85 protein-coding genes, 12 tRNA genes, 1 riboswitch and 1 other annotated feature are annotated in these 107138 nt (G+C 29.5%); of the genes, 85 read left to right on the top strand and 12 right to left on the bottom strand.

The annotated features are described in order from the left end of the window. On the top strand, positions 1-440 hold a 440-nt coding region (locus CLPUN_RS03060), incomplete at its 5' end, for an IS630 family transposase (RefSeq protein WP_143328959.1). 118 nt (positions 441-558) lie between these two features. Here the strand turns inward: CLPUN_RS03060 and CLPUN_RS03055 are convergent. Beyond that, a complete protein-coding gene (locus tag CLPUN_RS03055) occupies positions 559-1293 on the bottom strand; it encodes a GntR family transcriptional regulator (protein WP_077845923.1) in 735 nt (244 codons plus the stop codon). Positions 1294-1741: 448 nt separating this feature from the next. On the opposite strand from CLPUN_RS03055, the gene udp reads away from it, so the two are divergent. From udp to CLPUN_RS02995, 12 genes are all read left to right on the top strand, one after another. After that, positions 1742-2524, top strand: coding sequence for a uridine phosphorylase (gene udp, locus CLPUN_RS03050; protein ID WP_077845922.1), 783 nt, complete (start codon positions 1742-1744; stop codon positions 2522-2524). A gap of 49 nt (positions 2525-2573) precedes the next feature. Beyond that, positions 2574-3257, top strand: coding sequence for a YczE/YyaS/YitT family protein (locus CLPUN_RS03045; RefSeq protein WP_077845921.1), 684 nt, complete (start codon positions 2574-2576; stop codon positions 3255-3257). Positions 3258-3460: 203 nt separating this feature from the next. After that, entirely contained in the window at positions 3461-4246 is a 786-nt protein-coding gene (locus CLPUN_RS03040; RefSeq protein ID WP_077845920.1) for a TatD family hydrolase, read from the top strand. A 295-nt stretch (positions 4247-4541) separates the two neighbouring features. Further along, positions 4542-5597: a 3D domain-containing protein gene (locus CLPUN_RS03035; RefSeq protein ID WP_077845919.1), complete on the top strand. Its 1056-nt coding sequence runs from the start codon at positions 4542-4544 to the stop codon at positions 5595-5597. A gap of 335 nt (positions 5598-5932) precedes the next feature. Beyond that, positions 5933-6490 carry a ribonuclease M5 gene (rnmV, locus tag CLPUN_RS03030; RefSeq protein ID WP_077845918.1) on the top strand — a complete coding sequence of 186 codons (558 nt, stop codon included), beginning with the start codon at positions 5933-5935 and terminating at the stop codon, positions 6488-6490. Continuing rightward, complete coding sequence (gene rsmA / locus CLPUN_RS03025; RefSeq protein ID WP_077845917.1) at positions 6491-7345, top strand: 16S rRNA (adenine(1518)-N(6)/adenine(1519)-N(6))-dimethyltransferase RsmA; 855 nt, start codon at positions 6491-6493, stop codon at positions 7343-7345. Positions 7346-7648: 303 nt separating this feature from the next. After that, positions 7649-9619 (top strand): DUF7922 domain-containing protein, encoded by a 1971-nt coding sequence (locus CLPUN_RS28455; RefSeq protein WP_077845916.1) that lies wholly within the window; start codon positions 7649-7651, stop codon positions 9617-9619. A gap of 15 nt (positions 9620-9634) precedes the next feature. Continuing rightward, positions 9635-10204, top strand: coding sequence for a hypothetical protein (locus CLPUN_RS03015; protein WP_077845915.1), 570 nt, complete (start codon positions 9635-9637; stop codon positions 10202-10204). A gap of 146 nt (positions 10205-10350) precedes the next feature. Further along, a complete protein-coding gene (locus CLPUN_RS03010) occupies positions 10351-11121 on the top strand; it encodes a prolipoprotein diacylglyceryl transferase (RefSeq protein ID WP_077845914.1) in 771 nt (256 codons plus the stop codon). Then, positions 11111-11947, top strand: a complete 837-nt coding sequence (locus CLPUN_RS03005) for a YhfM domain-containing protein (RefSeq protein ID WP_077845913.1) — start codon at positions 11111-11113, stop codon at positions 11945-11947. The genes CLPUN_RS03010 and CLPUN_RS03005 overlap by 11 nt, the downstream gene beginning before the upstream one ends. 20 nt (positions 11948-11967) lie before the next feature. Further along, positions 11968-12807 carry an Mrp/NBP35 family ATP-binding protein gene (locus tag CLPUN_RS03000; RefSeq protein ID WP_077845912.1) on the top strand — a complete coding sequence of 280 codons (840 nt, stop codon included), beginning with the start codon at positions 11968-11970 and terminating at the stop codon, positions 12805-12807. A gap of 288 nt (positions 12808-13095) precedes the next feature. After that, positions 13096-13287 carry a ferredoxin gene (locus tag CLPUN_RS02995; RefSeq protein WP_077845911.1) on the top strand — a complete coding sequence of 64 codons (192 nt, stop codon included), beginning with the start codon at positions 13096-13098 and terminating at the stop codon, positions 13285-13287. A gap of 76 nt (positions 13288-13363) precedes the next feature. Here CLPUN_RS02995 and thiT read toward each other — a convergent pair whose 3' ends face one another. The 3 genes from thiT to CLPUN_RS02980 form a co-directional block, all read right to left on the bottom strand. After that, entirely contained in the window at positions 13364-14047 is a 684-nt protein-coding gene (thiT, locus tag CLPUN_RS02990; RefSeq protein ID WP_077845910.1) for an energy-coupled thiamine transporter ThiT, read from the bottom strand. Between the two features lie 56 nt (positions 14048-14103). Continuing rightward, positions 14104-14204: riboswitch (TPP riboswitch) on the bottom strand. Positions 14205-14225: 21 nt separating this feature from the next. Beyond that, a complete protein-coding gene (locus CLPUN_RS02985; RefSeq protein WP_077845909.1) occupies positions 14226-14429 on the bottom strand; it encodes a hypothetical protein in 204 nt (67 codons plus the stop codon). Between the two features lie 194 nt (positions 14430-14623). After that, complete coding sequence (locus CLPUN_RS02980; RefSeq protein ID WP_077845908.1) at positions 14624-15472, bottom strand: DegV family protein; 849 nt, start codon at positions 15470-15472, stop codon at positions 14624-14626. A 513-nt stretch (positions 15473-15985) separates the two neighbouring features. Between CLPUN_RS02980 and CLPUN_RS02975 the strand changes: the two genes are divergently transcribed. The 6 genes from CLPUN_RS02975 to CLPUN_RS02950 all read left to right on the top strand — a co-directional run bounded on the left by CLPUN_RS02975 (position 15986) and on the right by CLPUN_RS02950 (position 24686). Beyond that, positions 15986-18094, top strand: a complete 2109-nt coding sequence (locus tag CLPUN_RS02975) for an anaerobic ribonucleoside triphosphate reductase (protein WP_077845907.1) — start codon at positions 15986-15988, stop codon at positions 18092-18094. Positions 18095-18586: 492 nt separating this feature from the next. Next, complete coding sequence (nifV, locus tag CLPUN_RS02970) at positions 18587-19756, top strand: homocitrate synthase (protein ID WP_077845906.1); 1170 nt, start codon at positions 18587-18589, stop codon at positions 19754-19756. A 14-nt stretch (positions 19757-19770) separates the two neighbouring features. Further along, positions 19771-21693, top strand: a complete 1923-nt coding sequence (locus CLPUN_RS02965; protein ID WP_077845905.1) for an aconitate hydratase — start codon at positions 19771-19773, stop codon at positions 21691-21693. Positions 21694-22060: 367 nt separating this feature from the next. Beyond that, positions 22061-22570 carry an anaerobic ribonucleoside-triphosphate reductase activating protein gene (gene nrdG / locus CLPUN_RS02960; protein ID WP_077845904.1) on the top strand — a complete coding sequence of 170 codons (510 nt, stop codon included), beginning with the start codon at positions 22061-22063 and terminating at the stop codon, positions 22568-22570. A 168-nt stretch (positions 22571-22738) separates the two neighbouring features. Then, positions 22739-23614 (top strand): aldose 1-epimerase family protein, encoded by an 876-nt coding sequence (locus tag CLPUN_RS02955; RefSeq protein ID WP_077845903.1) that lies wholly within the window; start codon positions 22739-22741, stop codon positions 23612-23614. Positions 23615-24074: 460 nt separating this feature from the next. After that, positions 24075-24686 carry a DNA-3-methyladenine glycosylase gene (locus CLPUN_RS02950; RefSeq protein ID WP_077845902.1) on the top strand — a complete coding sequence of 204 codons (612 nt, stop codon included), beginning with the start codon at positions 24075-24077 and terminating at the stop codon, positions 24684-24686. A gap of 316 nt (positions 24687-25002) precedes the next feature. Here the strand turns inward: CLPUN_RS02950 and CLPUN_RS02945 are convergent, their stop codons facing one another. Next, positions 25003-26088, bottom strand: a complete 1086-nt coding sequence (locus CLPUN_RS02945; protein WP_077845901.1) for an HD-GYP domain-containing protein — start codon at positions 26086-26088, stop codon at positions 25003-25005. Between the two features lie 390 nt (positions 26089-26478). On the opposite strand from CLPUN_RS02945, the gene serC reads away from it, so the two are divergent. From serC to CLPUN_RS02885, 12 genes are all read left to right on the top strand, one after another. Continuing rightward, on the top strand, positions 26479-27561 hold the full coding sequence (serC, locus tag CLPUN_RS02940) for a 3-phosphoserine/phosphohydroxythreonine transaminase (protein WP_077845898.1): 1083 nt from the start codon (positions 26479-26481) through the stop codon (positions 27559-27561). A gap of 373 nt (positions 27562-27934) precedes the next feature. After that, a complete protein-coding gene (locus CLPUN_RS02935; RefSeq protein ID WP_077845897.1) occupies positions 27935-29587 on the top strand; it encodes a peptide-binding protein in 1653 nt (550 codons plus the stop codon). 248 nt (positions 29588-29835) lie between these two features. After that, the gene (locus tag CLPUN_RS02930) at positions 29836-30798 is read left to right on the top strand and encodes an ABC transporter permease (RefSeq protein ID WP_077845895.1); all 963 of its coding nucleotides are present in this window, start codon (positions 29836-29838) and stop codon (positions 30796-30798) included. Between the two features lie 20 nt (positions 30799-30818). Beyond that, positions 30819-31688 carry an oligopeptide ABC transporter permease gene (gene opp4C / locus CLPUN_RS02925; RefSeq protein WP_198944280.1) on the top strand — a complete coding sequence of 290 codons (870 nt, stop codon included), beginning with the start codon at positions 30819-30821 and terminating at the stop codon, positions 31686-31688. Positions 31689-31701: 13 nt separating this feature from the next. Beyond that, complete coding sequence (locus tag CLPUN_RS02920) at positions 31702-32682, top strand: ABC transporter ATP-binding protein (RefSeq protein ID WP_077845886.1); 981 nt, start codon at positions 31702-31704, stop codon at positions 32680-32682. A 2-nt stretch (positions 32683-32684) separates the two neighbouring features. Next, positions 32685-33680, top strand: a complete 996-nt coding sequence (locus CLPUN_RS02915) for an ABC transporter ATP-binding protein (RefSeq protein WP_077845884.1) — start codon at positions 32685-32687, stop codon at positions 33678-33680. A gap of 15 nt (positions 33681-33695) precedes the next feature. Continuing rightward, positions 33696-34409 (top strand): gamma-glutamyl-gamma-aminobutyrate hydrolase family protein, encoded by a 714-nt coding sequence (locus CLPUN_RS02910; RefSeq protein WP_077845882.1) that lies wholly within the window; start codon positions 33696-33698, stop codon positions 34407-34409. A gap of 58 nt (positions 34410-34467) precedes the next feature. Next, entirely contained in the window at positions 34468-35190 is a 723-nt protein-coding gene (locus CLPUN_RS02905) for a gamma-glutamyl-gamma-aminobutyrate hydrolase family protein (protein ID WP_077845881.1), read from the top strand. Between the two features lie 849 nt (positions 35191-36039). Beyond that, on the top strand, positions 36040-39681 hold the full coding sequence (locus CLPUN_RS02900; protein WP_077845879.1) for a response regulator: 3642 nt from the start codon (positions 36040-36042) through the stop codon (positions 39679-39681). Further along, positions 39678-40526, top strand: a complete 849-nt coding sequence (locus CLPUN_RS02895; RefSeq protein ID WP_077845877.1) for a CheR family methyltransferase — start codon at positions 39678-39680, stop codon at positions 40524-40526. Before CLPUN_RS02900 ends, CLPUN_RS02895 begins: the two co-directional genes overlap by 4 nt. Positions 40527-40582: 56 nt before the next feature. Further along, positions 40583-41158 (top strand): chemotaxis protein CheB, encoded by a 576-nt coding sequence (locus tag CLPUN_RS02890; RefSeq protein WP_077845875.1) that lies wholly within the window; start codon positions 40583-40585, stop codon positions 41156-41158. Between the two features lie 18 nt (positions 41159-41176). Continuing rightward, the gene (locus CLPUN_RS02885) at positions 41177-42196 is read left to right on the top strand and encodes a GGDEF domain-containing response regulator (RefSeq protein ID WP_077845873.1); all 1020 of its coding nucleotides are present in this window, start codon (positions 41177-41179) and stop codon (positions 42194-42196) included. A gap of 208 nt (positions 42197-42404) precedes the next feature. On the opposite strand, the gene CLPUN_RS02880 is transcribed toward CLPUN_RS02885, so the two are convergent. Then, positions 42405-42818 carry a bacteriohemerythrin gene (locus CLPUN_RS02880; RefSeq protein ID WP_077845872.1) on the bottom strand — a complete coding sequence of 138 codons (414 nt, stop codon included), beginning with the start codon at positions 42816-42818 and terminating at the stop codon, positions 42405-42407. Between the two features lie 505 nt (positions 42819-43323). On the opposite strand from CLPUN_RS02880, the gene CLPUN_RS02875 reads away from it, so the two are divergent. The 6 genes from CLPUN_RS02875 to CLPUN_RS27955 all read left to right on the top strand — a co-directional run bounded on the left by CLPUN_RS02875 (position 43324) and on the right by CLPUN_RS27955 (position 51739). Continuing rightward, positions 43324-44124, top strand: a complete 801-nt coding sequence (locus CLPUN_RS02875; protein ID WP_077845871.1) for a MurR/RpiR family transcriptional regulator — start codon at positions 43324-43326, stop codon at positions 44122-44124. A 341-nt stretch (positions 44125-44465) separates the two neighbouring features. Next, complete coding sequence (locus CLPUN_RS02870) at positions 44466-46355, top strand: beta-glucoside-specific PTS transporter subunit IIABC (protein WP_077845870.1); 1890 nt, start codon at positions 44466-44468, stop codon at positions 46353-46355. A gap of 2 nt (positions 46356-46357) precedes the next feature. Further along, positions 46358-47764, top strand: a complete 1407-nt coding sequence (locus tag CLPUN_RS02865) for a glycoside hydrolase family 1 protein (protein WP_077845868.1) — start codon at positions 46358-46360, stop codon at positions 47762-47764. Between the two features lie 19 nt (positions 47765-47783). Beyond that, a complete protein-coding gene (locus CLPUN_RS02860) occupies positions 47784-49256 on the top strand; it encodes a glycoside hydrolase family 1 protein (RefSeq protein WP_077845867.1) in 1473 nt (490 codons plus the stop codon). Between the two features lie 206 nt (positions 49257-49462). Further along, positions 49463-50305: a DMT family transporter gene (locus CLPUN_RS02855; RefSeq protein WP_077845866.1), complete on the top strand. Its 843-nt coding sequence runs from the start codon at positions 49463-49465 to the stop codon at positions 50303-50305. 354 nt (positions 50306-50659) lie between these two features. Beyond that, positions 50660-51739 (top strand): methyl-accepting chemotaxis protein, encoded by a 1080-nt coding sequence (locus tag CLPUN_RS27955; protein WP_077845865.1) that lies wholly within the window; start codon positions 50660-50662, stop codon positions 51737-51739. Positions 51740-52344: 605 nt separating this feature from the next. Here CLPUN_RS27955 and CLPUN_RS02845 read toward each other — a convergent pair. Next, positions 52345-53724: an MFS transporter gene (locus CLPUN_RS02845; RefSeq protein ID WP_077845863.1), complete on the bottom strand. Its 1380-nt coding sequence runs from the start codon at positions 53722-53724 to the stop codon at positions 52345-52347. Positions 53725-54444: 720 nt separating this feature from the next. Here CLPUN_RS02845 and CLPUN_RS02840 point away from each other — a divergent pair. The 7 genes from CLPUN_RS02840 (at position 54445) to CLPUN_RS02810 (ending at position 62277) form a co-directional block, all read left to right on the top strand. Next, positions 54445-55518, top strand: coding sequence for a zinc-binding dehydrogenase (locus tag CLPUN_RS02840; protein ID WP_077845861.1), 1074 nt, complete (start codon positions 54445-54447; stop codon positions 55516-55518). A gap of 362 nt (positions 55519-55880) precedes the next feature. After that, on the top strand, positions 55881-57260 hold the full coding sequence (locus tag CLPUN_RS02835; protein ID WP_077845860.1) for an MFS transporter: 1380 nt from the start codon (positions 55881-55883) through the stop codon (positions 57258-57260). Between the two features lie 78 nt (positions 57261-57338). Then, positions 57339-58382: an NAD(P)-dependent alcohol dehydrogenase gene (locus CLPUN_RS02830; protein ID WP_077845859.1), complete on the top strand. Its 1044-nt coding sequence runs from the start codon at positions 57339-57341 to the stop codon at positions 58380-58382. Positions 58383-58413: 31 nt separating this feature from the next. Continuing rightward, positions 58414-59250, top strand: coding sequence for a class II fructose-bisphosphate aldolase (locus CLPUN_RS02825; protein ID WP_077845857.1), 837 nt, complete (start codon positions 58414-58416; stop codon positions 59248-59250). A 2-nt stretch (positions 59251-59252) separates the two neighbouring features. Beyond that, entirely contained in the window at positions 59253-60209 is a 957-nt protein-coding gene (locus CLPUN_RS02820; protein WP_077845856.1) for a carbohydrate kinase family protein, read from the top strand. Between the two features lie 43 nt (positions 60210-60252). Next, complete coding sequence (gene ydjG / locus CLPUN_RS02815; protein ID WP_077845855.1) at positions 60253-61233, top strand: NADH-dependent methylglyoxal reductase; 981 nt, start codon at positions 60253-60255, stop codon at positions 61231-61233. 285 nt (positions 61234-61518) lie between these two features. Then, positions 61519-62277, top strand: coding sequence for a DeoR/GlpR family DNA-binding transcription regulator (locus CLPUN_RS02810; RefSeq protein WP_077845854.1), 759 nt, complete (start codon positions 61519-61521; stop codon positions 62275-62277). Between the two features lie 510 nt (positions 62278-62787). Here CLPUN_RS02810 and asnS read toward each other — a convergent pair. The 3 genes from asnS to murC all read right to left on the bottom strand — a co-directional run bounded on the left by asnS (position 62788) and on the right by murC (position 66794). Next, entirely contained in the window at positions 62788-64182 is a 1395-nt protein-coding gene (gene asnS, locus CLPUN_RS02805; protein WP_077845853.1) for an asparagine--tRNA ligase, read from the bottom strand. A gap of 274 nt (positions 64183-64456) precedes the next feature. Next, positions 64457-65155 (bottom strand): metallophosphoesterase family protein, encoded by a 699-nt coding sequence (locus CLPUN_RS02800; RefSeq protein WP_077845852.1) that lies wholly within the window; start codon positions 65153-65155, stop codon positions 64457-64459. 259 nt (positions 65156-65414) lie between these two features. Then, positions 65415-66794, bottom strand: coding sequence for a UDP-N-acetylmuramate--L-alanine ligase (gene murC / locus CLPUN_RS02795; RefSeq protein WP_077845851.1), 1380 nt, complete (start codon positions 66792-66794; stop codon positions 65415-65417). A gap of 268 nt (positions 66795-67062) precedes the next feature. On the opposite strand from murC, the gene purR reads away from it, so the two are divergent. From purR to CLPUN_RS02605, 38 genes are all read left to right on the top strand, one after another. Beyond that, positions 67063-67878, top strand: a complete 816-nt coding sequence (purR, locus tag CLPUN_RS02790; protein ID WP_077845850.1) for a pur operon repressor — start codon at positions 67063-67065, stop codon at positions 67876-67878. Between the two features lie 229 nt (positions 67879-68107). Further along, positions 68108-68383: a septation regulator SpoVG gene (spoVG, locus tag CLPUN_RS02785; protein WP_077845849.1), complete on the top strand. Its 276-nt coding sequence runs from the start codon at positions 68108-68110 to the stop codon at positions 68381-68383. Between the two features lie 214 nt (positions 68384-68597). Next, on the top strand, positions 68598-69965 hold the full coding sequence (gene glmU / locus CLPUN_RS02780; RefSeq protein ID WP_077845848.1) for a bifunctional UDP-N-acetylglucosamine diphosphorylase/glucosamine-1-phosphate N-acetyltransferase GlmU: 1368 nt from the start codon (positions 68598-68600) through the stop codon (positions 69963-69965). A gap of 48 nt (positions 69966-70013) precedes the next feature. After that, on the top strand, positions 70014-70979 hold the full coding sequence (locus CLPUN_RS02775; protein ID WP_077845846.1) for a ribose-phosphate diphosphokinase: 966 nt from the start codon (positions 70014-70016) through the stop codon (positions 70977-70979). 169 nt (positions 70980-71148) lie between these two features. Then, entirely contained in the window at positions 71149-71835 is a 687-nt protein-coding gene (locus CLPUN_RS02770) for a response regulator transcription factor (RefSeq protein ID WP_077845843.1), read from the top strand. After that, positions 71836-73263, top strand: a complete 1428-nt coding sequence (locus tag CLPUN_RS02765) for a HAMP domain-containing sensor histidine kinase (protein WP_077845841.1) — start codon at positions 71836-71838, stop codon at positions 73261-73263. It abuts the gene before it with no gap. Positions 73264-73275: 12 nt separating this feature from the next. Continuing rightward, complete coding sequence (pth, locus tag CLPUN_RS02760; RefSeq protein WP_077845840.1) at positions 73276-73851, top strand: aminoacyl-tRNA hydrolase; 576 nt, start codon at positions 73276-73278, stop codon at positions 73849-73851. A 15-nt stretch (positions 73852-73866) separates the two neighbouring features. Continuing rightward, on the top strand, positions 73867-77367 hold the full coding sequence (mfd, locus tag CLPUN_RS02755; RefSeq protein ID WP_077845839.1) for a transcription-repair coupling factor: 3501 nt from the start codon (positions 73867-73869) through the stop codon (positions 77365-77367). Between the two features lie 199 nt (positions 77368-77566). Next, positions 77567-78556, top strand: coding sequence for a peptidylprolyl isomerase (locus tag CLPUN_RS02750; protein WP_077845838.1), 990 nt, complete (start codon positions 77567-77569; stop codon positions 78554-78556). A gap of 630 nt (positions 78557-79186) precedes the next feature. Beyond that, positions 79187-79735 carry a stage V sporulation protein T gene (gene spoVT, locus CLPUN_RS02745; protein WP_077845837.1) on the top strand — a complete coding sequence of 183 codons (549 nt, stop codon included), beginning with the start codon at positions 79187-79189 and terminating at the stop codon, positions 79733-79735. Positions 79736-79832: 97 nt separating this feature from the next. Then, complete coding sequence (locus CLPUN_RS02740) at positions 79833-81368, top strand: putative polysaccharide biosynthesis protein (protein ID WP_077845836.1); 1536 nt, start codon at positions 79833-79835, stop codon at positions 81366-81368. Between the two features lie 17 nt (positions 81369-81385). Next, complete coding sequence (gene yabN, locus CLPUN_RS02735; protein WP_077845835.1) at positions 81386-82837, top strand: bifunctional methyltransferase/pyrophosphohydrolase YabN; 1452 nt, start codon at positions 81386-81388, stop codon at positions 82835-82837. A 219-nt stretch (positions 82838-83056) separates the two neighbouring features. Beyond that, positions 83057-83332 carry an HU family DNA-binding protein gene (locus CLPUN_RS02730; RefSeq protein WP_077845834.1) on the top strand — a complete coding sequence of 92 codons (276 nt, stop codon included), beginning with the start codon at positions 83057-83059 and terminating at the stop codon, positions 83330-83332. A gap of 67 nt (positions 83333-83399) precedes the next feature. After that, positions 83400-83660 (top strand): RNA-binding S4 domain-containing protein, encoded by a 261-nt coding sequence (locus CLPUN_RS02725; RefSeq protein ID WP_077845833.1) that lies wholly within the window; start codon positions 83400-83402, stop codon positions 83658-83660. A 346-nt stretch (positions 83661-84006) separates the two neighbouring features. Continuing rightward, a complete protein-coding gene (gene yabP / locus CLPUN_RS02720; RefSeq protein WP_077845832.1) occupies positions 84007-84300 on the top strand; it encodes a sporulation protein YabP in 294 nt (97 codons plus the stop codon). 6 nt (positions 84301-84306) lie between these two features. After that, positions 84307-84699, top strand: a complete 393-nt coding sequence (gene yabQ / locus CLPUN_RS02715; RefSeq protein WP_077845831.1) for a spore cortex biosynthesis protein YabQ — start codon at positions 84307-84309, stop codon at positions 84697-84699. Between the two features lie 76 nt (positions 84700-84775). Continuing rightward, positions 84776-85069: an FtsB family cell division protein gene (locus CLPUN_RS02710; RefSeq protein WP_077845830.1), complete on the top strand. Its 294-nt coding sequence runs from the start codon at positions 84776-84778 to the stop codon at positions 85067-85069. A 146-nt stretch (positions 85070-85215) separates the two neighbouring features. After that, positions 85216-85626 (top strand): S1 domain-containing RNA-binding protein, encoded by a 411-nt coding sequence (locus CLPUN_RS02705; RefSeq protein ID WP_077845829.1) that lies wholly within the window; start codon positions 85216-85218, stop codon positions 85624-85626. Between the two features lie 274 nt (positions 85627-85900). Beyond that, positions 85901-85989 (top strand) — tRNA-Leu (locus tag CLPUN_RS02700). A 21-nt stretch (positions 85990-86010) separates the two neighbouring features. Then, positions 86011-86086, top strand: a tRNA-Met gene (locus tag CLPUN_RS02695). Between the two features lie 7 nt (positions 86087-86093). Beyond that, positions 86094-86170 (top strand) — tRNA-Met (locus CLPUN_RS02690). Positions 86171-86176: 6 nt separating this feature from the next. Beyond that, positions 86177-86265 (top strand) — tRNA-Leu (locus CLPUN_RS02685). Positions 86266-86285: 20 nt separating this feature from the next. Continuing rightward, a tRNA-Met gene (locus tag CLPUN_RS02680) sits at positions 86286-86361 on the top strand. Between the two features lie 7 nt (positions 86362-86368). Continuing rightward, positions 86369-86445, top strand: a tRNA-Met gene (locus tag CLPUN_RS02675). A gap of 6 nt (positions 86446-86451) precedes the next feature. Further along, a tRNA-Leu gene (locus CLPUN_RS02670) sits at positions 86452-86540 on the top strand. Positions 86541-86560: 20 nt separating this feature from the next. Beyond that, positions 86561-86636 (top strand) — tRNA-Met (locus CLPUN_RS02665). A gap of 80 nt (positions 86637-86716) precedes the next feature. Then, positions 86717-86805, top strand: a tRNA-Leu gene (locus CLPUN_RS02660). A 694-nt stretch (positions 86806-87499) separates the two neighbouring features. Beyond that, positions 87500-89911, top strand: a complete 2412-nt coding sequence (gene spoIIE / locus CLPUN_RS02655) for a stage II sporulation protein E (protein WP_077845924.1) — start codon at positions 87500-87502, stop codon at positions 89909-89911. Positions 89912-90301: 390 nt separating this feature from the next. Continuing rightward, positions 90302-91708: a tRNA lysidine(34) synthetase TilS gene (tilS, locus tag CLPUN_RS02650; RefSeq protein ID WP_077845828.1), complete on the top strand. Its 1407-nt coding sequence runs from the start codon at positions 90302-90304 to the stop codon at positions 91706-91708. 3 nt (positions 91709-91711) lie between these two features. Next, positions 91712-92251 carry a hypoxanthine phosphoribosyltransferase gene (hpt, locus tag CLPUN_RS02645; RefSeq protein WP_077845827.1) on the top strand — a complete coding sequence of 180 codons (540 nt, stop codon included), beginning with the start codon at positions 91712-91714 and terminating at the stop codon, positions 92249-92251. Positions 92252-92324: 73 nt separating this feature from the next. Further along, positions 92325-94130, top strand: coding sequence for an ATP-dependent zinc metalloprotease FtsH (gene ftsH / locus CLPUN_RS02640; protein WP_077845826.1), 1806 nt, complete (start codon positions 92325-92327; stop codon positions 94128-94130). A 312-nt stretch (positions 94131-94442) separates the two neighbouring features. Further along, positions 94443-96113, top strand: coding sequence for a formate--tetrahydrofolate ligase (locus tag CLPUN_RS02635; protein ID WP_077845825.1), 1671 nt, complete (start codon positions 94443-94445; stop codon positions 96111-96113). A gap of 193 nt (positions 96114-96306) precedes the next feature. Next, complete coding sequence (locus tag CLPUN_RS02630; protein WP_077845824.1) at positions 96307-97107, top strand: type III pantothenate kinase; 801 nt, start codon at positions 96307-96309, stop codon at positions 97105-97107. Positions 97108-97154: 47 nt separating this feature from the next. Beyond that, positions 97155-98120 (top strand): tRNA dihydrouridine synthase DusB, encoded by a 966-nt coding sequence (gene dusB / locus CLPUN_RS02625; RefSeq protein ID WP_077845823.1) that lies wholly within the window; start codon positions 97155-97157, stop codon positions 98118-98120. 317 nt (positions 98121-98437) lie between these two features. Continuing rightward, positions 98438-98920 carry a transcription elongation factor GreA gene (gene greA / locus CLPUN_RS02620; RefSeq protein ID WP_077845822.1) on the top strand — a complete coding sequence of 161 codons (483 nt, stop codon included), beginning with the start codon at positions 98438-98440 and terminating at the stop codon, positions 98918-98920. 13 nt (positions 98921-98933) lie between these two features. Next, positions 98934-100439 carry a lysine--tRNA ligase gene (gene lysS / locus CLPUN_RS02615; protein ID WP_077845821.1) on the top strand — a complete coding sequence of 502 codons (1506 nt, stop codon included), beginning with the start codon at positions 98934-98936 and terminating at the stop codon, positions 100437-100439. Between the two features lie 266 nt (positions 100440-100705). Further along, positions 100706-100780, top strand: a tRNA-Asn gene (locus CLPUN_RS02610). Positions 100781-101031: 251 nt separating this feature from the next. Beyond that, positions 101032-101106, top strand: a tRNA-Asn gene (locus CLPUN_RS02605). Between the two features lie 395 nt (positions 101107-101501). On the opposite strand, the gene CLPUN_RS02600 is transcribed toward CLPUN_RS02605, so the two are convergent. Next, positions 101502-101831: a single-stranded DNA-binding protein gene (locus CLPUN_RS02600; protein WP_077845820.1), complete on the bottom strand. Its 330-nt coding sequence runs from the start codon at positions 101829-101831 to the stop codon at positions 101502-101504. Between the two features lie 171 nt (positions 101832-102002). Between CLPUN_RS02600 and CLPUN_RS02595 the strand changes: the two genes are divergently transcribed. The 3 genes from CLPUN_RS02595 (at position 102003) to murD (ending at position 105315) form a co-directional block, all read left to right on the top strand. Next, positions 102003-102077, top strand: a tRNA-Asn gene (locus CLPUN_RS02595). A 76-nt stretch (positions 102078-102153) separates the two neighbouring features. Further along, positions 102154-102327 (top strand) — a binding site (T-box leader). Positions 102328-102377: 50 nt separating this feature from the next. Continuing rightward, positions 102378-103769, top strand: coding sequence for a glycine--tRNA ligase (locus tag CLPUN_RS02590; RefSeq protein ID WP_077845819.1), 1392 nt, complete (start codon positions 102378-102380; stop codon positions 103767-103769). Positions 103770-103938: 169 nt separating this feature from the next. Then, complete coding sequence (gene murD / locus CLPUN_RS02585; protein WP_077845818.1) at positions 103939-105315, top strand: UDP-N-acetylmuramoyl-L-alanine--D-glutamate ligase; 1377 nt, start codon at positions 103939-103941, stop codon at positions 105313-105315. A gap of 163 nt (positions 105316-105478) precedes the next feature. Here the strand turns inward: murD and CLPUN_RS02580 are convergent, their stop codons facing one another. Next, positions 105479-106486 (bottom strand): DUF5050 domain-containing protein, encoded by a 1008-nt coding sequence (locus CLPUN_RS02580; RefSeq protein ID WP_077845817.1) that lies wholly within the window; start codon positions 106484-106486, stop codon positions 105479-105481. Positions 106487-107138: the final 652 nt, after the last annotated feature.

Below are 107138 nucleotides of genomic sequence, written 5' to 3'. Positions count from 1 at the left end.
AGCAGCGAAAAATACCCACTTACGGAAAGAATGCAGGTGTAAAATTAATAGGAATACTAGATTACGAAAGCGGTCATGTATATTGTGAAGAACACGAAAAATATGATGCTGTGGTATTCCTTGAGTTTTTAAAAAAGGTGCTTACGCAATACCCGAAGGGTAAAATAGTTATTATTCTTGATAATGCAAAAATTCATCATGCTAAGCTGATACAACCATTTTTAAAAAAGATGAAAAATAGACTTGAATTAATGTTTTTACCTCCATATAGTCCTGATCTTAATCTAATTGAGGGGTTATGGGGATGGTTAAAATCATCAGTAGTAAATAATGCATTCTTTAAAAGTTTGGTTGGTATTAGAGTTGCTGTACAAAATTTCATTGAAACAATAAATAAAGTTCCTACACGAACAATAGACAGGCTATGTATTAAGATGTAGAAACTTTATTAGAACTTATATATTAAAAGAATTTAATTTAAATTATGAATTATCTGATAATATTAAAAATAAATCAGAGTTAAGTTGATTAAAATACTAAGAACTTAGTTCTATTAGTCTACTTTTGAGGATGAAATTTAATAGAACTAGACTCTATAGGTAAATAATGTTTGTTAGAGGCAATAGGAATTTCATTTTCATTATATATAGTTTCTTGTATTAAGTGAAATTGGTTTTTATCTGAAAGAGGATCAGTTTTAGCAGCGAAGTTTCCAGCAGTTGAATATTTTATTTCAACTAATATATTATTAGAGATTTTGTAAATATTATTTTCTAAAAATTTTAAAAATTCATCTTGATTATTTAAATCTATATTAAGACTTGAAATAGTCTCAATTGGTAATAAGGTGAGAGTATAAGCTATAGCTTTATCCTTAGATTTATACCACCTGTCTGCTAATACAACAGCAGCAGTTTTTTTAATTAAAATTTGATTGAAATAATCTGTTGATGGCTCTATGCGTAATTTCATTTCAACATTATCAATTGTATTGTTCATGCACTTGTATACAGGATGTCCTATAGTTTCAAGTCCAATATTGTTAATAGATTTAGATTTAACTATAAAATTTCCCTTGCCTCTAATGTTATTTACTAACCCATCATCTTGCAACAATGAAAGTGCTTGTCTTAAAGTTGTTCGACTAACACCAATTAATTTTGACAGTTCAGGTTCCGAAGGCAATCTACTTCCTTCGCGGAAAGTACCTTCATTTATCATTTTAAAAAGTTGATTATATACATTTACGTATCTTAATTCTTTTTGTTTTCCCAGTAAATTAATTTCATTCATAAAAATATCACCTTTCTATGGAATATAAACTTTTCTAGACAAGTACATAAATCAAATTATGATTTTTAATTAAATTTATTACGTATATCAATATAATTTTCATCTAATAATATAGACAAATAAATAATGCTTTAATGTTTAAAAATTATCCAATATAGTTGATTTTCTACTTATATTTTATCATAGATTTATAAACAATAATAAGCAGAAATTAAAAACTTGACAGCAAATAATAGACATGATATTCTCAAGAAGTAGACAAGAATACAAGTAAATAGACAAGAGCGGATTGCATTAAAATTTTGAGAATACAGCTGTAATTGTATTCTCAAATTTAATTTGTACATTTTCAAATGAACAAAAGATATTTATATACTGTATATGTTTTTTAGAGAACAGGAGAACGAATTAATTATAATTTAATATAAAAATAAATGGAGGGATGAATATGAATTACTCACAAGGCTCAGGTAAACAATATCATATTAATGTTGGAGAAGGTGAGGTTGGGAAGTACGTTATACTTCCAGGAGATCCAAAGAGATGTGAAAAGATAGCTGCACATTTTGATAATGCACAATTAATTGCTGATAGTAGAGAATATGTTACGTATACTGGATTCTTAGATGGTGTTAAAGTAAGCGTTACATCAACGGGAATAGGTGGACCATCAGCATCTATAGCATTAGAAGAATTAGTTAATTGTGGTGCTGACACTTTTGTTAGAGTTGGTACATGTGGTGGAATGGATATAAATGTTAAAGGTGGAGATATGGTTATAGCCACTGGAGCAATTAGAATGGAAGGTACTAGCAAAGAATATGCACCAATTGAATTTCCAGCGGTTGCGAATCTTGATGTTGTGAATTCATTAGTGCAAGCTTCTAAGGAATTAAACAAGACATATCATGCTGGAGTGGTTCAATGTAAAGATTCATTTTATGGGCAACATTCTCCAGAAACAAAACCAGTTAGCTATGAATTAATGGATAAATGGAGTGCTTGGATAAGATGTGGATGTCTTGCATCTGAAATGGAATCAGCTGCATTATTTGTTGTTGCAAGCTATTTAAAAGTAAGAGTAGGTTCAGTATTCTTAACAGTTGCTAATCAAGAACGTGAACGTGTAGGAATGGGAAATATACAAGTACATGATACAGAAGGTGCAATAGAAGTTGCAGTGCAAGCAATTAGGAACTTAATAAAAACTGATAAGGAAAAGATGAATTAGCAAAAGTGACACTATAAAAATTAATTTAAAGGTGGAAGAGTATTAGTTAATGAATAATACAATTAATAAATTAAATCAGAAATTATGGGAAAACTTTTTTATAAAGGTATTGGTAGCATTAATTGCAGTTGCTTTGGTTGGGTTTGGACTTGCTTTTAATTCATCAGCAATGCTCGGAAATGATCCAATTGCAGTTTTTTATGACGGAGTTCGTAATTTATTTGGATTTCCAAGGGAAAGCCTTGGAATGATAAACAATTCAATAAATTATACCATTGTCGGTATAATGTTCATATTTGGTCGTCAGTATCTAAACATAGGAACATTTATTTATACCTTGCCAATGGGGAGCTTTATTAACATAGGTTTTAAAATATATGAATTAATTGGAATTCCAACTACCTTAAATGGTAGAATAGTTACTGCTTTTTGTGGTTGTCTAATGTTGTATTTAGGAATCGGAATTTTCATAGCAATAAACATTGGAATGGATCCTTGCACAGGTATTGTTATGATGATGAAAGATAGGATAAAACATGAGTATAAAGTGTCAAAGGTAATTTGTGATGTTTGTATGTTATCATTGGGATTTGCATTTGGAGGTAAAATAGGTGTTGTTACAGTTATTTCAGCTTTAATCGGCGGACCAACTATACAAAAAGTATCGGAAATATTTGAAAAGAAAGTTATTAAACCAATTAAATTAAGTGAAATAGTAGTTAACAATAATTAAAGTTGTATAAATTAATGTAAGCCGTATAAGAATGGAGCAATTTCCATTTTTATAGGGCTATAATATATATTGAAATAATTAATCAGATAAATGATAATTATAAGTATTAGATTTAATGTAATTTATTAATTGTGTTGAATAATAATCAGAATATTACTAATAAAGAATTTAAGTCACTTATTAATGAAAGGATGATATGAAGTATGCAAGGGAAATTTAAAATAATAGATAGTCATGCACATTATGACGATGAGGCTTTTGATGAAGATAGGGAAAGTGTATTAAATGAAATTAGAGAAAATGGTGTTATTCAAGTACTAAATTGTGCAGCATCATACGATAGTTTAAAAACTACAGATAAATTAACCAAAGATTATGACTTTATAGTTGGAGCTTTAGGAATACATCCAGAAAATGCTGATGAAATGAAAGAAGATACAATAGATGAAATACAAGAATATATTAAGAGTAATAATAAAATAGTAGCAATAGGAGAGATTGGGTTAGACTATTACTGGAAAGAAAATCCCCCAAAGGAAATTCAACAAGAAGTATTTAGAAGACAAATGAGTTTGGCCAAAGAATTAAAATTACCAGTTATTATCCATGATAGAGACGCGCATAAGGATACATTAGAAATATTAAAAGAATTTCCTAGTGTTACAGGTGTAGTACATTGTTTTTCGGGTAGTGTAGAATTTGCAAAGGAATGTATAAAATTAGGATATTATATAGGTTTCACAGGTGTGGTTACTTTTAAAAATGCTAAGAAGTTGGTTGAAGTAGCTAAGGAAATACCACTAGAAAAAATCCTTGTAGAAACAGATTGTCCATATATGACGCCAGAACCAAATAGAGGAAAAAGAAACAAATCAGACTATATTGAATATATAATAACTCAAATTGCGCAGATTAAAGAAATTGACTCATATGAGGCAAATTTGGCTTTTAATCAGAATTTTAATCAGTTGATTAAAAAGGAAAATTAAGGTAAAATATAAAATGTACTTATTAAATAATAAGTCTTGTATTTGGTTCTTAGAAAATTAAAAATAGCAAAACTTATTATGAATTTAAATACAAAGTTTTATAATTAAATATCATTATTATTTCGAACTTGTAATGAAGTGGAGTTAAAAATTAGCTATCATTTTTATATTATTATATTTTATGCACAGAGTGCATTGTTACTAAGCTTCATTATCATGCAGGAGTTTGTCAATTTGACAAGTCTTATATATTAATATATAATCAAAAGACACTCTTGCCAAAGGAGGGAAATTAATGATAGAAAAATTGAAACAATTAGTAAAGGAAAGTTTTTCTAACGGTCCGACGAAGGCAAAAATCATCAAGGGTATAATTACAATAGCAGTTGTAATTGTTACTGCAGTGACAATAATGAGTATGAAGAAAACACTTATAATAAGTATAGACGGTAAAGAAGAGACTTTTGTCACTTACAAGGGGACTGTTAAAGATGTGTTGCAAGAAAAGGGGATAACATTAGCATCGAAAGACAAAGTGCAACCATCCTTGGAATCCAAAGTATCTGAGAAAGAAACTATTAAATTAAAGACAGCTATTCCAGTAGATATTAAAGCAAATGGAATACAAGTACAAGTACTAACAGCAGAAGATACTATTAAAGATATGCTAGATGCAGAAGAAGAAATATTACAAGAACAAGGAATTGATTTTGACAAGGAAATAGATGAAATATCACCTTCATTAGATGCTACCATAAGCAGTGATACAAATATACAACTTGTTAAAGTACAAACAACAGATCTTGTAGAGAAACAACCAATTAACTTTGATACAATAGTTGAAAAAAATGAGGAGCTAGACAGTAGTGTCCAAAAGGTAAAGAGTGAAGGAGTTAATGGTGAGAAAGAAATCACTTATCAAGTAGTATATAAAGATGGAGTAGAAGTTTCTCGAAATGTAAAAAGCACTAAAACCATTGTAGAACCACAGAATCAAGTTGTGGTGAAAGGAACTGGTCACATTTACGCAAGTAGAGGTGGAGGTAATATAACATATAAGAAAAAGATTAGTAGTATAGCAACAGCTTATAGTAATCATTCAAGTACAGCTACAGGCAGAAGACCTGTTAGAAATGAAGGTGGTCTGAGTACTATTGCAGTTGATCCATCTGTAATTCCACTAGGAAGTAAAGTTTATGTAGATGGATATGGATATGCAATTGCATCAGATACTGGTGGTGCTATAAAAGGTAATAAGATTGATGTGTACCTTAATTCATCAAATGAATGTGATCGTTGGGGAAGAAAATCCGTTAACGTATTAGTAGTTGCTTATCCAGGAGAATGGTAAACTATCTTAAGAGATAACATTGGTTATCTCTATTTTTTTTCTTTAAATTGTAGAGATTTTGGCATATTATTAGAAAAGAGAATTAAATTAGTTGACAGTTAAGAGCTGACAATTAACAATTAATGATAAATATCAAAGAGAAAGTTCGAGAATCCAAATATAAAAGCTCTAAAGAGAAAGTTTTGCTGACCAAATATAAAATTTGGAGTATCATTTTTGGGACTCTTACTTTTCATTTCAGAATTTCTAAAATTTAATTAGGAATTTAAGGTATAATGTATTTAGATTTAATTTATTTTATTAAGAATAGTTGATAAATGAAAGGAAGTAGAATATTGATAAAAGAAGTAATCGTTGTTGAAGGTAGAGACGATGTTGATGCGGTGAAGAAGGCAATAGATGCAGAAATAATAGCTGTTGGAGGCTTTGGAATAAATGCAAAGGTGATTGCAAGAATAGAAGAAGCTCAAAAGAGGAAAGGCGTAATTGTTTTAACCGATCCAGATTTTGCAGGTGAGAAGATAAGAAGGATAATCTCGAAGAGAGTTAAAGGAATAAAGCATGCATATATTGCAAAAGAAGATGGACTTAAAAATGGAGATATCGGAGTTGAAAATGCTTGCCCAGAAGTTATTTTAAAGGCACTTGAAATGGCTAAAATAACTCAAGTTGAAAAACAAGAATTTTATAATATGCAGGACATGTTTCATTTTAAGCTTACAGGGGACAATACATCAAAGATTAGAAGAGGTATGCTAGGGAAAATACTTGGTATAGGATATGGAAATGCAGCACAAATGATTTTAAGATTAAATAATTATGGAATAACAAAGGAAGAATTCACTAATGCTATAGAGGAAATAGAAAAACAATTGAAAGCAGGTAAGAATTAAATGGACTTAAAGGATATAAAAACTCAAGAACTTGTCAAGAAGTATAATTTTAAATTTTCAAAAAGTCTAGGTCAAAACTTTTTAGTAGATGATTTAGTACTTAGCGATATAGTAAATGGAGCAGAAGTAACCGATGAAGATTTTATTATAGAAATTGGACCTGGAGTAGGGACATTAACTGCACAGCTTTTAATGAAAGCAAAAAGGGTAACAGCAATAGAATTAGATAATGATTTAATTCCTATTTTACAAGAAGAATTAGGTGCAAATGAAAATTTTGATTTAATACATAAGGATGCACTTAAGGTAGATTTTAATGAACTTATAGGAGAAGAAAAAAGTGTTAAGCTTGTAGCAAATCTACCTTACTATGTTACAACGCCTATAATTTTAAAACTTTTAAAAGATGGATATAATTTTAAATCTTTAACGATTATGATACAAAAAGAGGTTGCAGAAAGAATGAATGCTGAGGCAGATTGTAAAGAGTATGGTGCATTATCTGTTTTGGTACAGTATTATTGTAATACGAGTATAATAAGAAAAGTACCACCAACTTGCTTTATTCCAAGACCAAAGGTGGAGTCTATAGTGATAAAATTAGATAGATTAGAAGAACCTAGAGTAAAGCCTAAGGATACAAATCTTATGTTTGAATTAGTAAGAGCTGGATTTAACATGAGAAGAAAAACTTTATGGAATGCGTCAAAGACACTTAAGGTTGATAAAGTAAAATTAGAAGAAGCTTTTGCAAAATCGGGAATAGATCCTAAGAGAAGAGCTGAGACTTTAACATTGCAGGAATTTGCAACATTATCAGATTGTATATATGATGTAAAACCTGTAATGAATTAGGTGATAGTAAAAACGTTTAATTTATTCTAATAAATAATAGATATATCAAAAGAGCAGACTAAAACCCTGCTCTTTTGTATTCATAATTTACATTATGCATATATAATTATGATAATAAATCTAAAATAATATCATTAATATTATGAACATTTGGAGCTACATCACAACTAGAGAATCTAAATCATTAAAATAAATTGGATTTTCTAAGACCTTAATTGAATCTAATAAAAAGATTATCCAATCATAATTTAGAATTATTTGAATATATTATATGGAATAAATATATGTGGAGGGAATATAGGGTTGGCACATAATAAATTGTATAGAAATTTTATAATATTGCAAGAAGATGAAAGAGGACATTCTAATTCTAATGATAAAGCCTTGTCTGGATATGCAAAAGTTGAGGCAAAAGGTGATAAATGTAAGATTTCTTTTTATGCTCAAAATCTTAAACAAGAAGATAATTATTCCATGGTACTTATTTGCTGCAAAAGAGATTTGAAGCAGTTAATTGATTTAGGTCCTTTGGCTATAAATAGTGTTGGAAAAGGAGATACTAGTAAAGAATATTATGTAAATAACATAGCTGGACTTGGAATATCCTATGACAAAATATCTGGCGCTGCCATTTGTAAATTAAATGATAATCAACACGAATTTATAATGCATGGATTTATGAATGGAGAAGATTCTACTGATAACTGGAGAAAATACAAAATTGTTAATGTAGATTCTAAAAAGTACATTAATAAAGTTGATATGGAATCTAAAAGGAAAGAGATTCCTAACCCTGATATGACAAATAAAACTATAATAATGGCAAAAGAGAATAATTTAAAAGCTGAAACTATGTCAAAAGAGAATGATTTAAAAGTTAAAGCAGTAGAAACATCTGAAACTGAAGTTATATCAAATGACAGTAAGAAAGATGAAAGTAATCTTAAGTCTAAAGAGAACATATCTATGGAAAGTTTTAATGATGATAATTCAAATTTAGAGGACAAACAGCAAAATAGAATTCCAGAAGACCATAAAAGTATAGTTGAATCGATAGATACTTTAGAAGATAGAAATAAGTGCAAGGAAGCTAAAAAGTGTGAGAAGCATCATAAATGTGATGATTTTGAAAAACATGATAAGTGCGAAAAAACAGAATGCATAGAAGATGCTATTAATAAATTAGGCAAGAAATTAGATACTTATCATGGAGTAATAGACTTTAAAATAAATAACATACATGAAGATATGATAATCTATGGGTTTATAAAGGATAAGACGGACTGCGACTGTAAGTGGAAAAAATTTAAGGTAGAAACCAAATGTAGAAATGAAAGTCAAGATTTTAGCTACATTCAAGCTAATGTTAGGCGAATAGAAGAAAACTTTAAATTAGATAAATTAAATACAGAAAATAGGCTAGACAGATTAGATATACTAGATTTTGATGAATATGAAAATCAAATACAACAAGCAGGGCAAATGGGGCCAACAGGACCAACAGGACAAATGGGACCAACAGGACAAATGGGACCAACAGGACAAATGGGACCAACAGGACAAATGGGACCAACAGGACAAATGGGACCAACAGGGCAAATGGGACCAACAGGGCAAATGGGACCAACAGGACAAATGGGACCAACAGGGCAAATGGGACCAACAGGGCAAATGGGACCAACAGGACAAATGGGACCAACAGGACAAATGGGACCAATAGGGCCAACAGGACCAACAGGGCAAATGGGGCCAACAGGGCAAATAGGACCAATGGGACCAACAGGACCAATGGGACCAGAATGTAAAATTCAAACAACTTATCCAATAATGCAGCAGCCAGCTTTAAAACAGAATTTTAAAATAACTGGAGAGGTAGGATTATATTTTGAAAAGATTGCAAAAGATTTTCAACCATACACTGGAAGTTTAGCAGATATAAATTACTGCAAGTTATATAAAATTAATGTAAACAGTATGGATGAATTGTTAGATGAATCAAATTATAATAAATATACCTTGGCATATTATCCAATGCTTAATTATTATCCTTACATTAGTAAAGAAGGTCATTTTCTATTAGGATATAAATGTAATAAATATGGGGAAATGAATCATATTATATATGCAATACCAGGCGGAAAAGAAAAGAGTTGTCAACCATATGGTGGAAGGACTGGCTTTGTAACATGGACTAGTGACAATAATAGTGGTAAAGGATATTGGCTAATGTTCTACGATTTTAAAAATTCTTCAATTGTAATACCAACAAGATAGGTTAATAATATTATTATGAATAAAAAGCAATTAATAGTTATGTCAATATTGTTATCATTAATGTTAATATTAGCCATAGCTCAAAGATTTTTTAAACAGGAATTTGAACAAGTAGTACTCATGGACCAAGGCATAAGTGATTTTAAAGATTATGAATTTGAATCTGGCAAGTACACTATATCTTTGCCAAATGAATGGATTATAGAAGAAAAGAAAAGTGAGGGGAAATATGTAAGTTACAAATTAAATTTTAAAGATAAGGATAATAAACTTAATGGACTAATGGAAGTAATAAATACTAAAGGAGATTTAGGTGTATTTGCAGAAGCAGATTTAAATAATCAGTACTTAGAATATTACAATTCTCAAATAATGCCTTTTAAAAATTCAAGTAATTCAGGAGTATTAGTACAATATGACACCTCTATAAAGAATGGATACAATTTTAAAAATCAATGTTATTATTTGAATTTAGAAGAAGGTAAAGCAATAAAGATATTGTTTAATCTAAAGGAAAGTTCCTATAATGAAAATATGAGAACCTTGTTTAATACTATTATTTCTAGTATTAAGACTTCCTCTTAGATTATATTAAAAAGAAGAAGTTAACATGTCTTAAGCAGAAAGTAAATAAGATTTGCTAATAATAATGATAAGTATTATAATTTAAGTATCAAGGAGAAGCAGAGATAGCTTCTCCTTGATACTTATTTGACGTTTGGAGGCAATTCATGAGAATAATATTGTTTGAGATATTTGGCATACAGGTAAAGAGTTATGGACTAATGATTGCAATTGGTATAATAGTTGCAGCAACTTTATTTATAAATAAAGGGAAAAAGAGAGGTTTTGATGAGGATTCATTATTAAATCTAATTATTTTTGCTGTAATAGGTGGAGCGTTTGGTGGAAAAGGATTATTCATAGTAACTGAATTGAAAAATATTATAAAGGCCCCAAGTATATTAACAAACTTTGGATATGGATTTGTTGTTTATGGAGCTATAGGTGGTGGCGCCTTAGCTATGTATTTATATTGTAGAAGAAAAAAGTGGAATATTATTGAAATGCTAGATATGACAGTTCCAGGGCTTGCTATAGCTCAGGGATTTGGTAGAATTGGCTGCTTTTTAGCAGGTTGCTGTTATGGAGAAGAAACTACATCACGTTTAGGTATTGAATTTCCTGAAAATTCTCTTGCACCAGCAGGATTACATTTGCACCCAACACAAATTTATTCTTCTATTTTTGATTTTTTACTAGGATTTCTTCTTTTATATTATAGTAAAAAAGAAAGAAAGAATGGAAAGGTAATGGGATTATACTTAACTATATATAGTATAGGAAGATTTTTAGTAGAATTTTTAAGAAATGATCCAAGAGGAAATATTGGAATTCTTTCTACATCACAATTTATTGCAATATTTACTTTAATGTTTGGGATTATTATATTTAATCACAACAAGATTTTTAAAGGAGCGAAGAAAAGCATTGAAGAATAATAAATTTTCAATTATAGTTTTATCGGTATTAATAACTGCAAGTATTATGCTCTCAGGATGCACTTTCATTGATAATCTACAAGTTAAGATGAAACTTAAAAATGAGCAATTTGAATATATAAAACAAAACAGGATAGATAAAATTGTAATACAAAATGGTAGAGATAGTGGATTCAGATTTGTAGTTACTGATAATAAAGCTATAACTGATATTTACAAGATTTTGGCTGATGGTAAAGAAGTTTCTAAAAGGAGTTCTCTTGATCCAGATTATGTATTTGAGGTATATATAGGAGAAGAAATAAAGAAATATCAATATGTAGTTGGAGATAATGATAGTAATACAGGTAATTTCTATGATGATGATAAAGCTTTTTCAGTGCCAAAGAATTTAGAAAATACTATAATGCAAAATCTTTCATTTATTAGGAAACCGAGAAATTTTGAATATATATATTATCAATCTATATTGAAGGTAATTCAAGATAAAAAAGATGTTTTATCTAAGGCAAAGAAGGTCGGTATAGATATAAATGGAGACACTGATTGTTTAAAATATATATTTTCAGTGGATCTAGAAGAATTTAAGAAAAATTTAAATAATGCGCTGCCTAATGTGGCTTTAGTAAACAATGATTCTGGAGATTTTGATACAGTAATTAAAGTTAAAAACAGAGGTTATAATAGTACAATTTTCAAAACGTTAATAACTATAGAGAATAAAATAGATAAGTCTTCTGATCGTTATTATATAATGGCAGAGTATAATTATAAGGATTGGGACATTAAAATAAGTGAACCTAATAAGGCTCCACAAGGCTGGTAAGATATAAGGAGGATATATAAATGAGTTGTGAAGATTGCAAAAGTAAAGATACATGTAATTCTAAAGGACAAGGATGTAGCGAGGAAAGTTCCAAATTGGCACCTAAATATGGAGAAATTAAAAATGTTATAGGTATTATAAGTGGAAAAGGCGGAGTTGGAAAATCAACTATCACTGGAATAATAGCGGCTACGCTAGCAAAGAAAGGTTATAAAGTAGGTGTTTTAGATGCAGATATTACAGGACCATCTATGCCTAGATTTTTTGGAATTAATAATAAAAGAGCAACTATACTTCCGTTAGGAAATGATATGGTCAAATTTGAACCAGTAGAAACAGAAAGTCAAATAAAAGTGATTTCAATGAATCTTTTAACAGCAATGGAAGATGATCCTGTTATTTGGAGAGGACCTGTAATTACAGGTGTGCTAAAGCAAATGTTTATGGAAACTAATTGGGGAGAACTTGATTATCTGCTTATAGATATGCCACCAGGTACTGGTGATATAGCATTAACTGTAATGCAAGAATTTCCTATTAACGAAATTATAATAGTTTCTACACCACAAGATATGGTATCAATGATTGTTAAAAAAGTTGTTATAATGGCTCAAAAGATAGGCGTGAAAATTAAAGGTGTAGTAGAAAATATGGCATACATAAACTGTCCAGGTTGTGAAAAGAAAATAAGAGTATTTAGCAGAAAGTCTTCAGAAGAAAATGCTGAATATCTAGGAATACCTTTAATAGGAGAATTACCTATTAATATTGAACTTACAGAAGCAATAGAAGAAGGAGCAGTTGAAAAATATGTTAGAGAAAATCCATTATATTCATTAATATTTGAAGGATTATATTAAAATACATATTTGACTTGTTATTTTCTTTTCCATATAAGTGCTTGAGTACTCTCTTAATATTTGATTATTGTTAATATATACGTTCTGATTAAAATTATATATAGTTTCAGAAATTTTGAAAGAAAAGTAATTTTTAATATTATATTGTTAACGGTTAATTATAGTATTAATTAGAACATATATAGATAGTTTAATTTTATTTGTAAATTATTCTGTTACATATACATAATTTATTATTTCTTGGGAAATATAATTATGTAATTTATATTTAGAGAGGATTGATTTGTTATGAAACCAATTGTTGATAAGGATACTTGTATAGCATGTGGACTATGTCCATCTATATGTCCAGAATGTTTTGATATGCAGGATGATGGAAAAGCTGGAGCAATAGTTGAGGATGTTCCAGATGGCTCTGAAGATTCAGCGAAAGAAGCAGAGGAAAGCTGTCCTGTAGATGCAATCACTATAGAGGAATAAACATTATATGAATTTAATAAAAACAGGCTTGATATTTGCTTTTGTGCAATTATCAAGCCTGTTTTTATTGTTTTATTTAAGAATTAACAGATACAGTATTATCTGAAGAAACATAAATTATTCTATCGACAGGAAGAGTTGCTAATATTATTATACATATAATACCTTCTATTCCAACCATAGGACCATTAACTAATAATGAATAAATCATTGGAGATACTCCTTCTGGAGCAAAAGAACCAAAGAATGCAACACCAGAAATAAAGTGACATATAAATCTTGCAAATACAGCTAAAGCTGTACCAAGTAATCTTTTGTCCTTAAATATACCTGCAAGACCAAGAGCCATGAATGGAAGTGGATAATCAAATAGTACTTGAACAGGATGCAGTATATATGGATCCATAATAAGTGTTATTATTCCATAAAGAAAACCTGTTAAATAACCAACCTGTGGTCCATACATAAAAGCTATGAGCAATATGGGGATCATACTGCCTAAGGTTATACTACCGCCTTGAGGGAAATGATATAGTCTAAGCATTTTTAATATAGTAGCTAATGCTAATGCTATACCAATTCTAGAAATCAATTGAGGTGTAAATTTGATTTTCTTCACCTTAACTAACACTATAAGTAATAATATACAGCCTATTAAAGTAATAATAGATATTGGATTTGCAGTTATATCGTGAATATTTTGTGGGAATCTTTGAAATAGTTCAGAAAATTGCTTGGTCCAATCATTAAAAATTGACATAAAAAAAACCTCCTTAATTGTGCTCGGAGATTATCAACCAAATAAATAGTTTGGAAATTTTTACAAGGTTGCATTCCCTACGCTAGAATTAACTAGATCAGGTTTGAAGGGTTTATGAATATCAAATCTCAGCCTATTGGCTCCCCTAGCACTTTATTAATATATTTTATACCTATTGTTATAAATAGTCAATTATGTTATAGATGTTAAACTTATTACTTTTATTATTACAGCAGTAATTAGAATTGGCTTCATTTAAATTTATTGTGTGATGATTAGTAGGATTATAAGAAAGCTTATTAGATGAAGTAATAACAATATCATCATTACTATTAACAATGGTAGCATCTTTATAAGTTGAATCTAATACAAAATCTTTCATAATCAAAATAATTCCTTTCAAAATAAAGATTTCTTTAGTTAATAGCATTTACAAAAGATAAACTAAATATACTTAAACAATCAAAGAAAATAAAAAAATGAGAAGTTTAAAAGATAAAAAAATAAGTGCAATGTCAAACAGCAATAATTTGATGTTTAACATTTACACTTTTATAGTAACAAACTAGCCTTATATTAATCTAATTTTTCAACTATAAGCCCAACAAGTCCAGGACCAGTATGAACTCCCAGTGTAGGACCTATTGAACCTCCTAAGGTACATTCAACTAGATTAGGAAAATCCTTTATTGATTCATATAACAGTTTAGCCTTATCAGGAGCATTTCCATCCATAATCCAAACCTTACACCTGTTAGACTCTAAGTAAGGCTTTAATAAACTAGCCAATCGAGATATAGATTGCTTAATTCCCCTAATCTTGCACACTGTATGGTATACTCCATCATTACCCACAGTTATGATGGGCTTAAGATTAAGAGTGTTTGCTATTGTTCCAGCAACCTTACCTATTCTACCCCCTTTTATTAGATATTCTAGTGTATCCAATGTAAAGAATACATCAATTTTGTTTCTATATGTAGGGAGAAGTTCTATTATTTCATCAAAGAGTTTTCCTTGGTTAATTAAATTTCTGGTATTAATTACCATTGCACCTTCTGACATGGTTAAAGTCATGGAATCAAAGACAAAGACTTTAATTCCAGAGACATTTTCAGCGGCTACGCTTGCAGAATTATAACTTCCTGAAATACCACTTGAAATAGTTATTATTATTGCATGAGTATAGCCTTCATTCTTAGCTTCCTTTAAGGCAGAGGTGAATTTCTCTACGCTAGGAAGTGAAGTGGTAGGAATTTCACCAGGTAATGCTTCATAAAGCATTTGTGGAGTTATATCTATTCCATCATCATAATCTCTATCAGAAAATATAATTTTAAATGGTACCATCTTAATATTATTATTTTTAGTAAAATTAATACTTAAATCACAAGCACTATCAGTTATTAATGCTATCTTTTCCATTTCAAGCCTCCTAAAGTTCAGTAGTAATAAATCAATTATAGCACTATTTATAAAAAGTAGATTGTATATGTGCTGCAAAAAATAGCTAAGATATATAATCTAATTGATTTATTATATAAAAATCATAAACAGTAATTAGGGATATTTAGTTTATTTATTTAGAACATATATATTTAATGACAGAAAATTAATTTTTGTTTAGGATTAAATTTGTGACATAATATTAGTTATTATTGACATTAATTTATATATAAATAACAAAATTTTAATATAAAATAATAAGAATAATAATGCAAATATAGTAAGATACAATACTAGAGAATATTTATAAGAAGTCAACTGCACAAAAACATTAAAAATGAGCCAAATTGAAAGATAATGAGACTAAAATCATGATAATTAAAATCTAGGGGTTTAAAAATAAAAAATTAGAAGCATTGCTAATGAATACCTAATACAGTATAATAAGACGGTAGAAAATATACTATATATTGTGCCATGGAGGGAATAAAAATGCTATATGTTGTGAAAAGAGATGGTAGAGAGGTTGAATTTAATTCCGATAAAATAGCTCAAGCTATTAAAGGATCTGCCAGTGAAATCGGTTTAAATTTAAGAGAAAGTCAAGTTTTAGATACTGTACAGAAAGTAATTATATATATCGAATCAGAGTATAAAAAAACAATAACTGTAGAACAAATACAGAATTTTGTAGAAAAAGCATTAAAAGATGAAGGACACAAAGATATAGCAATAGCTTATTCAGGATACAGACAAGAAAGAACTAAAGTTAGAGAAATAAAATCGGACTTAATGAAAGCTATAAGACAAATTGGAATTGAGACTGATAGAGATAATGCAAATGTAGGCAATAATTTCAGTTCTAAGCTATTAAGAATAGCTTCTGAATCAAATAAATGGAATACACTAGCTATAATGCCTAAAGGTTTAGCTAGGGCTCATGAAACAGGAGATTTATATTATCATGATTTAGATAGTTATAATTTAACTGTTAATTGCTTACACATTCCAACTAGAGAGATGTTAGAAAATGGCTTTAATACAGGGTATGGAACGATTAATGCTCCAAGAAGAATAGAAACAGCAGCTGAATTATCATGTATATTGCTACAATCAACTCAAAATGACATGTTTGGAGGCCAATCACATCCAGACTTTGATAATGATATGGGTATATTTGTAGATCCAACTAGAGAAGAAATTAGAAGAGAATTAGGAGAATTAGAAATATCTGAAGAAAAGATAGAGACTTTACTTGAAAATAAGGTAAGAAAGAAAGTACAACAAGCTATGCAGGGGGTTGTTTACAATCTTAATACAATGCATTCAAGAGCGGGCTCTCAAGTGCCATTTAGTTCGATTAATATTGGATTACCTGAAAGTGAAGACGCTGCGTTAGTATGTGAAGTTTTTCTTTTGGAATATGAAAAAGGATTAGGTAAAGGAGAACAGCCAATTTTCCCTAACATAATCTTCAGAGTTAAATCAGGAGTTAATAGAGAAGAAAATGATCCATATTTCTATCTATATAAATTAGCTTGTAGAGTAGCAGCCAAAAGAATGAATCCAACGTTTATGAATATTGATTCTGATTTCAATAAAGAATATTATGAAAAGGGATATGTTCCAGCAACTATGGGATGTAGAACTTATCTTATGAAAAATATAAATGGAGAACCAGGTTGTAAAGGTAGAGGAAATATAGCACCTACTACTATTAATTTGCCAAGAATAGGATTGCAGGCTAAAGGGGATATAGATAAGTTTTTTGAAATATTAGATTCAAGGTTGGAATTATCAAAAGATTCTTTATTGCATAGATATGATGTATTAAAGAATTTAAAAGTTAAGGATTTACCTTTTGTTGCAGGTCAAAATCTTATGAAAGGTTCTGAAAATTTAGGACCTGATGATTCTATAGAACCAATATTAAAACAAGGTACATGGGGAATCGGATTTATAGGTCTTGCTGAAACTTTAGTAGCTTTAACAGGTAAACATCATGGTGAAGATGTAGAAGCTAGAGAATTAGGTGTAAAGATTGTTGAGCATATGAGACAGTATACAGATAAAATTACAGAAGAATATAAATTAAATTGGAGTTGTTATGCTACTCCAGCAGAAGGACTTTCAGGAAAATTTATAAAGCAAGACCAAAAGATCTTTGGAGAAATAAAAGGAGTAACTGACAAAGAATATTACACAAATAGTTTTCATGTGCCAGTTGCATATCCAATATCAATTAAGGATAAAATCGATATAGAAGCTCCATATCATAAGCTTTGTAATGGCGGGCATATAAGTTACATTGAAGTAGATGATTCGCCAAATGGAGAAACAGTAATGGATATAATAAATTATGCATATAAGAATACTAATATTAGTTATGTAGGTGTTAATTTTCATATAAGATATTGTAGAGAGTGTGGAACTTACTTACATGAAAATCAAAGTAGCTGTCCTAAATGTGGAAGTCAAGATATACAAGGAATATCAAGAGTTACAGGATATTTAAGTTTAGATGAGAGATTTGGTGCTGGGAAGTATCATGAAAGAGAAGATAGAATATCTCATACAGAAAATCATGCTAATCATTACTAAAATATATGAGACTTAAAATAATTACCATTTAAAAACAATTGAAATTTAATATAAAAGGCTATCTTAAAGTAGTAAAATGAATTGGATTCAATTCAAAGGTTTGCTTTTAAGATAGCCTTTCGATATATTTTGGTATAAAAATTCATTTTTTTTGACATATTGTATAATTAATCATTTTGTTAATAGAGATAATATGTACAAATCATATAGTAAATAAGAAAATTTGTTACAAAGATTAGAAATTAAAATGATGCAGATATTGCAATGTTAGGAAAAAAACTTGCAAGAATAGTATTTATTTCATTGTAAATACGTTGATTTTGTTGATTAGTTGAAGGAGAAAAGTTGGTTCGTTGCAAAAAATAACAATAAGTCTTGTTTATAGTTGCTGAAATATGATATTATAAAGGAAGGCTGATAATATGAAATTTTATTATTAAAACTATTATTTTAATATGCAATAAGTTAATAAAAATAAGTGGAGGGATTTTTATGGCGATTAGTAATTTGAAAAAAAATAAAAAAGTTACTATTGTAGATACTACTCTTAGAGATGGGGAACAAACAGCAGGAGTGGTTTTTGCAAATGAAGAAAAAATAGTAATAGCGCAAATGCTAAGTGACTTAGGAGTCGATCAATTAGAAGTAGGGATTCCTACAATGGGTGGAGATGAAAAAAAGGCTATAAAAGAAATTGTAAAAAGGAATTTAAAATCTAGTATAATGGCATGGAATAGAGCTGTGGTTGGTGATATAGAACAATCAATAGATTGTGGTGTTGACGCAGTTGCTATATCAATATCAGTATCAGATATACACATTGAACATAAGCTTAAGACTTCTAGACAATGGGTATTAGAAAACATGGTCAAGTCTGTAGAATATGCGAAGAAAAATGGTCTTTATGTATCTGTTAATGGGGAAGATGCATCTAGAGCAGATAAGGATTTCTTAATTGAATTTATTAATGCAGCGAAACAGGCTGGTGCAAATAGATTCAGATATTGTGATACAGTTGGAATTAAAGAACCATTTGGAATTAGAGACGATATTAAATATATATATGATAAAACAAATTTTGATATAGAAATGCATACTCATGATGACTTTGGAATGGCAACAGCTAATGCGGTAGCAGGAATAAAAGGTGGAGCATCACATGTTGGGGTAACTGTAAATGGTCTTGGAGAAAGAGCTGGTAATGCAGCTTTAGAAGAAGTTATAATGGCATTAATGCTTGTTTACGGGTATAAGGGTGAAGACATAAATACTCAAATGTTTAGAGAAGTATCAGAATATGTATCAAGAGCGTCAGGAAGAGAGCTTCCAATATGGAAAGCAATTGTTGGGAGTAATATGTTTGCTCATGAATCAGGTATACATGCTGATGGAGCTATAAAAGATCCTAAAAACTATGAAGCTTTTGATCCAGCAATTGTTGGACTTGAAAGACAAATTGTTATAGGAAAACACTCTGGAAGAGCAGCGGTAGTAAATAAATTCAAAGAATACAATATTGAGCTTACAGATGATGAATCAAAGGGAATATTGGAACTTGTAAGGTCTACATCAGTTAGATTAAAGAGATCTTTATTTGATAAAGAGGTAGTTCAACTATACAAAGAATATCATAGAAAATTAGATGAAAAAAATAAGCAATAATAGGGGGATTAATAGTGGGAAATAATTTAGTTTATAAGATTTTAAAAAGTCATATTGTTGAAGGTGAATTAAAGGCAGGAGAACCAATAGCATTAAAGATTGACCAAACGTTAACTCAAGATTCAACAGGAACAATGGCATATCTTCAATTAGAAGCTATGGGAATAGATAGAGTGAAAACTAAAAAATCTGTAGCATTTATAGATCATAATATGTTACAACAAGGGTTTGAAAATGCAGATGATCATAAATTCATTCAAACAGTAGCATCTAAGTATGGAGTATATTTCTCAAAACCAGGTAATGGAATATGTCATCAAATCTTCTTAGAAAGATTTTCAACTCCAGGAGATACATTGATAGGTTCTGATAGTCATACTCCAACAGCAGGTGGTGTTGGTATGTTAGCTATGGGAGCAGGAGGATTAGATGTTGCTTTAGCTATGGGAGGTGGAGCTTATAATATTAATACTCCAAAGGTAGTTAAGATTGAGCTTACAGGAAAATTAAATAAAATGGTAGCTGCTAAAGACGTTATCTTAGAAGTTTTAAGAATATTAACTGTTAAAGGCGGAGTAGGTAAAGTATTTGAATACGCTGGTGAAGGCGTTAAAACACTTTCCGTTCCAGAAAGAGCGACTATAACTAACATGGGTGCAGAACTTGGAGCTACAACTTCCATTTTCCCAAGTGATGAGAGAACTTGGGAATTCTTTAAGGCACAAGGAAGAGAAAATGATTGGATAGAATTTAAACCAGATGAAGATGCTATATATGATGAAGTGGTAACTATTAATTTGAGCGAGCTAACTCCACTTACAGCTAAGCCACACAGTCCAGATAATGTGGCGAAGGTTAGCGAAGTTGGAAAGATTAAAGTTGACCAAGTAGTTATAGGAAGCTGCACTAACTCTTCTTATGAAGATTTAATGAAGGTTGCTAAAATATTAAAAGGTAAAAAAGTACATCCAGATGTTAGTTTAGTAATAGGTCCAGGATCAAGACAAGTTATGGAAATGATCGCTAGAAATGGTGCGTTAGCAGATATAATTAGCTCAGGAGCAAGAATACTTGAAAATGGCTGTGGGCCTTGTATTGGTATGGGGCAATCACCTGGAACTGATGCAATTTCACTTAGAACAGTAAATAGAAATTTCTATGGTAGAAGTGGAACATTATCAGCACAAGTATATATAGTAAGTCCTGAAACTGCTGCAGTTTCAGCTATAAACGGAGTTTTGACTGATCCAACAGAAGTGAATGTAGATTTAACAATAGATATGCCCGAGAAATTCTTAATAGATGATTCTATGATTTTAGCACCAGCATCAACAAATGCTGAAGTTGAAGTTGTTAGAGGACCAAATATTAAACCATTCCCAGTAAGTAAGCCATTAAGTGAAGAAGTTGCAGGTAAAGTATTAATAAAGGTTGAAGATAATATTACAACTGATCATATTATGCCTTCAAATTCAAAGTTATTGCCATTTAGATCAAACATACCTTACCTTGCAGAATTCTGTTTTAACACAGTAGATACAGAATTCCCTAAAAGAGCTAAGGAATTTGATGGTGGGTTTATAATTGCTGGAGGAAACTACGGTCAAGGCTCAAGTAGAGAGCATGCTGCTTTAGCACCATTATACTTAGGGGTTAAAGCAGTTATAGCTAAGTCATTTGCAAGAATTCATAAAGCTAACTTAATAAATAATGGAATAATTCCAATGGAATTTAAGAATGAAGCTGATTATGACAGCATTGATTTAGTAGATGACTTAAAGATGGAAGATATTAAAGCAGCTTTAGAATCAGGAGTTGTTAAAGTTAAGAATTTAACTAAAGGAACTGAATTTGAAGCAACAATTGATTTAACAGAAAAAGAAATCGCAGTTATTAAAGAAGGTGGAAGACTTAATTACGTTAAAGCAAATGCTTAATTGTAATATTTGAAATATTAAAATTAAATCAGATATTAAAGCACAAGAGTTCATTAATTTTGGATTCTTGTGCTTTATTTATTTATAATATTGCTTTTATCTATCAAAATTAAGTTAACAGTATACATAATTAATTTTTTAGTTATATGTAAGTAAAAATATGTATGGTAACTAAGTATATCTAGTTTATTTATCAGAATATATATTGCAAAAAATAATTTACGTTAAAACTAGTTCTTGTTACTTAATTTTGTTGTAGAATTAAAATTGCAACACATATATTTAAATTTACTTCTAATATTACTAATTTGTATGTGGTAAAATATTATTAATAATAGATACATTTATTTGGAAAGAGGTCATTATTATGGAGAAAACTATAAGATTATCTGGAATAGCATATGAGAGCTTGGTTAATGGACCAGGCATGAGAAGAGTATTTTTTGCGCAGGGATGCAAGCATAATTGTAAAGGTTGTTTTAATCCAGATACCCATGATTTTAATGGTGGAGAAGGAAGAGATATGGATGAATTAATAAATGATACATTAAATAATCCAATATTACAAGGAGTTACCTTCAGTGGTGGAGATCCTTGGGAGCAGGCAGATAAATTTGCTTATATGGCAAAAGCCTTTAAGGATAATGGGTTAGATGTTTGGAGTTATACAGGATATACCTATGAATATATTATAGAAAATAAGGATAAGAGATTAGGTTGGAATGAATTATTAAATAATATAGATGTTCTTGTAGATGGAAGATTTGAAGCAGAAAAAATGCAAGATGGACTTAAGTATAGAGGGTCAACTAATCAAAGAATAATAAATGTGAAAAAGAGCTTAAGTTTGAAGGAAGTTGTTAGAATAGAGTTATGAGAATATCAAAATTAATAGGTTAATTTAATATTCATCTTTATATAAGGACAGAGATTCTATAAAAAGAATTGTTTATAAATTAAATTTTCAACGGTGTATATAAAAGTGCTAGATTAACTAGCAGAATATTTAAAAGATAAAAATATCTAATAGTATGGAGGAGAAATCATGATTTATTCTTTAGAGAATTCAAGTATTAGGATTAAAACAAGTACGCATGGAGGAGAAATACAGTCTATAACAAGTAAAGAGGATAAAACTGAGTATTTATGGGATGGAAATCCTGAATATTGGAAGTATCATGCACCAATATTATTTCCTATAATAGGAAAAGTTGTAGATTCAAAATATAGAGTTAATGGAAAAACATATAAGCTGCCCCAACATGGTTTAGCTAGAACTTCAGAATTTTCATTAGTTGAAAATAATAATGATGAAATTACATTTGAATTAAGATATTCAGAAGATACATTAAAAGTATATCCATATAAATTCTCTTTAAAGTCAAACTATAAGCTAGAAGGAAGTACTGTAATTGTGACTTATACAGTAGAAAATGTTGATGAGATGCCAATACATTTTTCAATTGGTTCACATCCAGCTTTTTTATGTCCTATAGATAAAGATGATACGTTAAATGATTGTTATATTGAATTTAATGAAGTAGAGAGCAGTAAAAGAATCACACTTACTAAAGAAGGATATTTATCAAAGGATAAAGAAGCATGCTTAGAAAATACAGAGATACTTAAACTAAATAAGGAATTGTTTAAAGATGATGCCTTAGTTTTTGAAGATTTAAAGTCTAATAAGATGACAATAAAATCAAACAATTCTAATAAAACTTTAGAAGTTGACTTCACTGGATTTCCTTATATGGGAATATGGGCACCTAAAGATGGAGCACCATTTGTGTGCATAGAGCCGTGGTATGGTCATGCAGATTATTATGATTTTGAGGGTGAGTTTATAGAAAAAGAAGGCGTAATTAAATTAGAGGTAAATAAGAAATTTAGCTGTATGTTTAAAGTTACGGTTAAATAATATTAACCAATTTTTATTCAGTAAAGATGTTGTGGAAAAATAAAAGAATATAAGTTTATAATAAATATGTATGGCAAAAAAATAATAGAGCTATACATATTTATTATTATAAAGAGAAGTTATCATAGAATTATCATTAATTGAAGATTATGAATTATTAGCTTAAAATGTGGATAATAGAAATTTTATATAAGGAATTTATGTTAAATATAAATTAAAGAACTTAATATGTAGTTTAATAAATAAGCTACATATACTTAGTAATTGTATATAGTTTTAATTTAGAAAATTAATTAAAACTCGTATATTCGAGATTATTTAAAAAAATTATTCACATAATATTATGGAGAACATTAAAAAATGTGGATAGATATAAATGAATTGTGGATATTTTTAATAAATAAAAGATAGCAAAATATAAATAATACAATTTATATATTTAAGGTTAGGTGATTAAATTTTGATTTTAAATAAGGAATTTTATAAAAAAGGTGCATTAATCTTAGCTAAAGAGCTTTTAGGAAAAGTAGTTGTAAGAACTGTGGATAATGTAACTTTAAAAGCTAAGATTGTTGAGACAGAAGCTTATATAGGAGAAATAGATAAGGCATCCCATGCTTATAATGGTAGAAGAACTGAGAGAACAGAACCTTTATTCAAAGAAGGAGGTATTGCATATGTATATTTTATTTATGGAAAATATTATTGTTTTAATGTTATAAGTGGGGCTGAAGATAAAGGTGAGGGAGTTTTAATAAGGGCATTAGAACCTTTAAATGAATTTGATTATTTGGCTCAAAAAAGGTTTAATCAAAATTATGATGAATTAGCGGAATCAAAGAAAAAAGCTATTACAAATGGTCCTTCTAAATTATGTATGGCATTTTCAATAAATAAGTCAGAGAATTACATGAAACTTTATGAAAAAGGAGAATTTTATATAGAGAGTGGAGAAGAAGAAAATTTTGAAATAATTGATACTACTAGGATAGGAATTGATTATGCAGAAGAAGCCATAGATTTTCCCTGGAGATTTTATATAAAAGGTAATAAGTATATTTCTAAAAGATAAAAATCGTTTATAATAAAGTAAAACTAAGTAAAAAAGAAAATTTTATAATCAATTTCAAATAAATATCCATTGATTATGAAATTTTCAAAATGGTATTGAGTGTAATATATAAGATTTCTGAAAAATTCATATAAAAGTAAAAATCATGCATATATAAGGCAATTATTGTTACCTTTATATACATGATTTTTATTTATGAAAATTTATAAATATTTGTTTTGCAAAAGTTTGCTATTATTAAGAATTCTTTAAATGTAAAATATATCGAGAAAATCTATACTGATTATTTAAAAATTTAATTTTTAAATTTATATTTTTATATTTCATATCTTACACTTGATATAGTTATTGAAATTTCATTTATTAAATTAATTTCTTTGCCAATAGTTTCAATGTTAGAACTTTTAATGATTTTTACAACTGGTCTTAGAGGAAAGTTTGGTAAAGTTTCTTGTACAACAGCTATATCGCCATTACTTAGGTTAACTAAAGTTCCTTGAGAAAATGGTATTACTATTTTACAAAAAGTATTAACTATATCATAATCAAACTCTGTGCCTGCATTAGACATTAAGTATTCTAAAACATCACTTGGAAACATTGCTTTTCTATTTGGTCTTCCAGCAGATAAAGTATCATATGCATTAGCAATACTTACAATCTTACTTAAAGTACTTATTTCATCACTAGTTAACTTATTAGGATAACCTAAGCCATCAGGTCTCTCATGATGCTGCAGTGCTACTATTTTAGTATGAGCACTTAAGTTATAAGAATCTGATAAATACTTATATCCAAGGGATGAATGTTTTTCAATCATTAAAGTTTCTTCAGCTGTTAATTCTTCGGTCTTCATTAGTATTTCTTTTGGTATAAATGCTTTTCCAACATCATGAAGTAAAGCTCCGGTACAAAGATATTGTAATTGCCTTTTAGGAAGCTTTAAAGCGATACCAAGGGTAAGTGATGCTACAGCAACATTTACTGAATGAGAATAAAGATAATTATCCATACTTCTTATATCTACTAATGAAAGTAATACACTTTTATTGTTTAATACATTTTCAATTAAACTGTCAGCCATATTTTCAATGTTGTTAAAATATACAGATTCTCTTTTGGAAAATTTGTCAGCTACAGTAATTCTATTTATATTGGAAAAAGCTTCTTTTATTGTTAAAATTGCTTTTTGTCTTAGTTCAGGTTTAATAGTGTCTTCAATTTCTTCAGAACTATATTCATCAATTATGTAGATTGATAAAATATTTACATTTTTTATTTTATCAATAACTCCTTTAGTTAAAGTCAATCCAGATCTGACTAAGATTCTGCCGTCAATATCATATAGCGTTTTACCAATAACTGAATTTGGCTTTACACATTCAATTGGAACTAATCTCATAACCATCTTCTCCTCAAGTATTTGTTATTTATAGTGTGGCTTACAATGCAACTTTTAGTTTATATAACATTAGTATATCAATAAATTCAGCTAATTTGTAGTATTATAGGGGAAAAATATGATATTATATGTGGTGAAATTACAAAAACAGGAATAAAATGTTATAAAATAGGGTAATGTTGGATTTGTAAAAGATTTTTAATAAATAAAATAGCTGATTAGTTTAAAGTTTAATTTTTGGGGGGATGTATAATAATTTGTTCGGACATTAAAAATTGTAGAACTATTTTTAAGTTTTTGTAATTAATAAACTATAATTTCATTACTTCATATTTAAATTGTGTTATAATATTAAAGATTAAAAAAATTATCAAAAGGGGGCTTTTTTTAATGTCAAGAGTTTATAATTTTTCAGCGGGACCAGCTGTATTACCAGAAGAGGTTCTTAAAGAAGCAGCAGAAGAAATGTTAGATTTCCAAGGTACTGGAATGTCAGTTATGGAAATGAGCCATCGTTCTAAAGCGTTTGAGGGTATCATACAAGGGGCTGAAAAAACATTAAGGGAATTAATGAATATTCCAGATAATTATAAGGTATTATTTCTTCAAGGTGGGGCATCACAACAATTTGCAATGATTCCAATGAATTTAATGAAAAATAAGGTTGCTGATTACATTGTTACAGGACAATGGGCTAAAAAAGCAGCATCAGAAGCAAAAATATTTGGTAAAGTTAATATTTTAGCTTCTTCAGAAGACAAAACTTTCTCATATATACCAGATTTAAAGGATTTAAAATATTCTGATGATGCTGACTATGTATATATATGTCATAACAACACAATTTATGGAACTACTTATAAGGAATTACCTGATGTGGGAGATAGAATATTAGTAGCGGATATGTCATCAGATTTCTTATCTGAGCCAGTAGATGTAACTAAATTTGGATTAATATTTGCAGGCGTTCAAAAGAATGCAGGACCAGCAGGAGTTGTTGTTGCAATAATCCGTGAGGATTTAATCACAGATGATGTTTTACCTGGTACTCCAACTATGCTAAAATATAAAGTTCATGCAGATAATAGTTCATTATATAATACGCCACCAGCGTATGGAATATACATATGTGGAAAAGTATTTAACTGGGTTAAAAACAAAGGCGGCTTAGAAGTAATGAAGAAGATAAATGAAGAAAAAGCAGCTATATTATATGATTACTTAGATTCAAGTAGTATGTTCAATGGAACAGTTGTTAAGAAAGATCGTTCTTTAATGAATGTACCATTTATAACTGGGAACGATGAATTAGATGCTAAATTTGTAAAAGAAGCTAAAGCAGCTGGTTTTGAAAACATAAAAGGACATAGAACTGTTGGTGGCATGAGAGCAAGTATATACAATGCTATGCCAGTAGAAGGTGTTAAGGCTTTAGTAGACTTTATGAAGAAATTCGAAGAAGAAAACAAATAATAATTTATTTTATTAAAATATTTATACTAAATTAAATATAACCAGGGTTAGGAAATTTTATAATTTCCTAGCCTTGTTTTTTTACACATAATCAAATATAGAATAATAAGATATTATCATAAATAAATAACATAAATAGAAATAAAATGAAAAAAAGCATTGACGGAAATTTCTGAAAATAATATACTATATATCAAAGTAAACAAATGGGGATTGTATGAAAACAGATTTTAGTGGTAAAGTAATATTATATATGGAGTTTAATTAGTCATATGTATTACAAAATAAAAAATTAATGATAATACATCCATATGAAAGATTGGACTCTAGAAATTAATATAAAAATTAACGCAATAAGTAAGGGGGAAATATCATGAAAAATAAATATTTATCATTGTTAACAGTACTATTTTTACTAAGTGGAATTATTTTAACAGGCTGCAAACCTCAGGAAGCAACAAAAACAGAAGCTACTCAAGCATCTGTAAAATCAGGTGGAACATTAAGGTACGCTTTGTGGAGTTCTCCAACAGGTTCCTTTCATCCAAGTTTCAGTAATAACATTTATGATAATCGTATAGTTGATCTTGTATATGAAAAACTAATAAATTTAGATGAAAATGGTAATTATGTACCATCTCTTGCAGATAAATATGAAGTATCAGATGATCAATTAATAATAACGTTTCATTTAAATAAAAATGCAAAATGGCATGATGGACAACCAGTAACAGCTGATGATGTTGCTTATACATTTACGACTATTGCTGATCCAGACTATGATGGGCCAAGATTTGCACAAATAGAAAATGTAGAAGGAGCAAAAGATTATAAAGATAAAAAGGCAAGTAGCGTTTCAGGCATAAAAGTTATTGATGAACATACTATAAGCTTTACTTTCTCAAAAGTTTTTGCACCAGGACTTGCCACATTTGCATCTAGAGGTATAATTCCTAAGCATGTATGGGAAAAGATACCTGTAGCTCAATGGTCAAAGAGTGAACAGCTTAAAAAACCAATTGGAAGCGGACCTTTCAAATTTAAAGAATTTGTTCCAGATCAATATGTGGAATTAGATAAATATGCAGATTATAACTTAGGAGAACCTAAATTAGATAAAATTATATTCAAAGTTACCAATCAAGATACAGCACAGTCGGAGCTTATAAAAGGAGATTTAGATATAGCACCATTATCATCATTTAAGCAAAAAGATATTGACATATATAAAAATGCAGGAATAACTGTAAATGAATATGATGGCATTAGTTATCAATTTATGGGCTTTAATTTTGAAAACTCCACATTCAAAGATAATAAGGTGAGGCAAGCATTAGCGTATGCAATAAATCGTAAAGGTATAGTTGATAGTGTTTTAGATGGTCATGGCAAAGTTGTTAATACTGTATTTTCAGGAGGAAGCTGGGCAAATCCAGGAGAAGAAGAACTTAGCCAATACAGCTATGACGGAGAAAAAGCTAAATCATTATTAAAAGAAGCAAGTTATGAAGAAAAAGATGGAGCATTTCACAAAGATGGAAAGCCATTAAAATTAACTTTAAAATATTCAACAGGTAATAAACCAAGAGAGCAGGCTGCTGTATTAATACAACAAAACTTAAAAGATATTGGTATTGAACTTAGTCTTGAAAGTATGGAATATGCAAGTCTTACAAAACAGTTGGAAAGTAAGAATTTTGATTTATTCCTTTTAGGGTGGAGTAATGATATAGATCCAGATATTAAGACTTCATGGTATTCGAATCCAGGAAGCATATTTGGAAAGTATGAAAGTTTTTCAAGTCAAAGTATTGATAAGCTTATTGATGCTGGAAGAAGTGATTTTGATCAAAATAAACGTAAAGCAACTTATAAAGAATTGGCAAAGGAATTTAATGAAACAGTTCCAGCAGTATTATTATATAGCCCAAATGAAGGAGTAGCATATAATCAAAAATTAAAAAATTATAAACCAGGTTCTTATTATGAATTTTCAAATGTTCAAAATTGGTATTTAGAACAATAAAACTTATAGAAATTGCAATTCATAACATTTAGTATATATAGCAGAAATTATGAATTGCTAATTAGAATATATTATTGTATGGGGCGTTAAGCCCCATATGTATTATTAGAGTATTTACCTAGATAATTTAGTTAAAAATGTAGCTGATTAAACTAAATATAATTATTAGCGAAATTATTATTTTTTAAAATAAAGGAAATAGAAGAGGGATTAAGAGAGAATTAAATGATAGAAAGGAAGGTAAATGAATGTTTAAATATGCATTAAAACGTATGCTAAACACTATTCCAATACTTTTAGGTATATCTATAATAGTATTTATTCTTATTAATTGTCAGCCAGGAAATCCATATTCTAATATGGTAGATCCAACTGTAACAGAAGAAGTAAAAGAGCAGATGCTTAGGCAGATAGGATATTATGATCCGCTTCCAATTAAATATTTTAAATGGATAACTAGAGCTGTAAGTGGAGACTTAGGATATTCAATTGCTTATAAACAACCAGTAATAGATGTTATAAAATCAAGGATTGGTAATACAGTACTACTTGGAGGAGCCTCATTGTTTTTGAGTGTATTAATAGCGATACCGATAGGAATGATAAGTTCTGTGAAAAGATATTCAATTTTTGATTATGTTTCGACGGTACTAGCTTTTATAGGATTATCTATTCCAGCATTTTTCTTTGGAATGCTTTTAATTAAAATATTTGCAGTTGACTTAAAAGTTCTACCAGTATCGGGCATGGTTACCGTAGGAAAGAATTACATAGGAATAAATCATATTATAGATATTTTCAATCATATGATTTTACCAACTATCGTACTAGCAATGATAAATACAGCTGCTTTTATGAGATATACCAGATCAAGCATGATAAATATAATAAGCCAGGATTATATAAGAACTGCAAAGGCAAAAGGGGTATCTTCTGTTGGAATTGTTTTAAAGCATGCTTTTAAAAATGCACTGATTCCAATTATAACAATTATTAGCTTAGAACTCCCTGCACTATTTTCAGGGGCATTACTTACAGAAACAATTTTTGTATGGCCAGGAATAGGTAGATTAAATTATGAATCAGTAACCAATAGGGACTATTCTTTGATTATGGGGCTTGTAATGATATTTGCAGTAGTAACGCTTCTATCTAATTTGATTGCAGATATTTTATATGCTGTAGCAGACCCTAGAGTTAAGTATGAATAAGTAAATTCTGGAGAGGAGGAATGAAAGTGAGTAGAGAAAAAGCATTAACTCCAGCTAAAATAACCTGGAATAAATTAAAGAGAAATAAGCTTGCAGTATTTGGAGCTGTTATTTTAAGCTTTCTGATTTTATTATCAGTAATTGCTCCAATAATCTCACCTTATGGAAGGGATACTGTAGACTTATTAAACATAGAGTCAGCTCCTACAGCTAAGCATATATTAGGCACTGATGAACTGGGTCGTGATATTTTTACACGACTTATATATGGTGGACAAGTTTCTTTAAGTGTAGGTGTATTAGCAACACTTATACAGCTTGGAATTGGAATAACTTTAGGAGCAATAGCAGGATATTTTGGTGGAATAACAGATAAAGTAATAATGAGATTTGTAGATATAATAATGTGCTTCCCTTTTATGGTAATAGCTATAACCATAGCTTCAATTCTAGGACCTAGCATTTGGAATGTCATGATTATAATTGGAATATTGGGATGGCCCAAAATTGCAAGAATAGTCAGGGCGGAAATATTATCTTTAAAGGAAAGAGAATTTATTGAAGCAGCAAAAGCATTAGGGCTTGATAGCAGGGAAATTATATTAAAACATATAATTCATAATATCTATGCACCAATTATAATATATGGAACTTTAGGAATAGCACAGGGGATTTTATCAGAAGCTTCTCTAAGTTTTCTTGGAATGGGAGTAAAACAACCACAACCAAGCTGGGGAAATATGTTATCAGCAGCTCAAAATATGAGAGCTCTTCAAAGTGAGTGGTGGTTATGGATTCCACCAGGGTTATTAGTATTTTTAACAATTATATCAATTAATTTCTTAGGGGATGGTCTTAGGGATGCGCTAGATCCAAAAACAAAATCATAAGGAGGTGGAACAGTTGGAAAAAGAGTTGCTTAAAGTCAATAAATTAAAGACAACATTTAATACACTAGAAGGAAAAATCACCGCTGTAAATGATGTTAGTTTTAAAGTATATGAAGGTAAAATATTAGGAATAGTCGGGGAATCAGGTTGCGGGAAAAGTGTTACATCTATGTCAATAATGAGACTCTTAGATGATTCTATTAGTAAGATTGAAGAAGGGGAGATCATTTTTGAAGGTGATGATATACTTAAGCTTTCGGAGAAAGAAATGAGATCAATAAGAGGCAATAAGCTTGCAATGATATTTCAAGAACCGATGACTTCACTAAATCCAGTGTTTACTATAGGACAGCAAATAGGGGAAGCTATAAAAATTCACCAAAAAATAAAAGGAAAAGAAAATAAACAAAAATCAATTGAAATGCTAAAGCTTGTAGGAATTCCAATGCCAGAAAAGATTATAAATGAATATCCACATCAACTTAGTGGCGGTATGAAACAAAGAGTTATGATAGCAATGGCACTTTCGTGTAACCCCAAATTAATAATTGCAGATGAGCCAACTACAGCCCTTGATGTTACAATTCAAGCACAGGTTTTGGAACTTATGAAAAAATTAAGTAAAGATCTTAACACTTCAATTATATTAATAACTCATGACCTTGGAGTAATAGCTGAAATGGCAGATAATGTAATAGTAATGTATGCAGGCAGGGTTATTGAAGAATGCGCAGTTCAAGATATATTTGAAAATTCTAAACATCCGTACACTAAAGGACTATTATATTCAAGAACTGAAAATGTTAGAAAAGGTGAAAAATTACATAACATTCCAGGGATGGTTCCCAATTTAAAAGATATGATTACTGGGTGCAGTTTCAATCCAAGGTGTGAAAAATGTATGGATATATGTAAAGAAAAAATGCCACAACTTATAGATGTAGATAATGGACATAAAGTTAGATGCTGGCTTTATAATGGGAAGGAGGTTTAGTTTTGGGGACAGAATTATTAAAGGTTAAAAATTTAAAAAAATATTATACTACTAAAAAGAGCTTTTTTTCGCGTGATTTTAGAATTGTTAAGGCTGTAGATGATGTTTCATTTAATATTATGGAAGGTTCCACCTTTGGATTAGTCGGAGAATCAGGATGTGGAAAATCAACAACTGCAAGAACCATACTAAATTTGCTTGAGCCTAGTGGAGGTACCGTTGAATTTAATAATGAAATTATTTATAATGTTGAGAATAGTATATATTTAAGCAAGGAAGAAATGAGAAGGAAAAGGAAAGAAATGCAAATTATTTTCCAGGATCCTTATGCTTCTTTAGACCCTAGAATGAATATCGGTGACATTGTTACAGAAGGATTAAAAAAGCATAATATAGCACAGGGAAATGATGCAGTTAATATGGCTAAGGAATTTTTAGAACTTTGTGGTCTACGAGGAGATTCTATTAATAAATATCCACATGAATTTAGTGGCGGGCAAAGGCAGCGTATTGGAATAGCTAGATCAATGGTATTAAAACCCAAATTTATAATAGGAGATGAACCTATTTCAGCTTTGGATGTATCAATACAAGCACAAGTGACTAACTTATTAATTGATTTAAAAGAAAAATTTAAGCTGACTTATTTATTTATATCTCATGATTTGAGCTTTGTAAGATATTTTTGTGATAGAGTAGCCGTTATGTATTTAGGATCTATTGTAGAAATAGGAGATTCAGAAGAGGTATTTAATAAAAAGTTTCATCCATATACAAAATCATTAATATCTGCGATTCCAACAGCTAATCCTATGCTTAGAACCAATAGAATAATTCTTGAGGGAGATGTACCAAGTCCTTCAAACCCACCGAATGGATGTAAATTTCACACAAGATGTAAATATTGCACAAGTATTTGCAAGGAACAAATACCAACTTTTGAGGAAGTTGATAAAGGCTATTTTGTTGCATGCCATAATTGGCAATCCATAAATTAGAAAGGATGAAATAAAATGAAACCCATAATAGGTATAACTATGTTTCAGGATATTGAAATAGAAAAATCATTTAGTTTAGTAAGTAATAATTATTTAAATGCTATTGAAAATGCAGGAGGAGTACCACTATTTATTCCTATTAGTGAAAATATTGAAGATGTTAAATCTTATTTAGATATGATTGACGGCATTATTTTTTCAGGAGGAGAAGGAGTAGATCCTATAAAATTTAGTGAAAATCCATCAAAGTCTGTTTCAAATATAAATCCTTCAAGAGATAATTTTGAATTGGCACTTTTTCATGAAGCATATAATAGAAATATGCCTATTTTGGGAATTTGCAGAGGGGCACAATTAATAAATGTAGCCTTAGGAGGAAGTTTATATCAAGATATTTTTTCAGAAATACCAAATTGTCATGGACATATGCCTTCAGAAATGCAGGTATATGATTTATTTCATATTATCGATATAGAAGAAAATAGCAAGTTATTTGATATATTTAAAGCCATGGAATTAGAAGTGAATTCTTTTCATCATCAAGCTATAAAAGATATAGGGAAAGACTTAAAGGTTACTGCTACTGCTAGAGATGGAGTGATAGAAGGAATTGAAAGTCTAAGCAGAAAATTTCTAATTGGATTACAATGGCATCCAGAAGATCTAATTTTGAAACACAAGGAATTTTTAAAACTTTTTAAAGCTTTAATTGATAGTATAAAACAGTAGCAAGAAATATTGAAATTTATTATTTTAGTTTACGTGTCTAAAAGAGGAGGAGTAACTAATGAAGCCGATAATTGGATTAGCTTTGTCCAACCGAGTTAAATCTAAAAAAATATATAGTGTAATAAACAATGATTATATTAAAGCAGTTCAAAAAGCGGGAGGCATACCAATCCTTATTCCGTTTAGTGATAATATAGAAAATATAAAAGAATATACTAATAAGCTTCAAGGGATAATTTTTACAGGAGGAGAAGATATCTCTCCTTTATTTTATAATGAAGAACCTCGGAAGGAAGTTCAATGCATAATAGAGGAGAGAGATAGATTCGAATTAGAACTATTTAAGGAAGTTTATGAAAAAAAGATACCTATTTTAGGAATATGCAGGGGTCTTCAGCTTATTAATATTGCATTAGGAGGAAATTTATATCAAGATATTAATTCTCAGATTCCCAATAGCTATGGTCATGCACCAAAGTACACTTTAAGATCAAACCTTTATCATTCAGTCAAAATTGAGAAAGGCAGTAAATTATTTGATATATTTAAAACAGAAGATTTAAAAGTGAATTCTTTTCATCATCAAAGTATAAAGGAACTTGGAAAAAATTTAAAAATAACAGCAAATTCTAATGATGGAATAGTTGAAGCTATTGAAAGTGTTGATGAAAAATTTCTAGTTGCAGTGCAATGGCATCCAGAAAATTTAGTAGAAAAACATGGTGAATTTTTGAAGGTTTTTGAAGCATTAATTAATATTGCTAAGCAGAATATAATTTAGTTTTATGTAATGCTTTCAAAATTGGATCTAAGAAAAAAGAGATGTATGTATACTTTAATAGTGCACGTATTTCTCTTTTTTGCTTTGCTACAAATTGAATTTATAGTTTGGTTAATATAATAAATACTTATAAAAAGTAAGTTTTTTGAAGAGGTTATAAAAAATACATCTAAGCAATTGTAAATAGTAATTTATCAAGATATAATATAGTTAATATTTAAGACATAATTTATTATTCTAATATTAATCTTTTATTTTTAGAATATCTCTACACTTCTTCTTGCAAACCTATTTAGAATGAAGTATATACCATGATTAATGTTTTTGCTTTAAGTTTAGTTAATAATCCAAAATATAATTTTATAAGTGTTTTGGATATATTTAATAATTGAGATAGCTAAAATTTTACTGATTTAATCAATCTCAGATTTCTAAGTTCTACCTGATTGCATTACCAATATTTCTTTTTCACAAATTATAGTTAGATATTTTACATTCAATTAGTTAAAATAATACTTCTTTATTATTAATACTCGTTGATATTAATGAGAAGTCTGATATATAATCGCTTAAATTTATAAAAATTTTTTATAAGTGCAGTAGCCTTCATAGGGTTATAAAATTTTAATTTTTCAATACACAAACATAAATATTATATTAGAGTTTTATATGTAGGTATTTAGCTTACTTAACTAGTCCAATAATTAGTATTATTTGATATTTATACATATTTAAATATTAAATATATATTGTTAAGGCTTAGGATGAAATTGGAATAAAAAATGATGTCTATGGAAATTTACAAAACACTACGATTATTAAAAAACAATTATAACAGGAGGACAAGTATTGATCATAAGGAATTTAAACATAGGAAAAAAAATGTTTTTAGGTTTTGGTGTTGTCATTTTAATAATGCTCACAGTAATTGGGAATAGTTATATTAATTTTGTTAAGGAATCAGAAGCTGTTGCGTGGAATGTTCATACATATCAAGTAATTCAGGAATCAGATGGTGTACTTATGAGTTTGGTAAATATGGAAACAGGAGCAAGAGGATATGTTATTACTGGAAATGAGAGTTTTCTGGAACCATTTAATCAAGGAAAAGATTCTTATGAACAACATTACAATAAACTTAAAGAACTTACTATAGATAATCCTGAGCAGCAACAACGATTAATTAATATTGAAGAACAGTATAAAGAATGGTTAAACTGGGAAAATACAAAAATAATAATTAACAGGCAGAAAGTTTCTTCTGGACAATCAAAATTAGAGGATTTGATTGCTATTGTCCAATCTGGTGAAGGAAAGAAAATAATGGATAATTTACGTTCAACACTTGGAGAAGTTAATAATGAAGAATTAATATTATTACAAAATAGAAATGTTGACCTAATAAAAATGGAGAAGGAAACAAGAGCTGTTATGTTATCTGGTGGAGCATTAGCAACTATTGCAGCAATTATTATAGCAAGTTTAGTAATTAGAATGATTGTGAATCCAGTGGAAATTGTGACAAATACATTTAAAGAAATAGCAGAAGGAGATGTGAATTTAGAAGTTAGATTAAATATTAATTCTAAAGATGAATTAGGAAATATGGCTAAATATTTCAACATATTTATGACTAAACTTAAAGAGTTAATTTTTGAAAATAGAAATCAAAGCTGGTTAATAACTGGTAGAGCAGAATTAAGCGAGGAGATACGAGGATTACAAGAAATTAATGAATTAAGTTTTCAGATAATTAGTTATATTTGTAGATATCTAAATGCACAAATCGGTAGAATTTACATTAAGACAGATGATAGTACATATAAATTATTTGGAGGATATGCGGATAATATTAGTGAAGATTCATCAAACGAATTTAATATAGGCGAGGGGTTAATAGGACAATCAGCTTTAGAAAAACAAAGTATTTTAGTAAAAAATGTGCCACAAGGTTATATGAAAATTGTTTCAGGCGTTGGTGAAGCAACTCCGAAGAACATTTTGATTGTTCCTTGTATGTATCACGAAGAAGCTGAATGTATTATTGAATTAGGAACATTTAATGAATTTACTGATGTACAATTAAAATTTCTTGAACAAGTTAGTGAAAATATAGCTATAAGTGTTAATTCAGCCAAAGCCCAAAGAAAAATGAAGGAACTTCTTGATAAAACTTTAGTACAGGCAGAGGAATTACAAGTTCAACAAGAGGAATTAAGACAAAATAATGAAGAATTAGAGGAACAAACTAATAGCTTAAAACAATCTGAAATGAATTTGCAAACTCAACAAGAAGAGTTAAAAGTGTCTAATGAAGAGCTTGAACAACAAACGCAAAAATTAGAACAACAAAAAAGAGAGATGATTAAAAATAATGAACGATTAAGAAAAGCAAATTTTGAAATAGAAGAGAAAGCAAAAGAGCTTCAAATTGCCAATAAGTACAAATCTGAATTTTTAGCTAATATGTCTCATGAATTAAGAACTCCTTTAAATAGTATTTTAGTTCTTTCACAATTGCTTGAAAATAAGAAAGATAATGAACCATTAACAGAAAAACAATTAGAATATGCTAAAACAATACATTCATCAGGTGAAAATTTACTGAGACTTATTAATGATATCTTAGACTTGTCTAAAGTGGAAGCAGGTAAGATGGATATTAATTTTGAAAAAGTAAATTTAATAGAATTAGTTGAAGATATAAGAAGGTTATTTAGTCCTATAGCTTTACAAAAAAGTTTAGATTTAAAAATTGAAATTGAAAAGGGATTGCCAGAGGAAATAACATCTGATAGACAAAGACTTCAACAAATAGTGAATAATTTGTTAGCTAACGCTTTCAAATTTACTAATGATGGATGTATAGTAATGAATATTTGTAGACCTAAAGAACGTGATATTGAATATTTTAATGTTAAAGGTGATGTTAATAAGTTAATAAGTATAGAAGTTATAGATACTGGTATAGGAATATCGGAAGACAAGCAAAATTTAATTTTTGAGGCATTTAAGCAAGTAGATGGAACAATTAGTAGAAAATTTGGTGGAACAGGACTTGGATTGTCTATTTCAAAAGAACTTGCTCATTTACTTGGAGGAACAATTTATTTAAAAAGTCAAGAAGGAAAGGGAAGTACGTTTACTTTAGTCATTTTAAATAATGATAGTGATGTTATAGAATTGGTTCAATTAGATAAAGGAAAAGATCAAGGCGATAATGAGGAGTTTAATGCTGTTTTTGAAGAAGTAAATGTATCCACAAATAATGACATCTCAATAGACAAATTTGATTATGAAGAAATTGAAAGAAGAGATGAAAAACTGATTTTAATAATTGAAGATGATGAACAGTTCTTAAGTATATTATCTGAATTAGCTGATAAAAAAAACTACAAAGTTTTAACTGAAAAAAATGGCGAAGAAGGGATTAAGCTAGCAGCAAAATACAGGCCAGATGCTATTCTGCTTGATATAGGACTACCAGACATTAATGGGTGGGAAGTTGTTGATAGATTGAAGAATATAGAAACCACTAAAAATATTCCTATTCATATAATTTCAGGAAGTCAAGATAAAAATTCATACAATAAATTAGACAATTTAGTAGAATATCTTAAAAAGCCTGTGAATTTAGAAGAACTTTATAATTTATTCAATGAGATTGAAGATAACATATCAAAAGATTTTAAGAAGGTTCTTATTGTTGATGAAAACAAAGATCAAACAAATATTATATATGATAGTTTAAATCAAAGAGGGATTCAAGTAAATATCTTAGAAAGTGGATTAGATGCATATAACTTATTAAAAACTGAACAATTTGATTGTATGATATTAGATTTAAAACTCAAGGATATGAATGGATTAGAACTGTTAAATAAGTTAAAAGCTGAAAATATAAAAAATTTCCCTATTTTAATTCATACAGAGAATAATATTACTCAAGAAGATGAAGAAAAACTAAACCAATATGCTGAGAGTATTATAATAAAGGGGAATAGTTCTATTCAAAGACTTCTTGATGAAGCAAGTTTATTTCTTCATAGCGTAGATTCAAATATAGAGAATGAGAAAATTAAACATATAAAATCTAGTCATGAAAAAGAAAGATCTTTAACAAATAAAAACATACTTATAGTAGATGATGATATGAGAAATGTATTTTCGCTAACAAGTGCTCTTGAAGAAAAAGGCATGAATGTAATTGTTGGGCGTAATGGTGCAGAAGGAATTGAAAAATTGAAAGAAAATTCATATATAGACTTAATCATAATGGATGTAATGATGCCTAAAATGGATGGTTATACTGCAATGCAGGAAATAAGAAAAGAAAAGAAATTTAATAATATTCCAATTATAGCTATAACAGCTAAAGCTATGAAAGATGATAGACAAAAGTGTATTGAAGCTGGAGCGAATGATTATTTAACAAAACCTGTGGAGATTAATAAACTTATTTCACTTTTAAGGGTGTGGTTATATAAATGAATCAAGAGCAAATAAAAGATAAAATTGAAAGTGAAGATATCGAAGTATCTTTATTATTGGAAGGAATATATTTAAAATATGGACATGATTTTAGAAGTTATTCAAATGCACATATGAAAAGACGTATTCTCCGAAGGTTATCTAAGGTGGGATTAAATAGCATTTCAGAAATGCAATATAAATTATTATATGATAAAGAGTTTTTTAAAGCATTGCTATCAGATTTTTCTATTAATGTTACTGAAATGTTTAGAGATCCAAGCTTTTATAAAGAGTTCAGAAAAAATGTTGTTCCTATTTTAAAGACTTATCCGTTTATTAGAATTTGGCATGCTGGATGTTCAACTGGTGAAGAAGTATATTCAATGGCGATTCTTCTTAAAGAAGAAGGCTTATATGAAAGAGCACAAATTTATGCTACTGATTTCAATACTACAGTTTTACAAAAAGCTAAAGATGGAATTTATGGAATTGATAATATTCAAGATTATACATATAATTATCAAAAAGCTGGAGGAATAGCTTCTTTTGCTGATTATTATACTGCAAAATACGACTCTGTAATTATTGATCAGTCACTTAAAAAGAAGATTACTTTTGCAGAGCATAATTTAGTAACTGACGGAGTATTTGGTGAAATGCATGTTATTATTTGCCGTAATGTTCTTATCTATTTCAATAAGAAGTTGCAAAATGATGTAATAAATTTATTTTTTGATAGTTTAAGCAGTGGTTGTTTTCTTTGCTTAGGTTCAAAAGAAAGTATTACATTTTCAAGTAGTCGAGATAAATTTGAAGTTCTTAGTGATAGTGAAAAAATTTATCGCAAAAAGTATATTTTATGACTTAGTTGAAATTTAAAAGGATATTAATATTTATATAAATAGGAGCTGATAAAAGGATGTATAAGGTTATAGTTATAGGGGCTTCAGCAGGAGGAATGGAGGCAATTAAAACCATATTAATGCCTTTTGGAGAAGGATTTGCAGCATCAATACTAATTGTTCAACATTTAAGCACTCACTCAGATGGTTATATGGCAAGGTATCTTAATGAAAGATGCAAAATAAACGTAAAAGAAGCAGATGAAAAGGAAAAGATAGTTGAGGGAAATGCATATATAGCACCATCTAATTATCACCTCTTAGTGGAAAAAGATGAAACTTTATCACTTACAGTTGATCCTAAAGTAAATTATTCTAGACCAGCTATTGACATTCTTTTTGATTCAGCAGCTGAAGTTTACAGAGATGAACTTATAGGAGTCATTTTAACAGGAGCTAACAGTGATGGCAGCAAAGGGTTAAAGAAGATAAAGGAACTGGGTGGACTTACAATAGTACAAGATCCAAGCACTGCAGAAGCAGATTTTATGCCGAAGGCAGCTATAAAAATTACAGAAGTAGACTATATTCTTTCTTTAAATAAAATTAGCAACAAATTAATTAAATTAGTGGAGAATACAAATGAAAAATAAAATTAGTGAGGAATACTGATGAAAAATGAAAAGGATATTAATATATTAATTGTAGATGACAGACAAGACAATTTACTTGTTCTAGAAAGCTTACTTGAAGAGATGGATTGTAATATTATAAAAGCAACGTCAGGAAATGAAGCTTTAAGCCTAATGTTTGATTATGAATTTGCACTTGTATTGCTTGATGTTCAAATGCCAGATATGAATGGATTTGAAACAGCAGAATTTATGAGAATGAATTCAAAAACTCGTTATTTACCTATAATATTTGTAACAGCAATAAGTAAGGAGCAAAAATGTATATTTAAAGGGTATGAAATAGGAGCTGTTGACTATCTCTTTAAGCCTATAGAGCCAATTATTCTTCAAAGTAAAGTTAAAGTTTTTTTAGAACTTTATAATCAAAAGAAATTATTAGAAGAACAAACTAGGTTGTTGGAATTAAAGGTTAAAGAATTATCGGAACTTCAGGAAGTAAATTTTAAATTGGAAAGTCTTTCAACTTTAGATGGACTTACTGGCATTCCCAATAGGAGAAGTTTTGATAACTATATAGATATGAGTTTAAAAAGTTGTTTTAGATCAGATAATCCAATATCATTAATAATAGCTGATATTGACTTTTTTAAAAATTATAATGATAATTATGGTCATCTTCAAGGTGATGATTGCCTTGTTAAAGTAGCAAAAACTATTTCTTCTAGTGTAAAACGTCCATTAGATTTTGCAGCAAGGTATGGTGGAGAGGAGTTTGCAGTAATATTGCCTGAAACAGATGAAGAAGGGACAATGGTTATAGCAGAAACAATACGAAAAAACATAGAAGAATTAAAGATTACTCATGAACACTCGTCTGCAGCGCCTTATGTTACATTGAGTTTGGGAATAGAAACTATATTCCCCCAAATAGGTTATTCTATAAATGAATTAATTGAAAATGCAGATAAGGCTTTGTACAAGTCAAAACTAAATGGGCGTAATCAAACAAGTATTTATAAAAGAGAAAATTCTAAAATTAACAATGTATTAAAATAGACATATAGAGTAAAGAGAAAGATAGAATAAAAATATGCAATAATAATTAGGGTTTGCTCAGCAAACCCTATATTTAATCAAAAATTGTATTTTTTGAATCGAAATAAATTAAGTAACTTTTGCATAAAAAGTCGAAGACGAGTTCTCTATTAATTTTAATAATTGAAAATAAGTTGAGAAGCTTTAGAAAGATATTATATTTTTTAAGTTATTTATTATAACCATTTTCAATTAAAAAGTCTCCTAGATCTTTATCTAAATTCATTATATGGTTTTTGAACCAATCAACTAATTTTTGTTGAATATTTAAAGCTAATAATGTTGATGCACCTTGAGTTTCAAAAACTCTTCTGAATTCTTTAAGCTCACTTTTAAATTCTTCATGTTGCATATGCTGTATATTAAATAGAGGATAATTTATTTTATTTTGAATTTCTTCTTCTTCATTAAAATGTTCAATTACATATTCCTCAAGAAAATCTAGAGTTTTAATAACTTCATCATTGCCTTTTCCATCTTTAATAGATGTAAATAATTGATCCAAACGATTAAATAATTCTTTATGCTGATTATCAATGCTATCAATGCCTATATCTAAAGTCCAATCCCAATTTAAATACATAAAAACCACCTTCCAGAAATTATATTTTATAACATTACAAATTATATATTTCGACATATTACGCAGAATACCTTTATTTTTCAAGAAAGAACTTCTAAAATGCTTTCGAGTATAAGAAAGGTGTTAATAGTTGATAAAATATTAGAAGAGTTAAAAATCCATAAACAAAAACAATATGAGATTAAAGAAAAGATAATTATAGATGTTATGTATTTGCAAATGTACTTGGAGAGCGTATGTTATCTGATATTTTAAATAAGTAACTTTTTGAAACTTTAGAAGATAATGAACTTAAGAATTTTAAGTTTTCTGTACTAAGCATACATATTCTATAAGACTATTTGAAAAAGGAAAAGAGAGACTGATATAATTAACTTACTATTATATTAATCAAAGAATAAAATAAATAATAATTTTTAAAAGTACAGATACTAAAAATTCAAACAAAATGTAGATTTTAATTGTTTTATGAATTCTAACTTTGTACTAGTTAAAGGAGATTGATATGGGGGAATTATTAAATAGGTTATTAATAATTTTAAATAACGGTAAAGAAAATTCAACGCATTATCATATAGCAAACGTTCTATTATGTAATTTTGAATCTATAAAAAATATGACAATATCTGAGGTTGCAGATTTGTGCTTTGTTTCAAAATCAACAATTTCTAAGTTTGCAAGGTATATAGGATTTGATGATTTTTTAGAAATGAAGTTAGCATCTTCTTATAGAAGTAATAAATATTCAAATAATTTAAATTATAATGATAATATTTTAAGCTATATAGAAAGCCATACAGAAGAAGAATACATAGATGTAATTATAGATGATTTAAAATTAGCAAAATCTAGTATCGATATGTCTAAAATAGATGAATTAGTTGAAAATTTAATAAAATATGATAAAGTGGCAGCTTTTGGGCTTCTATACTCTGAATCGGCAGCAATGGATTTACAAATGAAGCTTGCATATAATGGAAAGTATATTACTACACATATAAATGATGTAGAGCAAAATGAGTTTATTAAAAATGCTGATAAAGACACTTTGATAATTATATTTACTAACTCAGGAGATTATATAAAAAAGTATCAGTTAGTAACGGCAGGAAATATTGATAAAAACGTATTTAGGCAAACTAAAGCTAAAATTGTTGCAATTACAGCTAACAAGAAAATTGAGAAATATCCTTATGTGAATCTATGTATTACTTTTCGACATGCATCTAGCGTACAAACGCATTCCATATTATTTCAATTAATTACTGATTTTATTGCATTTAGGTATAAGAAGAGAAAGAAGTAGATAGCTAAAGTGTGGGTAAATAATTAATTTTATACCACACTTTTTTATTAACCGAGAAAATTATAGAATTTGAAGAACTTGAAGGGGTTATAAAATCTTGATGTTAGAAAATGAATTGGTGAAGCCAATTTAAAGGTGGCTTAGTCAATTTGTCATTAGGTGGATTTAATGCTTTGTGTTCTGTTTCATAATTGGGAGTCAATAATTATACCACATTTTTTTCTTTATGTCGTAAAGTTTCCGAAAATGAAAAATAAAAGTTATAACAATTTTGAATGCTATAATTATATTACATCGATGTAACCGATATCAAAATTATAGTTATTTAGGAGGAAAAAACTATGGCAAAGAAAAATTATGAACAGCTTGCAAAAGAAGTAGTTAATAAAGTTGGTGGCGTAGAAAATATTAATAGCTTATTCCATTGTGTAACTAGATTAAGATTTAAGTTAAAGGATACATCAAAAGCGGATAAAGAATCAATCAAAAATCTAAAAGGTGTATTAACTGTAGTTGAAGGCAATGGCCAATTTCAAGTTGTTATTGGAAATGAAGTTACAGATGTATTTGACACAGTATTAAAAATGTATTCTCAAATTAAAAATGAAGCTGGAGGAGATAATATAGAAGAAAAGCCATCTGGAAATGTATTAACTCGTGCATTTAATACAATGGCATCTATTTTTAATCCAATAATAATAGCACTTGCTGGATCTGGTATGATTAAAGCAGTTCTAGTTATTTTAACGACATATGGATTTATGGATAAAGCAGGAAGTACTTATAAAATATTAAGTGCTGCTGGAAATAGTGTATTCTATTTCTTACCTTTATTTTTAGCTTTTAGCGCAGCAAAAACCTTTAAGGTTAATCCATTTATTTCCGTTGCAATAATTGGAGCATTAATGGAACCTAATTTTACAGGATTAATGAAAGCAAATGGAGATATGGCAAGTTTTGCTGGTATTCCAGTTGTGCTAATGGGATATTCAGGAACTGTTATTCCTGCAATACTAACTATTTGGGCATATTCGTATTTAGAAAAATTCTTAAAGAAATTTATTCCTAAAAGTATTGAAATATTTGCATTATCAATGGCTGCATTGTTTATTATGGTACTACTAGCTGCAATAGTTATTGGACCAATTGGAGTGACCCTTGGTAATGGGCTAGGATATGTTGTTAATACGATAAGTTCTTCAAGTGGACTTTTAGCAGGTCTTATTGTAGGAGCTGGTTGGACATATTTAGTTATGATAGGTATTCATTGGGGAATTGTACCATTAATGGTGAATAACTTTTCGAATTATGGATACGATGTTATAAAACCAATGACTGCAGCAGCTACATTTGCAAGTGCAGGTGTGGCACTCGGAGTATTCCTTCGTTCAAAAAATAAGGAAACAAAAGGGCTTGCAGCATCAGCTATAGTTCCAGCATTATTGGGTGGTGTTACAGAACCTATTGTGTATGGTTTATCTATAAAATATAAAAGACCTTTAATAGCACAGACAATAGCAGGTGGAATTGCAGGAGCATTTATTGGAGCGTTTCACACTAAAGCAATTGTATATGTATTCCCAGCATTAACAACGTTGCCAGCTTTCTTTGGAGATACTTTTACAATTTATATAATTGGTATAGCTATGTCATTTACAATTTCAGCAGCATTAACATATTTCTTAGGCTTTGATGATGGTGAAACAACCTCAAAATCTTCAAATATTGCTCAAGGTGAAGTAACTTTAAAAGTTTCAGCTGGTAAGGGTAATTTAGAATTAGCTTCATGTATTAAAGGAGAAATGATTAATATAGAAGAAGTTAACGATCCAGTATTTTCAGGAAAGACAATGGGTGAAGGTGTTGCGTTTATACCTGAAAATGGAATTATAGCATCGCCAATAGATGGAACTATTGAAGTAGCATTTCCAACTGGACATGCGATTGGGATTAAAACAAGTAGCAACATTGAAATATTAATACACGTTGGTATAAATACAGTTGAATTAAATGGTGAGCATTTTGAAATGCTTGTTAAACAAGGAGAAACAGTAAAAAGAGGACAAGAGTTAATTAAATTTAATTTAGAAAAAATAAAAGAAAAAGGCTACGATACAACAACTATGATGATTATAACTAATAGTAGTGAATTTAAAAGTGTAAATATAGAAGAATATAGACATGTAAGTACTGAAGATAAGATTATGAATCTTATAAGGAAGGAGGCATAAAAATGGGGTTTCCTAAAGAATTTTTATGGGGGGGAGCAATTGCAGCTAATCAGGCTGAAGGAGCTTACACAGAAGATGGTAAAGGGCTAAGTGTTGCAGATGTACTTCCTGTTGGAAAGGATCGTTTTAAGAATGTATCCTTGGAAATAGAAGCTGATAAATATTATCCAAGTCATAAGGCAATTGATTTTTATCACACTTATAAAGAGGATTTAAGAGAGTTATCAGAATTAGGTATGAAGTGCTTCAGGACATCTATAGCCTGGAGCCGTATCTTCCCTAATGGAGATGAAACTGAACCTAATGAAAAGGGATTACAATTTTATGATAAGTTGTTTGATGAGCTTTTAAAGTATAATATGGAACCTATTATTACAATTTCACATTTTGAAACACCACTGAATTTAATTAAAAAATATGGAGGGTGGAAAAATAGAAAGTTAATAAAGTTTTATACAAATTACTGTAATGTAATATTTAACAGATATAAGGACAAAGTAAAGTACTGGATGACTTTTAATGAGATAAATCATGCTCATACTTTACCACTTATTGCAGCTGGAATTGAAGTTAAGGAAAATTCAAACAAACTAAAAGATATTTATCAAGCAAGTCATAATATGCTAGTAGCAAGTGCAAAAGCTGTTATAATGGGGCATGATATTAATAAAGAATTTAAGATTGGATGTATGCTGTCACTATCCCCAATTTATCCAGCAACTTGTAACCCGGAAGATGTATTTGAATCATATGAGCTAAGGCGTCGATCTCTATTTTACAGTGATATTCAGCTTCTTGGAGAGTATCCAACATACTTTAATCGTATAGCAAAGGAAAATAATATTTCTATAGATATGGAACCAGAAGATACAGAAGCCTTGAAAAAAGGCGTTTGTGATTACTTAGGATTTAGTTATTATCGTTCATCTCTACATGAAGCTGGAATGAAGATTCTTGGAAATACTGGAGGCTTGTTAGGCAAAAAAAATTCATATTTAAAAGAAAGTAAGTGGGGATGGCCAATAGATCCATTAGGTTTGCGCTACGTATGTAATGAACTTACAGACCGTTATCATAAGCCACTATTTATTGTGGAAAATGGATTAGGTACTAGTGATGAAATTGCTGAGGATGGAAAGATTCATGATGATGAGAGAATGGAATACTTAAAGGAACATGTAATCATGATGAAGGAAGCAATAGAAGATGGAGCGGATATTATAGGTTATACCTGGTGGGGACCTATAGATATTGTTTCAGCAGGCACTGGTGAAATGAAGAAACGTTATGGATTTGTGTATGTGGACAGAGATAATGAGGGCAAGGGCACATTAAAAAGAATTAAAAAGGAAAGCTATAACTACTATAAACAAATTATAGAAAGTAATGGTCAAAATTTAAATAGATAGCAAAATGGAGGAAAGTTAAATGACAAATAAAACATTATTTCCAGAAGGATTTTTATGGGGGGGAGCAATTGCGGCAAATCAAGCAGAGGGAGCTTGGAATATTGATGGGAAAGGTATGTCTGTTGCAGATATTGCAATGTACAAGCCTGATATTGATATTAAAGATTATGTTAAACAATGGCATATTGGTTTAGAGGATATAGATAATGCTATGAAAGCCACAGAGGATGCTTATTATCCTAAGCGTAGAGGAATTGATTTTTATCATAAGTATAAAGAAGATATAGCACTTTTTAAAGAAATGGGGTTTAAAACTTTACGTGTGTCTATAGCATGGGCACGTATATTTCCAAACGGTAATGAAGAAAAACCAAATGAAAAAGGTTTGAAATTTTATGAAGATCTTTTTAAGGAATTGAGAGAAAGTAATATAGAACCATTAGTTACTTTGTCTCATTATGAAATGCCATTATATTTAGTGAATAATTATGATGGATGGGTATCACGTGATTTAGTTGATATGTTTGTAAAATATGCTAAAGTATGTTTCGAGCGTTATAAAGGTTTAGTTAAATACTGGTTAACCTTTAATGAAATAGACAGTGTTTTCCGTCATGCGTTCACTACTTTAGGCGTTGTAGAAGATAAGTACGCTAATAAGAAAGAAGCTGAAAAAGCAATATACCAAGCGCTTCATCATCAATTTATAGCAGCAGCTCTAGCAACTAAATATTGTCATAAAATAATATCAAATTCTCAGGTTGGATGTATGGTTACAAAGACCTTAACATATCCAGAAACATGCAATCCAGATGATATTATATTGGCTCAAAGAGATAATAGAAATAATTTTATTTATACAGATGTGCAGGTTTTAGGAGAATATCCAAGATATTTATTAAATTATTTAAAGAAGAATAATATAGAAATAAAAATGAATGAGGGAGATGAAGCAATCTTAAAACAATATACATCCGACTTCATTGCATTTAGCTATTATATGTCAATGGTACAAAGTGTGAATGCTGAACAGCGTGAAAAGGTAGGTGGAAACTTAGTAACAGGAGTTAAAAATCCTTATCTTCCTATAAGTGAATGGGGATGGCAAGTAGATCCAAAGGGCTTACGTGTTTCACTAATTGACTTATATGATCGTTATCGTAAACCATTATGGATAGTTGAAAATGGGATTGGAGCTTATGATAAAGTCGAAGAAGATGGTTCTATCAATGATGATTATCGTATTGAATATTTTAGAAAACATTTTGAACAAATTGGACTTGCAATTGATGAAGGCGTTGAATGTATGGGGTATACATCATGGGCATGTATTGATATTGTAAGTGCATCGACTTCCCAAATGAGTAAGCGTTATGGATTTATTTATGTAGATGCAGATGATTTAGGAAATGGAACATATAAAAGATCAAAAAAGAAAAGTTTTTACTGGTACAAGAAAGTTATCAGTAGTAATGGAGCCGATTTAGATTAATTTAAATAGAAGATTCCACAAAATAAGGTATATGAAAAAAATAACAAGTTAAAGATGTGATGAGATTACTTATATACAGCATGCTACTTTTTTCTAAAGTTATTATATGTAGCATGCTGCTTTTTTCTTAAATTCTTATGTGCAGTATAGCTGTCTTTTATAAGGTATATATCTAATTTACTATAAATACGAGAGGAAAGTTAAATATGAATGGTTTGATGTTAATTTTATGTCTCATTTGGGGATTTAATTTCGTAGTCATGAAATCAGCAAATGGTGCATTTCCGCCAGTTTTATTTGCCGCATTTCGTTTTTTTCTTGGAGCAGCGGTGCTTTTTAGTGTTGTATATTTAAAAAAGATCCCCTTGCCTAGCAAAAAGAATTTAAAATGGTATGTTTTATGTGGTATTTTACAGACTACATATTTTAATCTAGCAATACAAATCTCTCTCAATTATATTAGTGCGGGACTTGTTTCAGTTCTTACATATAGTATGCCATTATTTTTTTGTATACTAGCACACTTTTTCATTCCTGGGGAACAACTGACTGTACGAAAAATCATAGGGATTATTATTGGAATAATGGGATTATTTTTCGCACTAAATATCAATCACTTGGATGGAGAACTGTGGGCATTAATTCTTGCATTAACATCTGCAATTGCATGGGCAGTGTCTAATCTTATTATTAAACAAAAATTACAACATTGTGACAAGGTTCAATTCACAGCTTGGCAAATGGCAGTGGGAGCGGCGGCATTGTTTTTATATTCTTTTTGCTTTGAGAATGGAAAATCACAGTGGAGTATTATATCTATAGGATATATTTTATTTTCAGGTATCATAGCATCTGCCTTAGCATTTGTATTATGGTCTTATATTTTAACTAAGATTCAAGCAAGTAAAGCATCAATATCTTTATTATTAGTTCCAGTAGTTGGTATTATATCTAGTTATTTATTTTTACATGAAAGTTTAAAAGTATCTACATTAATAGGTGTTCTGTTTGTACTTTTGGGAATTTTTATTGTGAATAGTAGTAAGTGATTCAAGGGTATTATAAAATTTTCTGAACGATTAAATTAAGGGAATTAATAGACGGCTTTGGTAATTATTTAGATAGAATGGATTTGGGTTAACTTAGTAAAAAGTCATTTCTTAAACATTTATTATCATGTTTCAAATAAGATATAATATAGAGCACAAATCTTTAAAATCATAAAATATTCTTTAGAGCAAAAAAAAAAGTTTGACAATAAAGATTTATGATATTAATATATGAATATAGATAAGAATAAATATAAAAAATGAAAACGTTTATGAAAGAACTTCTAATTTTAGGAGGATTATTAATGATAGAGGAAATAAAAAAAGGACGTATCTGAAAGGTGGTTAAAGCGTATGGAATCAATTTTGTTCATTGTACCGTCACAAAGTATGAAAGAGATAATACAATCAATCATGAGAGAAACTAATCAAAATTTTATTGTTGAAATCGGTACCAATAATATCGCTATAGAGATAGCCAAGCGATACCCTGATATTAATGTTATCGTTAGTCGAGGTGGTACGGTAAATGATCTACGGCAACTTCCTAACAAAATGATAGTATCAATTACAGCCGCATTCGATGATTTTATTTTACCAATTCACCAAATTGCAAGTACTGGTATAAAAAAAATTGGTGTGGTTGGTATGGCGAATTTCATAGAAGGCATGCTTAAAGACTATAGAATAGGAGATTTGGAAATTTTTATGCGCCCATGTCAAAATGGCAATGATATTATTCCAACCGTTCAAAAATTATTTCGAGAAGGAGTTCAGGGCATAATAGGTGATAAAACGGTGGTAGAAAAAGCAAACGAGATTGGATTGACTGCTGATATTATCAATTCTGGCCTAACATCTCTGCAAAAGGCTATTAGTGAGGCAATTAGGATTGTTGATGCTCAGGAGTTAGAACGTAAGCGTGATTGTGAGAGAGCGGGACAAATACAGCAACGTGTTCTTGAAATTAACGTTGCTCTTGAAAGAGCAGTTGCAGCAGTTGAAGAATTAAACGCATCATCTCAAGAAATAGTTGCATTTAGCGATGAAGCGGCAAATATTGCGAAAAGGACAAGTTATGAAGTGAAAAACACCTCCAATATACTTGACATTATTCGAAGAGTGTCTAAACAGAGTAATCTGTTGGGCTTAAATGCGGCTATAGAAGCCACACGAGCTGGTGAATTTGGTCGAGGTTTTTCAGTTGTAGCATCAGAGGTGCGTAAATTAGCTGAAGAGAGCAATAAATCCACTCTAAAAATAGAAAACATGATTAATCAGTTCTGCAACTCGGTGGATCAGGTGTTGAAAAATGCTGAACAAAGCAAAATAATAACTCAGGAGCAAGCTGGTGCTACACAGGAGATTACCGAAATGTTAGATGGCTTGAAAATGGTCAGTGAAAAATTGTTGGAATTATCTTATTATTCTTAAATAAACTAGTATAAGCTATAATTAAAATAGAAGCTTATAACTTATATTTTAATATTTAAAATTTGCACATGTGTCTAATTTGAGATGAGAAAATAGTGTCTTATCTCTTTTTTGTTTTCCTGAGCCCATAGGCTGAGAGAAACAACTCGAAACAAGTGTGCTGCTAGTAATAGTAAGGTATGAAGGAAGCCTTAGAGGATATGTGAAACATAATTGAGTATATCCAACTTTACAGACATATAGTAGACACGTTAGCTAGATATTTTATGTGTCTTTTATTTAGAATACTTCAGCATTTGCTTAGCCTAAAGTAAAATTGAATGTAGAAAAAAGATATAGATGTTAATTATATGTATTTAGCTGAATTAGTAACTTTATATTATCTAATTACTAAATGTTCTTAACATAAAATTTAAAACTTATACTGTTAAAGGAGATTATTGACTCAATAATCTCCTTTGGTAGTATAAGTTTTTAATTAATATATTTTTTAGTTTATTTATAATGATTTGTAGTTATTTGCAGAATTGAATATCGTTCACTTGATTACAGAAATTATAAAACAAGCTACTAATTTGTTCTTAAATCTTTATTAAAAAGTTTTTCTAAATATGCTTTATATCAGAACTTATTTCTTCAATCGATTTTTGCCTAGTTTCAATACCAATAGTAGCAATAAGCAAAGCAACTAAAATGAGTACGCCTCCAATAGTTAGAAAAACTGCAACAGCTCCCAAATTAGTCATAAGCCAAGCAACTCCAAATGGTGTGAAAATTGTTACAACTCGTCCGATTGCATTGCATACTCCTGAGCCTCTAAGACGAATTTCAGTAGGCCATAATTCAGGAACATAAACTGCAGATGCAAAGCAAACATACATATAAAGAAAAACAATTAATGAAAAACCAAGTATAACAATCATTACTTCTGAACGTTGAAGTGAGTAAATATATCCTAAAACAGATATTAAAAGCAATAGTGTAACTCCCATCCACTTACGTGGAAATTTATCTATTATTCTTGTTGCAATAAACACACCAAGTGGTGCACCAAGCATAATAAGAGTAGTCATAAGAATAGACTTGGTTACATTTATACCTGATGCTACAAAAATTGTTGGAATCCAAGTAGTAATGCTATAAAGAGCTGTATTCATTCCTATAAGTATAAAACTTCCAAGAATTGTTCTTTTTAATAAACTGCCTTTGAATAAACTAATAAAAGGTATATTTCGTGAGTCAGAAGAATCTTCAATAGTTTGTTCACATATTACTTGTGGTAATTTAATTCCATTTTCAAGCTCTATTTCAGCTTCAATTGCTAACATTATCTTATCTGCTTCATCATCAAGTCCACGTGCAGCATACCATCTAGGTGATTCTGGAAAGCTGTGTCGTGCAAACCATAGCGCTAATGCAGAAATTCCACAAATAAAGAACATAGCACGCCAACCATAATTAGGACCTAAAAGGGGCATAACTAAAAGTCCAATTAATGTAGCTATTGGTGGTGCACAGTTACCAACTAAGGATAATGTGGCAGACCATTTACCACGATTCTTTGTAGAAATAAATTCAGTGAATGTAGCAAATCCAACAACAATTTCAGCACCTAATCCAATACCAGTTAATCCACGAAGTACAATAAGCATAGTCATATTAGTTGCAAAAGCAGAAGCTATGGATGCTAATCCAAATATAAGAAGATTAATTTGATAAGCAAATTTTCTTCCTAGATGATCACCTGAAAAACCAGCGAACAGAGAGCCGAGAAAAAGTCCTGCCATGGTACAGGAAGTAAATGTTGCATTTAAATAGTTGTTAGACCAACCGTTTTTAACCAATTGGGCCAAAACTATTCCACCTATATAATTATCAATACCATCTATTAATAAACCCAACCCAATTAACCAGAAAATTTTATAGTGCCATTTTGAGGTAGGTAAACGATCAATTCTAGCTCCTATATTATTTTGTATATACATGTAAATTCCTCCTTAAAATATAGAATGTGATAATTAGTTTGTTAATTTATAAACATAATTTCATAAAAGTATACCTTTACAATAAACACTTCTACTATAATTTAGTATAACTTTTGATAAAAGTCAATATTTTATGTTTGTTTTCAAAAAAAAATATTTGTTTTAAATATAAAATTAGATAAATATATAAAATTAGTTATACTTTATATATTTTTCTATTTATTTGTATGAAATGATGTAGTTTATAATGTATTCGCATAAAAAATTATAAAGATTAGCAAATTTTTTAGATTTGTAATTTGGCGGAAAGATTAGGCATTTTCAAGAATGAGCTAGTGTTAAATGAGTATGTTGAGTAGAATTACAGAGTAAATTATATAATATTAATCATTTGTATAATTAATATTGATTATAGTAAAAAATAAAGTGAATTTAAAAATTAAAAAGAAATATTATTAAGTAAACCTATGAAAAATTGTACTTGATTTATGGATTATTGCAAGTTAATACCTATTTTATTTCGGTTAAAAATATGTGTTTCAATAAAAATATGATTAAAACACAGAAAATATATTGACAATTAACAGATTTGCATATATCATGATACTTGTAAACTGTTTCAGAAATAATTCGCTGAAGCAACTAAAATAATAACTAGTATAAGTTGAAGATATATATTTATTAACTTAAAAAAATTAAAAGTTTTAGGAGGAATTCATTATGAAAGCATTAGCAAGATATGGTAAAAAATTTGGTGGTTACAGATTTATTGATGTTCCAGAACCAGAATGTGGAGATGAAGACATAATTGTAGAAATTAAAGCAGCAGCAATCTGTGGTGCAGATATGAAACATTTTAGAGTTGAAAACGGATCAGATGAATTTAACTCAATCCGTGGGCATGAATTTGCAGGGAATATTGTTAAAGTAGGTAAAAGCGTTAAAGATTGGAAAGTGGGTCAAAGAATAGTTTCAGATAACACTGGTCATGTGTGTGGAACATGTCCTTCTTGCGAAACAGGAGACTTCATTACATGTCCTGAAAAAGTAAATTTAGGATTAGATAATAATAGATGGGGTGGAGGTTTTACTAAATATTGTGTTATTCCTGGAGAAATTTTAAGAATACATAAACATGCTATATGGGAAATTCCAGAGAATGTTAAATATGAAGAGGCAGCAGTACTTGATCCAATTTGTAATGCATATAAAGCTATAGCTCAAAGATCTAAGTTACTTCCAGGACAAGATGTAGTTGTGTTTGGTACTGGTCCATTAGGATTATTTTCAGTACAAATTGCTAAAATTATGGGAGCAGTAAATATTGTTGTTATTGGATTAGAAGATGATACTAAAGTACGTTTTGGAGTTGCAAAAGAATTAGGTGCTACTCATGTAGTGAATGGATCTAAAGAAGATGTTGTTAAAAGATGCAGAGAAATTTGTGGTAGAGACAATCTTGGTTTAGTTGTTGAATGTTCAGGCGCTAACATTGCATTAAAACAAGCTATTGAAATGCTTAGACCAAATGGAGAAGTTGTTCGTGTAGGAATGGGCTTCAAACCAATGGAATTTTCAATAAATGATATTACAGTAAATGCAATTAACATTATTGGGCATATGGGATATGATACTACATCTTGGAGAAATGCAATTAGACTATTAGAAACTGGTAGAATAAAAGTTCAACCAATGATCACTCACAGACTAGGTCTTTCTGAATGGGAAAAAGGATTTGAAGCAATGGCAAATATGGATGCAATAAAAGTTATAATGCATTATGACTGTGATTAATAAACAATTGCAGAAATAGATTAGATATATGTTCTAATTAATTTTACCTTTCAATAGCTAAATAATGAATCATAGTAACTATAATGTAAATGATAACATAAAATAAATATTGTTTAATTAGAACATATATATTTCATAATAAAGTGAAATTTATACTTTAATTTTATAAAATCTCATTTGTTTTACTATAGAAAATTTTTAGAGATTCAATCTTAGGAAATTAGACTTACTTAAATATATTAACAAAAATAAATAATAAAAACATATGAAAAATATATCGTTGCTGATATTTGTTATTTATCAAAAAGTAAATTTATAAATTAATCGGTTGAAAAGTAAATATGTTTGGAGGATTTTATATTATGGATAATAAAGTGGCAAAACCAAATTGTGGTGCAAGACTTGATCGTCTGCCTAGTTCTTCTTGGCATTGGAAAATGTTTTCTTTGGTTGGATTAGGGTTATTGTTTGGAGGAATGATTAATAGTGTTGGGGGACTGATTTTAGCACAATTAAAAGTTCTTGGATGGACAAATAATTCCACAAGTGCTATATTTTCATCTTTGACAACTGCAGGGATGTTTTTAGGCTCTATTTTAGGGGGGATTATTGGTGATAAGTTTGGACGTAGAAATGGATATAGGATATGTATGATAATGTATATTATTCCATTGCTTTCAGCAGCTTTTGCACCAAATATGACATTTATTATAGTATGTCGTTTCTTAATGGGATTTGGTCTTGGTGCATTACTTGTAACACTATTTGCAGGATTTACAGAGTATGTTCCAGGCGATAGTCGTGGTACATGGTCAGGAAGAAACTCATTTCTTGGTAACTGGGCATATCCAATTTCATCTTTGATTTCAATGGTTATTACACCACTTGTAGCACCAGATATGAGTTGGAGGTTAATGTTTGCAATTCCAGCTGTAATTTCGATTATACATTTCATATTTGTGAACGCAAAATTTCCTGAATCTCCACGTTGGTTAGAATCACAAGGTAGATATGAAGAAGCAGAAAAATTAATGTCGGAAATTGAAGCAGAAGTAGAGCGTAGGACAGGGCAAAAATTAGCTCCTGTTGAAGAGATACCTGCTGAGAAAGCAAAAGAAAAAGTTATTCCGTATTCTCATTTGTTTAAAGGAGAATTATTAAAGAGAGTTATTCTAGGTGCCTTTGTATTAATTGCAATGAATGTTATTCAATATACTTTGATCAATTGGCTGCCAACTATCTTCCTTCAACAAGGTGTAGATATTAAAAAATCTGTAGTTATGAATACAATGAGTATGTTTGGGGCTCCACTTGGAGTATTTATTGCAGCAATTGTAATGGATAAAGTTCCGCGTAAAGTGATGGGGATTGGATTATTAGTATGTATGGCTGTTCTAGGATATGTTTATTCATTACAAACTGATATGACTGTAATTAGTATTATTGGATTCTTCCTAATTACAATTGTATATATGTATGTTTGTTATGCGTCAGCTGTATATGTTCCTGAAATTTGGCCTACTGAAGCAAAGTTACGTGGGTCAGGACTTGCTAATTCAATTGGACGTATTAGTGGTATTTTAACACCATATGCAGTAGCATCATTATTAACAAGTGCTGGAGTAAAAGGAGTATTCACTTTATTGGGTGCAGTAGCTATCGTTGCAGCATTAGCAATAGCATTTTTAGGTATTGATAGTAGAAAAGCGTCTGTTGAGGAAATAGGGGCTGCTGCAGAATAATAAATATATTTGTAATAGATTTGCTCTAACTATAGGGCAAACCATCAATAAAAATGTGACAGAAAGGATTTGTTGAAAGTGAAAAATACAGAAGCAATTTTAGTTGTCCCTGGAACAATGGAGATAAAAGACGCTCCGATACCTGTTCCCAAAGAAGATGAAGTATTAATTAAAGTAGAATATGTAGGTATTTGTGGATCGGATGTCCATGGATTTGAATCTGGTCCATTTATACCACCATCAGATCCAAATCAAAAGATTGGACTAGGACATGAATGTGCTGGTGAAGTTGTTGGAGTTGGCACAAAAGTAACTAAGTTCAAAATAGGAGATAAAGTTTGTATTGAACCAGGAATTCCTTGTGGAAAATGCCGTTTTTGTTTAGAAGGCAAATATAATATATGTCCAGATGTGGATTTTATGGCAACACAGCCAAACTATAGAGGAGCTTTGACAAATTATTTATGTCATCCTGAAAGTTTTGTATATAGGCTTCCTGATAATATGTCAACACTTGAAGGTGCATTGGTTGAACCTACAGCAGTTGGTATGCATGCAGCAATGGAGGCAGATGCAAAATTAGGTAAAAAAATTATTATTCTTGGTGCAGGATGTATTGGTTTAATGACTTTACAGGCTTGTAAAGCTATGGGGGCTACAGAAATTGTAGTAGTAGATGTTTTACCTAAAAGATTAGAATTAGCAAAGAAACTTGGGGCAATGGAAGTTGTTAATGGATTGGAAGAAGATACAGTTGCAAGGTGCAAAGAGATTCTTGGTGATTTAGGTGCGGATATTGTGTTTGAAACAGCTGGATCGCAAGTAACTGCAAAACAAACACCGCTTTTAGTAGTACGTGGTGGAAAAATAATGATTGTAGGTACTATTCCAGGTGAAACTCCAATTAATTTCTTGAAAATTAATAGAGAAGTAACAATTCAGACTGTATTCCGTTATGCAAATCGTTATCCAACGACTATAGAAGCAATTTCAGCAGGTAGTATTGATGTAATATCAATGGTTACTCATATTTATGACTATAAAGATGTGCAAAAGGCATTTGATGAATCGATTAATTGTAAAAAAGATATTATCAAAGGTGTTATAAAAATTAATAATTAAAAAATTTGAAGAATGAAAAGGAGAAAAAATTATGTTAGCAGATATTAGATATTGGGAAAATAAAGCAAAAGAAGGCGGATATGCAATTCCACATTTTAATGTATGGAATGCAGAAATGCTTATGGGAGTTATAGATGCAGCAGAAGAAGCAAAAGCTCCAATTATTATATCTTTTGGAACAGGATTTGTAGGAAATACGTCTTTTGAAGATTTCTCACATATGATGGTTTCTATGGCAAAGAAAGCAACAGTGCCAGTTATTACACACTGGGATCATGGACGTAGTATGGAAATTGTACAAAATGCATATAATCATGGTATGAATTCTGTTATGAGAGATGCATCAGCATGTGATTTTGAAGAAAATATAAGATTAACAAAAGAAGTTGTAGATTACTTCCATCCACTTGGAATTGCAGTTGAAGCAGAATTGGGTCATGTTGGAAATGAAACTGTTTATGAAGAAGCTCTTGCATCTTATCAATATACAGATCCTAGTCAAGCAGCTGAGTTTGTAGAAAGAACAGGTTGTGATTCTTTAGCAGTTGCAATTGGAAATCAACATGGTGTATATACTTCAGAACCAAAATTAAACTTTGAAGTAATAGAAAAAGTTAGAGATGCTGTTTCTGTTCCTTTAGTATTGCATGGTGCTTCAGGTATTAGTGATGAAGATATTAGAAAAGCAATTTCTCTAGGTATTAGTAAAATAAATATTCATACTGAACTTTGTCAAGCAGCAATGGAAGCAGTTGTTGCAAATCAAAATGAACCATTTTTACAATTAGAAAGAACAGTTCGTGCAGCAGTTAAGCAAAGAGCGTTGGAAAAAATTAGATTATTTGGAACTGATAGAAAGGCGGAGTAAAATTGAGTAAAAATTTGGATGTCATATGTATTGGTGCAGCAATTGTAGATATTCCGCTGCAACCTGTTAGTAAAAATATATTTGATATAGAATCATATCCATTAAATAGGATATCCATGACTATTGGTGGAGATGCCATTAATGAAGCGACAATTATCTCACGTTTAGGACATAAAGTAGCTTTGATGAGCAGAATTGGTAAAGATGCAGCAGGAAACTTTATTTTAGAAGCTTGTGAAAAAGACAATATTGATGTAAAAAGCATTCACATTGATGAAAATGTTGATACTTCAATCAATGTAGGATTAGTGACAGAAGATGGAGAAAGAACCTTCGTCACTAATAGAAATGGAAGCTTATGGAGAACGACGATTGAAGATGTAGATTTTGATAGGTTTAAAGATGCTCGTTTACTATCTTTGGCAAGCATTTTTAATAATCCACTGTTGAATGGTCCTGCATTAGAAAAAATATTTATGGAAGCAAAGAAAAGCAATTTGATTATTTGTGCAGATATGATAAAGGCAAGGTTATGTGAAACCTTAGAGGACATTCGAAAAGCTCTTAGCTATGTAGATTATTTTTTCCCTAATTATGAAGAGGCTTGTATAATAACTGGAAAAACAGATCTTAATGAAATAGCAGATATTTTTTTAGAATGTGGCGTAAAAAATGTTGTTATTAAAACAGGAAAAAAAGGCTGTTATATTAAAAATAATAAACAGACCTTAGAGATTCCTGCCTGTAAAAATATTAAAGCTATTGACACAATTGGAGCTGGAGATAATTTTGCTTCAGGATTTATTACAGGTATACTGGATGGAAAGACATTAAAAGAATGTGCAGAATTTGCAAATGTTACTGCGGCCATTTCAGTACAGAGTGTAGGAGCTACTACAGGAGTACAAAATAGGGAGCAAGTAGAAAAGCTTTTACAGGTATACCACAAGGAAAAATAATATAAGTCGTACTAATAAATGTGAAAGGCAGGTTGATTATAAAATGAATACAATGAAGTTAGGAAAAACGGGAATAGATATTTCAAGAATGGGACTTGGTACATGGTCAATTGGAGGAGGTCCAGCATGGGGAGGAGATAAAGATCTTCAAACTTCTATTGATACTATACGCGAATGTCCTAAATTAGGAGTTAATTTAGTGGATACAGCTCCAGGTTATAATTTTGGAAATAGCGAAGTGATTTTAGGTAAAGCACTTCAAGGAATGAAGCGTGAAGATTTTGTTATAATTACAAAATGCGGTATTGTATGGACTAGAGAAGGAAGTTTATTTAATAAAGTTGGAGATACACAGTTATATAAAAACTTATCTAAAGAGTCAATTCGTGAAGAAATAGAGCTAAGCTTAGAGCGTATGGGAGTTGACTATGTTGATGTTTATATGACTCACTGGCAAGCTGTAGAACCATTCTTTACACCAATTTCTGAAACAATGGAAGTTTTAAATGAGCTTAAAGCGGAAGGTAAAATAAAGGCAATTGGTGCTGCTAATGTTGACATAGAGCATATTAAAGAATATTTAAAATATGGTGATCTAGATATTATACAAGCAAAATATAGTATTCTTGACCGTGAGATAGAAAAAGAATTAATTCCTATTTGTAAAGAAAATAATATTACAATTCAAGCATATTCACCATTAGAGCAAGGATTGCTAAGTGGATGTTTACCAAGAGATTATGTTCCTGTAGGTGCTCAATGCAATAAAAAATGGTTCCAACCTGAAAATATGCAAAAAGCAATGGATATGATGGATGCATGGAAACCACTTTGCGAAAAATATAATTGTACAATTGCAAATTTAGCACTAGCATGGATATTAGGTCAAGGCGATTTCATTAATTTATTAAGTGGAGCAAATACGGTAGATCAAATTAAGGAAAATGTAAAATCAATTGAAATCCAATTATCTAAAGAAGATATACAAAAAATGCGAGATATGGCTGAAACTATTGATCAATAAAAAAAACTTGTTTTATTAAAATATTTAATTATACAGATACACAAACTTAGTAGTAATCTTAATCACTTAACCTAATTACTACTAAGTTTGTGTTTTTGTATAGAATATGTTTAATTAGGACATAAATTTTACTTATTCAATAAAATAAAATGTTTTTCAAAAAAAAAACCTTTTAGAAATCTTTTGTTGTATGATATAATATTAGAGCAAAAGTATGATATTGATTTACTGAATCGGATTTATGATACATAAACTGTTACTATATAAGAAAGGAAGAAAGTTATTATGAGGGCTAAAGAAAGACTTAGTATTATTAAGCAATTGGTAACTAATAATAAGAAGATTTTTGTTTCAGAATTAAGTGACAAGCTTGATGTAACTGAAGAAACAATTCGCAGAGATCTGGAAAAATTAGAATCAGAAGGGATAGTAACACGTACATATGGAGGAGCGGTATTAAACACAGAAGGTTCTTTCGATGGCGTAAATTTTTATAATAGGGCTACAATTAATTTAGAAGAAAAACAAAAAATTGCTATTAAAGCAATGGAATTACTAAAAAATAAAACTACTATAGCAGCAGATTCTAGTTCTACTGTAATAGAAACTTTAAAATTAATAAGAAATAGGAAAGACGTTGTGCTATTGACAAATTCTACAGAGGTTTTACGAGAATTTACTCAATCAGAATTAACAATAGTTTCAACTGGAGGTATATTCAACAAGAATTCTTTGTCGTTACAAGGTAGTATGGCTAAAGATATGATAAAAAGGTATAATGTAGATATTTTATTGATGAGCTGTAAAGGATTGGATAAAGAAAAAGGTGCTTTGGACTCTAATGAAGTGGAAGTTGAATTTAAAAAAGTTTTGGTTAAGCAGGCATCAGAAGTTGCGCTTTTAGTAGATCATACAAAATTTGATCGTAGTGCATTTATGCAACTTGTAGATTTTAAAAATATTGATTATATTGTTACGGACAAATGCCCAGATGATATATGGGTGCAATTTTTTGAAGAAAATAAGATTCAAGTACTTTATTAGTGAACCCTATAATTATAATTGAATTTTAGAGAAAAATGCGTCATTTTAGTTCCCTATATTTTTACGTATTTTTTCACAGGTAGGCTGACATCACAAGCCACTTTTTAAACACAATTTTTCTTGTGGATGCTGCTCACGATTATAACTGTCCTAAAGATGGATAAGTGTATATCTTTTTCCCGATACAAAGAGTATGAAGAAAATCTTTGTTCACATTCTTCATATAATTGTGTAGCAGTAAAAATAAGTAGTAAATTAAGAATATCACATTATTCTAAATGAATTTGTGATATTTTTTTGTGAAAAATTATCTGAGATTTTAAGAAAAGGTACGGGAGATTTGGCACAACCGAGAAAGAGCATTGTATTAATTTTCTTATTTACTTTAATCCATACGATTAACATAAAAAAGAGAAGTAAAATAAATTTACCCCTCTTATCCCTTGTAAAATAATATTATTAAAAATCAAACAAAATATAGTACGAATTGAAGTGCTTTAAATCAATTAATTAGAACTCGCTTGTTCCTGGAGTTCTAGGGAATGGTATTACATCTCTTATATTAGTCATACCAGTAATGTACATGATTAATCTTTCAAAACCTAAACCAAAGCCTGCATGCTTAGTTTCTCCATATTTTCGGAGTTCTAAATACCACCAGTAATCTTCTTCGTTTAAGCCTAATTCAGCCATTCTGCCCTTTAAGACGTCTAATCTTTCTTCTCTTTGACTTCCGCCTATGATTTCACCGATTCCTGGTACTAGAAGATCAGTAGCTGCAACTGTTTTATTGTCATCATTCATCCTCATATAGAAGGCTTTTATATCTTTAGGATAATCTGTTACAAATAGAGGTTTCTTAAAGTGTTCTTCAGTAAGATATCTTTCATGTTCTGTTTGTAGATCAATACCCCATTCTACAGAGTAATCAAATTGTTTTCCACATTTTTGTAATATTTCAACAGCATCTGTGTAAGTAACTCTAGCAAAATCTGATGAAACTACATGATTTAATCTTTCCATTAAACCTTTATCAACAAATTGATTAAAGAATTCTAATTCTTCAGGACATTCATCCATAACGTATTTAATAACATACTTAAGCATGCTTTCTGCAAGTTCCATATCATCTTGTAAATCTGCAAAAGCTATTTCAGGTTCTATCATCCAGAACTCAGCAGCATGTCTTGTTGTATTAGAATTTTCAGCTCTAAAAGTTGGTCCGAAGGTATAGATATTTCTGAAAGCTAAAGCAAAACATTCACCGTTTAATTGACCTGAAACAGTAAGATTTGTTTCTTTTCCGAAGAAATCTTTGCTGTAATCTATACTTCCATCTTTGTTTAATTCAGGGACTTTAGGATCAAGAGTTGTTACTCTAAACATTTCCCCAGCACCTTCACAGTCACTACCAGTTATTATTGGAGTATGAGTGTATACGAAGTTTTGTTCTTGGAAGAACTTATGTATAGCATAAGCTGCAACAGAACGTACTCTAAATGTTGCTGAAAAAGCATTACTTCTAGGTCTTAAATGAGCTAGTGATCTTAAATACTCAAAAGTATGTCTTTTCTTTTGGAGAGGATAATCAGAGTTTGACATTCCTTCAATAATAACTTCTTTTGCTTGAACTTCAAAAGGTTGTTTTGCATCAGGAGTAGCAACTAGTGTACCCACTACTGAAATTGAAGAATTAATAGGTAATTTTGATATTTCTTTAAAATTGCCTAGTTTATCATCGAAAACTACTTGAAGGTTTTTAAAGAAAGAACCGTCATTAACTTCTATAAATCCAAATGCATTAGATGCTCTTAAAGTTCTTATCCAACCTGAAATTGTAATTTCTTTTGATAAGAAATCATCTGTCTTTCTATAAAGACTTCTAATTAAAATTGATTTTGCCATATTGCAAGACCTCCATTTTTATAATTTATGTTATATATGTTGCAAATTTAATTCTCTAGTAAATTTAAGTTACGATGCATTTGACTTTACTGAAGATTATTTCTGGTAACATATTATATGAGAAAAGAGACAAAATTTAATATCGATGAAATAAAATCTCATCGATATTAATATAACCTACTACGTTTAATTATAAATAGATTTTACAATATTTTTCTTATTAATGCAACTAAATAGCATGCTTTCAATACAATTATAGGAAAAGCTTGTCTAATTATTCTAATCCACTTTCAAAACTTTGTATTAATTCTGTTGGGAAATTCAAGTCGGTCATATCCTTAACAATTTTTTTGAAATCATAAGGAATTTCTTTTATTTCAGCTGATATTCCAGTTTTTTCATTAATATTTAAAAGACAATAAGTGATATTTGGACGACCAATCTTAGGTTTTCCAACACTACCGCAATTTATATATAGTTTATTAGTGAACTCTTTAATGTCAGGCAGATGAGTATGTGCACAAAGTAAAATATCTTCATTAATAGAATTCATAATATCAAGAGTATTGTATGCATCTTTTAAAAGATATTCATTAATTTTATTAGGACTTCCATGAACAAATAATAAATTCTTGCCTGCAATATTTAAAGTTATGGCTGAGGGTAAGTTTTGAAGAAATATTCTATTGTTTTCTGTCAATTCATTAACAGTCCAAGGCAGAGAAAAACTGTTGAGATTAGTTTCTCTTATATAAGAGTATTCATTGTCAACAACTGAACTATCATAATTGCCCTTTATACAAAGAATATGTCTGCTTCTAATCATAGAAATTACTTGATTTGGATACGGACCATAACCAACTAAATCACCTAAGCAAATAATTGTGTCCACATTTTCCTTAACTACATTTTCTAAAAGTGTAGAAAAAGCATCAATATTACCATGAATATCTGATATTACTGCTATTTTCATAAGTATTCCTCCGAGAATAATCATATTATTAAAGATATATTATATATATTGCAAAATGATTCTTTTATAAAATTTGCATCTGTATACTTGATTCTATTCAGATTTTTAATTGCAATGATATATTAAAAAAATTACTATTTTGTATGCTTTAATTTAAATATTTTATTGAAAAGCCATTATTAATAGTGCAAAAATAATCTGTGCTAAAATTAGTTAATATGAATTCATATTGTTGAATAGTTAAAATCAAAAAATATTTTTAAGCTTCTAAAAATTTTTCGCCAACAATAACTACATCACCAGCACCTACTGTTAATAATAAATCACCAGCTTTAAGCTTTGATTTTACATAAGCTAATGCTTCATCATGTGAATGGACATTAGTACATTTTACATCTTTGCTTCTTATAGCATCTCCAAGTTCATCAGAAGATACAAGTCCTGTATTTTTTTCACGAGCAGCATAAATATCCATTAATATAAGTTCATCAGCATCATTGAAACATTCTGTAAATTCATTAAATAAAGATTTTGTTCTAGTGTAAGTATGTGGTTGAAATATACAGTAAGTCTTATTATGCTTAATTTGTTTTGCTGTACTTAATGTTGCTTTTATTTCTGTAGGGTGGTGTGCGTAATCATCAATTATAGTAACACCATTTAATTCGCCCTTATATTCAAATCTCTTATGAGCACCTTTGCAATTTGATAAACCTTTAATTATGCTTTCGTCAGAAATATTAAAGATAATTGAAACACATACAGTTGCAAGAGCATTTAACACATTATGCTTACCAGGCACGTTTAAAGTAAGTGTAAGTATTTTTTTATTATGATTATACACATCGAAAGTTGCACAGCCATTTTTATTAAAAATAATATTTTTTGCAGTAACATCTGCAGTTTCATCAAAGCCATAACTTAAAGTATTGCAATCTGCTTTTGATAGGATTTTTTTTACTCTGAAATCATCTTCATAGCCTATAAGATAGCCATCCTTAGGAATAAGCTTAGAGAATTGTAAGAAAGTATCAGCAATATCATCTATATCTTTATAACAATCTAAGTGGTCAGCATCGATGTTTAAGATTATTCCGACATAAGGGAAGAATTTTAAGAACGAACGCTTATATTCACAGGCTTCAGTTAAGAAGTATTCACTATTACCTATTCTGAAGTTTCCACCAATTGCATCTAATTCACCACCAATTAAAATAGTAGGATCTAAATTTCCAGCAAGTGTAACATGAGAAAGCATCGAGGTACATGTAGTTTTTCCATGGGTACCTGTGACTGCTACATTATATTTATGAACTTTCATAATTTGACCTAAGAATTCAGCTCTGTCCATCAATGAAATATTTTTATCTTTAGCTTCTAAAAGTTCAGCGTTATCAGAAGGGATTGCAGCTGTATAAACCACTAAATCTACATTTTTGATATTTTCTCTTTTATGTCCTATGTAAACTTCGGCACCTGAAGCTTTCAACTTTTCAATAATTGGAGAATTTTTAAAATCTGAACCTGACACCTTAAATCCGCTGTTTAATAAAACAGCAGCAAGTCCACTCATGCTAATTCCACCAATACCAATAAAATGAATTTTCTTATCTTTATCTTTTATAAAATCGAAAGACAAACGATCAACTCCTTTTTAATTAATAAAACTACAAACTAAATTAAAGTTCTAGCCTTATGCTTTAACTATAATTATATACATTTTTCTAAAAATCAACCATAGAAAAAATTAAATACATAATATTTTATGCATATTTATCATATTTGTGAACAAGTTAGAAGGAAATACAAAAACATTTATAATTAAAACATTGATATTAACTTGAATTTAGCATAAAATATGAATATTAAAGGGATTTAATATAAAAAAATTCGTGTAGGTGATTAATATGGAGAAATTTACGAGAAATAAAAGGGTAGTTGCTATAACAAAAATCTTATTGGAAAATCCTAATAAAATACTAGGCCTAAATAAATTTTCAGAATTATTAAATGCGGCAAAGTCTACTATAAGTGAAGATATAGTTGTTATTCGTGAAGTCTTAGAAATGCTTGAAATGGGTAAGATTGAAACAATTGCAGGAGTTGCAGGCGGCATAAAATACATTCCTCAAAGCGGTGAAGAAGAAAAGAAAGCTTTTGCAATAGAAATATGTAAACAATTAAGTGATGACGGCAGAGTTATTCCAGGAAACATAATATATATGACAGATTTAATGTACAATCCTAAAATAATAAGTAAAGCTGGAGTTATGCTTTCATCCTGCTTTAAAGATAAAGAAGTTGATTATGTAATAACTGTAGAAACAAAGGGAATTCCTCTAGCTTACGAAGTAGCTAGGAATTTAGGAGTTCAATTGGTTATTGCAAGAAGAGATAATCAAGCAACAGAAGGGCCAACTGTTACTATAAATTATGTTTCAGGTAGTAATGGAAGATTGCAACAAATGGCATTATCCAAAAAATCCATGAAGCCAGCTAGTAAATGTATATTTATTGACGACTTTATGAAAGGTGGAGGAACTGCTGTTGGAATTAAGGATTTACTAAAGGAGTTTGACAGTGAATTAGTTGGAATTGGAGTTTTAGTAGATAATAAGCAAATAGAAAAAAAATTAGTTGATGAATATGTTTCTATTGTAGAGTTGAAAGCAGTAGACAAATCAGCAATTACAGGAATACAATCTTCAAAGGCATTTTCATAATTTATAAATATAAGTTTTATTGTATTCTACACTATATATAGTTTGCATAAATTAAGGAGATTTTTCAAAGTATAGAATGGTACTATCTCTTGTATGTAATGTTTTACAAAAATTCACCACAGAAATAAATTTTATAAGGATTTATCAAATATAAAAAAGGAATTTAGGAATTTGTGGAGAATTTATTATTTATTAAATATTTTTTAAGCAACTGGGAGGGTGGAGTAAAATGCAAATTACAGACGTTAGAATTAGAAAGATTGCCTCAGAAGGTAAAATGAAAGGAATAGTTTCTGTTACATTTGATAATGAATTTGTAATTCATGATATCAAGGTTATAGAGGGTCAAGCTGGTTTATTTATTGCTATGCCTAGTAGGAAAACGCCAGATGGAGAATTTAAGGATATAGCTCACCCAATAAACACAGAAGCAAGAGAAAAAATTCAAACTGCAATTTTAGAAGCTTATGATAAAGCTGTTTCAGAAGAAGTTGTAGAAGGGTAAGGATTTGGAGGAACAAGAGGAAGTTTATACACTTCCTCTTGTTTCAGTGTAAGGAAAAAGCTAACTAAAAAATGGTTTTAACAAGGAAATATTGAGAGGCTATTGGGTTGAAATAAGTATAGATTTCCAATATAATTAAATTAATTTGATATGAATATTTAATACGCTATTCTTATTGATTAATCGTATTAATATAAATGAGGTGTGATATATAATGTATAAATGTGCATTGGTTTTAGCAGCAGGCCAAGGTAAAAGAATAAAATCAGATTTACCTAAGGTACTACATAAAGTATGTGGTAAGGAAATGTTAAAACATGTTATAGATTCTATAAGAAAATCAGGAATTGATGATATAGATGTAATTATAGGTAAAGGTGCTGAAATCGTAAAAGAAAGAACGTCAGATAAGAATGTATCTTATTCATTACAAGTTGAACAATTAGGTACTGGGCATGCTGTTAAGTGTGCAGAAGAGTTCTTAAGAGGAAAGAAAGGAGTAGTTGCAGTTTTTACAGGTGATACTCCTTTAATAAAGCAATCCACTATTGAAAGATTATTTAACGATCATATTCAAAACAAAAATGCAGCAACTGTTTTAACTGCAATTGTTGATGACCCAACTGGTTATGGAAGAATTGTAAGGGAAAAAAATGAAGTGTTAAAAATTGTAGAACATAAGGATTGTAATGAAGAAGAACTTAAAATTAACGAGATGAATTCAGGAATATATTGTTTTGATATTGAATTATTAGTAAATGCTTTAGATAAGTTGAAAAACGACAATGAGCAAGGTGAATACTATCTTACAGATGTTATAGAAATCTTAAAATCTAAAAATGAAATAGTAGGTGCTGTTATAACAGATTATGAGGAAACTATTGGGGTAAATTCTAGAGTTCAATTAGCCCAAGCAGAAGAAATTCTTAAAAATAGAATAAATCTTATGCATATGGAAAATGGAATTACATTAATTGATCCTAAAACAACATATATAGGTATTGATGTTGAAATAGGAAAGGATACAATAATATATCCTAATAATATTTTAGAAGGTAATACAAAGATAGGAAGTAACTGCTTGCTTTATCAAAATTCAAGAATTGCAGATAGTATTATTGGCGATGAAGTAGATATTCAATCTTCAGTTATATTAAATAGTAATATTGGAGATAATACAACGGTTGGGCCTTTTGCATATATAAGACCTGAAACTACAATAGGAAAACATGCTAGGATTGGAGACTTTGTAGAAATAAAGAAATCAACTATTGGTGATGGAACTAAAGTATCTCACTTGACTTATATAGGTGATGCAGAGGTTGGCTCAGAATGTAATTTTGGATGTGGAACAGTAGTTGTAAATTATGATGGCAAAAATAAATATAAGACTATTATTGGAGACCATAGCTTTATAGGTTGTAATACGAATTTAGTATCACCGGTTACAATACAAGATAATACATATATTGCAGCAGGATCAACTATCACATCAGAAGTAAAAGAGGGTGATCTTGCAATTGCAAGGGCTAAACAAAGAAATATTAGTGGATGGGTAAATAAAAAAGGATTGAAGAAATAAAATTTTTATTATAAATCAACTAAAAACTTTAAGGGGGTCTTCTTAATTATGATAACTCATGGAAGAAATATAAAAGTATTTACTGGAAATTCACATTTTCAATTAGCAGAAGATGTAGCTGATATATTAGGAGTTCCAGTAGGAAAGTCTAAAGTTTCAACCTTTAGTGATGGAGAGATATCTGTTGATATTAATGAGACTGTTAGAGGCAATGATGTGTTCATAGTACAATCCACTTCGGCACCTGTTAATAATAATCTTATGGAACTATTAATAATGATTGATGCATTTAAGAGAGCATCAGCGGGTAGAATTACAGCAGTTATACCTTATTATGGATATGCTAGACAGGATAGAAAGGTTAAGGCTAGGGATCCAATAACCGCAAAGCTAGTTGCTGATTTATTAACTTCAGCAGGAGCAAACAGGGTTTTAACTATGGATTTACATGCAGCACAAATTCAAGGATACTTTAATATTCCGGTAGATCATTTACTTGGAGCACCAATACTTGCAGAACATTTTATATCAAAAGGGCTAATAGATCAAGAGGATTTAGTTGTAGTTTCACCAGACTTAGGAAGTGTGACTAGAGCGAGGAAATTTGCGGATAATTTACATGCTCCAATAGCGATCATAGATAAAAGAAGACCAAAAGCAAATGTTTGTGAAATAATGAATATCATAGGAGATATAGAAGGCAAGAGATGCATATTGATTGATGATATGATAGATACTGCTGGAACTATTGCCAATGCAGCAAATGCACTTAAAGATCTAGGGGCTAAAAATGTATATGCTTGTTGTACTCATGGAGTATTATCAGGGCCAGCAATGGAAAGAATAAATAATTCAGCAATTGAAGAATTAGTAATGTTAAATACAATTCCATTAAGAGAAGACTTAGACAGTACTAAAATTACATCAATTTCGGTTGCACCATTGTTTGCAGAAGCAATAAAGAGAATTTACGATGACCAGCCAATAAGTAAATTGTTTGAATATGAACAGTAACAATTTTCATTTTAAAGGCCTTAATAAAAGAAAAAAGAATGTATATTTGTTCTATCAATTTAAGAGATAGTACAAATATATATTCTATTTTTTATTGGCTATAAGATATAATATATTTATGCTATATTATATGGTAATAATGTAGAATGAATTTAAGGAGGCAAAAGCAGTGGATGCGGTTACAGCAAAGGTTTTAATTGTAGATGATGATGAAAATATCAGTGAAGTAATAGATATGTACTTAAGAAGTTCAGGATATAATACAAAGATTGCATTAAATGGTAATGAAGCTCAAAGAGCATATTTAGAATATAATCCAGATATAGTCTTGCTTGATGTAATGATACCATACATAGATGGAATTGATATATTAAAATGGATAAGAAAACAAAAAGAAACACCAGTAATAATGATTACTGCAAAAGGAGATACCTTTGATAAGGTTTTAGCATTAGAGCTTGGTGCGGATGATTATATAGTAAAGCCTTTTGAACCTAAGGAATTATTGGCCAGGGTTAAAGCAGTACTCAGAAGATATTCTTCAGAAAATATTAAAAGTGAAATAATAAAACTAAGTGATTTAGTAATAGATTCAACTTCTTATAAAGTAATATATAATGATGAAGAAATAAAAATGCCGCCGAAAGAATTTGAATTGTTATATTATTTAGCAAGTAACAAAAATAAAGTTTTTACAAGGGAACAATTACTTTGTGAAGTTTGGGGATACGAATATCCAGGAGATTCTAGAACTGTAGATGTTCATATTAAAAGAGTAAGAGAAAAACTAAGTGCTGGAGAACAATGGAAAATTGAAACTGTATGGGGTGTTGGATATAAATTTGAGGTGAACTAAATGAGAAATGGTAGTTTACTTCAAAAATTAATAATGACATTTATAATTATTCTAACAATTGTTTTAGTTTCATTAGCATGGATATTATCTATGTGGTTTAGGGTATATTACTTTGCTGAAAAAAGGACACAATTTCAAAATGATGGTGAATATATATCCAAGGCAATTAAATTATATAATACTGAAAATAGTAAGGTAGAATTAGATAAATTGCAGGCAATATTAGATATGTCTAGTGTTGGAGCAAATTCGGAGATTAGTGTTTTAGATAAAACAGGATATATATATATTTACTCTAAAATTGAAAGTATTAATAAGGCAGAGGAAAAAATTAATATTTTAGAAAAGGATATAAAAACATTAACTAGTGGAAATCCAGTAGAATATATTAGCGATCGCTATACTTATATATATCCTGTAATGGAAAATGGTGAATTCAAGGGGTGTGTTGCAATGACGGCACCTTTATCAATAATAAATAAGCAGCTTCATAGAATATACTTAATTGTATGGATATCAGCTTTTGGTGCTGCATCTTTTGCAGCAGTAGTATTATCTTTAGTTTCTAAGAAAATATTAATTAATCCTTTAGCAGAAATAAATAATGCAGCTAAAAGATTTGCTAATGGTGAAGTTGATAAAAGAGTTTATGTAAGCTCACGAGATGAAATTGGTGAGTTAGGTAATTCATTTAATATAATGGCAGAATCTTTGGAGAAGGTTGAAAATAACAGAAGAGATTTTATATCTAATGTTTCACATGAATTAAGGTCTCCAATTACATCCATAAAAGGATTTATTGCAGGAATAATTGATGGGGTAATTCCCAAAGATAGAGAAGGGTATTATTTAGAGAGAGTTTATAGTGAAATAAAAAGACTTACACGACTAATCAATGATTTGCTAGATCTATCAGCTATCGAATCTGGTAAGCTGAAATTTGATGTGAAGAAATTAGATATTAATGAATTAATTAGAATGTGTGTTATAAATAATGAACAAAAGATAAGAGAAAAACAAATAAAATTAACAGTAGGGTTGCAAAAAGAAAAATGTTATGTGAAAGCTGATGAAGATAAAACGATGCAAGTTATAACTAATTTATTAGATAATGCTATTAAATATTGCGGCAATAAAGGAATTATAAGCATTAATACATATCATAGAGGCTCAAAAGTTTTTGTACAAATATATAATAATGGCCCTAAAATTGAAGAAGAAGAAATAAATCATATATGGGATAGATTTTATAAGTCAGATAAAGCGAGAACGAATAAGGTAAGTACTGGGCTTGGATTGCCTATAGTGAGGATGATACTCATGCAGCAAGGAGAAGAAGTGTGGGTTAAAAATAATCCCAATGTAGGAGTCACATTCACATTTTCACTTACAAAATTTAAAAATCACAGAAATAAACAAAGTCTTTAGGAGGAAAGTTATATGTTTTTAATAGTAGGTCTTGGAAATCCAGGAAGAGAATATGAAGATACAAGACATAATATTGGCTTTAAAGTCGTCGATAATATTGCCAGAGAGTATAATATTGAGATAAACAGGCAAAAATTTAAAGGTACATATGGTGAAGGATTTATAGATGGGGAAAAAATTATACTTTTAAAACCAACTACTTATATGAATTTAAGCGGAGAAAGCGTGAGAGAAGTAGTTGACTTTTATAATCTTGATAATGAGGATATTTTAGTTATATATGATGATATTAGTTTAGAAATAGGAACTTTAAGAATAAGGGAAAAGGGAAGTGCAGGTGGGCATAACGGAATAAAAAGTATTATAGCACATCTTGGTAGCGAAGTTTTTCCTAGAATAAAGGTAGGCGTAGGACAACCAGCGGGAGATTTAGTTAAATATGTTTTGGGTAAATTCACCAAGGAAGAGGCAGATGTTTTAAGTGAGAGTGTAAATGCATCAACTAAAGCAGCTAAAGAGATAATAAAAACTGATGCTAAAACAGCGATGAATCAATTTAATGGTTTTAAAGCAAATAAAACGATTTAAGGGAAGGTGCATGGAATGAGATTAAAAGGGTTATTAGAGCCCTTGGAGAATAGTACAGAATTTCAAAATATCATAAAAGGTGTTGAAAATAAAAAATATCCTATTGGGGTATATGGTTCATCAGAATCAGGTAGAGGATATATTATAGATGGGATTTTTGAGAGTCTTGATAAATCTATAATAATTGTCACTCAAAGTGATATGGAAGCAAAAAATCTTTATGAAGATTTGATATTGTACACCAATGAGGTATACTATTTTCCAGTGAAAGAAATGGTTTTCTATAGTATTGATGCTATTTCAGGCGATTTAAGATGGGAAAGATTAAAGGTAATAAATGAAATATTAAATAAGAAAAAGAAAATAGTAGTAACTTCAATAGATTCTTTTGCAGCTAAATATACTCCTCATAAGCTATTTGCAGAATATAGTATGAAGTTAAAAGAAGGCAGTGAAGTTAATCTTAAAGAACTATCTAAAAAATTAATCCAGTCTGGTTATGAAAGAGTGGAAATGGTAGAAGGAAAAGGTCAATTTTCATTAAGAGGTGGAATTTTAGATGTATTTCCAACATGTTCAACTTATCCATATAGAGTTGAACTTTTTGGTGATGAAATAGAATCAATTAGAACCTTCAATACAGAATCTCAACGAAGTATTGAAAAGGTAAAAAAAATAGAAATTTTCCCAGCAAAAGAAATAATAATATCTGAAGAAACTATAAAGCTTGGAAGTGATAAGCTTAGAGAAGAATTTGATAAAATTGCTTCAAATGATAAAGATAAAGAGAGAGTAGAGAAGTTAAGTAAAATATTAAATAAAAATTTAGAATCATTGGAAGAAGCTTCATCCTTCGAAACCATTGATAGTTATCTACCTTACTTTGTAAAGGAAGTAGAAAGTCTTTTTGATTATTTCAAGGACTATATTTTCATAGTAGATAATGTTCAAAGATGTAATGGTAAATTGGAATCTACATACTTAGAATTTCAAGAAAACTTTACTGCTTTTTCTCAAAGAGGAGATATATTTCCCGGGCAAGGAAATTTATTAATTGATAAAGATCAAGTTTTAGAAGCGTTTGAAGCTAAAAGTGTTATATTTTTTGAAGCTTTAACTAAAGCGGCGGATTGGCTTAGACCAAAGTCAACAGTAGAGATAGGTCAAGTGACCTTAAATAATTATCAAGGGCAATTGGATTTATTGATTGATGATATATTAAACAAAAAAAATGCTGGATATAAGACTTTAATCTTATCGGGAACAAGAGCTAGGGGGGAGCGTTTAGTAGGAACTTTAAGAGATAGAGGAATAGAAAGCATTTATAGAGATGATGTTGATAAAATTGAATACAGCGAAGTTGTAATAACTTTTGGTAATCAATTAAAAGGGTTTGAATATCCCGATTATAAGGTTTGTGTAATATCAGATAGAGAAGTTTTTGGAGAAGCAAAGAGGAAGCTTAAAAATAGAAAATCAAAGAAAAAAGGAATCTCTAAGATAAAGAGCTTTGCAGAGCTAAAGCCAGGAGATTATGTAGTTCATGCTAACCATGGAATTGGTGTATATAAAGGTATTAAGCAAATTGATGTTGGTGGACATAAGAGAGATTATTTAGATATTATATATGATAAAGGTGATAAACTTTATGTTCCTGTAGATCAGCTTGATTTAATTCAAAAATATATTGGGACAGAAGGCAAATCTCCTAAGGTTAATAAGCTCGGAAGTGCTGAATGGCAAAAGGCAAAGACAAAGGCTAGAAAATCAATCAATGAAATAGCGGAAGATTTAGTAAAATTGTATGCAATGAGAAGTACTGTAAAAGGACATAAATTTCCTAAAGATACTGAATGGCAAAAGCAATTTGAAGATGAATTTCCATTTGAAGAAACTCCAGATCAATTAACATCAATAGATGAAATAAAAGTGGATATGGAATCAGATAAACCGATGGATAGACTTTTATGCGGAGATGTTGGATATGGAAAGACAGAAGTTGCATTAAGAGCAGCCTTCAAAGCTGTTATGGATGGAAAGCAAGTTGCAATATTAGTACCAACAACTATTTTAGCAGAACAGCATTATAAAAATATAAAAAATAGATTTTCTGATTTTCCTATAAAAATAGATATGGTTAGTAGGTTTAGAACAGCAAAACAACAAAAAGAAATTTTGCAAAAGGCAAAAGAGGGAAATTTAGATATTTTAATAGGTACTCATAGACTAGTATCTAAGGATATACAATTTAAAGATTTAGGACTGTTAATAGTCGATGAAGAGCAAAGATTCGGAGTAAAACAAAAAGAAAAAATTAAAAATATTAAGAAAAATGTTGATGTTTTAACTTTAAGTGCAACTCCAATTCCAAGAACACTTCATATGTCATTAAGTGGGGTTAGGGATATTTCAGTTATAGAAACTCCACCGGAAGAGAGATATCCTATTCAAACATATGTTGTGGAGCAAAATGATCAGCTTATTAGAGATGCTATCCTAAGGGAAATAGGCAGAGGTGGTCAAGTTTATTTTGTATATAATAAAGTTGAAGACATTGAAAGAATGGCTAAGTATGTGCAAGCTTTAGTTCCAGAAAGCAAGGTTGGAATCGCTCATGGACAAATGGCAGAAAGACAGCTTGAGCAAGAAATGTATGATTTTATGTCAGAACAATATAATGTATTAGTTTGTACAACTATAATAGAAACAGGAATGGATATTCAAAATGTAAACACAATAATAATTTATAATTCAGATAAGATGGGACTTTCCCAGCTGTATCAATTAAGGGGTAGAGTAGGAAGATCTAATAGAATTGCATATGCATATCTTTTATATACTAAAGATAAGGTTTTAACAGAGATTGCAGAAAAGAGACTTAAGGCATTAAAAGATTTTACTGAATTAGGTTCTGGTTTTAAAATAGCTATGAGAGATTTAGAAATCAGAGGCGCTGGTAATATGATGGGTTCATCTCAACATGGACATATGGCATCTATAGGGTATGATTTATACTGTAGGATGCTTGAGGATACAGTTAAATTACTTAAGGGTGAAATTGAAAAGGAACCAATAGAAACAACTTTAGATATAAAGGTTGATGCATTTATATCAGAACGTTATATAGAAGATGAAATTCAAAAGATTGAGGTTTATAAAAAGATTGCAGTAATTGAAGGTTTAGATGATTACAACGATATAAGAGAAGAATTAGAAGATAGATATTCTAAGATACCTGAGCCTGTATATAACTTAATGGATATTGCATATATAAAGAGTCAGGCAAAGTCTATTTTTATAGAAGAAATAAAAGAAACTCCTAAGGAAATAATATTTAAATTTGCAGAGGGAGAGAGTGGATATAAGAAAATATTTAAAACATTAATGGAAAAGCACAAGAAGAGTGTTGCATTAAGATTTGGAACAAATCCTTATTTTGCTTTTAAATTAAAGGCTATAAAGAAAGAAAATAAATTGGAATTTTTAAAAGAAGTTCTTAATGACATAATATTGTAACAAACGTGTGTTATAAAGAAAGAGTGCCAACATAAAATTAGTGTAAAAAAATTGAATTATAAAAGTAATATTGATATACTAATGTTATGACTTTTTTACAGTATGAATGTTAAAGTAACTGTGGGTCAAGGTTACATATAATTTTTAAAAGCAGTTATTTTATAAAATGTTTAAATCTAGAATAAGCGAGGGGAAAATTTTGAAAAAAATAAAAAAAATTATTGCAGCGGCAGCTATATTAACAATTGCAGCATCAGCTATGGGCTGTAAGATGATTGAAAAAACACCGGAGGCGATACAAAAGACAGTTCTTGCAACAGTTGGAAGCGAAAAAATAACCAAAGGAGATTTTGATAAAGAAATTGCACCACAATTAAAGCAACAATTTGGTGATGATTATGCAACTAATGACAAGGTAAAGGATCAAGTAAAACAAGCTAAAACACAAGGATTAAATAGTCTAGTAACTCAAAACATACTTATCCAAAAAGCTACTGAGTTAAACTTAAAACCATCAGATGATGAGATAACTAAGCAAATTGATGAAACAATGAGTGGATATAAGACTCAATATCCAGAAGAAGGTCAATTTGAAGAGGCTTTAAAGCAAGCAGGGCTTACAGAAGATCAACTTAAAGATTCTTTAAAGAAAAGAATAATAATTGAAGCAGTTCAACAAGATATGGTAAAAGATATAACAGTTACAGATGATGATGTTCAAACATATTATAATGAAAATAAAGACACTCAATTTGCTGTAGGTGCAGGTGCAACAGCATCACATATATTAGTAGCAGATGAAGAAACAGCTAAAAATTTAAAGGCTAAATTAGATGCAGGTGCTGATTTTGCAACACTAGCTAAGGAAAATTCAACAGATCCAGGAAGTAAAGATAAAGGTGGTAGCTTAGGATTTGTAGCTTATAATTCAACACAATTAGTTACTGAATTTATGGATGGATTTAAGAATTTAAAAGAAGGCGAAGTTTCTCAGCCAGTAAAGAGTCAATTTGGATATCATTTAATTAAAGCTACTGGATTAAAAACTGCAGAAGTAACTCCATTAGATCAAGTTAAAGACCAAATTAAGCAAACATTATTACAACAAAAACAAACCACAGCTTTTAATTCTAAAGTAGAAGAATGGAAAACAGCGTTAAAAGTTAAAACTTACGAGGATCAATTATAATATTAAATGATAAATCTAAGGTTATTCGAGATAATTAATACTTATTTCAGAATGACCTTTTATTTTTGTGAAGGAATTATAAAATTTTAGTAATGTATAAGTTCAGATTAACAAAATTCATAGTCTCAAAATTAATTCTTTTATAAAATTTATATTCATATGCTTTATTCTAGATATATTTTCAATTAGAATTTATATGTATATAAGTTCTAATTAATTTACTACATTAAACTCTCATGTACATTAGATGAATATTAGCCAAGTGTAGGTAGTTTATTTATTAGAATATATATACTAAGTTAAAAACATATTATACATTAACTAAGTATTATTTAGATCATTTATCACAATATATATACGTGGTAATTTTAATTTTTCAATGAAACGAATTTATGAAAATTAATTTTAATATAGATTATTTTTGCAAAATATATATTTAAAGCACTAAATATATATTTTGAGTTTTATATTTTACATATAAGAAATTTGTCTCCAGATGCATTTTTAGCCACTTTGGACTGAAAAAATAAATTTAATATAAAATTTGCCTATAAGTGTATAAAATTTCTATAAATTCAAATAATAATATTGCAACTAATTATTAGAGTTTCAAAGGAGGTTATATAACCAATGAAGGCAACAGGAATTGTTAGAAGAATTGACGATCTAGGAAGAGTGGTAATACCAAAAGAAATAAGGAGAACCTTAAGAATAAGAGAAGGAGATCCGCTGGAGATTTTTACAGATAGAGATGGTGGTGTGATTCTAAAAAAATATTCTCCAATTGAAGAATTAACTAATTTTTCAAAAGAATATTGTGATAGCTTGCAACAAGTTATAGGTCATGTAGTCTTGATAGCTGATAAAGATGCATTTGTTTCTGTGAGTGGAGCACCAAAAAAAGAGTACATAGAAAGAAAGGTAAGTAGTGAGTTAGAAAAGATAATGGATGAAAGAAAGACTGTGTTATTAAATAAATCTAATAATGCAGTAATACCATTACACAATGATGATGATGAAGCAAATTATAACAGTCAAGTTATATCACCAATTATAGCTGAAGGTGATCAAATTGGTGCTGTAATTATTATTTCTAAAGAAGATGTAGAACTTGGCGAAGTTGAAACAAAGCTAGTTGAAACAGCAGCAGCATTTTTAGGAAAGCAAATGGAGCAATAATAATTATAATTTAATCACTAGATGAAAAATAAAAGGCATAATACCTCTAAACTTACAATAATAATTAATTAGTAACTTGTAAGTTTGGAGGTATTTTATGAATAAACAATCCCTAATAAAAGGGAGTATAATTCTTGGAGCCGCAGGAATATTAACTAGATTTTTAGGACTATTTTTTAGATGGCCGTTAATAATGTTAATAGGAGATGAAGGAATAGGATATTATCAAATGTCTTACCCATTATATATGTTTTTTATAGCAATGGCATCTGGAGTTCCTGTTGCAATTTCTAAAATGATATCAGAAAGGAATGCAACAAATGATATATATGGAAGCTTTGAAGTTATGAAGGAGTCTGCTATTTTAATGGCTATAATAGGTACAGGCACTACATTATCATTATTCTTCTTTGCAAAAGAAATAATAGTATTTTTAAAATGGGATACTAAAGCTTATTATTCATTAATAGGAATATCGTTTGCACCTATTGTAATATCTTTTCTAACTATATTTAGGGGTTTTTTTCAAGGGTTACAAAACATGACTCCGTCAGCTATATCCCAAATAATAGAGCAGCTTGGCAGAGTTATATTTGGTGTAGGACTTGCTGTAATTTTATTACCAAAGGGTATTGAATATTCAGCTGGGGGAGCAGCATTTGGTGCTACTGCAGGAGCAGTACTTGGAGGTTCGTATTTATATTCTAAATATAGGAATATAAAAAAACGTTATAAAATAAAAAACATAAAAATTAATACTGAAATATTAAACACCATATTAAAAATTGCAATTCCTATATCCTTAGGGACAACCGTTAGCAGTATTATGAATTTAATAGATTCAATTTTAGTTCCACAAAAACTTTTAGAAGCAGGACTTACAAAAACTCAAGCTACAATATTATATGCACAATTGACAGGCAAAGCCTCTGTTATTGTTAATATTCCACTTACTATTTCTATGGCAATTTGCACATCTTTAATTCCCATTATAGCTGAAGTTTCTATATTAAAGAAACAAAAAGAACTTAGGGCGAAAATAGATATTTCTATGAAAATGGCAACTATAATTGCAATTCCTTGTACTTTTGGACTTTTTTTTCTAGCAGAACCAATAATGAAATTTATATTTCCGGGAAGATTTGAGGGTATAGAAATATTAAAATATTTATCTTTGACCATTCCTTTTATAATAATTACTCAAACAACAACAGCTATTTTACAAGGAACAGGAAATTATATAATGCCCGTTATTAATTTACTAATGGGATGTGTAATTAAAATTGTATTAACAGAGATATTAGTTCCATTAGAGCAGTTTAACATATATGGAGCTGTTATAGCGAGTTTTGGAGCCTATACAATAGTAAGTATTTTGAATATAATAACTATGAAATATAAGTTGAGGATAAAACTTAATTTATATGAAATATTAATAAAACCAACATATGCATCAGTAATTATGATGTTATTCGTATTAATTAGTTATAATTTTGTATATAAAAATACAATAAGCAATGGAATATCTTGCTTAATATCTATATTTTTAGGTATGATAATATATATATCACTAATATTTGTACTTAAAATGTTTAACATTGAAGAAATAAGAAGTAGAATTAGAAAAAGGTAAAAAGGAGAGAACACCTAATGATTAAAATAGTAGGGTTAGGGCCAGGAGCTAAGGAAGCGTTGACTATAGGAACAATATGTGAAATTGAAAGCAATAAAAATATATTTTTGAGAACAGAAAAACACCCAACTGTAGATTATTTAAAAGAAAAGAATATTGTGTTTGGCACTTATGATAATGTTTATGAAAGTATAGGGAGCTTTGATGAAGTATATTTAAATATAGCGAATGATTTAATTAAAAAGCATGAAGAGTTGGGAAATTTAATTTATGCAGTACCAGGTCATCCGTTAGTTGCAGAAAAATCAGTGTTTAATTTAATAGAGCTATGTAAAGAAAATAATGTAGAGTATAAAATAATACCGGCAGTAAGCTTTATTGATGCTATGATTGAAGGGCTTAAAATTGATCCAATAGAAGGATTAAAGGTTATAGACTCTTTTGATATAGAGAATCAAATTTTAGATAAGAGAATAGGAACTATAATTACTCAAGTTTATAATCAATTAATAGCATCAGAAGTTAAATTAAAGCTATTGGAGCAGTATAATGATGAAACAGAAATATATTATGTAAGAGCAGCAGGAATAAAAGATCAAGAAAGTATAAGAAAAATACCATTATTTGAATTAGATATGCAGGATGATATAGATTACTTAACATCTATATATATTCCAAAGGACTTGAAAAATAAAAAAGATTTTAATGATTTATTATCTATAATAGAAACTTTAAGAAGTGAGGATGGATGTCCATGGGATAGGGAGCAAACTCATCAGTCTCTAAAAAAGGCATTAATAGAGGAAAGTTATGAAGTTATAGATGCTATAGATCAAGAAGAGGATGATTCTTTAATTGAAGAGCTTGGAGATGTTCTACTTCAAGTTGTTTTTCATGCATCTATCGGAAAAGAAGAAGGTTATTTTGATATAAGCGATATAGTAGAAGGAATATGTAACAAAATGATAAATAGACATCCACATGTTTTCAAAAAGGATAATGAATTAAATTCATCAGAAGAAGTATTGGAAAAATGGGATGAGCTTAAGAAAAAAGAAAAAGGATATAATAGCATTACTGAAGAAATGAAGGGAATAACAAAAGGATTACCAGCACTTTTAAGAGCACACAAGGTTCAAGAAAAAGCAAAAAGAGTTGGATTTGACTTTGAAGATGTAAATTTGGCTATAGATAAGGTAAAAGAAGAACTTAATGAAGTAATTGATGTATATAATACAGAAAATGTGGAAAAAATAAAAGAAGAACTAGGGGATTTATTCTTCTCATGTGTTAATGTTGCAAGGTTTTTAAAGATTGATGAAGAGATAGCTTTAAATTATACTATAGACAAGTTTATAAAAAGATTTGCATATATTGAGAAGATCGCAAAGGAAAAAAATATTGAAATAACTAATATGAATATGGAGGAAATGGATAAACTATGGGAAATTTCAAAAAAAATAGATTAATATGTGATTTAAATAAAGGAGTTTTCTAGTTTATGCAGAATAATAATTTATAAAGAACTATGTTGTAATGATTTATTGAATTATTTGGTTCCTTATAGGAAAAGAAATTGTTTTCCTATAGACGGCTGGCTGAAGAGGTTATATAATAAAGAAGTGCAATTTAGTACATAAAGAAAACAGTTAGAAAATATATAACTGGATTTTAAGGAGGATGTTATTGTGAATAAAGCAGAATTAATTACTAGCATGGCAGAAAAAAGTAAGTTAACAAAAAAGGATGCAGAATTGGCATTAAAAGCTTTAATTGAAAGTGTTGAAGAAACACTAGAAAAAGGTGAAAAGGTTCAATTAGTTGGTTTCGGAACATTCGAAACAAGAGAAAGAGCTGCTAGAGAAGGAAGAAACCCTAGAACTAAAGAAGTTATAAAGATTCCTGCAACAACAGTTCCAGTATTCAAAGCAGGTAAAGAATTCAAAGATAAAGTTAACAAGTAATATACAAGTTAACAGAGTAAATAAAGAACCCGAGTTTTCTCGGGTTTTTTTGATAAAGGAGAAAATTATGCGATTAGATAAGTATTTAAAGGTATCTCGTATCATAAAGAGAAGAACTGTAGCAAAAGAAATCAGTGAAAGTGGCCGTATATTAATAAATGATAAAGTAGCGAAACCTTCCACAAAAGTAAAAGAAGGAGACATAATTCAAATAACTTTTGCAAATAGAATATTAAAAGCAGAAATAATTAATATAGCAGAACATGTCAGAAAAGAAGATGCAAAGGAAATGTATTTAATTATTGAAGGAGAAGAAGATAAAGAGTAGAAAAATCGGAGTATTTATCTACTCTTTTCATATGTGATGGATTTTATAAATTCTTTTATTAATGGGAGATTATTTTTCATTTAGATATAATTAATTTGAAAGTTAATGCAAAAGAATATAAAGAGTTAAGAAAACTATTTTTTATGCATATATTTATTAGAATAATTCATAAAAATTCTACATTCTAAATTATAGTATATAAACATATATTGTATAAGGCACATTACGAAGAATAGTAGAACAATATATTTTTGTTACTTATGATGCTGTCTTTATAAAGTTTAGGAAGAAAAATTCAGATTATTATTTTTCACATATGTGAGAAGAAAGAATGGAGGAGTTTTTAATGGAGAAAAAAACAGAAAATAAGATTGATGATAATAAATCTAATTTAATGTTAGAAAATAGAAAAAAATTAACATTGAGTGGTGTTGTAGAAGTTATAAGTTTTGATGAGCAGAAAATAGATTTAACTACTAATTTAGGCAATTTAACTATTAAAGGCGAAGACTTAAAAATGAATAAATTAGATGTGCAAAATGGGGATGTTATAATTGCTGGAAGCATTTCATCTATGATATATAATGGAAAAGTATCAAAGAAAAGCAATGAGAGTATAATAAGTAAGTTGTTTAAGTAGGAATTTATGCCTTTAGGATTAAATATGCAAATTAATCTTGTTATGTATAGTTTGCTTGGCGGACTTATCGCAGGAGTATTATTTGATATATATAGAGTAGTAAGAGGGATAAACTCCATAAAAATATTGACGATAATACAAGACATATTATTTTGTATACTTATTGCTTTGGTTATTTTTACTTTTCTGTTATATACTAATTATGCTTTTCTAACTCCCTATGTATACATTCTTATAGTCAGCGCTCTATTAATATATTTTAGATTTATTAGTAAGTATGTTTATGCTAGTGAAATAGTAATAGCATGGACATTTTACAAATTAATAAGAATAATATTAAAAAATATATGTTATCCATTAAAAATAATTGTATATAAAATTACAGATAAAAGGAAATAAGAAAAAATTACTTGAATAATAGCAACATAGTGTTTACAATAGATATAAGAGAATTTATAAAATAGAGGTTCTATAGATGGGAAAAAAGTTAATATTAAAAAAAATAATAATTGCTGGATTTATTGTTTTCTTTGCTTTTAGTTATATTAGACAATGCATAACTATGAATAGAATTCAAAAGGAAATCGACAGTAAGCAGTCCCAATTAGATGAAGTTAAGCAAAAAAATGACAGACTTCAAGAGGAAGTTGAAAAGATTAATTCAGATTCAGCAGATTATCTTGAGAAGTTAGCAAGAGAAAGACTTGGAATGATTAAACCAGGAGAAAAAGTTGTTAATGGTGAGGTAACAGATAAAAGTTCCAATTAACTTTAAGTGTATAGAAAACTAATAAAATTCTAACAATATAATATTTATTAATCATTAAAATTGTAGTTTAAATTTAAGAACGTCTTTATTAAAGGTTGTTCTTATAAATTTATATATTTTTAAATTTAAGGAGGAGTCTTTTAAACATGACCTTAATGGCAGGAAACATAGTAGAGGGCACAGTTATAAACATTACAAACTTTGGGGCTTTTATTGAAGTTGAAGGCAAAACTGGATTAGTTCATATTTCAGAAGTAGCAGATTCTTACGTAAAAGATATTAGAGAACACCTTAGTGAACAAGATAAAGTGAAGGTAAAGGTTATCTCAATTGATGATAATGGAAAAATAAGTCTTTCAATAAAACAAGCAAATGTTCAAAGAAAATCAGTTAAACCAGCAGAAATTGACTGGAAACCGGCAGAGAAAAAGAAGCCTAGTAATACTGGAAATTTTGAAGACATTATGTCTAGATTCTTAAAAGATAGTGAAGAAAGAATGCAAGATGTAAAAAAACATCAAGAATTTAAAGGAAAAGGTGGAAAAAAGGGTTCTTAGAATTTATTTAAAAGGTATAATAAAATATAGTAATTAATAAGTTTTAAAGATGTAGGATAAATTAGTAAAAAATATATTTATTTTTTGCGGTTTATTCTACATTTATAAAGTTAAGCGCAATATATTTATATAATTAAAATTAATAATTAATACATAAATCTAGTATTAAAAACTAGATTTTGATTAATAATAAAATTTATTTAAAAAATATTGACAGCCTAAAGATTATATATTATAATTAGCTTTGTTGTCGGCACATTATGTGTAGTGACATGCCGAAGTGGCGGAACTGGCAGACGCACAGGACTTAAAATCCTGCGGTGGTTAAACACCGTACCGGTTCGATTCCGGTCTTCGGCACCATATATATGAAAAACATAATAACGCGGGGTGGAGCAGTTGGTAGCTCGTCGGGCTCATAACCCGAAGGTCGTAGGTTCAAGTCCTGCCTCCGCAACCATTAATATGGCGGAATAGCTCAGCTGGCTAGAGCACTCGGTTCATACCCGAGGTGTCGTAGGTTCAAGTCCTATTTCCGCTACCAATATGTGCCGAAGTGGCGGAACTGGCAGACGCACAGGACTTAAAATCCTGCGGTGGTTAAACACCGTACCGGTTCGATTCCGGTCTTCGGCACCATATATATGAAAACATAATAACGCGGGGTGGAGCAGTTGGTAGCTCGTCGGGCTCATAACCCGAAGGTCGTAGGTTCAAGTCCTGCCTCCGCAACCATTAATATGGCGGAATAGCTCAGCTGGCTAGAGCACTCGGTTCATACCCGAGGTGTCGTAGGTTCAAGTCCTATTTCCGCTACCAATATGTGCCGAAGTGGCGGAACTGGCAGACGCACAGGACTTAAAATCCTGCGGTGGTTAAACACCGTACCGGTTCGATTCCGGTCTTCGGCACCATATATATGAAAACATAATAACGCGGGGTGGAGCAGTTGGTAGCTCGTCGGGCTCATAACCCGAAGGTCGTAGGTTCAAGTCCTGCCTCCGCAACCATTTATTTTTAATGATAAGAATATTTAGAAATAAATCTAAAGTGTCGTAAATTCTATATATATTATAAAATTTATTAATATGCCGAAGTGGCGGAACTGGCAGACGCACAGGACTTAAAATCCTGCGGTGGTTAAACACCGTACCGGTTCGATTCCGGTCTTCGGCACCAAAGACTTAAGTAATAAACTTAGGTCTTTTTTGTTTGTTCAACATTTTGACGAAATTACAAGAGAAGATAACCCAGTTGAATATTACATTACCTATATATAAATAATACAAAATTCACAGAGGTTAATATGAAACTTTATGAGTGTGAGTGATGGAATTTTAATAAAAGTTAATACTAGTAGAAATATTTATTAAAAGTTTACTGTATTTAAAATAAAAACAACTAAATAAATATATTACTTAATGATGATGAATTTGAGGTGTCTTCACTAGAATGGATCAATCAATAAAGAAACTAATAAGAGCTATATGATGGATATATATTTCATCATATAGCTTTTTTGTTCCAACATGGCAGCAATTTCGTAGCTAAAATTTGATGCAATAAAGAAATTCTAATAATATTCACCTTTTATTATTTTATGAAAAAATAATTGTGTATAAATTTCTAATAAAATAATATTAACGACAAATTAATTATCAAAGAAAAAATTAAAGGAACTTGGTTATTTAAATAGACAATTCCTAGATTTAAAACAATTTTAATAAAATTAGTTATAGTGAAAATAATTTACTAAACCATTAGATATTAGAGAATTTTAGATGAAGTTGTCCTACGAAAATTTTATAAGAGAAACATGTTATGACATTTATCGTAAAATCGTGCTGTTATAATAAAATTACATTAATTGGAAATGAGGCGAGATGATGTGCAGTATGAATTAGGTGTAAATAAATATGGACAAATAGAAAAACTAGGAGATATTAGAAGAAAAACATGGATGAAAACATCTGTAGTAAAATTAGTAACCATATTAATAATTGGAATTTTACTTGGAAGAGTTAATTTATTATTAAATCAATCAGATAGCCGTGGAATAGCACCGATGGGAATAGCTTACTTGATGGCTTTAGCTACAAAAGAAAATAAAAGAAATATATTAATTGCAGCGATAGGAATTGCTGTAGGATATTTAACAATTAATAGTATGTTGACAGATGGATATGCATATTTAATAACAGTCGCTCTAATAACAATATATTACGCTTTTATAGCAGCTAATAAGACAAGAAAGAAAGAATTAGTAGGTTTTTTAATAATTTTAAGTAGTTTTTTTGTTTATGGTATTGGAGTTAATAAATATGAATTAGGAGTAGATATCATTCTATGTCTGCTGCAAACCCTAGTTGTTATGCCTATATACTATATTATAAAATACGCGCTAAATTCTTTTGAAGAAATTAATACTAACTACTTCTTTTCATCAGAAGAAATAGTTAGCATTGGAATATTTCTATGCTTATTAATTTCAGGAATAGGGAGCGTTAATTTTATTAATTATTCTATAAGAAATATATTTGCGTTAACCTTGGTTTTTACAATTGCATATGTAGGTGGAGCAGCATATGGAGCTATGATAGGTGTTTTAATGGGCATAATGATAGGTGTCGCATCTAATAATATGATGTATAGTGTGGCATTTTTCAGCGTTGGCGGTCTTACAGTCGGCATATTCAAAGATACTGGGAAAATATTTTCAATACTTTCAGGTATAATAATTTATTTTGCATTAGCATTATATTCTAATGTAGTAACACTGAAATTAGGAATAGAAGTTTTAGCAAGCTGCTTTTTGTTTTTATGTATTCCAAAACCTGTATATAAAAGTATTGAAGTTGAAATAAATCCTCAAAAAAAGAAGACCTACTTTGGGGAAGTTCAATTAAATGCAATAAAGGAGGAATTTACTTTTAAGCTAAAAGGTCTTACGAGTGTATTATCCAGTGTGGCAAAATGCCTAGGTGATACTAATGACAATGAAAATTTATTAATTAAGTCCAAGGGAACTGCATTAGTAGAAAATTTGGCAGATAGAAGTTGTTCAAATTGTGAGAATAAACCTTTATGTTGGGAAAGAGATTTTCATCAAACTTTTAATTCGTTTCAGATGTTAATAAAGAGTTATGAGGAGGGATGCTTAGCTATACCAATAGACTTAGAAAAGAAGTGCGTTAAGAACTTTACTCTCTTGCGAAGTACAGAAGGTGTTGTAAATAACTATAATGTAAGTGAAACAATAAAAGAAAGATTAGCAGAAGGAAAGAATGTGTTATCAACTCATATATCCAATATAACAACTACCTTAGAGATACTCTTAAATGACTTTAAAAAGGAGGTTAATATAGATACTGAATTAGAAAGAGTAATAAAACGTGTGTTAAACAAAAATTCAATTTACTATAATAATGTTTTTTGCTATATAGATAAAAATGGTAGAGTTAAAATCAGAATAAGCATGAATAATTATGATGGTGCGGAGTATTATGAAAAAAGAATAGTTTCTTTATTGTGTAATGGAATGAAATTGAGCTTATGTATTGAAGAAGAGGGTTGTAATATTGATATCAAAACAAACGAAAGAATTATTACTATAGAGGAAAAACCTAGATATCACATGGTGTCGTATGGCGCAATTGAATCTAAAGACGGAGAATTTCAAACTGGAGATAATTACAGCTTTGGAAGAACTACTAATGGAAATTATATAACTATATTAAGTGATGGTATGGGATCAGGACCAGAAGCTGGAGAGGAAAGTAAGGCAACTGTGGATTTGGTAGAAAAACTTATGGAAGCAGGTTTTGATGAAGATATAACAGTAAATACAGTTAATTCAATAATGGGAATGAGATTTGCAGAAGACGAAAAATATGCTACATTAGATTTAAATAAGGTTAATTTATATGATGGAGAGGCTATTTTTGTGAAAATAGGTGCAGCGCCTAGTTTTATTAAGAGGGGAAGTGATGTAAAATATGTTAATTCTAAAAATTTACCATTAGGGCTTGTGGATGAAGTAGATGTTGAAATTATAAAGGATACTTTGAAACCTGGGGATATTTTAATTAATGTAAGTGATGGAGTTTTAGATATCAGCAAATTAAATAATGAAAAAGTTAGCTGGCTAGAAGAATATTTAAGAAATGTTAATGCAGACCCAAGGGAGTTGTCTGAAAAAATATTAGAAAGAGCAAAAGAATTAAGTAAAGGAAACCTTAATGATGATATGACAGTTGTTGTTTCGAAGGTTTATCTAGATAGCTAACTTTTTGATTAGACTTTTTATATAATTTAAATCGTGTTAAGAATATTACTAAACTTAAAGGTTGTAAAATTCCATGAGTAAATCTTAAAGATATAGATTGCTTAATAGCTATACTTATATATTACACAAAAAGCATGCATATAAGGAATATATTTCCTTATGCGTGCTTTTATTTTACATAAGGTTTATTTATTATGGAAAAATTTCTTAAATGTGTTGTAAAAGTAATTTGTATTAAAATTAGTTAACGTGAATTGATTTCGTTAAAGAATCAAAATTACAATATAGATATGTTCGAGTCCAATAAAATTAATGTTTACATTCAAAAAATATATACGTACAATAGATTGTGTTATGTGTAATTTTATTGATAAATGGAGGTGTTCATTTTTGCATAGAAAAGTAATATCTTATATAAAAGATAATAAATTAATTAAATCTGGAGATAAAATTTTAGTTGCTCTTTCTGGAGGACCAGATTCAGTATGTCTCTTAAATATTTTATTTGAATTAAAGGAAGAGTTAAATATAAATATAGGTGCTGCACATATAAATCATCTTTTGCGAGGGGAAGATTCATTTAAAGATGAAGAATATGTGATTAAAATATGTGATGAAATGAGTATACCTTGTTTTGTGATACGTGTAGATATAAATAATTATTCTAAAGAACATAAGTTATCTTCTGAATTAGCAGGAAGACAGGTTAGATATGACTTTTTCGAAGAAATTATAGAAAAGGAAGACTTTAATAAGATTGCTACTGCTCATAATGCAAATGATCAAGCAGAAACAATCCTATTTAGACTGATGAGAGGAACTGGATTAGAAGGACTTGGTGGAATTAAAGCTTGTAGAGATAATAAAATGATAAGGCCGATTTTATGTTTGAGCAGACAAGAAGTAGAAGAATACATACAATTAAAAAACTTAAAACCTAGAATTGATAAAACTAATTTCGAGAAGATATACAATAGAAATAAAATAAGATTAGATATATTACCATATATGAAGGAAAACTTTAATGAAGATATTATACAAACACTAAATAGAATGTCATTGCTATTGGAAAAGGATAATGAATTTCTTGAAAAATTAGCACTAAAAGCGTATAAAAAATATTGTATAGAATATGATGATTATTTTATAATAAAAGAGGAGATATTTAAACAAGAGGAGTCTATAATTAATAGAGTTCTAAGGCATGCTGTGACGAGGTATTCAAAATCAAATTATGATTTTGAAATGAAGCATATAAATGAAATTTTTTCTTTATCCCAAAAGAACTCAGGAAAATTGATAGATTTACCAAATGGCATTTATGCTGAAAATATTTATGGTGATATATACATAAAAAATAAGAGCAATAAATATAATGGAAATAATAAAAAAGAGGAAATATTATTTAGTAAGGATAATACAAATAATAAAATAGTTAGTTTTGATAAATTTATAATTGAATTTTCTATTATTAATAATTATCAAAGAGAAGATATAAGTTTAAATCAAGGGAATTTAATACAATACTTTGATTTTGATAAAATAAATGATAATATTTTAATAAGGAAAAGAATCAATGGAGATAAAATCATTCCTTTAGGTATGAGTGGGAATAAAAAGCTGAAAGATATTTTTATTGATATGAAAATACCTAAAGAAGAAAGAGATAGTGTTCCTATTTTATGCATCGATGAAAAAATTGCATGGATTGTGGGAATTAGAACGTCAGAAGAATATAAAGTTACAAATCAAAGTAATAATATATTAAAAATAGTAGCTAAGAGAAAGGAATATTAAATTATGAAACAAGATATAAAGGAAATACTGTTTTCAGAAGAAGTTTTAACTAAAAGAATTAAGGAGCTTGGTGATGAAATAAGTGAAGAGTATAAAGGTAAGGAATTAGTAGTAGTTGGAATATTAAAAGGCTCAGTAATATTTGCGGCAGAGTTAATTAAAAATATATCAATTCCTTGTGAAATTGATTTTATGGCAGTATCTAGTTATGGAAACTCGACAGAAACGTCTGGAGTTGTAAGAATACTAAAAGATCTAGATAGTAATATTGAAGGAAAAGATATTTTAATAGTTGAAGATATAGTTGATACTGGAGTAACATTAGCATATTTACTTAAATATTTAAAAGCAAGAAAAGCTAATAGTATAGAAATTGTTGCTTTATTAAATAAACAAGCAAGAAGGACATCTGATTTAGAAGTTAAATATATTGGATTTGAGGTTCCTGATGGATTCATAGTTGGGTATGGAATAGATTATGCTGAGAAATATAGGAACCTACCATTTATAGGAATATTAAAACCAGAAATATATGAAAAATAGACATTGTAATTTTATTGTAATAAAAATATTCCTATGGTAAAATTTTAAATATGATGAGAGAGGGGGAACTTGAATGAAAAAGTATTCAAGTGCAGCTGTGTGGATTGTATGTTCAGTTATGCTAATTTTAGCAGCAGTTACTATATGGCAAACTGGAAATGGTTCTAGTGATATGGCGTATAGCGAATTCGTACAAAAATGGAATTCAAATCAAATAGAGAGTGTTATAATTAAATCGGATAGTATGACAATAGAGGGGAAAACTACTGATAATAAATCATTTACAACTATTGCGCCAAGTGAACTTGTAAGTTCATTATTAGAAAGTCAACCTAAATCAGAAGCTAAGATTATTTTTGAGAAACCATCTAATAATGCAACTTGGATTGCAACATTACTTCCATTTATAGTTATGGCGGTATTTTTATTTATATTTCTATTTATATTTACTCAACAATCACAAGGTGGAGGTGGTGGAAGAGGCGTTATGAATTTTGGTAAAAGCAAAGCTAAAATGGTAATGCCAGAAAGCCAAACAATTACATTTGAGGATATCGCTGGTGCAGACGAAGAAAAAGCAGAACTTGAAGAAATAGTTGATTTCTTGAAGTTGCCGGCAAGATATATACAAATGGGAGCAAGAATACCTAAGGGAGTACTACTAGTTGGACCTCCTGGAACAGGAAAAACTCTACTTGCAAAGGCTATAGCAGGAGAAGCGGGAGTTCCGTTTTTTAGCATATCTGGTTCGGATTTTGTTGAAATGTTTGTTGGTGTTGGTGCATCTAGAGTTAGAAGTTTGTTTGAAGAAGCTAAAAAAAATTCACCTTGTATAATATTTATAGATGAAATTGATGCAGTTGGAAGACAAAGAGGCGCAGGACTTGGCGGTGGACATGATGAAAGGGAGCAAACATTAAATCAACTTCTTGTTGAAATGGATGGTTTTGGTGTAAATGAAGGCATTGTTATGATAGCAGCTACAAATAGACCAGATATACTAGATCCTGCATTGTTAAGACCAGGAAGATTTGATAGACAAATAATGGTTGGAGCGCCTGATGTAAAGGGTAGAGAAGAAATCCTTAAGGTTCATACAAAAAAGAAGCCTCTTGAACCAGATGTTAAATTAGATATATTAGCTAAAAGAACTCCAGGATTTTCTGGAGCAGATTTAGAAAATTTAACAAATGAAGCAGCATTGCTTGCTGTTAGAAGAGATAAGAAACAAATATCAATGTTAGAAATGGAAGAAGCAATAACAAAAGTAATTGCTGGGCCTGAAAAGAAGAGTAAAGTAATAACTGAGCATGATAGAAAATTAACTGCTTATCATGAAGCAGGTCATGCAGTTGTGATGAGATTACTTCCAAATTGTGATCCGGTTCACGAAATAAGCGTAATTCCAAGAGGAAGAGCTGGAGGATACACTATGCATCTTCCTAAAGAAGATACATCTTATACATCTAAAGCTAAACTAAAAGATGAAATGATTGGACTTCTAGGTGGAAGGGTAGCTGAAAAGTTAATTATGGGAGATATAAGCACTGGTGCTAAAAACGATATTGATAGAGCTAGTCATATAGCTAAAAGTATGGTTATGGATTATGGTATGAGTGATGAGATTGGTACAATAACTTATTCTGCCGGACATGATGAAGTGTTCCTTGGAAGAGATTTGGGAAAAAGTAGAGATTTTAGTGAAGAAATTGGATCTAAAATAGATAAAGAAATTAAGAGATTTATAGATGAAGCTTATGATAAGGCGACTAAATTATTAGAAGAAAATACTAGTAAGCTCCATGCTGTTGCTCAAGCTTTAATTGAAAAAGAAAAACTTGATGCAAAAGAATTTGAAGAAATTTTTGTGAATAATTAATTATTGAAGGCTATTTCAGAATAAAAATATATTCTGAAATAGCTTTTTAAGTTCTAAGTATATTATCTAAAATATGTGCAATAATATTGCGTGGGAAATAATGAGCTGGGAATATTAATTAATGTTACAAAAAACAATTTATATAATCTGTGATAATTAAAATATATGGAGAGTTAAATTTTATTAGTGATAATACGAATGTTTTCTTGTAATTAATATCAAATATTCGAAAAAACTTTTAATGGATAAGTTGAAATGATATAATAGAACTACAAGAAACGATCTTTTGTTAATATTAGGAGGAGAGCTTAGATGAAAAGTGATATTCAAATTGCACAAGAAGCAAAAATGGAGCCAATAAAGAATGTGGCTGAAAAATTAGGACTTTGCGAAGATGATATTGAATACTATGGAAAATATAAATGTAAAATATCTTTAGATGTGTACGAAAAAGTTAAGCAAAATAAGGATGGAAAGTTAGTTTTAGTGACGGCGATAAATCCAACTCCAGCAGGAGAAGGGAAATCAACTGTCACTGTAGGTCTTGGTCAAGCGCTGAATAAATTAGGTAAAAAGGCAGTGATAGCATTAAGAGAGCCATCATTGGGACCTGTTTTTGGAATAAAAGGTGGAGCAGCAGGTGGTGGATACGCACAAGTAGTTCCAATGGAAGATATTAATCTTCATTTTACCGGTGATATGCATGCTATTACAGCTGCTAACAATTTATTATCAGCAGCAATGGATAATCATATTCATCAAGGAAATGATTTAAAGATTGATTCTAGAAGAATAGTATTTAAAAGAGTTATGGATATGAATGACAGAGCATTAAGGAGCATTGTTGTTGGAATGGGTGGAAAAGCGAATGGCTTTGTTAGGGAAGATGGTTTTAACATAACTGTCGCATCAGAAATAATGGCTATATTATGTTTATCAAGTGATTTAGAAGATTTAAAAGAAAGAATGGGAAATATCGTAGTTGCATACAATTTAGATGGAGAACCTGTATATGCCAAAGAATTAGAAATTCAAGGTGCTATGGCATTGTTAATGAAAGATGCTATTAAGCCTAATTTAGTGCAAACTTTAGAAAATACACCAGCATTAATACATGGAGGACCATTTGCTAATATTGCTCATGGATGTAATTCTATAATGGCAACTAAACTTGCTTTAAAGGTTGGTGAAATTGCAATAACTGAAGCTGGGTTTGGTGCGGATTTAGGAGCAGAAAAATTCTTTGATATTAAATGTAGATATGGGAATTTAAAACCTGAATGTGTTGTGATTGTAGCTACAATAAGAGCATTGAAACATCATGGCGGAGTAAATAAAGCTGAATTAAATATTCCTAATGTTGAATCTCTAAGTAAGGGAATAGCTAACTTAGAAAAGCAAATTGAAAATATTAAAAAATTTAACGTAACACCTGTTGTTGCTATAAATAAATTTGTTACAGATAGTGACGAGGAAGTGCAATTTATAAAAGATTTCTGCAACAAACTTGGTGTTAAGGTTGCATTATCAGATGTATGGGCTAAAGGTGGAGAAGGAGGAATTGAACTAGGAAATGTTGTGTTAGACATTCTAGATAATAACAATTCTAATTTTGCACCAATTTATGATGAAAAGCTTACTATTCAAGAAAAAGTATTGTGTATAGCTAAAGAAATTTATGGTGCAGATAAAGTAAATTACACACCAGCTGCAAAAAAACAAATTATTGAATTAGAGAAGTTTGGATTAGATAAATTACCTATATGTATGGCAAAAACACAATACTCTTTATCAGATAATCCTAGTCTTTTAGCTAGACCAGAAGGCTTTGACATTACTGTTAAAGAAGTTAGAGTGTCTAACGGAGCAGGTTTTATAGTTGTTCAAACAGGGGACATAATGACTATGCCAGGACTACCAAAAGTTCCAGCTGCAAATAGGATGGATGTATTAAAAAGTGGAGAAATAATAGGATTATTCTAAATGCTTGATTACATAGGCGATTGCAAAAACATAAAGTACAATTAAAGCATAAGATTATTTAAAAATAGGATTTTAGCACTTGACAAATGAATTATAATTGTTAAAATTATATTGTTATTTTTAAGTAAATTTCTAACATTAAGGCAGCTCTCAGGGCTGCTTTTAATTTAACTATATTAAGGTGGTGCTTTCTATGATTTTGCTTGTAGATGCAGGTAATACTAATATTGTTTTGGGAGTACATAATGGAGAAAAGTACATAGCTAGTTGGCGTATTTCAAGTGAAGGGAATAAAACCTCAGATGAGTATGGTATACAAGTCATGCAATTATTTAGCGGAAGTAATATTAATACTAAAGATATTACTGGAGTTATAGTTTCTTCTGTGGTTCCTAATATAATGCATTCTTTAGAAAATATGTTAAAAAAATGTTTTGGTCATGAACCGATAATAGTTGGACCAGGAGTAAAAACAGGAATAAATATTAAATATGATAATCCAAGAGAGGTTGGTGCGGATAGGATAGTAAATGCTGTTGCAGCGTATGAAATTTATAAAAGACCCGTTATCATAATAGATTTTGGTACGGCAACAACTTTCTGTGCAGTAAGAGCAAATGGAGATTATCTTGGAGGATGCATATGCCCAGGAATAAGAATTTCAGCAGATGCTTTATTTGAAAGAGCTGCAAAGCTTCCTAGAGTAGAATTAGAAGTACCTAAAAATATGATTTGTAAAAATACGGTATCAAGTATGCAGGCAGGTATTTTATTTGGGTATATTGGGCAAGTTGAATATATAGTCAAAAAGATGAAGCAAGAGATGAGATCATCTAAGTATAAGGAAGAACCACTGGTAGTAGCAACAGGAGGATTAGCTAATTTAATTGCTAAAGAAACTGATGTTATAGATAAAGTTGATTCTGATTTAACATTAGAAGGCTTAAAAATATTATATGAAAAGAATAAGGAATCTGAAAACTTAAAAAATTAAAAAGTTTATGGATAGTATAAATATGTAAAGTAAGGAGTACATTCTAAATGAAAATAGGTGATTTAACCTTCGAAAATAATATATTTTTAGCACCTATGGCGGGTGTGACTGATATATCGTTTAGAGGATTATGTAAAGAAATGGGATGTGGGTTAGTTTATACTGAGATGGTTAGTGCTAAAGCGTTATATTATGGAAGTGAAAATACTCAATCTTTACTTAGAATAGCAGATGAAGAAAAACCTGTAGCAGTGCAAATTTTTGGGAGGGAACCAGATATAATGGCAAATATCTGTGAGGAACATTTTAATGATAGAGATGATATTTGCATTATTGATATAAACATGGGATGTCCAGCACCGAAAATAGTTAAAAATGGAGAAGGTTCTGCATTGATGAAGGAACCAGAGCTAGCACATGAAATTGTAAAAGCTATAAAAAAAGTTTCAAAAAAACCTGTTACTGTTAAGTTCAGAAAAGGATTTGATGAAGATAATATTAATGCAGTAGAGTTTGCAAAGGGAATGGAACAGGCTGGAGCAGATGCAATTACTATTCATGGACGAACAAGAAAACAAATGTATCAAGGTGTTGCAGATTGGAATGTAATAAAAAATGTTAAAGATAGTGTATCTGTGCCTGTAATAGGGAATGGTGATGTATTTTCTGGTGAAGATGCTCTTAGAATGAAAGAGATTACTAATTGTGATGGAATAATGATTGCAAGAGGAAGTCAAGGAAATCCATGGATATTTAAGGAAGTAAGTTGTGCACTAAAAGGTGAACCGCTCCAAGAAATTTCTTATAAAGAGAAAATTGAAATGTGCTTGAGACATTATGAATTAGCAGTTAAATATGATGGCGAGTTTAAAGCTATTAGAGAAATGAGAAAACATGCATCATGGTATATTAAAGGACTTCCAAGGTGCACAGATATTAGAAATGAAATTAATATTTTGGATGATAGTAAAAAGGTAATTGAGATTTTAACAAAATATAAAGAAGAATTGTAAAACTATATTTTAATTAAATATATTATAATTTAGAATAATTTCATAAATTGAATCATAATACTAATAATATATGTTAAATATGTTATAAAGTTAAAAACTATTTTAAAGTATCAATTATAATTTCTAGTTATTATGTTTTGAAAATTATATTAAAATATTGAGGCATAATAACATAAATCTCTTTAGATTAGGATTAATTGACATATCAAATAGGCTGATTTATAATTAGTTAAATGATTTTAGGTTTGTAAATTATTCAAGGTTATTCTGAAATAAAATTAAACAAATATTAAAGGTTTTAAAGGGGAGTAAAATATATGAGCCAAGCAAAGCAGTATGTAATGACTTATGAAGGTGTAAAAAAATTAGAGACTGAATTAGATTATTTAAAAACAGTAAAGAGAAAAGAAATAACTGAAAAAATAAAAGTTGCATTAGGATATGGAGATTTAAGTGAAAACTCTGAATATGATGAAGCTAAAAACGATCAAGCATTTACAGAAGGAAGAATACTACAATTAGAAAATATGTTAAAAAATGCAGTTGTTGTTGATGAATCAGAAATTCCAAATGATATTGTTTCAGTTGGATCAAAGGTTAAAGTAAAAGATTATGAATTTGATGAAGAAGTAGAATATTCAATAGTTGGATCGGCAGAAGCAGATCCTATAAATTTTAAAATATCAAATGAATCACCAGTTGGAAGTGCCTTAGTTGGTAAAAAAATAGGTGATATAGTAGAAGTAATAATTCCAGATGGATTAAATAAATTTGAGATACTAGGAATAAGTAGAAGTTAATTGGAGGTACGATATGTCAACAGAAGAAATGAGTATGCAGGAGTTAGAGTCTCAATATAATGAACAAGAAGGCTTGAGAAGAGACAAACTAGCTGAACTACAAAGTGCTGGAAAAGATCCTTTTGATGTTTATAAGGTAAATAGAACTCATACATCAGAAGAAGTTAAAGCAAATTATGATGCATTAGAAGGTAAAGAAGTAACTGTTGCGGGAAGACTTATGTCTAAAAGAGGTCAGGGGAAGGTTGTATTCTCAGATATACATGATAAAGATGGAAAGATACAATTGTTTCTAAAGATTGATAAAGTAGGCGAAGAAAATTTAAAGCAATATAAGACATTTGATTTAGGTGACTGGGTTGCAGCAACAGGTGAAGTATTCACGACAAAAACAGGTGAAGTATCAATAAATGTAAATACATTTGAATTAACTTGTAAATCTTTAAAACCGCTTCCAGAGAAATGGCATGGATTAAAGGATCCTGATTTAAGATATAGACAAAGAGAAGTTGATATAATCACAAATGCAAGTGTAAAAGATACTTTTATTAAGAGAAGTAAAATTATTTCAGCAATGAGAGAATTCTTAGATACTAAGGGATTTGTAGAAGTAGAAACTCCAATTCTTGGAGCAATAGCAGGTGGAGCAGCCGCTAAACCATTTGTTACTCATCACAATACTTTAGACATGGATATGTACTTAAGAATTGCAACAGAATTATATCTTAAGAGATTAATAGTTGCTGGATTCGAAAAAGTGTATGAAATAGGAAGAAATTTCAGAAATGAAGGGATGTCAGTTAGACATAATCCAGAATTTACTGCTATCGAATTATATGAAGCTTATTCTGATTATAATGATATGATGGAAATTACAGAGAATATGGTTGCACATATTTGTAAGAAGGTAAATGGAACTACTAAGGTTACTTACCAAGGAACTGAAATAGACTTTATGCCACCATGGAGAAGAATCACTATGGTTGATGCTGTGAAAGAATATGCAGGTGTAGACTTTAATGAAATTAAATCTAATGAGGAAGCTCAAGCTATAGCTAAAGAAAAGCATTTAGAATTTGCTAAGCCATTAGATACAGTTACAAAGGGTGAAGTGTTAAATGCTTTATATGAAGAGTTTGGTGAAACAAATATGATTCAACCTACATTTGTAACAGATTATCCAGTTGAAATTTCACCTCTTACAAAGAAAAAGAGAGGAAATCCAGAATTTACTGAAAGATTTGAAGGTTTTGTATTTGGTAGAGAGCTTTGTAATGCATACTCAGAATTAAATGATCCGATAGTACAAAGACAAAGATTTGAACAACAGGCTAATGAAAGAGAACTTGGTGATGATGAAGCGTATATGCTAGATGAACAATTCATGAGTGCTCTTGAAACAGGAATGCCACCAACAGGTGGAATGGGAATGGGGATAGATAGACTTATAATGTTTTTAACGGATTCTGCATCCATTAGAGATGTTATATTATTCCCAACAATGAGACCACAAAAGTAATTATAAATTTGGTTTATATATGTTTAATAAGGCATATATGAACCTTTTTTGATTTATAATTAAAATAATGAAGCAAAATCGTTGAAAAGATAAGTTTGCTATATAATAATACATTGTAAATAAAAATATACATTAAAACTAGTTATTGTCACTTGATTTTGTTGAAAAAATAAAATTTTAATATATATATTAAAAAAAGTGTTTTTTTTGCAAAAATAGGGTTGCACAATTAAAAAAAACTGATATAATAGATTAAGTAATGATGTTCCGCGATAGCTCAATGGTGGAGCACTCGGCTGTTAACCGATAGGTTGGAGGTTCGAGTCCTCTTCGCGGAGCCATTTTTTTATACTTTTTTGTATGAGTAGGAATATAGTTATAGTATGCATAATTAATTGCTTGCTATGGCTTTTTATTTTACAAGAAACATATAATTTTTAATGTAATGAGAAATTAAATTGTTTATGTTTAAGAGGAACGTATAGATTACAATTTATACTTGATTAGGAATTGACATAAATTTTTTTAGTTTTTTGCAAAAATGGGGTTGCATAATTAAGAAAAGCTGATATAATAGATTAAGTAATGACGTTCCGCGATAGCTCAATGGTGGAGCACTCGGCTGTTAACCGATAGGTTGGAGGTTCGAGTCCTCTTCGCGGAGCCATTTTTTTATACTTTTTTAATATTGATGAAATGGTTTAGGGTGGAAAGTAATTTCCGCCCTTTTTTATTTTATGCTTTAGCGTTCAGAAAACCACCTGCTAAGCGGGTGGTGGGCGTTTGGTTATACCGTTAAAAAACTATGAGTATTCTAAAACAGTGACGTTACAACAAGTTTTGTGTAACCACTAAACTAATACTGGTAATGCAAAACTATAAGTTGTTATAAAACTTAAGTTTCATGATCTCATTTAAAATATGGAAAAACCAAACAATTAAAAAATATATGGACAGTTTTAGTTAGAAAAACGCTTATATATATTTTTTAGGGTTACAGCCGCAGAGCAAGCCACCCGTTTGACGGGTGGTCCTGACTTAAAATTAATAACTTAAATATAATTATATTACATTTGGTTTATTATCAATAAAGTTAAAGTCATCTAGGATTATATCTACTGTATATTTCTTTTCGTTATTTTTATCGAAATAGCTGCCTGTTCTAATTTTGCCCTGTATAGATAATTTATGACCTTTGGTTATATATTGAGAAAGTATCTCAGCTTTTCTATCAAAAGCAACAACATTTATAAAATTTGTTGAATCTTGCTTTGTTGCTGAGTTATACTCATTTACTGCTAAAGTAAATTGTATATAACTTCTTTTGCTAGTTCCATAATGTTGAAGTTCTAAATCTCTAGTCACTCTACCTATTAGATATACTTTGTTCATGATATTACCTCCTAAAAGTTATTTGTCTTAAGTTTAGACAAAAACATATATTCGTATTCAAATGTAAAAGTTAAAAATTAGAAAAAATAAAAAATATAAGAATTATGAAAAAATATAAAAATAGGGTTGCATAATTAGAAAAAGCTGATATAATAGATTAAGTAATGACGTTCCGCGATAGCTCAATGGTGGAGCACTCGGCTGTTAACCGATAGGTTGGAGGTTCGAGTCCTCTTCGCGGAGCCATTTTTTTATATTTTTTTAGAAAATATTTTAATCTTGATATATAAATGGATTTTGTTAAAATTAATTTATCAATTGAATATACATGTTGAAGAAGAATAGTAATTTATAAGTCAATTGAAGAGAGATGATGTTTGGTGAAAATCATTATTGGTTTAAAATGAAGGGAACTTCTGAGTGTAGAATTGTTAAAGAAGAAAGATGGGCTTAAGCCAAGAAGGGTGGAACCGCGGAAGTATATTTCGTCCCTTTGTGGTTAAAGGCTTTTTTTATTTTATAAAAATGTATTTGGAGGGATAAATAATGGCAGTAGAAAAAACAATGGATAAGATTGTAGCACTTTGCAAAAATAGAGGATTTGTATTCCCAGGCTCAGATATATATGGTGGATTGGCTAATTCATGGGATTACGGTCCATTAGGTGTGGAATTTAAAAATAATGTTAAAAAGGCATGGTGGAAAAAATTCGTTCAAGAAAGTCCTTATAATGTTGGATTAGATTCTGCAATTTTAATGAATAGAGAAGTTTGGGTTGCATCGGGACACGTTGGTGGATTTTCAGACCCATTAATGGATTGTAAAGAATGTAGAGCAAGATTTAGAGCTGATAAGATAGTTGAAGACCATATGACAGCAAATGGTGCAGAAGTAGCTAGTGCTGATGGATGGACTAATGAACAATTAAAGGAATATATTGAAAGTAATAATATAGTTTGCCCTAAATGTGGAAAGATGAATTATACAGATATAAGAAAGTTTAACCTTATGTTTAAAACATTCCAAGGTGTTACTGAAGATTCTAAGGCAGAAGTTTATTTAAGACCTGAAACAGCACAAGGTATATTTGTAAACTTTAAGGCAGTACAAAGAACTTCAAGAAAGAAAGTACCGTTTGGTATAGCTCAAATAGGTAAATCGTTTAGAAATGAAATTACTCCTGGAAACTTTATATTTAGAATCAGAGAGTTTGAGCAAATGGAATTAGAATTCTTCTGTAAGCCAGGAACAGATTTAGAATGGCATAAGTATTGGAAGGATTATTGCTGGAATTTCTTACTTAACTTAAATGTGAAACCAGAAAGTTTAAGGATGAGAGATCATGGTGAAGATGAATTATCCTTTTATTCAAATGCAACTTCTGATATAGAATATTTATTCCCATTTGGATGGGGAGAACTTTGGGGGATAGCAGACAGAACCGATTACGATTTAACTAAACACCAAGAACATTCAGGTCAAGATTTAAGTTACTTAGATCAAACAACTAATGAAAAATATATACCATATGTTATAGAGCCATCATTAGGTGCTGATAGAGTTGCGCTAGCATTCTTAATTGAAGCTTATGATGAAGAAGAATTAGAAGCAGGAGATATTAGAACCGTAATGCATTTACATCCAGCATTAGCTCCATTTAAAGCGGCAATATTACCTCTTTCTAAAAAACTTTCAGAAAAAGCTCTAGATGTTTATGGAGAATTAAGTAAGAAGTTCAACCTTGATTTTGATGAAACTGGAAGCATTGGAAAGAGATATAGAAGACAAGATGAAATAGGAACACCTTATTGTATAACAATTGATTTTGAAACATTAGAAGATGAAGCTGTTACTATTAGAAATAGAGATACTATGGAACAAGAAAGAATTAAGATAAGCGAATTAGAAAAGTATATAGAAAAAAGCTTAGAGTTTTAATAAAAAATACAACCTATTGAATAATAATCAGTAGGTTGTATTTTTGCAATTTTATATAATAAACAATATAGTGTTCAGGTGGATTGAAAGTTTTTATAGTGATATAATTAATTTTAAGCAAAATAGAATATTCATATAAATATAAATGATTTTAATATGGAGGATTGAAATGGGAAAAGACTTTAAAGAATTTAAGCAGTTTATATTGGGCAAGAAGGTTGCCGTTGTTGGAATTGGTGTAAGTAATATTCCTTTAATAAATTTTTTGTTAGATTTAGGCGCATCAGTAACAGCCTTTGACAAAAAAACTAAAGAAGAATTAGCAGATATAGCGACTGACTTTGAAGGTAAAGGGGTTAAATTAGAATTAGGTGAGGAATATTTAAACAATCTTACAGGATTTGAAGTTGTATTTAAGACACCATCCATGAGAATTGATAGTGAAGCATTAGTTAAGGTAAAAAAAGAAGGGGCATATATTACTTCAGAAATGGAGGAGTTTGTTAGATATACTAAGGGAAAGGTATATGGAATAACAGGTAGTGATGGTAAGACAACAACTACTACTATTATCTTTAAATTATTACAAGCGCAAAACTACAAAACTTGGGTTGGAGGAAACATCGGAACACCACTATTTTCACAAATAGAAAGCATAAATGAAGAAGATAGAGTTGTATTAGAATTATCTAGTTTTCAACTTATGACTATGACTGAAAATATAGATATTGCGATATGTACTAATCTAGCACCAAATCATTTAGATATGCATAAGGATATGCAGGAATATATAGATGCTAAGAAAAATATCTTTTTATATCAAAATCCAAATAGCATCTTAGTAATAAATAGAGAAAATGAAATTACTTATGAATTTAAAAAAGAAGCCAAAGGAATTGTTAAGGAATTTAGTTCAAAGAGAGAAATAAGTGATGGAGCATACTATAAAGAAGGAGTTCTTTATTTAGAAGGAAAAGAAGTGTGCAAAAAGGAAGATATAGTAATTAAAGGAATGCATAATATTGAAAATTATCTAGCAGCTTTTATAGCAACTAAAAATGATGTGTCTATAGAAACAATGAAAAATGTTGCAGAAACTTTTACAGGGGTTGAACATAGATGTGAGCTTGTTAGAGAAATAGATGGAGTCAAATACTATAATGATTCAATTGCATCAAGCCCAACAAGAACTTTAGCCGGACTTAAAGCTTTTGATGAAAAAGTAATATTAATTGCAGGAGGATATGATAAACATATACCTTTTGAACCTTTAGCTTATGAAGGTTATCCTTATATAAAAGAATTGATTCTTTTAGGCGCAACAAAGGAAAAGATAAAAGCTGTATTTGATAAGTTAGGTAAAGAAAAGGGGATTAAAGTTAATACGAAAATAGCTGAATCATTAGAAGCGGCTGTAAAGATTGCTAAAGAGGTATCTAGATCAGGAGATATTATAACATTGTCACCAGCATGTGCATCATTTGACATGTATCCAAACTTTATGGTGAGAGGAAATGAATTTAAGGATATAGTAAATCGATTATAATGACACGCTAATAAAGTAAGTGATTAGAATCAGTTAGAGTTTATATCTAATGAATTTTTACGTTAATTAATATCAGATATAAAAAGTGGGTTAATTTATAAAAGGATGTATGAAAGAAAACCATAAAGAAATACTTTCATACATCCTTTTTATATGCTTAAATTTATGAGGATAATTTCTGGTAGTAAATATTATTCGAATTGATGCTTGGACTATAAAAAATACCTTTAGTAGTTAAATAGTAATCATTAATTCCTTGTGATATTTCAGGTTTATAAGTTGCAGTTGAATTTTTTAAATCTACTGATAATGAATATAAGTTGTTTGAGTCATCTCCATTTATAAAATATAAAGACTTATTTATGATTTTCAATTTGAATCCATTCATAATGTAAATTCTTTTAGAAGTTAAATTTGAAGGGTCTATTGAATATAAATTATTATTATCTGAAGAATTAAAGAAAAGCAATTGTCCTTCAGATACTACAAAACTATTAGCTGTATAGTCAGTGAGCTTTTGTTTGTTAGTTCCATTAGTTTGTATAGAATATAATTTTGAATCATCACTTAAATTCTGATATATAATAAAATCTCCACTTACTATAAATGGACCTACATTATCAGGACATACTAACATGGAGTTTGAAGTTAGAGTGTCAAACTTATAAATTTTGTTGCTATCATCTTTGTTAATATAAAATAGGTCTGTATTAGCAGATATCAAGTTATTTACAGAATGAGTAGATAATTTTGTATAAGTTTTATCAGTAACCTTAAAAGAACTTAATTCATTATTATTTGAATCGTCAGAAAAATAAACTACATCATCAATTATAGTAATATTATCAGCTGAATAATCAGCAAAATCTTTTACTGCTTTACTTTCAAGAATATTTTCAGGTAATGGATCTGGAATTATTGAAATTCTGTTATTTTCATCTGGATTAGGAAATAATAAATTATTTCCATTGAAAACAAAAGGACAAAAGTATGATGAATCATCGCCTAAAACAAATGATGGTGATTCGCTTACGGTATCACCTGCAGTTTGTGAAGAAGAATTTGAAGCTGTGCTAGAAGTAGAACTTGTAGAATTGGTGGAAGTACTTGCACAACCAACAAAAGAAATCATAGTAAGTGTTAGTAATAGATATAATATTTTTTTATTCATTATTAAAATCTCCCTAAATTAAATTTATAAATTACTAAATAATAAAACAAAGTCTATATATTAATGCGATATTAAATTTACTATAACTTGCAGTAGTAAGCATTATTATACTTTATATCATATCTTTGAAATTAATGAAAATAATGATGTTGCTAATTTAAAGATATCAATACTACTATATTAATATTAAAATAAATTGATATAAGAGTAAAGTAAAGGTGTCTTAATTTACCTTTATTTTTTGCAAATTTTGTAGTTTGCCACAGTAACTTTTCCTGGCGTATCATTTAATGCAATATATAGATATTTAAAGTAATTTAGAGAAATAAAAAAATAATTTGATCAAATCATGATTTTAAAGTGAATTTATTATAAAAAACATGATACTATAATATTCGTTGTCACAGAAGTGGCAAATAGTTATGAAAACTTGTTAGAAAATATTTTGAAATTTATGAAAAATAAATGTTGACAATAGTTTCTAAGGATGTTATCATAATAAAGCGGTCAAGAGAGACTGCAAGATCTTTGAAAATTGAACAGAATATATAAGTACATTTAAGTAAACCAGCAATTTTTATTTGAGTAAGCTAAGATTAAACTTTTAATTGAGAGTTTGATCCTGGCTCAGGACGAACGCTGGCGGCGTGCT

This window comes from Clostridium puniceum (genome assembly GCF_002006345.1).
Classification (GTDB): domain Bacteria; phylum Bacillota; class Clostridia; order Clostridiales; family Clostridiaceae; genus Clostridium; species Clostridium puniceum.
The sequence above is the reverse complement of the archived record's forward strand: the minus strand, read 5'-3'. Positions and strand labels throughout refer to the sequence as shown.

Coding starts and splice junctions, on each gene's coding strand:
- CLPUN_RS03055 (WP_077845923.1), bottom strand. CDS start 1,293: ATGAATGAAATTAATTTACTGGGAAAACAAAAAGAATTAAGATACGTA.
- udp (WP_077845922.1), top strand. CDS start 1,742: ATGAATTACTCACAAGGCTCAGGTAAACAATATCATATTAATGTTGGA.
- CLPUN_RS03045 (WP_077845921.1), top strand. CDS start 2,574: ATGAATAATACAATTAATAAATTAAATCAGAAATTATGGGAAAACTTT.
- CLPUN_RS03040 (WP_077845920.1), top strand. CDS start 3,461: ATGCAAGGGAAATTTAAAATAATAGATAGTCATGCACATTATGACGAT.
- CLPUN_RS03035 (WP_077845919.1), top strand. CDS start 4,542: ATGATAGAAAAATTGAAACAATTAGTAAAGGAAAGTTTTTCTAACGGT.
- rsmA (WP_077845917.1), top strand. CDS start 6,491: ATGGACTTAAAGGATATAAAAACTCAAGAACTTGTCAAGAAGTATAAT.
- CLPUN_RS03015 (WP_077845915.1), top strand. CDS start 9,635: ATGAATAAAAAGCAATTAATAGTTATGTCAATATTGTTATCATTAATG.
- CLPUN_RS03010 (WP_077845914.1), top strand. CDS start 10,351: ATGAGAATAATATTGTTTGAGATATTTGGCATACAGGTAAAGAGTTAT.
- CLPUN_RS03000 (WP_077845912.1), top strand. CDS start 11,968: ATGAGTTGTGAAGATTGCAAAAGTAAAGATACATGTAATTCTAAAGGA.
- CLPUN_RS02995 (WP_077845911.1), top strand. CDS start 13,096: ATGAAACCAATTGTTGATAAGGATACTTGTATAGCATGTGGACTATGT.
- thiT (WP_077845910.1), bottom strand. CDS start 14,047: ATGTCAATTTTTAATGATTGGACCAAGCAATTTTCTGAACTATTTCAA.
- CLPUN_RS02985 (WP_077845909.1), bottom strand. CDS start 14,429: ATGAAAGATTTTGTATTAGATTCAACTTATAAAGATGCTACCATTGTT.
- CLPUN_RS02980 (WP_077845908.1), bottom strand. CDS start 15,472: ATGGAAAAGATAGCATTAATAACTGATAGTGCTTGTGATTTAAGTATT.
- CLPUN_RS02975 (WP_077845907.1), top strand. CDS start 15,986: ATGCTATATGTTGTGAAAAGAGATGGTAGAGAGGTTGAATTTAATTCC.
- nifV (WP_077845906.1), top strand. CDS start 18,587: ATGGCGATTAGTAATTTGAAAAAAAATAAAAAAGTTACTATTGTAGAT.
- nrdG (WP_077845904.1), top strand. CDS start 22,061: ATGGAGAAAACTATAAGATTATCTGGAATAGCATATGAGAGCTTGGTT.
- CLPUN_RS02955 (WP_077845903.1), top strand. CDS start 22,739: ATGATTTATTCTTTAGAGAATTCAAGTATTAGGATTAAAACAAGTACG.
- CLPUN_RS02945 (WP_077845901.1), bottom strand. CDS start 26,088: ATGAGATTAGTTCCAATTGAATGTGTAAAGCCAAATTCAGTTATTGGT.
- serC (WP_077845898.1), top strand. CDS start 26,479: ATGTCAAGAGTTTATAATTTTTCAGCGGGACCAGCTGTATTACCAGAA.
- CLPUN_RS02935 (WP_077845897.1), top strand. CDS start 27,935: ATGAAAAATAAATATTTATCATTGTTAACAGTACTATTTTTACTAAGT.
- CLPUN_RS02930 (WP_077845895.1), top strand. CDS start 29,836: ATGTTTAAATATGCATTAAAACGTATGCTAAACACTATTCCAATACTT.
- opp4C (WP_198944280.1), top strand. CDS start 30,819: ATGAAAGTGAGTAGAGAAAAAGCATTAACTCCAGCTAAAATAACCTGG.
- CLPUN_RS02910 (WP_077845882.1), top strand. CDS start 33,696: ATGAAACCCATAATAGGTATAACTATGTTTCAGGATATTGAAATAGAA.
- CLPUN_RS02905 (WP_077845881.1), top strand. CDS start 34,468: ATGAAGCCGATAATTGGATTAGCTTTGTCCAACCGAGTTAAATCTAAA.
- CLPUN_RS02895 (WP_077845877.1), top strand. CDS start 39,678: ATGAATCAAGAGCAAATAAAAGATAAAATTGAAAGTGAAGATATCGAA.
- CLPUN_RS02890 (WP_077845875.1), top strand. CDS start 40,583: ATGTATAAGGTTATAGTTATAGGGGCTTCAGCAGGAGGAATGGAGGCA.
- CLPUN_RS02885 (WP_077845873.1), top strand. CDS start 41,177: ATGAAAAATGAAAAGGATATTAATATATTAATTGTAGATGACAGACAA.
- CLPUN_RS02880 (WP_077845872.1), bottom strand. CDS start 42,818: ATGTATTTAAATTGGGATTGGACTTTAGATATAGGCATTGATAGCATT.
- CLPUN_RS02875 (WP_077845871.1), top strand. CDS start 43,324: ATGGGGGAATTATTAAATAGGTTATTAATAATTTTAAATAACGGTAAA.
- CLPUN_RS02870 (WP_077845870.1), top strand. CDS start 44,466: ATGGCAAAGAAAAATTATGAACAGCTTGCAAAAGAAGTAGTTAATAAA.
- CLPUN_RS02865 (WP_077845868.1), top strand. CDS start 46,358: ATGGGGTTTCCTAAAGAATTTTTATGGGGGGGAGCAATTGCAGCTAAT.
- CLPUN_RS02860 (WP_077845867.1), top strand. CDS start 47,784: ATGACAAATAAAACATTATTTCCAGAAGGATTTTTATGGGGGGGAGCA.
- CLPUN_RS02855 (WP_077845866.1), top strand. CDS start 49,463: ATGAATGGTTTGATGTTAATTTTATGTCTCATTTGGGGATTTAATTTC.
- CLPUN_RS27955 (WP_077845865.1), top strand. CDS start 50,660: ATGGAATCAATTTTGTTCATTGTACCGTCACAAAGTATGAAAGAGATA.
- CLPUN_RS02845 (WP_077845863.1), bottom strand. CDS start 53,724: ATGTATATACAAAATAATATAGGAGCTAGAATTGATCGTTTACCTACC.
- CLPUN_RS02840 (WP_077845861.1), top strand. CDS start 54,445: ATGAAAGCATTAGCAAGATATGGTAAAAAATTTGGTGGTTACAGATTT.
- CLPUN_RS02835 (WP_077845860.1), top strand. CDS start 55,881: ATGGATAATAAAGTGGCAAAACCAAATTGTGGTGCAAGACTTGATCGT.
- CLPUN_RS02825 (WP_077845857.1), top strand. CDS start 58,414: ATGTTAGCAGATATTAGATATTGGGAAAATAAAGCAAAAGAAGGCGGA.
- ydjG (WP_077845855.1), top strand. CDS start 60,253: ATGAATACAATGAAGTTAGGAAAAACGGGAATAGATATTTCAAGAATG.
- CLPUN_RS02810 (WP_077845854.1), top strand. CDS start 61,519: ATGAGGGCTAAAGAAAGACTTAGTATTATTAAGCAATTGGTAACTAAT.
- asnS (WP_077845853.1), bottom strand. CDS start 64,182: ATGGCAAAATCAATTTTAATTAGAAGTCTTTATAGAAAGACAGATGAT.
- CLPUN_RS02800 (WP_077845852.1), bottom strand. CDS start 65,155: ATGAAAATAGCAGTAATATCAGATATTCATGGTAATATTGATGCTTTT.
- purR (WP_077845850.1), top strand. CDS start 67,063: ATGGAGAAATTTACGAGAAATAAAAGGGTAGTTGCTATAACAAAAATC.
- spoVG (WP_077845849.1), top strand. CDS start 68,108: ATGCAAATTACAGACGTTAGAATTAGAAAGATTGCCTCAGAAGGTAAA.
- glmU (WP_077845848.1), top strand. CDS start 68,598: ATGTATAAATGTGCATTGGTTTTAGCAGCAGGCCAAGGTAAAAGAATA.
- CLPUN_RS02775 (WP_077845846.1), top strand. CDS start 70,014: ATGATAACTCATGGAAGAAATATAAAAGTATTTACTGGAAATTCACAT.
- CLPUN_RS02765 (WP_077845841.1), top strand. CDS start 71,836: ATGAGAAATGGTAGTTTACTTCAAAAATTAATAATGACATTTATAATT.
- pth (WP_077845840.1), top strand. CDS start 73,276: ATGTTTTTAATAGTAGGTCTTGGAAATCCAGGAAGAGAATATGAAGAT.
- mfd (WP_077845839.1), top strand. CDS start 73,867: ATGAGATTAAAAGGGTTATTAGAGCCCTTGGAGAATAGTACAGAATTT.
- spoVT (WP_077845837.1), top strand. CDS start 79,187: ATGAAGGCAACAGGAATTGTTAGAAGAATTGACGATCTAGGAAGAGTG.
- CLPUN_RS02740 (WP_077845836.1), top strand. CDS start 79,833: ATGAATAAACAATCCCTAATAAAAGGGAGTATAATTCTTGGAGCCGCA.
- yabN (WP_077845835.1), top strand. CDS start 81,386: ATGATTAAAATAGTAGGGTTAGGGCCAGGAGCTAAGGAAGCGTTGACT.
- CLPUN_RS02725 (WP_077845833.1), top strand. CDS start 83,400: ATGCGATTAGATAAGTATTTAAAGGTATCTCGTATCATAAAGAGAAGA.
- yabP (WP_077845832.1), top strand. CDS start 84,007: ATGGAGAAAAAAACAGAAAATAAGATTGATGATAATAAATCTAATTTA.
- yabQ (WP_077845831.1), top strand. CDS start 84,307: ATGCCTTTAGGATTAAATATGCAAATTAATCTTGTTATGTATAGTTTG.
- CLPUN_RS02710 (WP_077845830.1), top strand. CDS start 84,776: ATGGGAAAAAAGTTAATATTAAAAAAAATAATAATTGCTGGATTTATT.
- CLPUN_RS02705 (WP_077845829.1), top strand. CDS start 85,216: ATGACCTTAATGGCAGGAAACATAGTAGAGGGCACAGTTATAAACATT.
- spoIIE (WP_077845924.1), top strand. CDS start 87,500: ATGAGGCGAGATGATGTGCAGTATGAATTAGGTGTAAATAAATATGGA.
- hpt (WP_077845827.1), top strand. CDS start 91,712: ATGAAACAAGATATAAAGGAAATACTGTTTTCAGAAGAAGTTTTAACT.
- ftsH (WP_077845826.1), top strand. CDS start 92,325: ATGAAAAAGTATTCAAGTGCAGCTGTGTGGATTGTATGTTCAGTTATG.
- CLPUN_RS02635 (WP_077845825.1), top strand. CDS start 94,443: ATGAAAAGTGATATTCAAATTGCACAAGAAGCAAAAATGGAGCCAATA.
- CLPUN_RS02630 (WP_077845824.1), top strand. CDS start 96,307: ATGATTTTGCTTGTAGATGCAGGTAATACTAATATTGTTTTGGGAGTA.
- dusB (WP_077845823.1), top strand. CDS start 97,155: ATGAAAATAGGTGATTTAACCTTCGAAAATAATATATTTTTAGCACCT.
- greA (WP_077845822.1), top strand. CDS start 98,438: ATGAGCCAAGCAAAGCAGTATGTAATGACTTATGAAGGTGTAAAAAAA.
- lysS (WP_077845821.1), top strand. CDS start 98,934: ATGTCAACAGAAGAAATGAGTATGCAGGAGTTAGAGTCTCAATATAAT.
- CLPUN_RS02600 (WP_077845820.1), bottom strand. CDS start 101,831: ATGAACAAAGTATATCTAATAGGTAGAGTGACTAGAGATTTAGAACTT.
- CLPUN_RS02590 (WP_077845819.1), top strand. CDS start 102,378: ATGGCAGTAGAAAAAACAATGGATAAGATTGTAGCACTTTGCAAAAAT.
- murD (WP_077845818.1), top strand. CDS start 103,939: ATGGGAAAAGACTTTAAAGAATTTAAGCAGTTTATATTGGGCAAGAAG.
- CLPUN_RS02580 (WP_077845817.1), bottom strand. CDS start 106,486: ATGAATAAAAAAATATTATATCTATTACTAACACTTACTATGATTTCT.